Source organism: Mycobacterium sp. IDUB_17, from assembly GCF_055419465.1.
The window spans coordinates 457,475-539,500 of record NZ_JBVAXS010000005.1 but is presented as its reverse complement, the minus strand read 5'-3'; the positions used below and the strand labels follow the sequence as shown (position 1 = coordinate 539,500).

General features: G+C 67.5%; 71 protein-coding genes and 1 tRNA gene. 28 read left to right on the top strand and 44 right to left on the bottom strand.

Annotated features, from left to right (window positions below):
- Window positions 1–110: 110 nt before the first annotated feature.
- The 3 genes from ACZYZ7_RS23425 to ACZYZ7_RS23415 are packed head-to-tail and all read right to left on the bottom strand — an operon-like array spanning window position 111 to window position 2,422.
- Window positions 111–581 carry a hypothetical protein gene (locus tag ACZYZ7_RS23425; RefSeq protein ID WP_463741930.1) on the bottom strand — a complete coding sequence of 157 codons (471 nt, stop codon included), beginning with the start codon at window positions 579–581 and terminating at the stop codon, window positions 111–113.
- A 45-nt stretch (window positions 582–626) separates the two neighbouring features.
- On the bottom strand, window positions 627–1,688 hold the full coding sequence (locus ACZYZ7_RS23420; protein ID WP_463741929.1) for an esterase-like activity of phytase family protein: 1,062 nt from the start codon (window positions 1,686–1,688) through the stop codon (window positions 627–629).
- Entirely contained in the window at window positions 1,688–2,422 is a 735-nt protein-coding gene (locus ACZYZ7_RS23415) for a VIT1/CCC1 transporter family protein (RefSeq protein WP_463741928.1), read from the bottom strand. The genes ACZYZ7_RS23420 and ACZYZ7_RS23415 overlap by 1 nt, the downstream gene beginning before the upstream one ends.
- 108 nt (window positions 2,423–2,530) lie before the next feature.
- On the opposite strand from ACZYZ7_RS23415, the gene ACZYZ7_RS23410 reads away from it, so the two are divergent.
- Window positions 2,531–4,453, top strand: a complete 1,923-nt coding sequence (locus ACZYZ7_RS23410; RefSeq protein WP_463741927.1) for an acyl-CoA dehydrogenase family protein — start codon at window positions 2,531–2,533, stop codon at window positions 4,451–4,453.
- Window positions 4,454–4,459: 6 nt separating this feature from the next.
- On the opposite strand, the gene ACZYZ7_RS23405 is transcribed toward ACZYZ7_RS23410, so the two are convergent.
- Complete coding sequence (locus ACZYZ7_RS23405; protein ID WP_463741926.1) at window positions 4,460–4,951, bottom strand: LppP/LprE family lipoprotein; 492 nt, start codon at window positions 4,949–4,951, stop codon at window positions 4,460–4,462.
- A gap of 135 nt (window positions 4,952–5,086) precedes the next feature.
- Between ACZYZ7_RS23405 and ACZYZ7_RS23400 the strand changes: the two genes are divergently transcribed.
- Window positions 5,087–5,401: a hypothetical protein gene (locus ACZYZ7_RS23400; RefSeq protein WP_135456123.1), complete on the top strand. Its 315-nt coding sequence runs from the start codon at window positions 5,087–5,089 to the stop codon at window positions 5,399–5,401.
- 21 nt (window positions 5,402–5,422) lie between these two features.
- On the opposite strand, the gene ACZYZ7_RS23395 is transcribed toward ACZYZ7_RS23400, so the two are convergent.
- Window positions 5,423–5,495 (bottom strand) — tRNA-Asn (locus ACZYZ7_RS23395).
- 140 nt (window positions 5,496–5,635) lie between these two features.
- Here ACZYZ7_RS23395 and ACZYZ7_RS23390 point away from each other — a divergent pair.
- Entirely contained in the window at window positions 5,636–5,899 is a 264-nt protein-coding gene (locus ACZYZ7_RS23390; protein ID WP_135456124.1) for a hypothetical protein, read from the top strand.
- Window positions 5,900–5,901: 2 nt separating this feature from the next.
- On the opposite strand, the gene ACZYZ7_RS23385 is transcribed toward ACZYZ7_RS23390, so the two are convergent.
- Complete coding sequence (locus ACZYZ7_RS23385; protein WP_463741925.1) at window positions 5,902–6,195, bottom strand: DUF7155 family protein; 294 nt, start codon at window positions 6,193–6,195, stop codon at window positions 5,902–5,904.
- Window positions 6,196–6,256: 61 nt separating this feature from the next.
- On the bottom strand, window positions 6,257–8,167 hold the full coding sequence (gene dnaG / locus ACZYZ7_RS23380) for a DNA primase (RefSeq protein WP_450072184.1): 1,911 nt from the start codon (window positions 8,165–8,167) through the stop codon (window positions 6,257–6,259).
- Window positions 8,168–8,227: 60 nt separating this feature from the next.
- Here dnaG and ACZYZ7_RS23375 point away from each other — a divergent pair, with 60 nt between their 5' ends.
- Together ACZYZ7_RS23375 and ACZYZ7_RS23370 are read left to right on the top strand one after the other, a co-directional pair.
- Window positions 8,228–9,367: a sensor domain-containing protein gene (locus tag ACZYZ7_RS23375; protein WP_463741924.1), complete on the top strand. Its 1,140-nt coding sequence runs from the start codon at window positions 8,228–8,230 to the stop codon at window positions 9,365–9,367.
- 34 nt (window positions 9,368–9,401) lie between these two features.
- Window positions 9,402–10,370, top strand: a complete 969-nt coding sequence (locus ACZYZ7_RS23370) for a sensor domain-containing protein (protein ID WP_463741923.1) — start codon at window positions 9,402–9,404, stop codon at window positions 10,368–10,370.
- Window positions 10,371–10,383: 13 nt separating this feature from the next.
- Here the strand turns inward: ACZYZ7_RS23370 and ACZYZ7_RS23365 are convergent, their stop codons facing one another.
- Window positions 10,384–11,658, bottom strand: a complete 1,275-nt coding sequence (locus ACZYZ7_RS23365) for a deoxyguanosinetriphosphate triphosphohydrolase (RefSeq protein ID WP_135456133.1) — start codon at window positions 11,656–11,658, stop codon at window positions 10,384–10,386.
- 59 nt (window positions 11,659–11,717) lie between these two features.
- Here ACZYZ7_RS23365 and ACZYZ7_RS23360 point away from each other — a divergent pair, with 59 nt between their 5' ends.
- On the top strand, window positions 11,718–13,736 hold the full coding sequence (locus ACZYZ7_RS23360) for a TPM domain-containing protein (RefSeq protein ID WP_463741922.1): 2,019 nt from the start codon (window positions 11,718–11,720) through the stop codon (window positions 13,734–13,736).
- 41 nt (window positions 13,737–13,777) lie between these two features.
- Here ACZYZ7_RS23360 and ACZYZ7_RS23355 read toward each other — a convergent pair whose 3' ends face one another.
- Window positions 13,778–14,230, bottom strand: coding sequence for a winged helix-turn-helix transcriptional regulator (locus tag ACZYZ7_RS23355; protein WP_463741921.1), 453 nt, complete (start codon window positions 14,228–14,230; stop codon window positions 13,778–13,780).
- Window positions 14,231–14,345: 115 nt separating this feature from the next.
- Here ACZYZ7_RS23355 and ACZYZ7_RS23350 point away from each other — a divergent pair, with 115 nt between their 5' ends.
- Together ACZYZ7_RS23350 and ACZYZ7_RS23345 are read left to right on the top strand one after the other, a co-directional pair.
- The gene (locus ACZYZ7_RS23350; protein WP_450072180.1) at window positions 14,346–15,029 is read left to right on the top strand and encodes an SDR family oxidoreductase; all 684 of its coding nucleotides are present in this window, start codon (window positions 14,346–14,348) and stop codon (window positions 15,027–15,029) included.
- Window positions 15,030–15,036: 7 nt separating this feature from the next.
- Entirely contained in the window at window positions 15,037–15,558 is a 522-nt protein-coding gene (locus tag ACZYZ7_RS23345; RefSeq protein WP_463741920.1) for a DUF302 domain-containing protein, read from the top strand.
- Window positions 15,559–15,609: 51 nt separating this feature from the next.
- Here ACZYZ7_RS23345 and ACZYZ7_RS23340 read toward each other — a convergent pair whose 3' ends face one another.
- Entirely contained in the window at window positions 15,610–16,995 is a 1,386-nt protein-coding gene (locus ACZYZ7_RS23340) for a glycine--tRNA ligase (RefSeq protein ID WP_135456141.1), read from the bottom strand.
- A gap of 97 nt (window positions 16,996–17,092) precedes the next feature.
- Here ACZYZ7_RS23340 and ACZYZ7_RS23335 point away from each other — a divergent pair, with 97 nt between their 5' ends.
- Window positions 17,093–17,461, top strand: a complete 369-nt coding sequence (locus ACZYZ7_RS23335) for an ArsR/SmtB family transcription factor (protein WP_450072177.1) — start codon at window positions 17,093–17,095, stop codon at window positions 17,459–17,461.
- Entirely contained in the window at window positions 17,458–17,856 is a 399-nt protein-coding gene (locus ACZYZ7_RS23330; RefSeq protein WP_463741919.1) for a Fur family transcriptional regulator, read from the top strand. Before ACZYZ7_RS23335 ends, ACZYZ7_RS23330 begins: the two co-directional genes overlap by 4 nt.
- Before the next feature lie 75 nt (window positions 17,857–17,931).
- On the opposite strand, the gene ACZYZ7_RS23325 is transcribed toward ACZYZ7_RS23330, so the two are convergent.
- From ACZYZ7_RS23325 to recO, 4 genes are read right to left on the bottom strand one after another with little or no spacing between them, the layout of a single operon-like run.
- The gene (locus ACZYZ7_RS23325; RefSeq protein WP_463741918.1) at window positions 17,932–18,330 is read right to left on the bottom strand and encodes an NUDIX hydrolase; all 399 of its coding nucleotides are present in this window, start codon (window positions 18,328–18,330) and stop codon (window positions 17,932–17,934) included.
- Complete coding sequence (locus ACZYZ7_RS23320) at window positions 18,327–18,773, bottom strand: hypothetical protein (RefSeq protein WP_135456147.1); 447 nt, start codon at window positions 18,771–18,773, stop codon at window positions 18,327–18,329. The genes ACZYZ7_RS23325 and ACZYZ7_RS23320 overlap by 4 nt, the downstream gene beginning before the upstream one ends.
- 1 nt (window position 18,774) lies before the next feature.
- Entirely contained in the window at window positions 18,775–19,668 is an 894-nt protein-coding gene (locus ACZYZ7_RS23315; RefSeq protein WP_135456149.1) for a decaprenyl diphosphate synthase, read from the bottom strand.
- Window positions 19,604–20,458: a DNA repair protein RecO gene (recO, locus tag ACZYZ7_RS23310; protein WP_135456151.1), complete on the bottom strand. Its 855-nt coding sequence runs from the start codon at window positions 20,456–20,458 to the stop codon at window positions 19,604–19,606. Before recO ends, ACZYZ7_RS23315 begins: the two co-directional genes overlap by 65 nt.
- A 63-nt stretch (window positions 20,459–20,521) precedes the next feature.
- Between recO and ACZYZ7_RS23305 the strand changes: the two genes are divergently transcribed.
- The 5 genes from ACZYZ7_RS23305 (at window position 20,522) to ACZYZ7_RS23285 (ending at window position 24,910) form a co-directional block, all read left to right on the top strand.
- Window positions 20,522–22,009, top strand: a complete 1,488-nt coding sequence (locus tag ACZYZ7_RS23305) for an amidase (protein ID WP_463741917.1) — start codon at window positions 20,522–20,524, stop codon at window positions 22,007–22,009.
- A 296-nt stretch (window positions 22,010–22,305) separates the two neighbouring features.
- Window positions 22,306–23,469, top strand: a complete 1,164-nt coding sequence (locus tag ACZYZ7_RS23300) for an EspA/EspE family type VII secretion system effector (RefSeq protein WP_463741916.1) — start codon at window positions 22,306–22,308, stop codon at window positions 23,467–23,469.
- Between the two features lie 18 nt (window positions 23,470–23,487).
- Window positions 23,488–23,802 (top strand): ESX-1 secretion-associated protein, encoded by a 315-nt coding sequence (locus ACZYZ7_RS23295; RefSeq protein ID WP_463741915.1) that lies wholly within the window; start codon window positions 23,488–23,490, stop codon window positions 23,800–23,802.
- 4 nt (window positions 23,803–23,806) lie between these two features.
- On the top strand, window positions 23,807–24,466 hold the full coding sequence (locus ACZYZ7_RS23290) for a hypothetical protein (protein WP_450072171.1): 660 nt from the start codon (window positions 23,807–23,809) through the stop codon (window positions 24,464–24,466).
- 297 nt (window positions 24,467–24,763) lie between these two features.
- Entirely contained in the window at window positions 24,764–24,910 is a 147-nt protein-coding gene (locus tag ACZYZ7_RS23285) for a hypothetical protein (RefSeq protein WP_450072170.1), read from the top strand.
- Between the two features lie 61 nt (window positions 24,911–24,971).
- Here the strand turns inward: ACZYZ7_RS23285 and era are convergent, their stop codons facing one another.
- The 9 genes from era to hrcA all read right to left on the bottom strand — a co-directional run bounded on the left by era (window position 24,972) and on the right by hrcA (window position 33,118).
- Window positions 24,972–25,871 carry a GTPase Era gene (gene era / locus ACZYZ7_RS23280; protein ID WP_135456160.1) on the bottom strand — a complete coding sequence of 300 codons (900 nt, stop codon included), beginning with the start codon at window positions 25,869–25,871 and terminating at the stop codon, window positions 24,972–24,974.
- A 79-nt stretch (window positions 25,872–25,950) separates the two neighbouring features.
- A complete protein-coding gene (locus ACZYZ7_RS23275) occupies window positions 25,951–26,268 on the bottom strand; it encodes a cytidine deaminase (protein WP_135456162.1) in 318 nt (105 codons plus the stop codon).
- Complete coding sequence (locus ACZYZ7_RS23270; protein WP_135456164.1) at window positions 26,261–27,562, bottom strand: hemolysin family protein; 1,302 nt, start codon at window positions 27,560–27,562, stop codon at window positions 26,261–26,263. The genes ACZYZ7_RS23275 and ACZYZ7_RS23270 overlap by 8 nt, the downstream gene beginning before the upstream one ends.
- Window positions 27,559–28,095 (bottom strand): rRNA maturation RNase YbeY, encoded by a 537-nt coding sequence (gene ybeY / locus ACZYZ7_RS23265; protein WP_135456165.1) that lies wholly within the window; start codon window positions 28,093–28,095, stop codon window positions 27,559–27,561. The genes ACZYZ7_RS23270 and ybeY overlap by 4 nt, the downstream gene beginning before the upstream one ends.
- A gap of 61 nt (window positions 28,096–28,156) precedes the next feature.
- A complete protein-coding gene (locus tag ACZYZ7_RS23260) occupies window positions 28,157–29,203 on the bottom strand; it encodes a PhoH family protein (RefSeq protein ID WP_450072167.1) in 1,047 nt (348 codons plus the stop codon).
- Window positions 29,204–29,343: 140 nt separating this feature from the next.
- Window positions 29,344–29,898 (bottom strand): hypothetical protein, encoded by a 555-nt coding sequence (locus ACZYZ7_RS23255; protein WP_463741914.1) that lies wholly within the window; start codon window positions 29,896–29,898, stop codon window positions 29,344–29,346.
- Between the two features lie 245 nt (window positions 29,899–30,143).
- Window positions 30,144–30,893 carry a 16S rRNA (uracil(1498)-N(3))-methyltransferase gene (locus ACZYZ7_RS23250; protein WP_463741913.1) on the bottom strand — a complete coding sequence of 250 codons (750 nt, stop codon included), beginning with the start codon at window positions 30,891–30,893 and terminating at the stop codon, window positions 30,144–30,146.
- A gap of 5 nt (window positions 30,894–30,898) precedes the next feature.
- Window positions 30,899–32,041, bottom strand: coding sequence for a molecular chaperone DnaJ (gene dnaJ / locus ACZYZ7_RS23245; RefSeq protein ID WP_135456173.1), 1,143 nt, complete (start codon window positions 32,039–32,041; stop codon window positions 30,899–30,901).
- Window positions 32,042–32,086: 45 nt separating this feature from the next.
- Window positions 32,087–33,118, bottom strand: coding sequence for a heat-inducible transcriptional repressor HrcA (hrcA, locus tag ACZYZ7_RS23240; protein WP_135456175.1), 1,032 nt, complete (start codon window positions 33,116–33,118; stop codon window positions 32,087–32,089).
- Window positions 33,119–33,323: 205 nt separating this feature from the next.
- On the opposite strand from hrcA, the gene ACZYZ7_RS23235 reads away from it, so the two are divergent.
- The gene (locus ACZYZ7_RS23235) at window positions 33,324–33,638 is read left to right on the top strand and encodes a type II toxin-antitoxin system VapB family antitoxin (RefSeq protein WP_039322059.1); all 315 of its coding nucleotides are present in this window, start codon (window positions 33,324–33,326) and stop codon (window positions 33,636–33,638) included.
- Window positions 33,639–33,658: 20 nt separating this feature from the next.
- On the opposite strand, the gene ACZYZ7_RS23230 is transcribed toward ACZYZ7_RS23235, so the two are convergent.
- The 9 genes from ACZYZ7_RS23230 to ACZYZ7_RS23190 are packed head-to-tail and all read right to left on the bottom strand — an operon-like array spanning window position 33,659 to window position 54,424.
- A complete protein-coding gene (locus ACZYZ7_RS23230; protein WP_135456178.1) occupies window positions 33,659–33,871 on the bottom strand; it encodes an MbtH family protein in 213 nt (70 codons plus the stop codon).
- Window positions 33,849–35,150: an NADPH-dependent L-lysine N(6)-monooxygenase MbtG gene (gene mbtG / locus ACZYZ7_RS23225; RefSeq protein WP_450072164.1), complete on the bottom strand. Its 1,302-nt coding sequence runs from the start codon at window positions 35,148–35,150 to the stop codon at window positions 33,849–33,851. Before mbtG ends, ACZYZ7_RS23230 begins: the two co-directional genes overlap by 23 nt.
- Window positions 35,147–39,574 carry a non-ribosomal peptide synthetase gene (locus tag ACZYZ7_RS23220; RefSeq protein ID WP_463741912.1) on the bottom strand — a complete coding sequence of 1,476 codons (4,428 nt, stop codon included), beginning with the start codon at window positions 39,572–39,574 and terminating at the stop codon, window positions 35,147–35,149. Before ACZYZ7_RS23220 ends, mbtG begins: the two co-directional genes overlap by 4 nt.
- Window positions 39,571–45,027, bottom strand: a complete 5,457-nt coding sequence (locus ACZYZ7_RS23215; protein WP_463741948.1) for an amino acid adenylation domain-containing protein — start codon at window positions 45,025–45,027, stop codon at window positions 39,571–39,573. The genes ACZYZ7_RS23220 and ACZYZ7_RS23215 overlap by 4 nt, the downstream gene beginning before the upstream one ends.
- 1 nt (window position 45,028) lies before the next feature.
- Complete coding sequence (gene mbtD / locus ACZYZ7_RS23210) at window positions 45,029–48,025, bottom strand: mycobactin polyketide synthase MbtD (RefSeq protein WP_463741911.1); 2,997 nt, start codon at window positions 48,023–48,025, stop codon at window positions 45,029–45,031.
- Window positions 48,022–49,350 carry a beta-ketoacyl [acyl carrier protein] synthase domain-containing protein gene (locus ACZYZ7_RS23205; RefSeq protein ID WP_463741910.1) on the bottom strand — a complete coding sequence of 443 codons (1,329 nt, stop codon included), beginning with the start codon at window positions 49,348–49,350 and terminating at the stop codon, window positions 48,022–48,024. Before ACZYZ7_RS23205 ends, mbtD begins: the two co-directional genes overlap by 4 nt.
- Window positions 49,340–50,086 carry a thioesterase II family protein gene (locus tag ACZYZ7_RS23200; RefSeq protein WP_463741909.1) on the bottom strand — a complete coding sequence of 249 codons (747 nt, stop codon included), beginning with the start codon at window positions 50,084–50,086 and terminating at the stop codon, window positions 49,340–49,342. The genes ACZYZ7_RS23205 and ACZYZ7_RS23200 overlap by 11 nt, the downstream gene beginning before the upstream one ends.
- Window positions 50,083–50,850, bottom strand: a complete 768-nt coding sequence (locus tag ACZYZ7_RS23195; RefSeq protein WP_463741908.1) for an AMP-binding protein — start codon at window positions 50,848–50,850, stop codon at window positions 50,083–50,085. Before ACZYZ7_RS23195 ends, ACZYZ7_RS23200 begins: the two co-directional genes overlap by 4 nt.
- A gap of 52 nt (window positions 50,851–50,902) precedes the next feature.
- Window positions 50,903–54,424: a non-ribosomal peptide synthetase gene (locus ACZYZ7_RS23190; RefSeq protein WP_463741907.1), complete on the bottom strand. Its 3,522-nt coding sequence runs from the start codon at window positions 54,422–54,424 to the stop codon at window positions 50,903–50,905.
- A 94-nt stretch (window positions 54,425–54,518) separates the two neighbouring features.
- Here ACZYZ7_RS23190 and ACZYZ7_RS23185 point away from each other — a divergent pair, with 94 nt between their 5' ends.
- Both ACZYZ7_RS23185 and ACZYZ7_RS23180 read left to right on the top strand, forming a co-directional pair.
- On the top strand, window positions 54,519–56,171 hold the full coding sequence (locus ACZYZ7_RS23185; RefSeq protein ID WP_463741906.1) for a (2,3-dihydroxybenzoyl)adenylate synthase: 1,653 nt from the start codon (window positions 54,519–54,521) through the stop codon (window positions 56,169–56,171).
- 43 nt (window positions 56,172–56,214) lie between these two features.
- Window positions 56,215–56,745, top strand: coding sequence for a DEAD/DEAH box helicase family protein (locus ACZYZ7_RS23180; RefSeq protein WP_463741905.1), 531 nt, complete (start codon window positions 56,215–56,217; stop codon window positions 56,743–56,745).
- Here the strand turns inward: ACZYZ7_RS23180 and ACZYZ7_RS23175 are convergent.
- Together ACZYZ7_RS23175 and hemW are read right to left on the bottom strand one after the other, a co-directional pair.
- Window positions 56,735–61,945, bottom strand: a complete 5,211-nt coding sequence (locus ACZYZ7_RS23175) for a type I polyketide synthase (RefSeq protein WP_463741904.1) — start codon at window positions 61,943–61,945, stop codon at window positions 56,735–56,737. The genes ACZYZ7_RS23180 and ACZYZ7_RS23175 overlap by 11 nt on opposite strands.
- Window positions 61,946–62,114: 169 nt before the next feature.
- The gene (gene hemW, locus ACZYZ7_RS23170; protein ID WP_450072154.1) at window positions 62,115–63,314 is read right to left on the bottom strand and encodes a radical SAM family heme chaperone HemW; all 1,200 of its coding nucleotides are present in this window, start codon (window positions 63,312–63,314) and stop codon (window positions 62,115–62,117) included.
- Between the two features lie 68 nt (window positions 63,315–63,382).
- Here hemW and ACZYZ7_RS23165 point away from each other — a divergent pair, with 68 nt between their 5' ends.
- The 9 genes from ACZYZ7_RS23165 (at window position 63,383) to ACZYZ7_RS23125 (ending at window position 71,478) form a co-directional block, all read left to right on the top strand.
- Window positions 63,383–63,667 (top strand): Ms4527A family Cys-rich leader peptide, encoded by a 285-nt coding sequence (locus ACZYZ7_RS23165; protein WP_450072153.1) that lies wholly within the window; start codon window positions 63,383–63,385, stop codon window positions 63,665–63,667.
- Window positions 63,668–63,792: 125 nt separating this feature from the next.
- On the top strand, window positions 63,793–65,469 hold the full coding sequence (locus ACZYZ7_RS23160; protein ID WP_135456204.1) for a nitrite/sulfite reductase: 1,677 nt from the start codon (window positions 63,793–63,795) through the stop codon (window positions 65,467–65,469).
- Window positions 65,466–66,179: a phosphoadenylyl-sulfate reductase gene (locus ACZYZ7_RS23155; protein WP_135456206.1), complete on the top strand. Its 714-nt coding sequence runs from the start codon at window positions 65,466–65,468 to the stop codon at window positions 66,177–66,179. The genes ACZYZ7_RS23160 and ACZYZ7_RS23155 overlap by 4 nt, the downstream gene beginning before the upstream one ends.
- A gap of 7 nt (window positions 66,180–66,186) precedes the next feature.
- Window positions 66,187–66,900: a sirohydrochlorin chelatase gene (locus ACZYZ7_RS23150; RefSeq protein ID WP_450072151.1), complete on the top strand. Its 714-nt coding sequence runs from the start codon at window positions 66,187–66,189 to the stop codon at window positions 66,898–66,900.
- Window positions 66,901–67,044: 144 nt separating this feature from the next.
- Window positions 67,045–68,424 (top strand): MBL fold metallo-hydrolase, encoded by a 1,380-nt coding sequence (locus tag ACZYZ7_RS23145; protein ID WP_450072150.1) that lies wholly within the window; start codon window positions 67,045–67,047, stop codon window positions 68,422–68,424.
- A 64-nt stretch (window positions 68,425–68,488) separates the two neighbouring features.
- Window positions 68,489–69,700, top strand: coding sequence for an NAD(P)/FAD-dependent oxidoreductase (locus ACZYZ7_RS23140; protein ID WP_450072149.1), 1,212 nt, complete (start codon window positions 68,489–68,491; stop codon window positions 69,698–69,700).
- A complete protein-coding gene (locus ACZYZ7_RS23135; protein WP_450072148.1) occupies window positions 69,700–70,296 on the top strand; it encodes a rhodanese-like domain-containing protein in 597 nt (198 codons plus the stop codon). The genes ACZYZ7_RS23140 and ACZYZ7_RS23135 overlap by 1 nt, the downstream gene beginning before the upstream one ends.
- Window positions 70,293–71,153, top strand: coding sequence for a sulfite exporter TauE/SafE family protein (locus ACZYZ7_RS23130; protein WP_450072147.1), 861 nt, complete (start codon window positions 70,293–70,295; stop codon window positions 71,151–71,153). The genes ACZYZ7_RS23135 and ACZYZ7_RS23130 overlap by 4 nt, the downstream gene beginning before the upstream one ends.
- A 64-nt stretch (window positions 71,154–71,217) precedes the next feature.
- Window positions 71,218–71,478: a metal-sensitive transcriptional regulator gene (locus ACZYZ7_RS23125; RefSeq protein WP_135456218.1), complete on the top strand. Its 261-nt coding sequence runs from the start codon at window positions 71,218–71,220 to the stop codon at window positions 71,476–71,478.
- Window positions 71,479–71,497: 19 nt separating this feature from the next.
- Here ACZYZ7_RS23125 and ACZYZ7_RS23120 read toward each other — a convergent pair whose 3' ends face one another.
- From ACZYZ7_RS23120 to ACZYZ7_RS23095, 6 genes are all read right to left on the bottom strand, one after another.
- Window positions 71,498–72,583, bottom strand: coding sequence for a sulfate/molybdate ABC transporter ATP-binding protein (locus ACZYZ7_RS23120; protein WP_463741903.1), 1,086 nt, complete (start codon window positions 72,581–72,583; stop codon window positions 71,498–71,500).
- A gap of 22 nt (window positions 72,584–72,605) precedes the next feature.
- A complete protein-coding gene (gene cysW / locus ACZYZ7_RS23115) occupies window positions 72,606–73,427 on the bottom strand; it encodes a sulfate ABC transporter permease subunit CysW (protein ID WP_135456219.1) in 822 nt (273 codons plus the stop codon).
- On the bottom strand, window positions 73,424–74,287 hold the full coding sequence (cysT, locus tag ACZYZ7_RS23110) for a sulfate ABC transporter permease subunit CysT (protein ID WP_135456221.1): 864 nt from the start codon (window positions 74,285–74,287) through the stop codon (window positions 73,424–73,426). Before cysT ends, cysW begins: the two co-directional genes overlap by 4 nt.
- On the bottom strand, window positions 74,284–75,354 hold the full coding sequence (locus ACZYZ7_RS23105) for a sulfate ABC transporter substrate-binding protein (protein ID WP_463741902.1): 1,071 nt from the start codon (window positions 75,352–75,354) through the stop codon (window positions 74,284–74,286). Before ACZYZ7_RS23105 ends, cysT begins: the two co-directional genes overlap by 4 nt.
- A 131-nt stretch (window positions 75,355–75,485) precedes the next feature.
- Window positions 75,486–75,578, bottom strand: coding sequence for an Ms4533A family Cys-rich leader peptide (locus ACZYZ7_RS23100; RefSeq protein ID WP_353588723.1), 93 nt, complete (start codon window positions 75,576–75,578; stop codon window positions 75,486–75,488).
- Window positions 75,579–75,717: 139 nt separating this feature from the next.
- Complete coding sequence (locus ACZYZ7_RS23095) at window positions 75,718–75,921, bottom strand: hypothetical protein (protein WP_036449190.1); 204 nt, start codon at window positions 75,919–75,921, stop codon at window positions 75,718–75,720.
- 104 nt (window positions 75,922–76,025) lie between these two features.
- Here ACZYZ7_RS23095 and ACZYZ7_RS23090 point away from each other — a divergent pair, with 104 nt between their 5' ends.
- Window positions 76,026–78,056: a glycoside hydrolase family 15 protein gene (locus tag ACZYZ7_RS23090; RefSeq protein ID WP_135456227.1), complete on the top strand. Its 2,031-nt coding sequence runs from the start codon at window positions 76,026–76,028 to the stop codon at window positions 78,054–78,056.
- Window positions 78,057–78,231: 175 nt separating this feature from the next.
- Here the strand turns inward: ACZYZ7_RS23090 and ACZYZ7_RS23085 are convergent, their stop codons facing one another.
- The 4 genes from ACZYZ7_RS23085 to ACZYZ7_RS23070 all read right to left on the bottom strand — a co-directional run bounded on the left by ACZYZ7_RS23085 (window position 78,232) and on the right by ACZYZ7_RS23070 (window position 81,833).
- The gene (locus ACZYZ7_RS23085) at window positions 78,232–78,615 is read right to left on the bottom strand and encodes a hypothetical protein (RefSeq protein ID WP_463741901.1); all 384 of its coding nucleotides are present in this window, start codon (window positions 78,613–78,615) and stop codon (window positions 78,232–78,234) included.
- Window positions 78,612–79,673, bottom strand: coding sequence for a serine hydrolase domain-containing protein (locus tag ACZYZ7_RS23080; RefSeq protein WP_463741900.1), 1,062 nt, complete (start codon window positions 79,671–79,673; stop codon window positions 78,612–78,614). Before ACZYZ7_RS23080 ends, ACZYZ7_RS23085 begins: the two co-directional genes overlap by 4 nt.
- Window positions 79,670–80,194, bottom strand: a complete 525-nt coding sequence (locus ACZYZ7_RS23075; RefSeq protein ID WP_210115543.1) for an ArsR/SmtB family transcription factor — start codon at window positions 80,192–80,194, stop codon at window positions 79,670–79,672. The genes ACZYZ7_RS23080 and ACZYZ7_RS23075 overlap by 4 nt, the downstream gene beginning before the upstream one ends.
- A gap of 334 nt (window positions 80,195–80,528) precedes the next feature.
- Window positions 80,529–81,833 (bottom strand): thioester domain-containing protein, encoded by a 1,305-nt coding sequence (locus ACZYZ7_RS23070; protein ID WP_463741899.1) that lies wholly within the window; start codon window positions 81,831–81,833, stop codon window positions 80,529–80,531.
- Window positions 81,834–82,026: the final 193 nt, after the last annotated feature.

Here is an 82,026-nt window from a genome sequence, read left to right as displayed (position 1 = left end):
GACACCCCAGCCCAACGCCTCGCCACCCTCCTCAATCAAGCTGCGTAGCCACGTTGCACTAGCCACTTGACTTTGAGCGGCCCGAAACCGCCATGGCGCTACGCACGCGATCAGGTGTGCCGATGAGTCCAACGAACAGGGTGTCCGAGCGCCGCGCCGACCAGCGCCAGCTTGTCTTCGTCCATCGCGTACACCGGGTCTCGCGCCGCGACCGACCAGGACGCGAAGCCCTGGGGCGCGTCGTACACCAGATCGTTCAATGAAGTCCGAGTGCCACAACACGGCGTCGTCACATCCAGCGGCCAGAACCCCATGGCATCCGTCCACGCACGGTTCAACTGGGCAACCCACCACTCCATGTTCTTCGGGTTCTCGCCCACCAAAGTCCCGCATGCCGGGCAACCGATGGTTTCAAGGCACTCACCGGCGTCCTCCAACACCACCCGGCCGGGCCGGTTCACCTTGATCTCGATATCGCTTCCCATGAGCACCTCGAACACGGCACGCGCGGCGCCCTCGCGATCCAGGCTGGGAACCCATCGCGGATCGGTCGGAAACACGGCATACCATTCGACGCTCACGAAGCAATCTTCCCGCACACCCGAGGCGGGCCAGACCGCGAATTCTCACATCGCGAACAACAGGAACTGCGTCACCTGCGTGGGCGAGAAGTTGTCGTCGCTGACCGCGATCACCGATTGCCGACCGTCGGCAAGCTTGGGCCCCAACGTGATTCCCTCGATGTTGTCCAGCGGCGTCAGGCCTGGCGTGGTGGTCAGATCCGCCAGCAGCGTCTTGGTCATCTCGGTGGAGCCCTCGACGATGCCGGCCCGGTAGATCCGCACCGCCACGTGCGTCCCGAATCCACGCTCGATCACCAGAAAGCTGCTGTCGTCGAGCGCCACCAGATCCGACAATCCGTTGTCTCCGCCCGGCCCGGCGGTGACCGGGTCCAGCGGATAGGTGTACTGGCCGCTGACCGCCCCGGACTCCGCGTCGAAGCGGACGACCCGCGTCACCGCACCGTGCTGCTCATCCGGTGGCGGACCGTCGTCATAGCCGGGCCCCTCCATGGCCGCCCACAGATACCGTCCATCCGGTGTCAGGGTCAACCCTTCCAGCGTGCTGTTACGCCGCGGGCCGTGTTCGTCGGCCGACATCCGCAACCCGTCGGGCAACGCGAATTCGCCGAGAAAGCTACCGTCGAGGGCGGCGGTCCGCACCCACGGGTCCAGCAGGATCGGCGCACCCGGCCCCTCGACCCGCCGCTCCCCCTCGCTGGTCCAGTACAACCGTTGTCGGCGGGCATCGAAGGCGATGGCCTCGGGGTCGGGCGGCACCACGGGCGGCTGCACGTTGCTGTTCAACGGGCCGAACGGCTGTGCGTCGCGGTCCAGCCACGGATGGGTGGCGACGAACTCGACGTCACCGATACCGTTTTCCGACAACGTGATCCGCGCAGTGTAGAAGCGCGCCGGGCCCTTCGCGGAACGGTCGTCGCTGATGATGTAGTACAGGTCGTCGGCCGCGTCATAGCTGATCCCTGACAGTCCACCGATCACCGTGCCGTCCAGCACGGCGCCGGAAGCCACCTGACGCTGACCGAGGTAGTCGAGGCCGGGCGTGGCCTGGGCCGGCCCGCACGCCGACAACACCAGAGCGCCGGCCAGCAGGATTGGACGCAGCATCAGGTGATGACGGCACCGACCAGGATGCCGACGGCGTAGGTGGCCGCGATCGCAACCGCCCCGAACACCAATTGCCGCAGCCCCGCGATGGCCACCGGTTTACGGGTGAACCTCGCCGCCACGCCACCGGCGATCAACAGACCCACCCCACCGCAGGCCAGACCGGCCCACAACGATTCGAAGCCGAGCAGATACGGGATGAGCGGGACGATCGCACCGATCGCGAACAACACGAAGGACGAGCCGCCTGCCACCCACGGCGACGGCTTCTCCGTCGGGTGCACGCCCAATTCCTGCACGAGGTGAAAGTTCAAGGCCCGATTCTGGTCGCGATGGATTTCCTCACTGGCCTTCGTCGCCGTCTCGGCCGTCATCCCCATCTCCTGGAGCATGGCCACCAGTTCGGCCTGCTCTGCCTCGGGATTCTTGCGGAACGACCGCTGCTCAACCTTGACCTCGGAATCGACCTGCTCGTTGGACGTCGTCACCGAGGTGTATTCACCCAGTGCCATCGAGAAAGCACCCGCCAACAGCCCGGCTACACCGCTGAGCACCACAGTCTGAGCCGACGCGCTGGCCCCGACACCTGCGATCAACGCGGTATTGCTGACCAGACCGTCCATCGCGCCGAAGGTCGCCGCGCGCAGCCACCCACCGGTGACATCGGCATGCCGGTGATAGCTCACATGCGGCAACCCGGTGGGAGACAGTGACTTACCGACCGAATCCGGCATGGCGTCAGTCTTTCGCGCCGAGGTCGAGCTTGTCCAGGAAGGCTTGCCTTCCCAACAGATACCGGGTCAACCGTCCTATTACCGCCGCCGCACGCGTTACCGTCGGATATGACCTCCACTGCCGAGCATCTGCGAAACACGCTGGACGGCCGTTGGCGCGACGTCAAGAACGCCATGCGGACCACGTTGTCGGACGAGATCTTCCGGCCGCACTACACCCCCAACACTGCGATCGCCCGGGCCAAGGTGACCGAGCAGCTCAAGATCATGGCGGCGGCCGGCGCAGCCGAGGACGGCTTCCGTAAAGAACACGGCGGCAACGGCGACGTGGGCGCGGCCATCACGCGCATCGAGATGCTGGCCATGAGCGACCTGTCGCTCATGGTGAAGGCCGGGGTCCAATGGGGCCTGTTCGGCGGCGCCATCGAGAATCTGGGCACCGAGCGCCACCACAAGGCTTACGTGCGCCGGCTCATCGACCTGGACCTGCTGGGCTGTTTCGCGATGACCGAGACCGGTCACGGCAGCGATGTGCAGGCACTGGAGACCACCGCCACCTACGATCCGACGACCGAGGAATTCGTCATTCACTCCCCCACCCCCACCGCGCGCAAGGACTACATCGGCGGGGCCGCCGAAACCGCCCGGGTGTCAACTGTTTTCGCACAATTGATCACCCCGGACGGTGAAGGGCACGGCGTGCACTGCTTCGTGGTGCCCATCCGTGACGACGAGGGCAATGACCTGCCCGGTGTGACGACCTCGGACTGCCACTACAAGGGCGGCCTGCCCGGCGTCGACAACGGACGCATCGTGTTCGACCATGTGCGCGTCCCGCGGGAGAACCTGCTCAACCGCTATGCCGACGTCGCCCCCGACGGCACCTACAGCTCACCGATCGAGAACCCTGGCCGGCGGTTCTTCACCATGCTGGGCACCCTGATCCGGGGCCGGGTCACCGTCGCCGGCAGCGCCTCGGCCGCAGCTCGCGTGGCACTGGACATCGCCACCCGATATGCGTTGGAACGCAGGCAGTTCGAAGCCCCGAAGAGCAACCAGGAAGTCCTCATCATGGACTACCTGGTGCATCAGCGCCGGCTGCTTCCGTTGATCGCCAAGTCCTACGCGCTGCAGTTCGCCCAGAACGAACTGGTGGCCAAGTGCCATGAGTTGCAGACCTCCGACGATCCCGATGCCGAGGAGCAGCGCGAACTGGAGGCCCGCGCGGCCGGACTGAAAGCCGCCAACACCTGGCATGCCAGCCGCGCCATCCAGGAAGCGCGCGAAGCCTGCGGCGGCGCAGGCTATCTCGCGGAGAACCGGTTGATCGCCCTGCGCGCCGACACCGACGTGTTCACCACTTTCGAGGGCGACAACCACGTGCTCACCCAACTGGTGGCCAAAGAGCTGCTCACCGCCTACGCCGACGACATCAAAGGCATGAGCCCGGTCGAATGGGTCCGGTTCGCGGCCAACTACGCCGGTGAGCGGGTGCTGAAACGCACTGCCGCCGAGACCATCATCCAAACCGTCCTCGACACCCGCCAGGACAACGAGGAGGAGGGCAGCCTGTTCAACCGCGGTACCCAGGTCAAGATGTTCGAGGACCGCGAGGAATACATGCTGGCCTCGGTGGCCCGGCGACTGCAGGGCAAGGCCAAGGAGATATCGGCCTTCGACGCGTTCAACGCCGTCCAGGACCACGTGCTGCATGCCGCGCAGGCGCACATCGACCGCGTCATCCTGGAAGCGTTCGTCGCCGGCATCGACGCCTGCGAGGACGACACCGCACGCGAACTCCTCGACGATGTCTGCGATCTGTACGCGCTGTCGGCGATCGAGCAGGACAAGGCCTGGTTCATCGAGCACCGTTTCCTGTCCACCGAACGTGCCAAGGCCGTGACGCGCGGGATCAACGAACGGTGTCGCTCACTGCGCCCGCATGTCGAAACCCTCGTCGACGGGTTCGGCATCCCCGAGCAGTTGCGCTACGCGGCAATGCTCGACCCCGCCGAGCTGGTCAACGGCTGAGGCGTCTCAGGGCTTCGGAATCGGGTCGACGGCAACCAGTTTGCCGTCGTCCCCGATCCGGAACCGCACGGTGGCGATTCCGGTGGGCGAGGTGGGTGAGTCGTGGCCCTGCTGCCACTGGTAGTTCACCACCACGCTGTCGTCGGCGTTGGTGACCACGTTGATGTAGGGCCGCGGCTCCGGGGTGGCCGGGCCGATGGGCGTCTGCCGGTCGAAGAACAGCAGCTGCCCGGCGCTGTTGGGCTCGGGGTTGGTCTGGCCCACCTGGACCCAGTACAGCCGGCAATTGGTGGTGTGTCCGGAGCCGATCTGCGTCCACTGCCTGCCCGCTTCGGGAGCCGGCAGTTTCGCGATCTGGTCGGTGACCGTGTCGGCGCTGGGGCCGTCGGTCGGTGCGCAGGTATCGGGTTTCGGAGGCGGTGCGGATGACGGTTTCCAGCCGCAACCAACCGCGAGGAGACCGACGAAGGCGACGATGGCGATCAGCCGTGAGTGCACCCCCCAAGGGTAGCCAATCAGACCGGCTCAGCGAGTGGGCTGACGGCGGCGCGTCGATAGGCCACACTGTTTGCGATCTCACTCGTGATCGTCGAAGTACCACCGCTCACAACCACTGACCCCAAGGAGACACTGATGGCATGGTTCCTCGCCATGGAAGGCCCCGCCAACAAGGCCGTGCTGTACCAACTGCAGGAATCAGTCAACGTCCAACAGATAGCCGAGGAGATGTCCAGCGCCGCCACCCTCGATCGCGCGGTGCCCGTCCCTGCCGTGCTGGCGAACAACCGGCAACAGGTGACGGTGTACGTGCGGCCGGCGGCCTGGGGCGTGTGGACGTTCTATCAACTGTCCGAAGAGGAGCGGAAAGCTCTCGCGTCGGCGGCCAATCCACTTGTGGAGGCGCTTACCCAGGCGGCCCGTCAGGCTCAGACCCGGCCCCAGTCGTAAGGCTGGGGTTTGGAGAACTTGCTCCCCCGATTGGACTCGAACCAATAACCGCCCGATTAACAGTCGGGAGCTCTGCCAATTGAGCTACAGGGGACTACCTTCCGCGGAAGCCGCGGCCGAGCGTTGACTCTAGCGCATGGACCGCCGCCGCCGCCAATGCGCTCCCAGACGGGCGCGTCGGGGCGTCGGTGAGGCAGGATGGAGCACACAAAGTTGTCGTCTGGGAGGAACGCTGTGATCCGCTACGCCGCCGTTATCGCCGTCGGCTACGTGCTGGGCGCCAAGGCCGGGCGACGCCGCTATGAGCAGATCGCCAGTACCTATCGCGCGGTGACCGCCAATCCGGCCACCAAAGCGGTTCTGGACGCCGGCCGGCGCAAGGTCGCCAAACGGGTGTCGCCGGATCCGCAGTTCCTCACGCTGACCCCCATAGACGCAGAAACGTCGGTGTTCTCCACGAAGGAGAGCACCGACGGTTCAGCGAAATCTCGCTGGTAGAGCTAGCCGATCCCCTGGTTGATCGACGTGCCCGGCAGCAGCGGGCCGGTCACCACGCCGTTTTGCCCGACGCCGACCCACGGCGTGCCGATGTTGGCAGGCGTTCCGTTCGAGTAGGACAGGCACTTGCCGTCCTCCTTGTTCCCGAACCAGGCCAGGCAGGCCGGCTGGGCCGAGACCTCGGGGCCGGGAGTGGACGTTGCGAGGAACGCCGGGGTAGCCGCGGCCGCCCCTGCGACCAGCGCAAATGCGCCGACCGCGGCGTATCGCCGCGTCTTGGAGCTGAACAGTGTCACCGGGTTTGCCTCTTTCGCGTGTAGGGGCCCGACTGCCGTCACCCTATCGCGATGCGGGCAATCACGCAGTCAGGTCGTCGCCGCTGGCCTGTTCGAGCAGGCTGCGCCGGTAGGACTCCATGGCCACCAGGTCACCGAACAGGGCGTGATATTCGTCTCCCTGTTCCACCGGCGACATGCGTTGCAGCTTGGACTTCACCTCGGCGATCTGCCGGCCCACCCAGACTTCCTGGAGGCGGGCCAGCACGCTGCTGATGTATCGCGGCAGGTGCTCGTCGTCCTCGACGTTGATGGCCTCGACGCCCAGTTCGTTGACCAGGCTGGCCGCCGCCGGCGACGTGGTCTGCTCGCGGACGGCCTCGATCCACTGGGCCCCGGATTTGCCCGACGCCATGCCGCCGGCCGCCTCGATCGCCCCACGCACCGCGGCGTACGCGGGGTGGGTGAAGCTCTCGACGGTCAACGAATCGAACACCGGCCCGGCGATCGCCGGATACTGCAGCGCGGCTTTGAGCGCCTCGCGCTGCGGCCACAGTGTCGGATCGCTCGGGTCGGGGCGGCCGACGGGTGCCGGTACCGGGGTCTGCCCGGGTCTCGCCTGTTGCCGCGCGGGCTGACGCCGCGAATCCTTGCGGCCCCCGCTGGCTTCCTCCCGCACCCGGCCGATCACCTGGGCGACGTTGTCCCAGCCGACCCAGCCGGCCAGCTGACGGGCGTACTCGTCGCGCAGCGTCTGATCCTTGATCCGGGCCGCGATCGGCACGCAGCGCCGCAGCGCGGCCACCCGGCCCTCGGCACTGTCGAGGTCATGCTCGGTCAGTGCGCTGCGAATCACGAACTCGAACAACGGAGTTCGCCGCGCCACCAGATCGCGCACCGCGCCGTCGCCGGAGCGCAGCCGAAGATCGCACGGATCCATCCCGTCGGGAGCCACCGCCACGAACGACTGACCGGACAGGTTCTGCTCGCCCTCGAACGCTTTCACCGCGGCAGCCTGGCCGGCGGCGTCACCGTCGAACACGTAGATCAACTCGCCGCGGAAGAAGTTGTCGTCCATCATCAGCCGGCGCAGCATCGACAGGTGCTGCTCGCCGAACGCGGTGCCGCACGACGCCACCGCGGTCGTCACCCCGGCCATGTGCATGGCCATCACGTCGGTGTAGCCCTCGACCACGACGGCCTGATGCCCCTTGGCGATGTCGCGCTTGGCACGGTCAAGCCCGAACAACACCTGCGACTTCTTGTAGAGCACGGTCTCGGGGGTGTTGACGTACTTCGCCTGGTTCTGGTCGTCGTCGAACAACCGGCGCGCGCCGAAGCCGATGGTCTCGCCCGAGGACACGCGGATCGGCCACAGCAGACGACGATGGAACCGGTCCATCGGCCCGCGCTTGCCCTCCCGGCTCAGTCCGGCCGCCTCCAGCTCCTTGAACTCGAAACCCTTGCGTAGCAAGTGCTTTGTCAACGTGTCCCACCCCGACGGCGCGAACCCACACCCGAACTGGGCAGCCGCGGCGGCGTCGAAGTTGCGCTCGGTCAGGTACTTGCGCGCCTCGGCGGCTTCGTCTGAGGTCAGCGCCTCGGCATAGAACTCCTGGGCCGCGGCGTTGGCGGCCAGCAACCGGCTTCGGCTGCCCCGGTCGCGCTGGACATTGGTGGTCGACGAGCCGGTATAGGTGACGGTGTAGCCGACCCGGTCGGCCAGTAACTCGACCGCCTCGACGAAGCTCACGTGCTCGATCTTCTGGACGAAGGCGTACACGTCGCCGCCCTCGCCACAGCCGAAGCAGTGGAAGTGACCATGGTTCGGCCGCACGTGGAACGACGGAGACTTCTCGTCGTGGAACGGGCACAGGCCCTTCATCGAGTCGGCGCCGGCCCGCCTCAGCTGGACGTAGTCGCCGACGACATCTTCGATTCGGACTTTTTCACGGATGGCCGCGATATCGCGATCTGAAATCCGGCCGGCCACCGGCCTAGTCTATGCGTGCGTGAAAGTCGCGCTGCACAGGTTTGCCTGAGGGAGGCGTCGGTGAGCTTTGGGGGATATGGCGGACCGTCGTCGGATCCATTCGGCGGGCAGCCGTTCGGTGGACAGCCGTTCGGTGGGCAGCCGTCAGGTGGGCAGCCGTCAGGTGGGTGGGCGGGGCCCCAGTCGGGGCCACCTAACTATCAGGTTCCGCCGCCACCGTCGGAGGAGACCAACCCGCTGGCGACGCTGTCGATCGTCTTCGCGTTCGTCTTCGCTCCCGCCGGGGCCGTGCTCGGCCATATTGCGCTTTCACAGATCAAGCGTCTTCATCAGAAGGGCCGCGACCGCGCAATCATCGGGCTGGTCCTGTCGTACTTCATGATCCTGATGCTTGTGATCGGACTGGTGGTGTGGGCCGCGCTGCCCTCGGACACGCCGACGCCGGCCATCGCCAACCCGCCGACCACCTCATCGTCGAGCAGCTCTCCCACCACGGGAGCCACGACCACCACCACTTCGCCACCCACGACCGCGAAACCCAACGTCGTGGCGATGCCGATCACCGGCGCCAACTTCACCGACGTCCTGCTCAACGGCGGCGCCTTGACCACACTGCTCAATCAGAAGTTCGAGGCAGCCGCCAAGGATCGCCAGGTCGGATCGCTCGACACGATGCCCAATGGTTTGGCCAACGAATCCGCAGCCTCACCTCACGAATGCGTTGGTGCCACCAGGGTGGCCCAACGCAGCGTCTTCCAAGGCACCGGCGTCCAGCATTTTGCCTCGGAGAACTGGTGGACCGCCGCTTCCGGACCGGTGATGAAGGTGGAAGAAGCTGTCGTCGTGTACGCCTCCCCCGCCGAGGCGCAAGCAGCGTTCACCGCATTCACCAACCAGTGGCAAGCATGCGAGGGCCGCACCATGACGGTGCTGGCCGGTCAGGCCTCCGACGGCAGCAACTACATCACGACCGCCAACAACGTGCGGGTCACCGATTCGGTTCTCTCCGCCGCACTGGCGTCCGACCGCTCCAGCGGCGGATGGGCCCGTGCCAGCGCACACGCGCTCGGGGTCAAGGGAAACTGCCTCGTCGACGTCGAGGTGGGTTTCTACGGCGTCGCTCCGGGGCAGGACCCGGCGTCGGGTATGAACAACTCAGGAATCGACGTCGCCAAGGCCATGATGGCCCGCATCGCCTGACCGCCGGCCGCGGCTGCCCCAGTAGGATCACGCGATGAGTTACGGGGGATTCGGCGGTCCACACGATCCGTTCGGACAACAGCCAATGGCTGTGCCACCGGTCATTTCGGCGCCCACGCCACCTCCGCCGCAAGCCGAGACCAACACGCTCGCGACTCTGTCGATCGTGTTCGCCTTCATCTTTGCCCCGGCCGGTGCGGTGCTCGGTCATCTGGCGCTCTCCGAGATCAAGAAGCGTCCGCAGAATGGCCGGAGCCGGGCCATCGTCGGTCTCACGCTGTCGTACGTCATCATCCTCGTCGCCGTCGTGGCACTCGTCGTGTGGCTGACCGTTCCCTCGTCGGGCTCGCCGTCACGGGCCGCGCTGCCGGCCGGACCGACCGACCAGCAGTCCGTCCAGCAGTTCCTGCTGACCAAACCCGAGGTCGACCGGGCGATGCAATCGGACTATCAGCTGATGAGCGCCCTGACGGACAGCAATGGTGGTCTGCGCCGGGCCAACGTCACCTCGGACGCACCGGAGTGCGCCGGCGTGCCCTTTGCCGCACAAAAATCGAGCTACGAATCCGCACAGGAGAAGGCTTTCGCCGGCTCGGTGTGGCGGTGGGGACCCAAGATGGGCCCCGCGATGTTCGTGATTCAGAACGTCATCGCGTTGCCCGATGTCGCGTCGGCTCAAACGTTGTTCGATGAGTTCTCCGAAATCTGGAAGCGCTGCGAGGGCAAGACAGTGAACGAGTCGGTGTCCGACCCGAAGCTGAACTCGACCCGCACCATCAACGAGGTGCGGGCCACCCCGGAGACACTGGTGGCGTTCATCGACAACGAAAACAATCTCGATCACACGGTCGACAGCTACAAGCGCGTGACACGTGCGATCGGTCTGCACCGCAACTATCTCGTCGACCTCGAAATCCGCGGCTGGCGCGACAAGGAAACTGAACAGACGGTTGACGACCGCACGACGGCCGTGTTGGACGCGAGCATCGACAAGATCGGCTGATCCAGCCGTCCGCTCAGCCCAACGGCCGGGGCGAGCGCGCCTCGTGCACGCGTTCCAAGCGGCTCTCGGTGTAGGACGCAATCTGATCGACCACCACGCGCAGCCGGGCACCATCGTCGGCCGCGAGGTCGAACTCGGGAGCGAACTGCGGGTCGAGACTCCCCGGGGCCTGTGCCCACAGCGCCAGGGCGACTTCGTGGACGAGGGTGCGTTGATCGGCCTGGATCTGCAGATGCCGGTGATCGGACATGATGAACTGCAGCGCAAGCATCTTGAGCAGCACCACCTCGGCACGCACCAGCGGCGGCACCGAAAGCTCGGCGTCGAACCGCCGCAGCGGCCCGGCGCCGGCGACTGCCCGGGTCTGGCTGATCGCCGCGTTGGCAAAGCGCCCGACGAGTTCACTGGTCAGGGTCTTCAACGCGACCGAGGAAGCCAGGGTTCCGTCGTAGCGCCCTACCGCGGCCACCACCGGCACCTGCGACAACCGCTCGGCGGCGGCCAACAGATCATCGTGGGTGACGCTGGGAAAGGACCTGGCGCCCAGATCCGCCAGCGAGGCGGCAGCGTCGTGATCGCCGAGCACCCGCAGGTCGATGCGCCCGGAGATCACCCCGTCCTCGACGTCGTGCACCGAATAGGCGACGTCGTCGGCCCAGTCCATCACCTGGGCCTCCAGGCACGGCCGTTCGGCAGGCGCACCGGCTCGCACCCAGGCCGCAGCCTCGGCGTCGTCGTCGTAGAAGCCGTACTTCTTCCGCGTGCCGAAGCTGGGCCACGGATACTTGGCCACCGCGTCCAGCGCGGCCCTGGTCAGGTTGAGCCCAGCCGAACGCCCATCGGCATCAAGAACTTTGGGCTCCAGCCGGGTGAGGATCCGGAAGTTCTGGGCGTTGCCCTCGAACCCGCCGAACGGTTTGGCGATCTCGTCGAGGGCCCGCTCGCCGTTGTGCCCGTACGGCGGATGCCCGATGTCGTGGGCCAGCCCGGCCAGATCCACCAGGTCGGGATCGCAGCCGAGGCCGATCGCCATGCCGCGCCCGATCTGAGCCACCTCGAGTGAATGGGTGAGCCGAGTGCGTGGGGTGTCACCATGCCGCGGGCCGACCACCTGGGTCTTGTCGGCGAGCCGCCGCAGCGCGGCGCTGTGCAACACGCGAGCCCGATCGCGAGCGAAGTCGGTTCGATGCTCGGTGTCGGTTCCGGGCAGCACAGCACCCTTGGGCGCCTCGACCACCAGACGTTGCCGGTCGAAGTCGTCATACCAGGACTGCGTATCCGCGTTCACCGACGCACAGTCTGCCAGGAAGCAACGCGGCAACCCCGCAGCGCATTAGATTGACGGTCATGCGTATCGCCCGTCTGCTGTCCATGCTGCTCGCGATCCTGATGACCGGACTCCTGGTCGCCCCCGGCGCCGCCGCCGAGCCGCCTCTGCGGCTGGCAACCCAACTCACCGACAACGCCGGGGTGTTGTCGGCCGCCCAGCGCGGCAACGTGCAGCGCGCGATCGACCGGCTCTACGACGACCGCCACATCAAGCTATGGGTGGTCTTCGTCGACGATTTCGCCCGGCAGAACCCGGTCGGCTGGGCGCAGAACACCATGCAGCTGAGCGATTTCGGTGACGACGACGCGCTACTGGCGGTCGCCACGGTGGACCGGGCGTTCGCGTTCCAGGTGCCCGACACCATCACCACTTCGGCACGCGCCGACGACATCCGGCGTAACAGCGTCACCCCGGCCCTGCGCCGAGACGACTGGGCGGGGGCAGCGATCGCCGCGGCCAACGGGCTGAACTCCGAACCCGAATCCCCCGCCACACCCGGCGTGTCGTGGCCCGGCATGCTGATCGCCCTCGGCGTGGTGTTGGTGCTGGCCGGGTTGCTGTGGTGGTGGTCGCGCCGCCGCCGGGCCAAGCGACGCCACGCCGAGTTCGAGGCCGCCAAGCGGGTCGATCCGACCGACGCCAACGCGTTGACCGCGGTGCCGCTGGAGGCGCTCGACGAGCTGTCCCGCTCGATCGTGGTCGACGTCGACAACGCGGTCCGCACCAGTGAGGCCGAGCTCGAACTGGCCGTCGAGGAATTCGGCGCCAATCGAACCGAACCGTTCAGCGCGGCCCTGGAAAATGCGAAAAAGGCTCTGGCCCAAGCCTTCAACGTGCGGCAGACCCTCGACGACGATGCACCCGAGACACCCCTGCAACAGCGTCAGCTGTTGACGCAGGTGGTGGTGTCGGCAGCCAGGGCGGACCGCGAGCTGGACACCCAGAGCCAGGCCTTCGAGCAGCTGCGGGATCTGGTGATCAACGCCCCGGCCCGACTCGACACCATGACCCAGCAGATGGTCGATCTCACCGCCCGCATCGACCCGGCCCGCCAGACCTTGGACAACCTGCACACCCAGTTCGATGCGACCGCCCTGAGTTCGGTGGCGGCCAACGTGGACACTGCCAAGGAGCGACTGGCGTTCGCCGATCGCAGCATCACCACAGCCCGCAGCCTGGTGTCTCGGCCTGCCACCGATCAGACCGCACTGGTGGACGCGGTGCGGTCGGCCGAGTCCGCGCTCGATCAGACCCGCACCCTGCTCGACGCCGTGGACAGCGCGTCCTCCGACATCAACCGGGCCCTGGCCGGCCTGCCCGCGGCGATCGCCGACATCACCAATGGCATCAGTCAAGCCACCGCTCTGCTCAACGAAGCGTCGACGCCTCAACAGGACGCCCTCACCAAAGCCCGTGACGCCGCCGCCAAGGCGGCCGACGAAGCCCGCTCGGCGGGCGACGCCGATCCGCTGGGCACATTCACCCGGTTGACCAAGGCCGATGCCGACCTGGATCAGTTACTGGCCAGCGTGCATGCACAGCAGGAGGCCACCGAGCGGCTCGCCCGGGCTCTCGAGCAGGCGCTGTTCACCGCCCAGTCGCGGATCAAGGCGGTGTCGGACTTCATCGAGACCCGTCGCGGCAGTATCGGTCCGGAGGCCCGCACCCGACTGGCCGAGGCGCAGCGGCAGCTTGAGGCCGCCGAGGCCAAGCGGGCCGAGAATCCGAATGAGGCGGTGGCGCACGCGAATGGGGCGTCGACGCTGGCCGCGCAGGCACAGGGCCTCGCCAACGATGACGTCCGCGCCGCGCAGCGGTCCTACACCTCGCAGTACGGCGGAGGTGGCGGGTCCGATATGGGTGCAGTGCTCGGCGGCATCCTCATCGGCAATGTCCTGCGCGGCGGCGGTGGCGGTTTCGGCGGCGGCTTCGGTGGAGGTTACGGCGGGGGCCGCAGCATGGGCCGTCCGACGTCCTACGGCGGCTCGTCGCATTCGTCGGGCCGCAGCTACGGCGGCGGTGGCGGCCGCTTCTAGTTCGACCCTGCTCGGCAGGAAGGCTCAGGCGGTAGCGCTCGCTAATCGACTCGGGTCCCGGTGAGAGTGACCTGCCCGGCCGGCACCGCGGTGCCGTCAGCGCGGCGGAATCCGATCCGGGTGAGTTCCCCGGTGCCCGTTTCGACGAACCGGTAACCGCTGCTGTGCGGCCGGGCGAGATGTTCGTGACCCCACTGGCCCATGGCCGCCAGAACGGGTACCAGGTCGTGTCCGGCATCGGTGAGAACATAGCGGCTACGGGTGCGATCGCCCGGCTCCCGGTAGTCGACGACATCGAGGATGCCGGCTGCCACCAATTCGGACAGCCGCGTGCTGAGCACGTCGGAAGCCACACCCAGATGTTCGCGGAACTCGGAGAACCGGGACCGGCCCAACAGCGCCTCGCGAATGATCAGGATGGACCACCGCTGCCCCAGCACCGACATCGTGCGGGCGATCGGGCAGGCGGCGTCGGACCACGGTTCTGCGCGCATCCTCACATCATAGCTGGATTGGGAATTCAAACTCAGGCTGCTGCGTTGGCAGACGTGACACCCGGAAGGCCATCGGAGTCGGCCGAGGTCACCGCTCGAATCAAAGGAGTTCGACATGGCAGTAACGGGAACACCGGTCGCGGGTGCAACAGTCGTCGTGACCGGCGGCCAGCGGGGATTGGGCAAGTCGATCGTGGATGAACTTCTGGCGCGCGGGGCCGCCAAGGTGTACTCCACCAGCCGGCGTCCCGACACCGCAGCCGACCCTCGCGTGGTGGTCATTCAAGCCGACGTCACCAAACCCGACGAAGTCGCCCGACTGGCCGAGGTCGCCGCCGACGCCACCATCGTCGTCAACAACGCCGGCGTGCTCGGCGGCCGGTCATTGGCGGCCGACGACCTCGACGAAATTCGGTCAGTACTGGAGACCAACTTCTTCGGCGCGCTACGGGTGACCAGAGCCTTCGCGCCGCGCTTGGCCGGGCGCAACAGCGCGATCGTCAACATCGCATCGGTGCTGTCGTGGCTCCCCGGCTACGGTGCCTACGGCGTCTCAAAAGCAGCCCTGTGGTCGGCGAACAACTCTCTGCGACTGGAACTTCGAGAGCAGGGCACTGATGTGATCGGCGTATATCTCGGCTACACCGATACCTCGATGACCGCCGATCTCGATGTCCCCAAGAACGATCCAGCCGACGTCGCCCGCCAGATCGTCGACGGGATCGTCTCCGGCACACCGGAAGTACTCGCCGACGAACTGACCCGCCAGGTGCACGCGCCCCTGTTCCAGGCCTCGTGACGCCACGATGACGCGGCACAGCGGCACCGTCGACCACCCCAACCGCCGGCTGCTGGTGGCGCTACCCGACAGCTATGAGCAGGCCCGTGAGCGTTACGAAACCCTGGTGCCCGCCTACGATGGCGCAGCATTCGCGGCCGCTTCGAACTGGGACGAGGTACTCGCCATCGCCAAAGTCCAGGCCCCACATGGGTTTCTGCGCTATTTCGGCTTCGACATCGCCCCGAGCATGGCCGGGTCCGGATCCAACGGGCGGGCCACCCAGTATCTGATGGGCAATCACACGATCGCCGAACGCATGTTCCGCCACGATCCCGGCGTCATGTTGCACGCGCCGTTGCGCACGCTGCTCTACGCCAGCCCGGACGGCACCGTGCTCGCCGTCGACCAACCCAGCCTGCTGTTCACCAGCTACGGCAACCCGGCGATCACCGCGGTCGGCGCCGAACTCGATGCCCTACTGGCGACGCTGATCGGCCTGCTCGACGGTGATGTACCCGCACCACTGCTGGGAGAACCCCAACCGTGACGACCATCGCCGCCGCGGTCGACGTCCGCCCCTGAACGGCGCGCGGGAAAACTACGCGCCCTTGAGCCGCACGGCCAGGTAGTCCGACACCTTGTCCAGGGCGATGCGCTCCTGAGTCATGGCGTCGCGCTCGCGGATGGTGACCGCGTTGTCCTCCAGCGTGTCGAAATCGACTGTCACGCAATACGGCGTGCCGATCTCGTCCTGACGGCGGTAGCGCCGGCCGATGGCACCGGCGTCGTCGAACTCGACGTTCCAGTTCTTGCGCAGCTCGGCGGCCAGGTCGCGGGCCTTGGGTGACAGGTCGGCATTGCGCGACAGCGGCAACACCGCAGCCTTGACCGGGGCCAGGCGCGGGTCGAGCTTGAGCACGGTGCGCTTGTCCACACCGCCCTTGGCATTGGGCGCCTCGTCCTCAGTGTAGGAGTCGACCAGAAACGCCATGAGCGACCGGGTCAGGCCGGCTGCGGGCTCGATCACGTACGGCACGTAGCGGGTGTCGGCACCCTGATCGTAGAAGGACAGATCGACACCGGAATGCTCTGCGTGCGTGGACAAGTCGAAGTTGGTCCGGTTGGCGATGCCTTCCAGCTCACCCCACGGGTTGCCGGCGAAACCGAACTTGTACTCGATATCGACCGTGCCATCGGAGTAGTGCGACAGCTTCTCCTTGGGATGGTCGTACAGACGCAGGTTATCCCGGTTGATGCCGAGGTCGACGTACCACTGCAGCCGGGTCTCGATCCAGTACTTGTGCCACTCGCCCGCGGTGGAGGGCTCGACGAAGAACTCCATCTCCATCTGCTCGAACTCGCGGGTACGGAAGATGAAGTTGCCCGGCGTGATCTCGTTGCGGAAGCTCTTGCCGATCTGGCCGATGCCGAACGGCGGCTTCTTACGCGAAGTGGTCACCACGTTGGCGAAGTTGACGAAGATGCCCTGCGCGGTCTCCGGGCGCAGGTAGTGCATGCCTTCCTCCGACTCGATCGGGCCGAGGTAGGTCTTGAGCATCATGTTGAAATCACGCGGCTCGGTCCACTGACCCTTGGTGCCGCAGTCGGGGCAGACGATCTCGTCCATCGACACCGAATCCGGGTCATCCAGACCCTTCTTCAGGGCGTAAGCCTCCTGCATGTGGTCCTGTCGATGCCGCTTGTGGCAGTTCAGGCACTCCACCAGCGGATCATTGAAGACGTCGACGTGACCGGAGGCCACCCACACCTGGCGGGGCAGGATGATCGCACTGTCCAGGCCGACGACGTCGTCGCGGCCGGTGACCATGGACTTCCACCACTGCCGCTTGATGTTCTCCTTGAGCTCGACACCGAGCGGCCCGTAATCCCATGCGGACTTGGTGCCGCCGTAGATCTCACCGGACTGGTAGACCAGGCCACGGCGTTTCGCCAGGTTCGCAACGGTATCGATGATGGATGCCACGGTGCATCAGCGTAGCGACCAGCCCGCCGCCAGCGATAATCCGCCGTGGTCACCGGGCCGGTTGACATGCAATATCGCGCATGTATTGTGACCCGTAATGGAAACGATTTCCAATATCAATGCGAATCAACACGACGACGCGCACGAGCACAGCGCAACGCCGGCGTCGGAATTGCCGTCGCGGGAGGTCCTCGACACCGCAGGCGAACTGCTGCGGGCGCTCGCCGCCCCGCTGCGGATCGCCATCGTCCTGCAGCTGCAACAGTCCCAACGGTGCGTGCACGAACTGGTCGACGCACTCGCCGTGCCGCAACCGCTGGTGAGCCAGCACCTGCGGATACTCAAGCAGGCCGGGGTGGTGGCCAGCGAGCGCGCGGGGCGTGAGGTGCTCTACCACCTCGTCGACCATCATCTGGCCCACATCGTCGCCGATGCTGTCGCGCACGCCAGTGAGGAACCGCGGTGACGGGCGCAGTCCGGTCCACCCGGCAGCGTGCAGCGATCGCCGACCTGCTCAACGAGACCGAAGGGTTCCGCTCAGCGCAGGAGCTGCACGACGAGCTGCGCCGGCGAGGTCAGGGCATCGGGCTGACCACGGTGTACCGCACCCTGCAGGCCATGGCCGCCACCGGCAGCGTCGATACGTTGCGCACCGACACCGGTGAATCGGTCTACCGGCGCTGCTCGGAGGACCATCACCACCATCTGGTGTGCCGGGCCTGCGGCGCGACCGTCGAGATCTCGGGCGGCCACGTCGAGGCATGGGCCGCCGATGTGGCCCGCGAGCACGGTTTTTCCGACGTCAGCCACACGATCGAGATCTTCGGGATGTGTCGCGGCTGCGGCGACGGAGTCAGCTGACTTGATTTCCGCGTATGAAGCGTGGTGGCGGTCCCAGTGCCGATTTTCCGCCATAGCGCTTCACACGTGGGGACGCTAAGCCCGATCGCGTGCCAGGGTCAGCACGGGGTCGCGGGTCAACGGGGCAAGCTCGATGTCACCGGGCGTGCGCAGGTCGATCCACGTCATCTCGGCGATCTCGGCCTGCGGCCGCGGTTCACCGTCGAGGCTGATCAGGTAGAGCCACGCATCGACGGTGTAGCCGGGTTCATTGGCGGCGGGTGCGGTGAAGTGGCCGAGTTCTTCGGCCGCCGAAACATCAAAACCGACCCCGAGCTCCTCACGAACCTCCCGGGACAGCGCCTCGATCGGCTGCTCCCCCGGCTCGATCTTGCCGCCCGGCTGCATGAACGCCGTCGTGCCCCGCTTGCGGACCACGAGTAGCCGGTTGTCCTCACCGAGCACCACTGCCGCGACGATGCGAATGACCGTCACGACATCAGGTCCCGACGCACGTCGGCGCCGGTGGCCAGAACCATGAGGATCAGCGTGCGCAGCGCGTCGTCGGTGAGACCGGCCGCCGGGAAGTTGTAGCGCAGCATCACGTCGGCGACCTTCTTGGCCGGCCGCTTGCGCGTAGCGCCCTTGGGCGTCGCACCGTTGGTGGGCGTCTCGACCAATTTCTCCACCAACACCACCGTGCCCAGCATGGTCTTGCTGGCATGCTCGGACACCCGTTCGCGAATCTTGTTGTTCAGCGGGAGATCCCAGGCCAACGGCTGGGTCAGCGAGACCATCTCCAGGTCCTCGGCGATGGCCACCACCCGCACCGAGGCAACCGAACCGTCGACCGTCACGGTCAGCGCGTCGTCGTCTTCCTCGACGACGGTCATCACCTCGCCGAGTGCCGAGGACAACCGCTGCAGCAGGCTCGGCATGTCAGGCCCTACCGAATCGACGGTTACGGTTCACGTACTCCTCGCACGCCGCCCACAGGTCACGCCGGTCGTAGTCGGGCCACAGCTTGTCCTGGAACACGAACTCGGCATACGCCGACTGCCACAGCAGGAAGTTGCTGGCCCGCTGCTCCCCCGAGGTCCGGATGAACAGGTCCACGTCGGGGATGTCCGGGCGGTGCAGGTGTTTGGCGAAGGCAGCCTCACTGATCCGGCCCGGATTGATCTTGCCCTCGGCAGCTTCTTCGGCCAGTGCCTGCGCGGCCTCGACGATCTCGGTGCGCCCGCCGTAGTTGACGCAGTAGTTGACCGTGATGACGTCGTTGCCGACCGTCATCTGTTCGGCGATGTCGAACTCCTTGATGACGCTGCGCCACATCTTGGGCCGCGATCCGACCCAGCGCATGTTCACGCCCATGGCGTTCAGGTTCTCCCGGCGGCGGCGCACCACCTCCCGGTTGAAGCCCATCAGGAACCGGACCTCCTCGGCGCTGCGCTTCCAGTTCTCGGTGGAGAACGCGTAGACGCTCAAGTGCTTGATGCCCAGTTCGATGGCACCGCAGGTGATGTCGATCAGCACCGCCTCGCCCATCTTGTGGCCCTCGGTGCGGCCCAGGCCGCGCTGGGTGGCCCACCGGCCGTTGCCGTCCATCACCACGGCGACGTGGTTGGGTACCTGATCGGCCGGGATCCGGGGCGCGACCGCCTTCGACGTGTGTTGGGGCGGACGCGCAAAGCGGCCGTTGGTGCCGGCCGGGATCTCCGGGAAGACGACGGGCCAGGACGACGTGTCCGGGAAGACCGGATAGTCCTCAGGCGCCGGGGGCAGCTGTGGGTAGGTGGTCTTGCCCTGCTGCTTGTCCCGCTTCAAAACCATGGGTCATATCCTGCCTGACCAGCGTCGCGCGCTGTTCAGCGACTGTCCGATCGATCCGGTACACCCGCTCGACCAGAGGCAATGTCCGCAGCTGACGCTCGAGGTGCCATTGCAGATGCGCCGCGATCAATCCGCTGGCCTGACTGCGATGGCCCGATGAGGAGGCCTCGGCATACTCCCAGTCGCCCTCGTGCAGCGCCGACATCAGCTCCAGCACGGGCTGCGGCGGAGTGCTGGATCCACTGGGCCGGCAGTGCACGCACACGCTGCCGCCGGCCGCGACGTGAAATGCCCGGTGCGGGCCCGGCGCGGCGCAGCGGGCGCACTCGGTCAGCGCCGGCGCCCAGCCGGCGATCGTCATCGCCCGCAACAGATAGGAATCCAGCACCAGTTCGCGGGCCCGGCGACCGTCGGCGATGGCCCGCAGCGCAGCCACCGTGAGCCGGTGCAGGTCGGGCATCGGTGCCCGTTCCTCCCCGGCCAGCCGCTCGGCGGTCTCCAACATTGCGCACGCACTTGTGTAGCGGCCGTAGTCACTGACGATGTCGGCGGCGAACGCGTCGATGGCCTGAACCTGGGTGACGATGTCGAGGTTGCGTCCCGGATGCAGCTGCACGTCGATGTGGGCAAACGGTTCCAGCCGCGCGCCGAACTTGCTGCGGGTACGCCGAACCCCCTTGGCCACCGCGCGCACCAAACCATGGTCGCGGGTGAGCAGGGTGACAATCCGGTCGGCCTCGCCGAGCTTGTGCTGGCGCAGCACCACCGCCCGGTCCCGGTACAGCCGCATCGTGACAGTGTCGCACCATGGCCGGACAGGTTCCGTTACGCACCGCCGATATCCTCGAAAGTGATGGCCAAATCCGCGACTTCCGACTCGACATCGCCTCCGTTCCCCACCCTGACCAACCAGCTCTACCAACTCGCCAGCGGCGCAGTCACTTCTGACGACCTGGTACGTCAGTCTCTGCATGCCATCACCGCGAGCCAGTCCACTCTCAACGCCTTCCGCGTGGTGCTCACCGAGCAAGCACTGGCCGGCGCCGCGAAAGCCGACGCGGCTCGCGCAGCCGGCAAACTACTCCCACTCCTGGGAATCCCGATCGCGGTCAAGGATGACGTCGACATCGCCGGGGTGCCCACCCGGTTCGGAATCGACGGCGACGTTCGTGTCGCCCCAGCCGATGCCGAGGTGGTGCGCCGCCTGAAGGCGGCCGGCGCGGTGATCGTCGGGAAGACCAACAGCTGCGAGCTCGGGCAGTGGCCGTTCACCGGCGGTCCGGGCTTCGGGCACACCCGCAACCCGTGGTCACGCAAGCACAGCCCGGGCGGATCCTCGGGCGGCAGCGCCGCGGCCGTGGCTGCGGGCCTGGTGGCCGCGGCCATCGGATCCGACGGCGCGGGCAGCGTCCGCATTCCCGCGGCGTGGACACACCTGGTCGGCATCAAGCCGCAGCGTGGACGCATCTCCACCTGGCCGCTGCCCGAGGCGTTCAACGGCATCACCGTCAACGGGGTGCTGGCCCGCACCGTCACCGATGCGGCCCTCGTGCTCGACGCGGCATCCGGCAACGCCGAGGGCGATCTGCACAAGCCGGCGCCGATTCAGGCCGCCGAGCATGTCAGCCGCGCCCCCGGACCGTTGCGGGTGGCCATGTCGACCAAGTTCCCGTTCTCCGGTTTCCCGGCCACGCTGCACCCCGAGATCCGCGACGCGCTGCAGAACATCGCCGATCAACTCGGGCAGTTGGGCCACACCGTGGTCGCCAAAGACCCCAACTACAGCCTGCGGATGTCGTGGGACTTTCTGGCCCGCTCGACCGCGGGCCTACTGGACTGGGCCGACCGGCTGGGCGACGTGCCCTTCGACGAGCGCACGCTGACCAACATGCGAATCGGCAGGCTGTTGTCACAGCACGTGCTGCGCAAGGCCCGCGCACACGAGGCAGCAGCCCAGCGCCGCATGTCCTGGATTTTCAATCTCGTCGACGTCATCATCGCGCCGACGACGGCCCAACCGCCGCCGCTCACACACGAATTCGACCGCCGAGGGTGGTCTGCCACCGAACGCAGCTCGATCGCCGCCTGCCCGGTGACCTGGCCGTGGAACCTGCTGGGCTGGCCGTCGATCAACGTGCCCGCGGGCTTCACCTCCGACGGGCTGCCGATCGGCATTCAGCTGATGGGGCCGGCCGACAGTGAGCCGCTGCTGATCTCGCTGGCGGCCGAACTCGAGGCGATCACCGGCTGGGCCGCCAAGCAGCCCGAGGTCTGGTGGAATGCCCCGTCCCGGACGGACGCGTCCCAGGCCGCGGAGGCGATCAACGCGCTCGACGGGTAGGCCGAGAACCGGGGTTCGACCTGGCAAAAGGCTGTCGAATCACTGTGAAAATTGCCGCAATTGACGCCTCATGCTCGTTGTTAGGCTCAAATCCACGGCACGGGGGCCGCAACGAGATTGTTCAATCTGTCGGGAGGGTCAACAAGCGTGCGCACCGAAGAATCCATGAGCGATACGCGGGCGTCTGAATGACAGGGTCAGAGGGGGATGAGGGAAGCAGGGCGCCCAGCAAAGGCCCCAGCAAGTTCGGTATAGCATCTGCCGCCTGGAGCACCTACGGTGACCTCAAGAAGCTTATGGAAGGCGACCCGCAGGGCGCCGTCGGATTGATCGGCGACGCTGGCAAATGGGCGCAGGCACTCTCGCCCGCAGCGACCGCCACACCGGTGATCAAATGCGGCATGTACACCCTCACGCTAATCAGCCTCACTATGGGCGAGGGAAGCCCGGACGGTGGCGACGACTTCAGCGATGGCGCCAAGTTGTTCCAGACCCACGGAAAAAGCCTCGAAGGTGCCTACCCCACCGAGACATGGTCCGGTTCGGCTTCTGACGCCTATATGTCCCAGAATTCGCACCAGATCCAGCGTGCGACGACCATGCTGGGAGCCGACAACGACATCGTTCGGATCTTGTCTACCCAGGCACAACAGGTGGACCGTGCCCGCAGGGAAGTCGACTGGGCGTCAAAAGGTTTGGCCGCGATGATTCCAGTCGCGCTGGCGTTGGAAGCCTCCGTGTTAGGAGCTCCGGAGTCGATAGCACTCCAGGTCGCTGCGGTGGCTACAGCTCTCACAGCCGCGGGTCTCACCGCAAACAATCTGCGCAACTATGCCAGCGACAATGCCGCCCAAATACGGGAAGCCACAGCCAAGTACCGCGAAGCGGGCGCGGTGAGCACGTCCGGGGCGGGTTCCCCTGCCTCACCGTCCGGCTCCGGCGACCCTGCGGGACCCACAAATCCAGGAAATACGTCCGGACCAGGCAACGCTGGTGGCCAGAGCGAACCCACAAGCACTGGGAGCTCAGGTAACCCGTCCGGCGGCGGGTCGGGCGCCGGCAGCAGCGGCGGGTCCGGCGGCGGCGGATCATCGATGCCGCAGATGCCCAGCACCATTGGCACGCCCAGCGGTGCCACGAATGCCGCTAGCGCTGGCGGCGGAATGGGCAGCCTGCCGTCGCTTCCTCAAATGGGCGGCGGTTCCGGTGGTGGCGGCGGCGGGGGGCTCGACAGTCTCGTGGGCGCGGCCGGCCAAATCGTCGAGACCATGATGCAGGCAGTGGAACAGCCCGATCAGCAAGACCCGAGCGCGCAGAATGGCGAGGCAGGTGCCGCCTCTGAACAGTCAGGCGCGGCGGCGGGTGGCGAATCGCAGGCCGGTCGCGCGCCGATCAATGCTTCGTTCGGCGCCGGCACTGCGAATCAGACTGCACCGCAACGCCACACGACCGAAGTGTAACCACGAAAGGATCAATTCATGTCCGACGAATTGAACGTTCTCACTTCGGATCTCCGAGATATGTCGACCACACATGACGCGGCTGCAGCCGGATTTTCCTCGGCGGGCGATACTACGTCGTTTGTGGAATGGAAAGTGCTGGCAACGCACGGCCCAATCTGCTGGTCGTCGCAACAAGCACTGTGCGACGCGAACGAAGCCCGCAAATCCGCCTCCGAGGCGATGATGAAAAAGTCCAACGAACTGGCAGAAAACCTGACCACCGCGGCCTCGCAGTACGACCAGACCGACACGCAAGAATCCGGCAAACTCGGCCGGACGATGCACTGCTGATCACATGACCGACCACACCTGGGACGATCACGATCCCGAAGACGAACAGTTCCCGAGCGACCTGGATGCGCTGGGTTTCGACGACGACCAACAAAGCCATGACCACCACGAAGACGACTGGTCGGGGCCTGACGCATTCACCACCGCCGAACAGCGCCCGAGCGGCCTTGATGCACTGGATTTCGGCGACAACCGGCACCTTCACCAGGAGCACGGCGACGTATGGTCCGGGCCTGACGCGTTTCCCGGCGACGAAACTCTCAGCGCCCCAACGGCTGATGGCTCCGCTCCGACCCTGACCGATTACGACGACTCGGACGATGAGTCGTCGGGGCCCGTAACCTTCGGAGTGACCAACCCGGCTGGGACGATCACCGCGCAGGCCACGATCTCGGGCGCGATCAACCGGATCGAGCTGTCCCCGTCGATAACCTCGATGACCGAATCGGACCTCGCACACGACATCATGGCCACTGCCAGGCTGGCGAACTTACAGGGCCGAGCAATTCAGCGCGCGATGGTGCAGAGCCTGCTCATGCATCAGGGGATAGATCAGGACGTCGCAGCGCAGTACATCGACGACATCAGCGATCTGCCTACTCCGGCACAGGCCGAGGCCGCCCAAGTCGAGGCAATGGCGGAGTATCTGCGAGGCGAACGCTGACCGTCAGCAGTTCGTCGGCCAGGTAGGATTTTGCACGCTATCGAATAGGCAAGGGGATGCCGCATGAGCTATCCGGATCCGTACCACCCCCAGCAGCAACCTCCGCCAGGGTCCTACCCGCCAGCGCAGCCTGGACCGTATGGATACGGTTATCCGCCCAACGTCGCACCCAACGGCGGCTACCCGCCCGCTGCACCTTACGCCGCCCAGCCACAGCCCCCGTATAACCCGCCGCCGCCCGTCCCCCCGCAGCCAGAGGCCAAGCGGGACAACGGCAACTCGCGGGGTTGGCGGATAATGGACGCGCTGCTGATTCTCGCCAGCGGCTCCGGGGAGCGGGGCCGTACCGCACGCGACCGTGTCAAGACCCAGCTGATAATCTTCGGCCTCGCTCTTGTCGGGTTCGCGATTCTGATGCTGGTTCTGGTGTTGATCGGCAAATAGCGGGTCACGGCATCGCGCACGAGACCTCCCGATCTACCCAACCGCTGGACTGCTACTCGAGTTAGAACCCCAGCCGCCCCAGCTGCTTGGGATCACGCTGCCAGTTCTTGGCGATCTTGACCCGCAGGTCGAGATAAACCTTTGTGCCGAGCAGCTTTTCGATCTGCGTGCGGGCGGCCGTGCCGACCTCGCGCAGCCTCGCACCGCCTTTGCCGATCACGATGCCCTTCTGGCTGTCACGCTCGACGTAGAGGATCGCATGCACGTCGATGAGATCGTCACGACCCTCCCTTTCCTCGACCTCCTCGATGACAACAGCCAGCGAGTGCGGCAACTCGTCGCGCACGCCCTCGAGGGCGGCCTCGCGGATGAGCTCGGCCATCAGGACTTCTTCTGGCTCGTCCGTCAGCTCACCGTCGGGGTAATAGGCAGGCCCCTGCGGCAGTTTCGAGACCAGGACATCGGTGAGCACATCGAGTTGTTCGCCCGCGGTGGCCGAGACGGGCACGATGTCGGCGTCGGGCCCCAGGAGCTCACTGACGGCCATCAGCTGTTCCGCGACCCGATCCTTCGGCACCTTGTCGATCTTGGTGACGACGGCAATCAACGTGGTCCTGGGCGCCACCGCGCGGATCTGCTGATAGATCCAGCGGTCACCGGGGCCGATGCGCTCATCGGCGGGGATGCACAGACCGATCACGTCCACCTCGGAATAGGTGTCCTTGACCAGGTCATTGAGCCGCTGCCCGAGCAGGGTGCGCGGCCGGTGCAGCCCGGGGGTATCGACCAGGATGATCTGGAAGTCCTCACGGTGCACGATGCCGCGGATGGTGTGCCGGGTGGTCTGCGGCCGGTTCGAGGTGATGGCGACCTTCTGGCCCACCAGCGCATTGGTCAGCGTCGACTTGCCGGTATTGGGCCGGCCGACGAAACACACGAAGCCGGAACGGAATTCACTCATCGCACTCCCCTTGTCACCGACACTGCGGTGAGATCACGATCTGTACCGGAAACGCGATCTGTGCGCAGTCTCGGCGGTGTCATAGCGGTGTTCCGGCCCGGTCGGTGACGATCACCGTGGCGTCGGCGGACAGTTCCCGGACCGCGACGACGCCGGCGTCGTCAGCCGCGCCGCCGACCAACACCGCGGCCTCCAGCCCGGTGGCACCGCTGGACACCGCGGCGGCCACCGCCGCCTGCAGTGCGGTGAGCTGCAGCGCCGCCAGGGTCACCGGCGCTCCGGCATAGGTACGGCCGTCCTGATCGCGCACCGCCGCACCCGAGGACGCCTCGGCTCGGCCCATCGCGCCTCGCGCCAACACCACGAGCTTGTTGTCTTCTGCGTCGAGCTCAGTCATCGGTACCTCGGGTCTCCTGTTTCTCAGATTCGGCTGGGCTCACCAGAACTGTGCCGATCCGCACCCGCCCACGATGGTCGGAGCCGCCCTCGGCCTGCAACCTCAGGCCGTCCCATGTCACTTCGGCGCCGGGCAGAGGTACGCGGCCCAATTCGAATGCCACGAGACCACCGACGGTGTCCACGTCGAGATTTTCGTCCGCCTCCATCTCGTAGAGCTCGCAGAGGTCTTCGATCGGCAGCCGCGCCGACACCCGGTACCGGCGATCGCCGAGGTCTTCGACCGGAACCACCTCACCGGCGTCGTACTCGTCGACGATCTCACCGACGATTTCCTCCAGCACGTCCTCGATCGTGACCAGGCCGGCGATCGCGCCGTATTCATCGACGAGCAGCGCCATGTGGTTACGGTCGCGCTGCATCTCGTTGAGCAGTTCGTCGAGCGGCTTGGAGTCAGGCACGAACACCGCCGGACGCATCACCTGCGCCACGTTGGTGTCGCGGCCGCCGTTGGTCGAGTAATAGGTCTGCTGGACAAGATCTTTCAGGTAGACCACGCCGACGACGTCGTCGACGTTCTCGCCGATCACCGGGATGCGGGAGTGTCCGCTGCGCACTGCCAACGAGGTGGCTTGGCCGGCCGACTTGTCCGATTCGATCCACACCATCTCGGTGCGCGGCACCATGACCTCACGGGCCGGGGTGTCCCCGAGTTCGAACACCGACTGGATCATCCGGCGTTCCTCGTCAGCCACCACCCCCCGCTGCTGGGCCAGGTCGACGACCTCGCGCAATTCGATCTCGGAGGCGAACGGACCGTTACGGAAGCCACGGCCGGGGGTCAGTGCGTTACCCATCAGCACCAGCAGCCGGCTGATCGGGGTGAGCAATACCGAGATCGCCTGCAGCGGCAAGGCCGACATCAACGCGATGGAATAGGCGTTCTGCCTGCCGACCGTGCGCGGGCCGACACCGATGACCACGAAGCTCGTCACCACCATGATCGCGGCCGAGGCCACCAGTCCCCAGCCCACACCGAGCAGCCCGTCCAGGAAGGACACCAGCAGGACGGTGGCACTGATCTCGCAGGTGATCCGCAGCAGCACAACAAGGTTGATGTAGCGGGGCCGTTCGGCAACAACCCGGCTGAGCCGGGCGGCGCCGGGACGTTCGTCGCGGACCAATTCCTCGATCCGCGCTATCGAGACAGTGGACAGGGCCGCGTCGATGGCCGCGAACAAGCCACCGAACCCGACCAGCACCACGGCGCCGAGCAGCGGAAGTAATTCGGTCACGGTTCGTCGAAGTATCGGGACTTGTCCAGCAGGCGCTGATCTTTCTGGCTCTGCCGGTCGGCGTGGTACGCCTCGACCTGATCAGCCACCCATTCCTCGAGGAGCTGACGCTGCAGCGCGAACATCTCTTTTTCCTCGTCCGGTTCGGCGTGGTCGTAGCCGAGCAGATGCAGCACCCCGTGGACGGTCAGCAGGGCCAGCTCCTGACCGAGCGAGTGCCCGGCCTTGGTGGCTTGCTGTTCGGCGAATTCCGGGCACAACACGATGTCGCCGAGCATGGACGGACCCGGCTCGGGAGAATCCGGCCGTCCCCCGGGCTCCAGCTCGTCCATCGGGAAACTCATCACGTCGGTGGGTCCCGGCAGGTCCATCCACCGCATGTGCAGATCGGCCATGGCGGCGCTGTCCACCAGCACCATCGACAGCTCAGCCGCCGGGTTCACGTCCATCTTCGCGATGACGAACCGGGCGACGCTGATCAGTTCCTCTTCGGAGACATCGATCCCCGACTCGTTGGATACCTCGACGCTCATGCGGTTCCCTCGCAGGCTCGGGTCCCGCATGCCGTCTGTTGATTTGCTCCGCAAGGGTCGCTCATCGGCGGGGCCGCCCGTTCGACGAACGGCGTTGGGCACGGTTGAGCAATACCGGCTCCTCATGTCGGGCGTAGGCGTCGACGATCTCGGACACCAGCCGGTGCCGTACCACGTCGGCACTGGTGAGCTCGGCGAAGTGGATGTCCTCGATCCCGTCGAGGATGCTGATCGCAGCCCGTAGGCCCGACCGCGCCCCACCCGGCAGGTCCACCTGCGTGATATCGCCGGTGACAACGATTTTCGAACCGAATCCCAGTCGGGTCAGGAACATCTTCATCTGCTCGGCGGTGGTGTTCTGCGCCTCGTCGAGGATGATGAACGCATCATTGAGGCTTCTCCCGCGCATGAATGCCAGCGGTGCCACCTCGATCACCCCGGCGGCCAACAGGTTCGGGATAGCGGCCGGATCCATCATGTCGTGCAGCGCGTCATAGAGCGGCCGCAGATACGGGTCGATCTTCTCGGTCAATGTGCCGGGCAGAAAGCCGAGGCGTTCACCGGCTTCCACCGCGGGCCGGGTCAGGATGATCCGGTTGACCTGCTTGGACTGCAGCGCGCTCACCGCCTTGGCCATCGCCAGGTACGTCTTGCCGGTACCGGCCGGGCCGATGCCGAACACGATCGTGTGCGCATCGATGGCGTCGACGTAGCGCTTCTGGTTGAGCGTCTTGGGCCGGATGGTCTTGCCACGGCGGCTCAGGATGTCGAGCGTCAGCACCTCGGCCGGCGACGCGTCCTCGGTACCCGTGAGGATGGCGACGCTGTGGCGGACCGCCTCGGGTGTCACCGCCTGCCCGCTGGAGGCGACGGCGATGAGCTCGGCGACGACGCGTTCGGCCAGCGCAACGTCAGCGGGCTCGCCGGTGAAGGTGATCTCGTTGCCGCGGGCGTGAATGTCGGCGGTAAGGAGTCTTTCGAGGGCCCGCAGATTCTCGTCGGCGGAGCCGAGCAGGCCCACGATGATGTCGGGCGGAACAGTGATGCTGCTGCGGACCGAGTCCGGTGAGGTGGCCGACGAGTCAGCGGTCGTGTCGCGGGGCGTCACGTGGTGTTTGTGCCTGCTTTCCGTGTTTCCGAACGGCCGGCTGCCGTCGTACTGCTGCCAGTTTACCGCTGGTCAACGACACACCCCAATGGTTAAGCAGGATGGTGGCGCGCCGCAGGTGAGGTGGGTCGCGCCGCCGGTCAGCCGGTGAATCCCGCCAGTTTCGCCGCGACCGCCGCACCGTCCGGCTCGCCGTACAGTTTGTCGGGAACCCAGTCGAAGAACGCCACCGACGGACAATCGCCGGCGGGCCCGTTCACCGTGCCCACATTTCCGATGTACTTGCCCGTCTGGGCTTCGCGGAGCTCGATGTCGTATTCGACGGCGTAGTGATCGATGGTGACGGGCTTGTCCCACGCAGTGGATTCACATTGTCCTGACTTCACCTCAGTGCCGGACTTGCGGGTCAGGCAGGCAACGACGTTTGTTTCAGACACGGCTTCACTGCGCTGGTCGGCCACCTGATACCACGAGCCGTCCTTCATCCCTTGGAAGAAGGACGCGAACTTGTACGGCTTTGCATAGGCCCCGGCGTTGCTCACTGAGCCGTCCTTGCACACGACGTCAAATTCGGTCGACCATTCGGCCGTGATCGCGTTCGCCGCACGCTGTTCGTCACTCACCCCACGTCCTTCACCTCTGTCGACCGATTTTGCGACGACAGCCAGGGCGCCGAGAAGCGCGATGACTGCCACGACGACTCCCCCGATGATGAGCCCCGGTTTCTTCGACGGAGGCCGGGGCGGCTGGCCGTACGGCGACCACTGCGGCGGCTGACCGTACGGCGGCGGCGCGCCCGCCTGGCCCTGCCACGGCTGCCCCTGAGGCGGTGGCCAATGCGGGGGCTGCTGCCCGTATGGCGATTGTCCGTAGGGCGGCGGGCCTTGCGGCGGAAAACTCACGAATGGAGCGTAATGCCTGGCCAAGGCCGCCGGCGGCGCTAAATCTCCCAGCGCGCCGTCAGCGCACCGATCGCCCCCAACGCCACGGCGGCTGCGGTCGACGTACGCAGCACGGTCGGGCCCAGGCGGACCGCCTTCGCGCCGGCCCCGGTCAGCGCGACGATCTCCTCATCGGCGATGCCGCCTTCCGGACCGACGATGAGCATCAGCGAATCCGCTTGGGCCAGAGGCAGTTCCGTGAGCGGCTCGGTGGCCGACTCGTGCAATGCCAGCACCACCGCTCCGCCGGCGACGGCGTCGGCGACGCGCTGGGTCAGCGCAGACGTCGAGACCACACCGTCGATCACCGGGATGTAGGGGCGCCGTGACTGGCGCGCCGCCGAGCGGGCCACCGCCTCCCAACGCCTCAGGCCCTTGTCCACCTTCGGGCCTTCCCAGCGGGCCACGCACCGAGTCGCCTGCCAGGCAACAAAGCCATCGGCACCGGCCTCGGTCGCCAGCTCCACGGCCAGCTCTGAGCGGTCGGATTTGGGTAGCGCCTGCACCACGGTGACCGGCGGGCGCGGGCCGGCGATGGCGACCCGCTTGGTCACCCGCGCCGACAACCGGCCCTTGGCGGTCTCTTCGACGACACAGCGCGCCAGCGTCCCGGCGCCGTCGCTCAAGTCGATCTGTTCGCCGACGCGGATGCGACGCACGTTGGCCGCGTGGAAGCCCTCGTCGCCGTCGACGACGGCCAGTTCCCCCGCGCCCGGCAGCGCGTCGACGTAGAAAAGCGCTGCGCTCACGGGCGTCAGCGGCCGGAGAACGTCTCGCGCAGCCGGCTGAACAGACCGCCAGAACTCGCCGAGGCCTGCGTCGAGCGCACCTCCGCGGCGTCGCGGCTGCGGTTCTCCTTCAGCTTGCGCAGTAGGTCGGTATCGGTGCTGTCGAGCCGCGACGGCACCACCACGTCGATGTGCGCGTGCAGGTCACCACGCACCCCGGAGCGCAGATGTGGCATGCCGTGGCCGCGCAATGTGGTCACCGAACCGGGCTGGGTGCCCGCGGCGATCGTCAGTTCGGTGGGGCCGTCGAGGATCGCGTCGACGGTGACCGTGGTGCCCAGCGCAGCGTCGACCATCGGCACCGAAATGGTGCAGTGCAGGTCATCACCGTCACGGACGAAGATCTCGTGCTGCTTCTCGTGGACCTCGACGTAAAGGTCGCCGGCGGGACCGCCGCCCGGTCCGACCTCGCCCTGGGCGGCCAGCCGGACGCGCATCCCGTCGCCCACACCGGCCGGGATCTTGACACTGATCTCGCGGCGGGCGCGCACCCGGCCGTCACCGCCGCACCGGTTGCACGGATCCGGGATGACCTCACCGATTCCGCCGCAGACCGGGCACGGACGGGTGGTCATCACCTGGCCCAGCAGCGAGCGCTGCACGGTCTGGATCTCACCGCGGCCGTCACAGGTGTCGCAGGTGACCGGCGTGGAATTGCCGTTGGTGCCCTTGCCGTGGCACAGGTCGCACAGCACCGCGGTATCCACACTCACCTGCTTGGTCACGCCGGTCGCGCACTCAGCCAGGTCCAGCCGCATCCGCAGCAAGGAATCGGCGCCGGGTCGCACCCGGCCGACCGGCCCGCGCGATGCGGTGCCGCCGCCGAAGAAGGCCTCGAAGACATCGCCCAGACCGCCGAACCCACTGAACCCGCCGGGCGCACCGCCCACCGACTCCATCGGGTCGCCACCCATGTCCACGATGCGGCGCTTCTCCGGATCCGACAGCACCTCATAGGCGACCTGGATCTCGGTGAACCGGGCCTGCGCTTCCTCGTCGGGGTTGACGTCGGGATGCAGCTCACGTGCCAGCCGCCGATAGGCACGTTTGATCTCCGAATCGCTCGCGCCTTTGCTCACTCCGAGCGAGCCGTAATAATCGCGTGCCACGCTGACCTTGCCTGACCTTTCTGTGCCGGACGTATCCCGGCTGTATTACCGAGTACCTAAGACTTCGCCGATGTACAGAGCAACTGCCGCAACATTGGCGATGGTCCCCGGGTAGTCCATTCGGGTGGGACCGACCACACCCATTCCGCCGTACACCTTGCCCGAACTGCCGTACGTCGTGCTCACCACCGACGTACCCAACATCTGTTCGGCCTCGGTCTCGTGACCGATCCGCACGGTTACCTTGCCCGCTTCCTGCTGGGCTGCCAACAACCGCAGCACCACCACCTGCTCCTCCAGCGCCTCCAGCACCGACCGCAGCGATCCGCCGAAATCAGCGGTGTTCCGGGTCAGGTTGGCGGTGCCGCCGAGTAGCAGCCGTTCCTCAGTGTGCTCAACGAGTGTCTCGACCAGGACAGTCGCCGACCGCCCGACCGCATCGGCCAGCGCACCGTGGCCGTTGAGATGTGAGGCCAGATCACTCACCGCGATCGAGGCGGCGGTGATCGGCTTGCCTTCGAGCGCCTGCCCCAACGTCTCGCGCAACTTCGACAGCTCATGCTCGTCGATGGCATCGCCGAGCTCCACGATGCGCTGATCCACCCGGCCCGAATCGGTGATGACCACCAGCAGCAACCGCGCCGGGGTCAGCGCCACCACCTCAAGGTGGCGGACGGACGAGGTGGACAGCGTCGGGTACTGCACGATCGCGACCTGTCGGGTCAGCTGGGCGAGCAGCCGCACCGCGCGCCGCAGCACGTCGTCCAGGTCGACCCCGGACTCCAGGAAGGACAGGATCGCGCGGCGCTCCGACGAGGACAACGGCTTGACGTTGTCGATCCGGTCGACGAACTCGCGGTAGCCCTTCTCTGTGGGCACCCGGCCCGAGCTGGTGTGCGGCTGGGCGATGTAACCCTCGGCCTCCAGCACCGCCATGTCATTGCGGACAGTGGCGCTGGACACGCCCAGGTTGTGACGCTCGACGAGGGTCTTGGAGCCGATGGGCTCCTTGGTGGCCACGAAGTCGGCGACGATGGCGCGCAACACCTCGAAACGACGTTCGTCGGCGCTCCCCACCTGTTCACCTACCCTTCGCAGCAGCGATGCGTTTATATTGCTCGGTTCATTTTACTGATCAGCAGCGGGTTTACCGATTCGCGGCGAGCGCCGGGGATCATTGCGCCGAGCGATACCGGCGCAGGCAATAACCCGCGAACGTATTAGCCTGGGCAACTATGCCGATGGCAAGACCGCGGAACACTGCGACGGACGCGGGCCGGCGATGATCTTCAAAGGCGTCCAGGAGGGCAAACCCTACCCGGAGCACGGTCTGTCCTACCGGGACTGGTCCCGCATTCCGCCGCGCCAGCTGCGCCTCGACGAGCTGGTCACCACCACCACGGTGCTCGCCCTGGACCGGCTGTTGTCCGAGGACTCGACGTTCTACGGCGACCTGTTCCCGCACGCGGTGAAGTGGCGCGGCGACATCTACCTCGAAGACGGTCTGCACCGGGCCGTGCGCGCGGCGCTGCGGAACCGCACCATCCTGCATGCCCGGGTGTTCGACATGGACGCGCTCGCGCCCAGCCCGGCGTAACCGCCGTCGCTCAGCTGTCCCTAGTTCGCCATTGCCTCACGCAGGCTGTTGGGCCGCAGATCGGTCCAATTCGCCTCGACGTAGCTCAGGCACTCGGCGCGGCCGGCCTCACCGAAGGCCACCCGCCAGCCGGCCGGCACATCCGCGAACGCCGGCCACAGGCTGTGCTGGTCCTCGCCATTGACCAGTACGTAGAACGTGCCGTTCTCGTCATCGAACGGATTGGAACTCATCGAGTCTCCTCATCGAGGGGTGGGCCAGGTCTGCACCCAGCACCCGGTCGGACAACAGGCCAAGACAGCTCAGGTTCGGGAAGCCCGGGCCCTGGGTGAGCCCGGCCAGCCCCGGAAGGAACAACTTGGGGAAGACGTCGGTCAGCGCCAGGTCGTGGCCGATGTGCTCCTGTAGCGCGTCACCGGTCAGCGGGCCGCCCAGACCCAGCTCGAGCAGATCCAGGGCGTCCTGGCTGAACAACGGGGCGAACCACAACGCATCGGCGCCCGATCCGTCGATCACCAGATCGAAGCCGTGCACGGTCTCGACCGCTTCACCCCCGGTGTTGGTGGACAGCGTCAACCGGATCCGCTCGTCGCGGGCCACCGCGTGGGCGACCCGGCCGCGGAGATGGCGGATCCGGTCGTCGGCCAGCAGCGCATCCTGAACGCGCGCCGAGAACACGCCACGATCGGTGCGGGCCAACGCATCCCGGCGTTCGGCCAGGGTGAGCCCGGTCCATCCGGTCGGATCGGAGAACAGGGTGTTCTCGAAGAATCCCTCGCCTCGGGTGAACAGGGTGACTGTCGGCGAGATCACCGTGATGGTCGAAACCCGGTGGCGGAACAGCTCGTTGAGCATCGACGCGGCGGTCTCACCACCGCCGATCACCGCCACCCGCTCGGCGGTGATGAGCTCGTGCTTGCCGGCCTGATGCCAGAACTGCGCGATCGACATCACCCGGGGGTTGCCCGGCAGCACCGAGCGTTCGGCCTGACCGGGCCCGGTGACCATCAGACCGTCGGCGCTGACGGTGTCCTCGGCGGTGTGCAGAACCCACCGGCGCGCATCTGCGTCGATTGAGATCTTTTCCACCTCACCGGAAACCACGTTCATCCCGATGCCATCGGCCACCCAGCCCAGATACTGGCTCCAGCGTTTGTGGGTCGGCGCGGGCCTGCCGCGGTCCACCCACTCGGCGAATCCACCGGTGGCGATCAGGTAGGCCTGCCAACTGTGCCGGGTCATGCGCTCGTCGAGCTCGGCGTTGCGCCGCGACACGAGGGACGATCGGTAAGGGAAGCCGACGTCCTTCTCGGGCCCGGTGCCGAGACGATGATTGCCGTCGGTCCAGCCGCCGACGGCCTGCCAGTTGGCGGCCACCCCGGCACGCTCGACGACGACGACGTCGGGAGCCGGCACACCCATCGCCCGCAACTCGGCGGCCTTGGCGGCCACCGAGATGGCCTTGGGTCCGGCACCGATTACGGCCAGCGTGGGGGCCGATGGGGCACTCATTGGGTCACCTCTCGCAACACCTCTCGCAATGCGTCCTGCCACATCGCCTGCAGGGTGGCGATGTCCTCGGCGGACAGAATGTCGGGCAGGGTCCGCCACTGGGTGCCGAGCACGGCTTCCCCGTCGCGGTCGATCACCGCGGCCATGATCGTCAGTTCATGACGCACAGCGACATTCGGTTCTGGCACCGGAGTCACACCCGTCTGCAACGACCGGTCCTGCAGCAGGGCGTGATCAGATGCATCCAGCTCGATCCGACCCAGGTAGTTGAGCAGCACCTGCGGATCCCGATGCGTTCCCAGCCGTTCGGCGGTGTCCTCGCGCAGGTACCGCAGCAGCCCGTAGTCGATCGCGTCGCCCGGGATCGCGGCCACCTGCGCAGCCACCCCGTGGGCGTCATCGGCGGTGAGCCGCAACGGGTAGATCATGCTGAGCAGCCCGGCGGTGTCACCGGTATCGACCTCGTCATGATCTGACACCACCGCATCCGACCGGCCGTGGGTCTCCAGCGCCAGCAACGGCGCCGGGGTCGGCCGGCCTCGGTGACGACGCCAATCGGTCAGGGCGCGCGCCGTTGCCGCGGCCAGCACTTCGGTCACCGGGACCGGTCCGCTCAACAGCCGGGCTGTCACCTCGGGCTCGGCGAAGGCCATCACGATGGTCACGTCGGCCATCCGGTCGATGGTGGAATCGATCCGGCGGGCGCCGATGTCAGGATCGTCGCCCTCGAACTGCTGCTCCCAGAAACCGCACGTATCGAGTTCGGCCGCCCGATCGGTGAGTAGACGGGACCACTGCCGTAATGAGGTGTGTTCTCGCACCGGCATCGGATCACGCCCGGAAGCCAATGCGTGCCAAGCATTTTCGAGTTCACCCACCAGGATCCGCCACGATGCCGGGTCCAGCGCCAGCACGTGGGCGGTCAGGATCAGCAGACCGCCGTCAGTCTGTGGGTGATGCAACCAAACCGCGTCGAGCATCGATCCGTTCTCGGGATCCATACGCTGCACCGAGAGCTCGGCCTGCTCGGCCACCGCGGCGTTGAGATCACCGTCGGCCGTGGCTTCCGACAGCACCTCGCGCGGTGTGTGCGCGACCAAGGCCAGCGCCTCGCGGTCCAGCCGGGTGCGCAGCACCTCGTGCCCGTCGATCACATTGCGCAACAGCGCTTCCAGCTGCGCGCGGGTGACGCCCGCGGGCAGCCGGAACACCTCGGTCTGCGCGAGCCGGCGAGGATCGCCGTACTGGTAGAGCCACCGCCCGTTGGGCAGCAACGGGATCGGGCCCGCCCCTTCGTCGGCCGCATTGTCACCGCGCTCGACGGCGACCGCGTCGGAGTCGATCGCGGCCCCGAGTTCGCGAACGGTCGCGCAATCCAGCATCAACCGGGCCCGCAGCGCCACGCCGCGGCGCCGCACGGCCTGCACGACCGACAGGGCCACGATGCTGTCCAACCCGAGATCGAGAAAGTCGGCGGTGACGTCGATACCCGATCCCTCGGGAGTTCCCAGGACTTCGGCCAGCACCTCGGCGAGCACCCGCTCGGTCTCGGTGGCCGGATGCTCGGAGCCCTCAGCAGAGCCGCCGGTGCCGACCGAAGCCAGCGCGGCATCGTCGACCTTGCCGTTGATGGTCAGCGGGATCTCGTCGACGACGACGATGTGGTGTGGCACGAGATGTCTTGGCAGGGTGGCGGTCAGCATCCGGCGCAACTCGGCGACGTGGGTATCGGTGACCACGTACGCGACCAGTCGCGGCCCGCTGCGGTGCTGACGTACCGCCACGTGGGCATGCCGCACCCCGGGATGGGTGTGCAGTGTCGCGGCCACCTCTCCTGGCTCCACGCGGAATCCGCGGATCTTGACCTGGTCGTCGCTGCGACCGAGAAACTCGATGGCACGCGATTGGGGGTTGCGGCGCACCACGTCACCGGTGCGGTACATACGCGCACCCGGCGTGAATGGATCGGCGACGAACCGGCCTGCCGTCTCCCCCGCCCGGCCGAGGTAGCCGCGCGTCAATTGGCCACCGGCCAAATACAGTTCGCCGTACACGCCGTCGGGAACCGGCCGCAGCCAGCCGTCGAGCACATAGGCCGCGGTCGAATCCGTGGGACGACCGATGCACGGTTGCTCGTGGTCGGCGATCGCCGCGACGACGGCTTCCACCGTGGTCTCGGTGGGGCCGTAGCAGTTGTGCGCGGACATCCAGGTGCGCTCGCACTCGGCCTGGATCCCCTGCCAGGTGGCGTTGTCGATGGCCTCCCCGCCGAGCGCGAGCACTGCCAACGGCACCCGGCTGAGCAGCCCGGCCGCGCGCAACGAGGCGAACATCGACGGGGTGGTGTCGATCATGTCGATCGCGAAGCGCCCGATGGTGTCCACCAGCGCCTCGGCGTCGCGCTGCACCTCGTCGGAGACGATGTGCACGGTGTGCCCGTCGAGCAGCGCCGCCAACGGCTGCCAGGCGGCATCGAAGGTGAACGACCAGGCGTGCGCCACCCGCAACGGGCGGCCGAGGCGCTTGGCCGCGGGCTGCAGCACATGGTGGGCGTGATCCGCGGCATAGGCGCGCAGCGCCTGATGGGTTCCGATGACTCCCTTGGGCTTTCCGGTGGTCCCGGACGTGAACACGATGTAGGCGGCCTGGCCGGGCCGAACCCGCGCGGGCCGGTAGTCGGCGTCCGGCTCGGAACCGGCGGATGCCAGGAACGCGTCGTCGACGATGAGCTGTGCGGGCCGGGCTGCGCCGATCTGGCGCAGGATCTCGGCAACCCGTTCCTCGGGCATGGCCGGATCCAGCGGCACGATCATCGCGCCCGCCTTGAGCACTGCGAGCATCGCCACCACGTAGTCGGGCCCCCGGCGCAACCGGATGGGGACCGGAGTCTCCGCGCGCACACCACGGCGGATCAGCTCGGCGGCCAGGCGATCGGCGGCATCGTCAAGCTCGCGATAGCTGAGTTCTCCCCCGTCCCAACTCAATGCCACCGAACCGAGCCGCTCCTCGGCGGTCTCACTGAACGCGATGTGAAAGCCCGTCTGGAACCGGTCATCGCCGGCAACGGTTGGCGCCCCGGCCGGCCGCGGATCGTCGTCGAGTGTGACGGCCACCTCGCGCAGCGGACGCTCCCAGCCGTCCAACAGCCGTTGGACGACGGCCAGCACCCGCAGTCCCAGGGCACGCGGATCGAGCAGTCCCAGTGCCCCGTCGAGGGTTTCGACGAGCACCGTGAGCCGGCCGTGGGTCGGATGTGCGGCGATGGTGACCGGGAAGTGCGACAGGCTCTCCAGCGCCGACGGCCGCAGCACCGCCCCGCCGAGATCGAACTCGTCGCTGCCGACCAGCCCGCCGGGCGGGAAGTTCTCGTAGACCAGCAGGGTGTCGTACAGCTCGCCGATGCCGCCGAGCGAACGCAACTCGGTATGGCTGAGGTAGCTGTGCTCACGCAGTTCGGCGGCTTCGCGCTGCAGGGCAAGGCACTGGCTGCCGACCGGCAGGCTGGGGTCGACCCGGACCCGCAGCGGCACCGTGTTGATGAACAGGCCGACCATCGACTCGACGCCCGCCAGCTCGTCCGGACGCCCCGACACCGTGACGCCGTACACCACATCGGTGCGGTCGGTGAAGACTGAAAGGATTGTCGCCCAGGCCATCTGGAACAGGGTGTTGACGGTGACGCCCCGACGCCGGGCTGCCTCGAAGATCGCGGCGGACTGCTGTTCGTCGAGCTTCACCTCGGTGCGCGCGGGCAGGCCCGGCTGGGTTTCCCGCCCGGACAGCACCGGAGACAGCAGGGTGGGCGCATCCATGCCGTACAGATGGGCCTGCCACCGTGCCCGGCTGGCCTGCTGATCGCGCCCGGCCAGCCAGCCGATGTAATCGCGATACGGGCGCACCGTGGACGGCAACGCGGTGACGTCGCCCTTGGCCCCGTAGAGCGCCAGGAGTTCGCCGACGAAGACCGGAAGCGACCAGCCGTCGATCGCGATGTGATGGGCAACGATCACCAGACGCCAATGCAGGCCCGGCTTTTCGATGAGCAGGAAACGGATCAGCGGCCCGCGTCCGAGGTCGAACCGCCGGGCGCGCTCGTCGGCCTCCAGCGTGACCGCCTGTGCTTCATCGGTCTGCACATGCCGCCAGGGCAATTCGATCGCGGACGGGACCACCGCCACCGGGCGGCTCAGATTTCCCTGGAAGAAGCTGGCCCGCAGGTTCGGATGACGCACCAGCATCGCCTCGGCGCAGGTCCTCAGGAGCTCGACGTCCAGTGCCCCGTCGACGTCGGCGGCCATCGCGATGACGTACGGATCGGCGCCGTCGTCTCCCTCGGTCAGCCCGGCCAGGGAATACAGCCCCTGCTGCAGCGGGCTGAGCGCCAGGACATCCTCGACGCCGGGCGGCGTTCCGGTTGTCGTCATGTCGAGATCCCCTGGTCCTGGCCCCATCCCGCGGTCAGCGCGGCCAGTTCGTCGGGCGAAAGGCCCGATGCGGACATCGGCTCATGGCGCACGTCGGCCGCTGCAGCGCCGTCGCCCGCCGCGTCGATCGCGGCAGCCAGGTCGGCCAGCCCGGGATGTTCGAACACCATGCGTGCTGTCATCGCCATGCCGGCATCGCGCGCCCGCGCCGCGAGCTGCACGGCCAGGATGCTGTCGCCGCCGAGGGTGAAGAAGTCGTCATACCGCCCCACGTCGGTGGCACCGAGAAGGTCCACCAGCATCGCCGCCAGCGCGTGCTCGGTCGGGGTGGCCGGCGGCTCGGACGGTGCTGAGGCGGTGACTCGCGGACGGGTCAGAGTGGCGGGTTCGATGTCGTCGACCACGGTGAGCACGGCACCGGCGAACTCCTCGGGCAGCGCGGTCCGTGCGTTGTCCAGGAAGGTGTCGGTGTCAGTCACTCCCGGCTCGAGCACCACGTAGCCGGCCAACGTGATGGCGCCACGGCCGTCCCAATGCCGGGTCGCCGCGACCGCCACGCCGTCGAGCGCTTCCAGCGCGGCCTGCAGGCGGGGCTCACCGGTGATGATCGGCTCAAGCCGGCCGTCGGTGGTCCAGCGGCCCCGGTCCCCGGTGCGGTACAGCTGTCCCTCGCCAAAAGGGTTGGGCGCGAAGCGCTGTGCGGCAATCCCGGCGGCAGCCCGGGCGGCCTCGTCCACCGCGCCCCCGGCGTAGTAGACGTCCCCGGTGACACCGATGGCCGCCGGTTGACGCCACTCGTCGAGCAGGTAGACGCGGTCCGCGCCCTCGGTCTGCGGCAGCCCGGCCGGCGGTACCGCCTTGCGGCTCCAGTCATCGACCAGCTGGTCGCGTTCGGCCGCGTCGAGAACCGCAATGTCGCGCACCGTCTGGTCGGCGTCGCCGGCAAAAGCTTCGACGATGCGGTGCAGCCAGCCCACGAGACGCCGCGCGGTGGCCGCCTCGTAGAGCTCGGTGCGGTAGATGACGGTGGCCCGATACCCGGCGCCGGCTTCGGCGAAGAAGTTGAGCGACAGGTCGGCGTGGGCCACATCGAAGGTGGGTTCCAGTGCCGTGAAACGGGTTTCACCGTCAGCACCGGAGTCGATGACCTGTTCGGCCGGCAGGTCCTCACGTACGTGCACCACGACTCCGAACAGCGGGTTGCGCGCCAGCGAACGCACCGGGCTCACCGCGTCGACGACCCGGTCGAACGGCAGGTCCTGATGCTTGTAGGCGGCCAGCGCCATGTCACGAGAGCGGCGCAGCACCTCGCGCAGGGTCGGGTTGCCGGACAGGTCGTTGCGCAGCACCACGATGTTGATGAAGAACCCGATCAGCGCGTCGAGTTCGGGCGCGGTGCGCCCGGCGACCGGGGTGCCCAGCGCGATGTCGCTGCCCTGACCGGACTTGTGCAGGGCGATGGCGACGGCTGCCTGCAACACCATGAACTCGGTGACTTCGAGTTCACGGCTGAGCGCGACGAGCTTGCCCCGCAGTGCCGCGTCGATGGTGAAGTCGAGTGCCTTGCCCTCACCGGTCGGCACCGGCGGCCTCGGAAAGTCCGGCTGCAGGCCGTTCTCGACGTCCGGCTCCCCCGACAGCCCCGCCAATTGCTTTGTCCAGTAGGCGCGTTGTTCCTCGACACGCTCCTCTGCGCCCGAGAGCACCTCGGCCTGCCAGGCCGCGAAGTCGGCGTACTGCACGGGCAGCGCCGCCCATTCGGGCGCCTGTCCGGCCCGGCGGGCGTGGTAGGCGGTCAGCAGGTCGGTGAACAGCACTGTGCCCGACCAGTGGTCGGCGGCGATGTGGTGCACGATCAGCGAGAGGACATGCGAATCGGGCGTGGACAGCATCGCGGCCCGGACCGGCCACTCGTTCTCCAGGTCGAAACAGTACCGCCGTTCGGCATCGAGTTCGCCCTGCACCCAATCCTCGCCCGTCCCGTCGGCACGACGCACCACGACCGGAGCGGCGGGATGGACGACCTGGTAAGGCACACCGTCGATCTCGCGATAGGTGGTGCGCAGGATCTCGTGGCGGGCGACCACATCGCTTACCGCGGTCGCCAGTGCCTCGACATCGCAGGGTCCGGTCAGTCGTGCGGCGAAGGGCACGTTGTTGACCGGGTTGGGTCCGTCGATGCGGAACTGGAACCACTGCCGGTGCTGGGCCGCCGACATCTGTGCCGGGCCGTCATGGGTGGTGGCCACGATGGCAGGTAGGCCGGCACCGACGCCCGAGGCGCGCAGTTCGTCGACCTTGGCCGCCAGGCCCGCCACCGTGGCGTTCTCGAACACATCAGCCACGCCGAGTTCGACACCGCAGCGGGCTCGAACGGCGGCAACCAGTTTGGTGGCCAGCAGCGAGTGGCCGCCCAGATCGAAGAACGAGTCGTCCGCGCCGACGCCGTCCCGCTCGAGCAACTCGCCGAACAGTGCGACGATCTCGTGCTCGGTTTCGGTCTCCGGCGCGCGGAATTCGGTGGCCGAGCGGATCTCCGGCTCCGGCAGGGCCCGGCGATCGATCTTGCCGTGCGCGGTGATCGGGATCTCGGCCAGCTCGACGAACGCCGCCGGAATCATGTACTCGGGCAGCGCGGCGGTCACCCTGGCCCGGATGCGGTCGATCTCGACCTGTTCGGCGTCGGCGGCCGGCGTGATGTAGGCGACCAGGCTCTTGCCCAGCGACGGCAGGTCGCTGACCACCACCACGGCCTGCCCCACCGACGGGTCGACGGAGATGGCCGCGGAGACCTCGCCCAGTTCGATTCGGAAGCCACGGATCTTGACCTGCTCGTCGGCCCGGCCGACGAATTCGATGTCACCGTCGGCGTTGCGCCGGGCCAGGTCACCCGACCGGTACATCCGTCCGCCGGGATTGAACGGATCGGCGACGAACCGTTCCGCGGTCAGGCGTGGACGATCGTGATAGCCGTGTGCGACATGCGTTCCGCCGATGTAGATCTCACCGATCACCCCGACCGGAACCGGCTGCAGTGCATCGTCGAGCAGGTGGATCGTGGTGTTGATCTTCGGTGTGCCGATCGGCACGATCCGTGCGCCCTGCTTGCCCTGGACCTTGTAACGGGTGCAGTTGAGCACCGTTTCGGTGGGGCCGTAGAAGTTGTGCAGCAGGGAGTCGAATGTGGCGAGGAACTTGTCGGCGATCTCCCCGGGCAGCGCCTCGCCACCGATCGGGACGCGCTGCAGCGTGCGCCACTCGTTGACACCGGGCAGGGAAAGGAACAGCCCGAGCAGTGACGGGACGAAGTGCATCGAGGTGATGCCTTCGTCGCGCAGCAGATCGGTGAGGTATCCGATGTCGCCCAGCCCGCCCGGCTTCGGGATCACCAGGCGCGCACCGGCGGCGAGCATGCCGAAGATCTCGCCGATCGACACGTCGAAGCTCTGCGAGGCGACCTGCAGCAGGCGTTCGTCCTCGGTGACCTGGTAGTCGCCGCCGAACCAGACGAAGTACTCCGCGATCGGCCGGTGCGGCACCGGCACGCCCTTGGGCAGGCCGGTGGATCCCGACGTGTAGATCAGATACGCGGTGTTGTCCGGGCGCAGCGGCCGGACCCGCTCGGCGTCGGTCGGATCAGTGGCCGGATGGTACTCCAGGCCGTCGACCGGCTCGCGCAGAACGATTTTCGGATCGGAGTCCTCGAGAATGTAGGTGAGCCGGTCCTCGGGATAGGTCGGGTCGACCGGCAGGTACACCGCACCGGCCTTGACGATGCCCAGCGCCGTGATGACCAGTTCGGGCGACTTCTCCAGGAGCACCGCCACCCGGTCCTCGGTACCGATGCCCTGCCCGATCAGCCAGTGCGCCAACCGGTTCGCCGACTCGTTGATCTCGCGATAGGTGTAGTGGCGGCCCTCGTAGACCACCGCGACGGCGTCGGGGGTACGGGCGGCCTGCTCGGTGACCAGCGCCGTCAACGTGGTGGCCGGCGTCGCGAACTGGTCACCGGTGGACACCGCGCGCACCCATTCGGCGTCCTCGGGGGTGAACAGGTCCAGCCGCGACAGTGGCCGGTCGGGCTCGGCGAGCGCGCTGTCCAGCAGCACGACGAAGTGCCGCAGCATCTGTGCGGCCAGCTCGGCATCCATCACCTCGGTGAGATGCTCGGCCTCCACCACCGCACCGGCTGCGTCGAGTTCGACCATGAAACCCAGTGGCAGCTGGGTGTGTTGGCCGCGCAGGTCGGCACGCTCGCTCGTCACGCCCTGCGGGGCGAAACCGCCACCGTCGGGCTCGCGGAACCCGAAGCTCACCCGGGTCATCCGCTCGGCGCCGTGGCGTCGGTCCGGGTTGAGCTCGGCCACCACGCGGTCGAGGTTGACCCGTTGATGCGTGAAGGCACCGATGGCGGTGTCCCGGGTGGACGCGACGAGATCCCGGAACCCCGCCGAGCCCTGCGGTCGCAGCCGCATCGCCACGGTGTTGCCGTAATAGCCGATGGTTTCGTCGGTGTCGCGGTTGAGCACCGGGGTGGCGATCAGGAAATCGTCGGTATGGGTGTAGCGGTGGATGAGTGCGCCGAAGGCCGCCAGCAGGACCATGTACGGCGTGGCACCGGTTTCGCGGGCGAGCGCCGATACGCGGGCAACCGTCTCGGCGGACAACCGCACCGCGCTGCGCTGGGACCGAAAACCGTTGGGAACCACCGACCCCGACGGACCGGGCAACTCCAGCGGCTCCGGTGGGTTCGCCAGCACCTCCCGCCAGTACGCCAGGTCCTCGCCGCCGTCCCCGGCGGCGGCCACCGTCACCCGCGGCGTCTCGGCAAGCTGCGCCCCGGAATAAGCCCGGGTCAAGTCTGTGAAGAAGACCCGCCACGATCCGTCATCCCAGGCGATGTGGTGAGCGACGAGCAGCATCACGTGTTCAGCGGGCCCGGTCTTGATCAGCGAGATCCGTAGCGGGGAGTCGCTGCTCAGATCGAAGGCCGTGCCGAACTCGCGCTGCGCCAGCACCTCTAGCCGCAGCATGCGGGCCCGCTCGGATTTGTCGGACAGATCGTGGACCGCCCAGCCCGGGGTCAGGTCACCGTGGACCGTCGCGGTGGGCTCGCCGTTCTCGTCGGCCCGATACGTGGTGCGCAGGATCGGGTGCCGACGTGCCACCGCATTCAGGGCATCGTGCAGCCCCTCGGCGTCGATCACCCCACTGAGCCGGTAGGACAGGCAGATGTTGAGCAGTACCCCGCTCGGGTCGAATCCCTGCACGAACCACATCCGGCGCTGCCCGTCCGTGAGCACGGTCGGATCGACCGGTGCGCCTTCGGAGCCCGAGACCGCCTGCCCGGGTTCGGTACCCGACGCCGCCAGGCCTCGTTCGGCAAGCCTGCGCCGCATCAGCTCCAGACGCGCGTCGGAAGTGCGGGGGGCTGCCGAGTCGGCACTAACCATGTCAGTCACGCGAAAATGCTTCCTTTTCAGGTCTTTCCAAATGCCCGATCAATTCGGCAGCGGTGGCGCCACCGAGGATGGTGGCCAGCGGCACTGATCGTCCGGTGGCCTTCTTGAGCTTCTTGCGCAGGTCGATTGCCAACAGTGAATCGACACCGAGATCCAGCAACGACATGTCGAAATCCAGTGCGGTGGTGTCGGCGAGCTTCAACACGGACCCCAGTGCGAGCCGCATCGCGCCCGTGGCATCAGCCGCACCGCTGTCCGCCGTCTCGGGGGTGTCCCCGGCGGCCGCAACGGACCGTTCTTCGGTGTCGCCGAGGAACGTCCGCAGCCGGTTGGCGTCGGCGGTGAACACCAGCGGATCGGCCGGGTAGTCGCGCAGCCCGGCCTCGACCGCAAGGTCGGCCGGCATGGCTCGCAGCCCGGACCGTTCGACCTTACCGACCTCAGCCGCGTCGATGATGCCGTCGCCGGGCCACAGTCCCCACCGCACCGCGGTGCAGTGCCGGCCCTCGGCCCGCAGCTGCCCGCCGAGCGCGTCCAGCAGCCGGTTGGCGGCCGAGTAGGCGGCGTGGCCGTATCCGCCCCATAGGCCGGATACCGAAGAGCACAACACGATCCGAGCGTCCGGGCGCAGCGGCCAGGCGGCCGCCAGGTTGGCCAGCCCGCTCACCTTGGCCGCGAAGGTATCCCGCACCGTCGCGCCGGTCAGCTCGCCGCCGGGGGCGACGTTGGCGGATGCGGCCGCGTGAATCACCAGCGATGCCGGGCCGATCGCCAGCTCGGCGATGGTTGCGGCGATCTGTGCCGGGTCGGTGAGATCGCATCGGGGCGCGACGATCTCGGTCCTCCCGGCCGCCAGTGCGGCGACCTGCTGATCTTCCAGCCCGCTGCGGCTGAGCAACACGATGCGCCGCGCCCCCTGCTCGGCCAGGTGACGGGCATAGTGCAGGCCCACCGCACCGGCTCCGCCGGTGACGACTACCTCGTCGAAGATCCCGGACTCCGAGGTCCAGGACCGGACGTCCGAGGTGTCGTCGCGCATCCCCCGCTGCCAGAGGGTTGGCCCGGAACCGGTGTCCCGCAGTGCGATATCGCTCGCGGTGCTGAGCATGGCGGTGATGGCGGCGGCGGAGGCCGCGCCGAGGGTTGTGGGCGGCAGGTCCAGGTGCCGGAACGTCTGGTCCGGATGTTCGTAGCCCAGGCTGCGGTGCATCGCGGCCAGGGCGGCGGCCTCGGGCCGCGGCGAGTCCTCGTCGGAGACCTGCTCGCCACCGACGGTGACCAGCCACACGTCGCGGGTCTCGGCGGCGATCGCCTCGACATAGCCGAGCAGGCCGTCATCGATGCGGCGGCTCAAGGTTTCTGCCGCAGTCACGGTGTCGGCTTCGTCTGACACCGGCGCCACCACGACCAGCAGGTCGGCGTCGGCAGGGGCGGCAGCGGTGGTTTCGGTGATCTCCTCGATCGCCCGGTTCAGTGCGGCCGCCGGTCCCTGCCCGGCCGCCAGGTCCAGCACCGCGACGCGGCGCGGCCCGGCCGGTGCGTTGAGCGGGGACACCTTCTCCCAGTACTCCACACCCACCGTCACGCCGGCGACCGCAGGCAGCGGTTGCGGTGTCGCCCAGAGATGTTCGGCCCGCATCGGCGCGAACGGGAAATCGCGAAGCGATGTGGCGCCGTGGTTCGGGAGGTCGTCCCAGCGGTAGCCGGTGTCGGCCATGGTCACCGAGACGATGTTGGCACTGAGCCGCTCGGTGATCGGTTCGTCGCGCCGGCCCGACCCGACCATCACCACCGGAGGGCCGGTGAGTTCGGCCGCGTCGTCGAGCAGATCCCCCATGGCGAACAGCAGCGCCGGATGTGCGGAGAGTTCCACGAAGATCCGGGCCCCGCGCCGGGCTGCCGTCTCGATGGCCCGGTCGAAGCGCACGGTGCTGCGAAGATTCGTGTACCAGTAGTCGGCGAAACCGGTACCGGCCTCGACCACGTCAGCGGTGGCCGAGCCGATGAACTGCACCGGCGACTCACTGAATTGAGCTGCGGGAAGCATCGATTCGAGCTCGGCGCGGGCCGCGTCGAGCGCGGTGGTGTGCGCCGGGAACCACATCTCGATTTCCTTGGCGAACGATCCGCGGCCGGCGACAGCGGCCACGGCAGCCGCCACCGCATCGGTTTCCCCCGACACCGCGACCGATGACCGTGAGTTCACCACCGACAGTTCGAGCCAGCCCGGTGTCTCGGCCACCACTTTCGACGCTTCGTCGGGGGTGATCCCGAGCACCGCGACCCGGTAGGGACCCGTCAACCGGTCGAGCACGGTCGCGCGGGCGACCACCACGGCCACCGCCTCCGGCAGGCTGATGCTGCCGGCCACGTAGGCCGCCCCGATCTCACCCAGACTGTGGCCCACGGTGATATCGGGCAGCACACCGCAGGAACGCCAGACCGCCGCCAGCGCCACACCGTGGACGAACTGGGCGCCCTGAATCTGCACCTGGGAAAAATCGTTGGTGACCGCACCCGAATCCGGCTCGGCCAGTAGGTAATCCAGCGGGGAGGCCGCGCCGGCAGCGTTGAACTCGGCCGCACACTCGTCTACCTCGGCCCGGTAGACCGGAAGCCGGTCATAGGCCTGCACACCCATCGAGGGCCACTGGCTGCCCTGGCCCGGGAACACGAACGCGATGCGCGCACTCGAACCCGCTGCCGCAGACCCGCCCTGCGCCCGGGTGACCAGCGGATGATCGGCGTCCTCGGCCAGTGCACGCAGACCCGCCGCGAGTTCGTCACGGTCGGCCGCCCGCACGGCAGCGCGGTGACGACGCAGACGCCGCGTGGACGCCACGGTGGCGGCGACGTCGGCGGCGCTCACCCCGGGACGCGCATCCAGATAGCGCAGGATGGCGGCGGCATCGGTGCCGATCAGGTCCTCGGCGTGCGCGCTGAGCAGGACAGGTATGCGCCCGTCGGGCAGGGCGTCGACTTCGGTCATGCTGCGGCCTCGGGAACCGAGATGATCGCGTGGGCGTTGGTGCCGCTCATCCCGAAGGCCGAGACCGCACCGATGCGCTGCCCGTCGACAGCCGGCCAATGGGTCAGCTTGGTGGCCAACCGCAAACCCTGTTTGTCCCAGTCGATCTCCCGGCTGACCTCGTCGACGTGCAAGGTGGCGGGGATGGACGCATGCCCGGCGGCCAGGATGACCTTGGCCAGGCCAAGCCCGCCCGCGGCGGCCTGCGAGTGACCGACGTTCGATTTCACCGACCCCAGCATGGCGCCGCCACCCGGGGCAGTCGCCCCGTATGTCTGTGCCAGCGAACGTAATTCGGTGCGGTCGCCGAGGCGGGTGCCCGTGCCGTGGCCTTCGATCATGCCGACGTCCTCCGGTCGCACTCCGGCCTGCTCGATCGCCTTGGCGAACAACCGCTGCTGGGCGCCGCCGCTGGGCGCGGTCAGACCGGTGGTCTTGCCGTCCTGGTTCACCGCGGTGGCGCGCACCTCGGCCAGGATGCGCCGACCGTTCCGTAGGGCCGCGGATCGGCGTTGCAGGACGAACATCGCCGCCCCCTCGGCCCACACTGTCCCGCTCGCGTGTGCGCTGTAGGGCCGGCAGTGCCCGTCGTCGGACAACGCGTGCTGTTTGGAGAACTCGACGAAGTACCCGGGTGTGCCCATCACGCAGACACCTCCGGTCAGCGCCATGTCGCAATCCCCCGCCCATACCGCGGCCACGGCGGTGTGAAACGCGGTCAACGCCGACGAACACGAGGTGTCGATGGTCAGCGCCGGGCCGCACAGATCCAGCGTGTAGGCGATCCGGCCGGAAATGACGCCCAGCGAGGTACCGGTGATCAGATGACCGCTGTGGTGGGAGAACTGCGACAGTGCCGGCCCGTACTCCAGGCCCGACGCACCGACGTAGCAGCCCACATCGTGCCCGGCCAGGTCGTCGGGGTTGATGCCGCTATTCTCCAGTGCGCGCCATGCGATGCGCAGTCCGACGCGTTGCTGCGGATCCATCGCCACCGCCTCACGCGGTGAGATGCCGAAGAACGCGGGATCGAACACCGCTGCGCTGGAAAGGAACCCGCCGAGGTCGTGAATCCGCTTGAATCCGTCACGGCGGGAGCCGTCGAACAGCTCGCGCACCGACCAGCCCCGATCGGTGGGAAAGCCGCCGAGCGCTTCACGTTGCTCGGTCAGCAGAGACCAGTAGCCGTCGGCGGTGTCGATCCCGCCGGGAGCCTCCAGCGCCATCCCCACGATCACCACCGGATCGACGGCGTCCAGCCCGGGAAGCTGGTGGCTAGAGCTCATTGACCAGCTCCGCCACATCCTCGAGTTGGGTGTTGAGATAGAAATGTCCGCCGTCGAACGTCGAGCACGTGAAGGCCCCGCCGGTGTGAGATTCCCAGCGCCGCAACATGTCCTCGCTGATGCGGTGGTCGCGGTCGCCACCAAGGGCATAGATGTCGGAGGCGATCGTCACGTCGGCCTCACACGAGTACCGGTTGAACGCCGCGTAGTCGGCCCGCACCGCCATCAGCAGCAGTTCGACGAAATCCTCGTCGGCGAGCAGCGCCTCATCGGTGCCGCCGAGATCGACCATCTCGGCGAGGATCTCGGACTCGGCCATCGGCAGTGCGGGCGCGGCCGCCACGGCCGACGGCGCCTCGCTGGCCGACACCCAGAGGGCGTCGATCGCCACACCGTTGCGTTCTGCGATCCGCGCGAATTCGAAGGCAACCACGGCGCCCATGCAGTGCCCGAACAGCCGGATCGATCCGATGCCGGCCCAATCAGCCGCGTCGAACAGATCTTTGGCGAGATCGCCCACCGTAGGTGCGGCCGGATGCGACAGCCGGTCGCCGCGTTGCGGGTATTGCATGACGTAGGCGTCGGATCCGGCCGCGGCCAGCGCCATCCCGAATCCGCGGTAGGCCACTGCCGCTCCGCCGGCGTGCGGGAAAATCAGTGTGGCTGTTGAACTTTGAGACCCTGGATAGCGCTTGACCCAGGGTTTGACAGTGATCTGGGTATCCGGCGGCGTCACGACGGCACAGCGGTGTCGAGAGCGGCCACCGCATCCCGATGCCGCACGGCGAGGGCGAAGCCATTCATCCCCCGCTCGAGGTTGCGGCGCGGCGCATCGTCGGCGACGACGATGCCTGCGCCCGCGGTCAGTGCCACCAGCACCATCAGGATCGGAGCCGCAGCACCGGCAGCCGCGAACGCGCCGATACGGTCATCGCCGCTGACGCCGAGCCGGCCGATGAGTTCCACGACCGCGTCGCGAGCGGCAGCGTGCGTCACCACCGCGTACCCGCTGTCATCGACCGATCCCAGGAATGCGGGATCGGCCGGCCCGGAGTGCACCGGGCTGACGTCACATGCCCGGGCGCCGATCCGCAGCGCCTCGGAGACGGTGAGCGCGGGCAGCCAGTTGGGCGGTCCGTCTCCCGTGAACAACGCCATGCGTACGCCCGTGTGGTCGAGGACGGGCTCGGCCGGCTCGGCGGTGTCGATCAGGACACAGACGCCGCCTGCCGCCAGGATTCCCAGCGTGGCGATCACGGTGTCCAGCCCGGTGGGCCCCACAACGGCGACCCGGTCTCCGACGCGCACCCCGGCCACCGCGAGCGCGCCGGATACCGACAGCGCCTGCTCACGCAGTTGCCCGTAGGTCCAGCGGGTTGTCGGTCCGGTCACCGCGATGTCGTCGGGCGCGACCTGCGCGTGCGCGAAGAACCCCTGGTGCAGCGGTTCGGCCGCCACTGCGTGCATGGTCTGCGTAGTCGTGCGACTCACGGCGTCCACAACGACCTCCTGACGATAAGCAAAGCCTGCCCTAACTGAAGTAACTCTAACCTTAGTTGCCGAACGCGGGTTCTGGGGCCGTGCGTTCCAACTCGGACGCCACATCGGCGCTGTCCATGCCCGCGACCTCGAGATACAGCTCGGAAACCAACTGCAGACGGTCCGATCCCGCCTCCCGGCCGGCCAGCAGCGCGGCCATCTCGGCGACCGTTCGGGCCGCGAAGACATCTGCGACCATGACGGTCGAGGTGTCCAGCCAGTCCCTGATCCGCGCCACCAGCTGGGTGCCCAGCACCGAGTCCCCGCCGAGCGCGAAGAAATCGTCGTCGGCACCGACGCCGGACTGCTTGAGAACGTCGCCGACGATCGCGCACAGGGCCGTTTCCAGCGGGTCCGACGGCGCCCGGTACCCCCTGGCCTCGGGGGCGCCGACCGCCGAGAGCATCCGGACTGCCGCCGTGCGGTCCGTCTTGCCCCGGGCGTAGGGAATCTCGTCGGCGACCAGAAGCACCTGCGGAACCATGTGTGCGGGTACCAGCTCGGCCAGTGCCGTCCGGATGACCTGAGCGACCGTCTCCGCATCCCTGCCGGCCTCATCCGCCCGCACCACCGCGCCGAGCAGATCGTGGCCGCCCTCGACCGGCACCAGCACCACTACCGCCGCATCCACACCGGGAACCCGGCACAAGGCGCCCTCGACCTCACCCAGCTCGATACGGAAGCCGCTGACCTTGATCCGGTGATCGGCCCGGCCGACGAATTCCAGTGTGCCGTCGGGCCAGGACCGCACCAGGTCCCCGGTGCGGTACCAGCGGCGCCCGTCGTACTCGACGAACCGTTCAGCGGTCAGGTCAGGACGGCCGCGGTATCCGCGGGCGATGCCGCGACCGCCGACCCACAGCTCACCCGGAACCCAGTCGGGGCAGTCCTGGCCCCGAGCGTCGACCACCCGGCAGCAGTTGTTGGTCAGCGGGACGCCGAACGGCACCGAGGTCCAGTGCGAGGGCAGCGCGTCGTCACCGGATCCGACTTCGAAGATCGTGTTGTGCGTCGCGGTCTCGGTGGCTCCGCCCAGCCCGGCGAAGCGCACCCGCGGCGACGCGGCGCGCAGTGCACGCACCAGGTCCGGACGCACCCAGTCCCCGCCGGTCGGTACCACCCGCAGCGACGACAGGGATTCACGCGCTCCGCCGGCAGCCACGAGCATCTCCAGCCAACCGGTCAGGAAGTGCAGGACGCTGACCTGGTGCTCGTCGATCAGCTTGACCCAGACGTCCGGATCGCGGCGGTGCTCCTCGTCAACGACCACCATCGAGCCACCCGAGCGGAAAGTCCCGTAGACGTCGATCACCGACAGGTCGCACTCCAGGTGGGACAACGCCAGACAGCGATCGGCCGGCCCGATCTCGAAATGGTCGTTGATGAACTCGATGGTGTTCATCGCCGCGTCGTGGGTGATCTCGACGCCCTTGGGCTCGCCGGTGGAGCCCGACGTGAACAACACGTACGCCAGATCTTCCGGCTTGACCTCGATCGGCTCGAAATGTGCCGGATCGCCGATGATCTCGGCGTCGGCAACGGTCAGGTGCGGCAGGTGGGGATGTTCCGACCCCGAACCACAGATCAGCGCGAAGTCGACTCCCCCGGTGTGCAGGATGCGTGCCGCCCGGTCGGCCGGCTGATCCACCCCGACCGGCAGATACGCGGCTCCGACCATCGAGACGGCCAGCAACGCGATGACCTGCTCGACGCTCTTCGGGCCCAGCACCGCGACCACCTCGCCCCGGCACACGCCGCGGGACTGCAGGGCGGCCGCCACGGCCAGCACCTTGTCCTCCAGCTCGCCGTAAGTGAGATTCCCGGCGCTGCTGAACACCGCGGGCGCCTCCGGGGTGGCGACCGCGTTGGCCAGGAAACCGGTGTGCAGCACATCGCCGCTGGGCGCCGAGGCCGTCGCGTTCAGCTCGGCCCGCACCCGCCGCTGCTGCTCCGAGGCCGCGGGTGCATCAGGGGCATCCCAGGCCGCGTCGTCGGTGGCCAGGCGGCGCAGTTCGGCCAGGTGGTAAGCGAACATCGCCTCGGCCACGCCGGGTCGGAACGCCTCGACCCGGACGTCCCAGTTGATCATCAGGCCTTCGGCGATGGGGGTGGCCTGAGCGTCGATGAGCACCTGGGGTCCCTGCGAGATGGTCCAGACCGGCGCGCCGAAGTGGTCGGTGACGTCGCCGGCGAACAGATCGCCCAGCCCGAGCGCACTGGTGTAGACGATGGTGGCCAGCGTCTGGCTGCCACGGTGCCGGCTCACGTCGCGCAGCACATCGAGACCGGACACCGAGGAATGCGCAGCGGTGGCGTGCAGCGTCTCCTGCACCACCCGGGCCCGGGCCGCGGCGGTATCGGCTCCGGTCAGGTCGATGTCGAGCAACAGCGATGAGGTGAAGTCACCGACGAGCTTGTCCACATCGGGGTGATACGGCTCCCTGCCGAACATCGGCAGGTTGAGCAGGAACCTGGACTGGGTCGACCAGTGCGCCAGCGCATTGGCGTATGACGCCCCGACCGCCATGGCCGGGGTGATGCCACGCCGGTGGGCCGCCGCGAACAATGCGTCGCGGGTCGGCACGTCGAGCGTCTCCCACAGCCGGATGCTGCGGTGCGGGTTGCCCTGATCGGACAGCGGAACCAGTGGCAGCACAGGCGGATCCGGCAGATCGGGCACGCGTTCGGCCCACCACTGCAGATCTTGCTCCGACGGCGGCGGCACCGAAGCCGTCAGCTGGGCCCGGTATTCGCGGTAGGTGTAGTCGAGATCCGGCAGATCGACGCCGCGGTACAACGCGGCCAGATCCGCCATGAAGTTGCGGTAGCTCACCGCGTCCGCGCACTGCATGTCCATGTCGACATGGAGACGGCTACGTCCACCGGGCAGCAGAGACAGGCTCAGCTGCAGCACCTCCTCGTGCAGCATCTGATGGGACTTGGATTTCCTGGTCAGCTCCAACTGCGCTTGTGCCGCAGCCTCATCCAGGTCACGTAGGTCGTACACGGTGACGGGCAGCGGGCGGTCACCGATCCGCTGGGTGCCGTCGGGCAGGATCTCGACCCGCAGCATCGGGTGGCGCGCAGCAAGTTTCGCCGCCGCCGTCTGCAGTCGCTGCGGATCGACACCGGCACCGTCGAATTCGACGTACAGGTGGGCACCGACTCCGCCGAGCTGCTGATCCTGGTTGCGGCCTATCCAGAAGGCGTGCTGGATGGGCGCCAGCGGGAAGGGTTCGCCGTCATCACCGGCGGCCCCACCGATTTCGGGACCGGGGTCCTGGGTCGGGGCGTCCGGGGAATGCTCGGCGACCAGGCCGATCCAGGCGGCGACGGTGGGATTGGCCGCCAGGGCGGCGAATCCGACATTGATGCCCTGCTTACGCCAGCGGCCCGACAGCGACATCATCCGGATCGAGTCGAGCCCGGATGCGATCAGGTCGGCGTCGGGATCGACATCGTCAGGGCTGACCCCCAGGAGTTCGGCGACCTCGTCGCGGACCGTCCGGGAACTCGTCGCCACCACGCTCACCATCCTCCAAACAATTAGTAAAGGCTGCCCTAACTTAGTGGAGGTTACCCTATATTCGATCTGCCGACACACTTACCCAAGGGGAGTCAGAACACCGATGACCACCGGTTTTGACCACGAACAGGCCGAGCTGGCAAACGGATTCGCACCGTTCCCAGAGGACCGCGCCAAGGTGTACCGCCAGGCCGGGTACTGGCAGGGCAAAGCGCTCGACAGCATCCTGCGCGAGGCCGCGCAGCGTTGGCCGGACAAGCCGGCCGTCGTCGACGCCACCGGTGGCCACACCTTCGCCGAGTTGGACGCACTCGCCGATCGCATCGGCGCGGCACTCGCCGCCCGGGGCATCGCCCCCGGCGACCGCGTCCTGGTACAGCTGCCGAACACGCGCGAATTCGCGGTCGCCGCTTTCGGCTTGCTTCGCGCAGGGGCGGTCCCGGTGTTGTGCCTGCCCGGTCACCGGTCGGCCGAGTTGGGGCACTTCGCCGAGGTCAGCGGAGCCGTCGCACTGGTGATCCCCGACATCATCGCCGGATTCGACCACCGCGAGCTGGCGGCTCAGCTCGTCGCCGAACACCCGCGGTTGCGTCACGTCCTCGTCGACGGCGACCCCGGCAGCTTCCAATCCTGGTCGGCCCTCAAAGATTTCGATGACTCGGGACCGCCGAACGTCACCGTCGACACCAGCGGTCCGGCCGTACTCCTGGTGTCCGGCGGAACGACCGGGCTGCCCAAGCTCATCCCCCGCACCCACGACGACTACCTCTACAACGCCGCGGCGTGCGCACAAGCCTGCGAAATGGTGCACGACGACGTGTATCTGGCGGTACTGCCCGCCGGGCACAACTTTCCGTTCGCCTGCCCCGGCCTGCTCGGCTCCATGACCGTCGGGGCAACGACCGTCTACACCGATGACCCCAGCCCCGAATCCGCCTTCGCTCTGATCAACAGCCACGGCGTCACGGTGACCGGACTCGTCAACGCCCTGGCCAAGCTGTGGACCCAGGCCTGCGACTGGGAACCGATACTGCCGACGTCACTGCGCGTGGTCCAGGTGGGCGGATCACGGATGTCCCCGGAGGAGGCCCGCTTCATCCGTCAGGGGCTGAGCCCGGGACTGCAGCAGATCTTCGGAATGGCCGAGGGAATGCTGAATTTCACCCGGCCCGGCGACCCGGTGGACGTGGTGGAGAACACCCAGGGCCGGCCGATGTCACCGCACGACGAGATGCGGGTGGTCGACGAGGACGGCCACGAGGTTGCGCCCGGGCAGGAAGGGGAGCTGCTGGTGCGCGGCCCCTACACGCTCAACGGTTATTACCGCGCCGAGGAGGCCAATTCCCGGTCCTTCAGCCCCGACGGGTTCTACCGCACCGGGGACCGGGTCCGGATCTTCACCGACGGGCCGCGCGCGGGCTACGTCGAGGTGACCGGCCGGATCAAGGACGTCATCCACCGTGGCGGCGAGACGGTGTCGGCCACCGACCTCGAGGACCACCTGCTGACTCACCCGGCGGTGTACGCGGCTGCCGCCGTGGCGCTTCCCGACGACTACCTCGGCGAAAAGATCTGCGCTGCGGTGGTTTTCAAGGGCGCACCGATCACCCTGGTCCAGCTCAACGAGTTCCTGGACCAACGCGGGGCATCGGTTCACGCCCGGCCCGACGTGCTGGTCCCGATGTCGACGCTGCCCACCACGGCGGTGGGCAAGGTCGACAAGAAGAAGCTCGTGACGTCGCTGCCCCTCGGCTGAAAATGTCTCGCGCCTGGCGCCGCCATGGACGACACTGCCCGACATGACCAGCGAGGTGGTATTCATCGGCGGGCGATCCGGGACCGGCAAGACCAGCACCAGCTTTGAGATGCACGCCCGGTTGAGCGTCGCGGGCGTCTCTCACTGTCTGATCGACGGCGACTTCCTCGACATGGCTTACCCCGCCCCGTGGGAACACAAGCTCGCCGAACAAAACCTCGCAGCGATGTGGGCAAATTACCGCGCACTGGGCTATCGCCGGTTGATCTACACCAATACCGCCTGCGTGCTACCAGACGTCGTCGAACACCTCACCACCGCGATGGGCGACAAACCCACCGTCCTCACCATCCTGCTCACCTGCACCGATACCACAGTTCGAAAACGTCTCAGCCAGCGCGAAATCGGCTCGACACTCGATCAACACCTCGCGTCCAGTTCCCACATGGACGACCGCCTGCGGGCCGGCGCCGCGGCCACAACACACCAGATCCCCACGGACGGTCGCACCGTCTCCGATATCGCCGCGGAAATCATCAGCCTGACAGGCTGGGCGCCCACCGCTACGCCTTGACCTCACAGCCCATCCCAGCCTCCAGCAGCTCGATGATCCTGGCCGTCACGGCGGCTGCGGTGGGATGCTCCCACAACAGGGTCGGCGGCAGCGACAGCCCGGTCTGCTTCTCCAGCTGGCGGCGCAGCCGCACCGTCATGATCGAGTCGACGCCCAATTCCACCAGTGGCAGGTCGACGTTCACGTCGGACTCCGCGAGCCCCAATTGACTTGCCACCGCGGTCAACACATGGGCCGCCACCTGATCGGGATCGAACTCCCCCGTGCTCGACGAGGGCGGCTCCGATGCGTCGTCGGGTTCTTCCTCGGGTGCGACATCCGCAAGGATCGGCACCGCGGCGGCCGCGGGAAGGATTGGTAGCACCACGACGTTGGCCGCATCCTCACGCATCGCCAGGTCGAGCGCGCCCATCGCGTCGTCGGCGCCGACGGTGCCCATGCCGAGTGCATCGAGTTGAGCCGCCACGAACTCCGATGCCGAGCCCATCCCCAGCCCACGCCACGCCGTCCAGGCGACGGCGGTGGTCCGGTCGCCCAGACTGCGCCGGTGCCGGGCCATTCCGTCCAGGAACGAGTTGGCGCAGCCATAGGCGCCCTGCCCCGGGAACCCGGCCAGGTAGCCACATGACGAGAACAGCACCATCCAGTCGAGCTGCTCGGGCGGGAACACCTCGTGCAGCACGAGTGTCCCCTGCACCTTCGGATGCATGGCGGCGGCGAACTCGTCGGATGTCGTGTTCATCAGCAGCGCACCGGCTTCTACGCCGGCGGCGTGGATGACACCGCGCACCGGCGGCAGCGGGCGCAACACGTCCCGCAGGGCGTCGGCCGATCCGGGCGCACCGACGTCGACCGCGGCGACGGTGACCGACACCCCACGATCCTCGAGTGCGGTCACCGCACGCACCGCCGCCGACTGCTCGCCGGCCGCCCAGACCGAACGGTCACCCAGGCCCGAGCGGGACAGAAGCACGAGACGGCGGGCACCGAGATCGGCCAAACGCTGAGCCATCCGCAGACCGAGCACGCCGGTGCCGCCGGTGATCAGATAGGTGCCTCCCGGTGCGCACCGCATCGGGCTCGCCTGCACCGTCGCGGCCGAAACCGAACCCGAAGCGGAGAGGCGGGCGGCCAACGCCAACCCGTCGCGAACCACCAGCACACCATGTCCGGCCAGCGACCCCAGCGCGTCGAGTGGCAGGCGTCCGTCGGCCACGTCGACGACACCGCCCCACAACTGCGGGTGCTCGGCCGCGGCGACCCGGCCCAGACCCCACAACGGTGCGTGGGTCACGTTGGCGCCCTCATGGACGCCGACGGTGAGCGCCCACAGCCGCGCCGACAGACCCAGGCGCTGCTGCAGGGCCAGCGTCCCGGTCACCAGGTCGACGGCAGCCCCGGGTGAGTCATCATCGCGCGGCAACACCAGCACGACCGGGGCGTCGCCGAGTTCGCTTGGTAATGAGCCGAATTCGATGCTCGACTCCAGTTCGGCGGGGTCTTCCACCGCCAGGTAGGGCACGGCGGCCGCGGTCAGGTCGTTGACCGCGGTTTCCAGCCGGTCGACATCTCCGCCGACCAGCACCACGCCACTGGGCGACCGCCCGCCGCGAGCCGACACCGGATGCCACGACACCTGGTGCACGATCCGGCGGACGTCGGTCGCCGACGCAGCGCGCCCCGGATTCTCCAACTCCTCGAAGGCCATCCCACCGATCGACAACAGCACCGACCCGGACTCGTCGGTGATCGCCACGTCGGTGGTGGTGGTACCGGGCCTGCGCCGCACCGACAGCATCGCGGTCGCCGGCGGCGCGCCAAGTACGTGCACCCGTTCGATCCGGGCAGGCATCCGCAGCCGCGGCGGGCCGTCGAAGCTCGTCGAGGCGGCCGAGGTGGCCGCGTCCATCAGCGAGGCCCAGGTGCTGGGCTGCGCGCCGTCGGATCCGGAGCTCACCCGGGCCAGCAGTTCGCCTTCACCGCGGCGCAAATCCTTGATGTCCCAACCGAATCCCATGGCGGCAACCCCGAGTTCGGCCAGGGAGTCGATCACATGCCGCGCCGGCAGGGCCTCGGTGCAGCGCGCACGGGCCGCAGCCAGGTCGATGGCCGGTGCGCCACCGTCGTCCGCACCGTCATCGAGGGCGACCACCGCACTGCTGTGCGTCAGCCACCCGCCGCCCTGGTCCTCGGTGGCATCCGCCAACCGCGAGGCCAGGGTCAGCTCGCGGTCGGCCAGCACCACCTGAAGATCGCGGGCGCGGGCCGGGGCCACGGGCGTGCGCAGCCGGATGTCCGTCAGCCCGGCGCCACCACCGGCCGCCGCCAGGAAGGTATTCAGCAGTACTGCGGCAGGCACGATTTCGGTGCCCTGTACCGGGTGGTCGCCGGGGTAGGGCCGATTGTCGAAGTCCAGCCGGGTCTGCCACATCCGGGTGGCGACGGTTCCTGCCACGTCGGTGCGGCCACCCAGCAATGTGTGGCCGGTGGTGTCGTGCACCGCCCGCCCGCCGGGTGCGGCGGACGGCACCCGCCAGAAGTGCCGGTGTTGCCATTGGGTGACCGGGAGGTCGGCGGCCCACGGATCAGTCTCGGCGACACCATGTTCGACATCGGCGCCGTGGCAGTACAGCGAGGCGACCGCGGTCGTGACGGCCGTCGACTCGGGCGCGTCACGACGCAGCAGCGGGATGACGGCGTGGTCGTCGACGCCCAGGTGCAGCAGCGTCTCGACGATCGAGTGCGACACCACGGGATGGGCGGACACCTCAAGGAACAGCCGGTGTCCGTCCTCTGCCGCCGCCGTGACGGCCTCGGCGAACCGGACCTGCCCGCGCAGGTTGCGCACCCAGTAGTCGGCGTCCCTCGACGCAGTGGAGCGGGGATCGGGCAAAGCCGTGGTGTAGAGCGGGATCACCGCATCCCGGGCCGGATCGAGCCCGGCGACGTTCTCGGCCAGGGCGCCGGTCAGATCGTCCATCGCAGGACTGTGGAATGCCACGTCGGTATTCACCCGGCGCACCACGATGCCCTGCTCACCCCAGGACTGGCAGACCTCCTCGACGGCGTCGGTGAGACCCGAGATGACACAGGATTCCGCCGATGCGCTGATGGCCGCCACCACATCGGTGCGGCCGGTCAGCCGCTGCGCGGCCTCGGCGAACGGCAGACGCACCAAAGCCATGGCACCGCAACCCATCACGGATCGGAAGCCGCGGGCCCGGTAGCAGGCCACGGCGGCGCCCTGACGCAACTCGAACACCCCGGAGACCACGCAGGCCGCCACCTCGCCGACCGAGTGCCCGATCACCGCGGCCGGACGCACTCCCCGCTGCTCCAGTACCGCGGCCAGTCCGACCTGCATCGCGAAGGTGAGCGCCTGGATCCGGTCGGTGCCGCCGAGCTCTCCCGTGCTCAACGCCTCGCGCGCGGAGAACCCGAGCTCGCGCCCGAATACCTCGTCGACTTCGTCGATGACACGGGCGAAAGTTGGTTCGGCCGTGAGCAACTCACGGCCCATTCCGGCCCAGTGCGAACCGTGCCCGGAGAACACCCACACCGCGTCGGCGACCTGACCGCCCGGAAGTTCGCCGGTGACCACCCCGGCGCCGGAATCCCCGCGGGACAGTGCGTCGAGGCCGGCGATCAGTTCATGCCGATGTTCGGCGACGACCGCGGCCCGGACCGGTTCGTGCGTACGCCGGGTCCACAATGTGGCGGCCACCGGTGCCAGGTCCTGATGGCCTGCCCGCAGATGATCGGCCAGCGCTTCGGCCTGGCGCGCCAGCCGCTGCGGAGAGCGCGCCGAGATCGGGATGATCACCGGACCGGACGCGTGCCGCGTCATGTTCTGTTGTGCCGGAGCCTCTTCGAGCAGGACATGCGCAATGGTACCGCCGTAGCCGTAACTGCACACCGCGGCCCGGCGCGGGGTATCGGTGCGTGCCCAGGGTTCGACCTCGATGGGCACCCGAAGCCCGCTGTTGGCCCAGTCCACCGCGCCGGTGAGTTGCCGCAGCCCGGCGGTGGGCGGGATCGCCTCATGATGCAGGGCCAGGACCGTTTTGATCAGTCCCATCACGCCGGCGCCGCCCTCCAGGTGGCCGATGTTGGGTTTGACCGACCCGACGCGGCACCGGTCCGCCTCGACCCGCCCGACGCCGTACACCTCGGCAAGAGCCCCCACCTCGGTGGGATCGCCTGTGGGAGTGCCGGTTCCGTGTGCCTCGATATAGCCGACACCGGCCGGGTCGACGCCTGACATCGCGCAGGCGCGGCGGAACATGTCCGCCTGCGCGGCGCCGTTGGGCGACATGATGCCCACCGTGCGCCCGTCCTGAGCCGTGGCACCACCACGCACCACGGCCAGGATTCGGTCACCGTCGCGTTCGGCGTCCGCAAGTCGTTTGAGCACCACCACGCCGGCGCCCTCACCCCGCCCGTAACCGTCCGCGGCGGCATCGAAGGTCTTGCACCTGCCGTCGGGGGCCGTGGCCCCGGCCTCGTCGAGGACCCGGGTCAGGCCCGGGCCGATCAGCGCGCTGACCCCGCCGGCCAGGGCCAGCGACGTCTCGCCGGCACGCAGCATCTGGCAGGCCTGGTGCACCGCGACCAACGAGGCCGCGCATGCGGCGTCCAACGCCACGCTCGGACCACGGAGATCGAGCAGATGCGAGACCCGGTTGGCGATGCCGCACAGCGAGGTCCCGATGCCGGTCCACGCGTCGATCCCGGGCAGGTCTTCCATGATCAATTTGCCGTAGTCGTCGGAGTTGACGCCCATCAGCACCGCGGTGTCGCTGCCGGCCAGCGCCCTCGGCGACACCCCGGCGTGTTCGAGTGCCTCCCAGCTGACCTCGAGCGCCAGCCGCTGCTGGGGGTCCATCACCTCGGCCTCACGCGGTGATACTCCGAAGAACTCGGCGTCGAAGCCGGCCAGATCATCGAGGAAGGTGCCCAGTCGGGTGACCTCGCGCAGCACCGCGGCATTGCGCGGATCACGCCGCAGGTAAGGCTCCCAGCGTTCTTTGGGCACCTCGGTCACGTGGCTGCGCCCCTCGACCAGGAAGTTCCAGAACTCCGCCGGTGTCGCAACATTGCCCGCGACGCGGCAGCCGACGCCGATCACGGCGATCGGTTCCGGAGGCTTGCCGCCGGCGTAGCACCTGGGTGAATGCCGCCCGTCGTGTGTCACGCTCATCCTCAGCGAGCACCCCCGCGGGCAAACCAAGAGTGGCTAGCCTTGCCTAAGTTTTGGAGCGACATGCGCACCATGCTCGCATAACGATGCAAGGCATTGGGACGTCCGCGCGCCTCGCCGGTCCCGGGTGAGCAAGGTCACCCACGGTGCCGCCACACCCGCCCGATGGCTATCCGAGCAGAGTGCGCACCACTCCATCGGCGAGCAGCCTCCCGCGATCGGTGAGAATCAGCCGATCGCCGTGAACTGCCACCAACTCACCGGCGAGCACCTCGGGAACCCGGGAACGCTCATCCTCGGTGAGGTCGGCCAGTGCCAGGCCATGCCGCAACCTCAGCCGCAGCATCACGTCCTCCAGATGCCGGTCGGTCTCGTCGAGCTCCTCAGAATCGGCGATGGGCAATCGCTCATCGGTCAACGCTTGCGCATAAGCATTGGGATGCTTGACATTCCACCACCGGGTGGCACCCAGGAAGCCGTGCGCCCCCGGTCCGGCGCCCCACCACTCGCCACCGTCCCAATAGCCGAGGTTGTGCCGGCACTCCCCACCCTCGCGGCTCCAGTTGGACACCTCGTACCAGTGCAGACCGGCCGCCGCCAGCCGTGCGTCGAGCAGTTCATAGCGCTGCGCGAGCACGTCGTCGTCGGGGCGGGCGATCTCGCCCCGGCGCACCCGGCGGGCCAGCGCAGTGCCGTCCTCGACGATCAACGAGTACGCGGACACGTGGTCCACACCGGCACCCACCGCGACGTCGATCGACCGTCGCAGATCGTCGTCGGTCTCCCCCGGCGTGCCGTAGATCAGGTCGATGTTGACGTGCTCGAATCCCGCGGTCCTGGCCTCCAGCGCCGCCGCAGGCGCCCGGCCCGCGGAGTGCTTGCGGTCCAGCACCGCCAGTACTTGCGGCGCGGCCGACTGCATGCCCAGAGACACCCGGGTGAAGCCGGCCTCACGCAGCGTCGCGAACATTTCCGGGGATGTGGACTCCGGGTTGGCCTCGGTGGTCACCTCGGCGTCGACGGCCAGTTCGAAGTTGTCGCGGACCGCGCCCAGCACCGCGGCGAGGCCGGCACCACCGAGCAACGAGGGGGTGCCACCGCCCACGAACACCGTCTGCACCGGCACGGAACCGACCGTTGCTGCGGCCAACCGAAGCTCGACGCGCAACGCAGCCAGCCAGCCGGCCGGGGTTGCACCCCCGGGCGGGCCGGGCACGTCGGCAGAATCCAATTCGGCCGGCGTATAGGTGTTGAAGTCGCAGTATCCGCACCGAGTCGCGCAAAACGGCACGTGAATGTAGATGCCGAACGGCCGCTCCCGGTCCGACGAAGCCGGCGGTAGGTGGGCCGACTCGGCATGAACCGTCATCCCCCCAGTGTGACTCGGCGGCGGCGGACAGGACCACCCGGATTCCAGCTGGCGGGGTCGAGAAATGGATGACAGCACCAACGACACCGCCGGCGATCCGGGCCACCGTGGGTACCACGAAGTTCCATCGCCCACCCGAGGAGAGCCATGCACACCGGACAACGCCTGTGCCAGGAGCAGCGACGACTTTTGCTCACCCTGAGCGCAAATATGGCCCGGTTAGGGCAGGTGGCGACAATCGTGGCAGAATGTCGGGCGTGACTGCCGCCCACAACAGCTCCACCCGCATTGCGCTGGTGGCTCGTCGGCATGTCGATTTCAAGCGCGTATGTAGCTGTTGCTGTCTGCCTTGATCCCGCGTTGATTTCGGAACCCGCCCGCCCAAAACATTCAGCTGGCCGCCGGATCTGCGCCGCCGGACAGCCCACCCGGTGATCAGCGCATTCCAGCGGCCGGTTCCATAAGAGGAGCCAAAGCCATGACCGAGGTTCAAGCCACACCGCGCCCAGCGAAGACTCGTGATGAGGGCCAGTGGGCGCTGGGTAGCCGCGACCCACTGAACCCCAACGAGGTGTTCAAACAAGAGGACGACGCCCTCAACGTGCGGGCCCGCATCCTCGACGTCTACTCGAAGCAGGGCTTCGACAGCATCGACAAGACCGACCTGCGCGGCCGGATGCGCTGGATGGGCCTGTACACCCAGCGTGAGCAGGGCTACGACGGCACCTTCACCGGTGACGACAATGCCGACCTGCTGGAGGCTCCGTATTTCATGATGCGGGTGCGCTCCGACGGCGGCGCGCTGACAGCGAAATCGCTGCGCACCCTGGGCGAGATCTCGATCGAGTTCGCCCGCGACACCGCCGATATCACCGATCGGGAGAACATCCAGTACCACTGGATCCGCATCGAGGACGTTCCGGAGATCTGGCGCCGGCTGGAAGAGGTCGGACTGCAGACCACCGAGGCGTGCGGCGACTGCCCCCGCGTTGTCCTGGGTTCACCGCTGGCCGGTGAGTCCCTCGACGAGGTGCTCGACCCGTCTCCCGCGCTCGAGGAGATCGTCCGCCGCTACATCGGCAACCCGCTGCTGTCGAACCTGCCGCGCAAGTTCAAAACCGCGATCTCCGGCCTGCAGGATGTTGCGCACGAGATCAACGATGTGGCGTTCATCGGCGTCAACCACCCCGAGCACGGCCCCGGCCTGGATGTCTGGGTCGGCGGTGGCCTGTCGACCAACCCGATGCTGGCCCAGCGACTGGGCGTCTGGGTGCCGCTGGACGAGGTGCCCGACGTCTGGGAGGGCGTCACCTCGATCTTCCGTGACTACGGCTACCGCCGGCTGCGCAGCAAGGCCCGGCTGAAGTTCCTGGTCAAGGACTGGGGCGTAGAGAAGTTCAGGGAGGTTCTCGAGACCGAGTACCTCAAGCGCAAGCTGATCGATGGCCCTGCGCCCGAGCAGGTGCCCCACAACATCGACCACGTCGGCGTGCAGAAGCTCAAGAACGGCCTCAACGCCGTAGGTGTCGCACCGATCGCGGGCCGGGTGTCCGGCACCATCCTGACCAAGGTCGCCGATCTGGCCGAGGCCGCCGGCTCCGATCGGATCCGGTTGACCCCCTACCAGAAGCTGATCGTGCTCGACGTCCCCGACGACAAACTGGCCGAACTGCGCGCCGGCCTGGATGAGCTGGGGCTGTCCTCGACCCCGTCGCGCTGGCGGCAGAACGTGATGGCCTGCACCGGTATCGAGTACTGCAAGCTGTCCTTCGCCGAGACCCGGGTCCGGGCGCAGAGCCTGGTGCCCGATCTGGAGGAGCGCCTCGCCGACCTGAACTCGACGCTGGACGTGCCGGTGACCGTCAACCTCAACGGCTGCCCGAACTCGTGCGCCCGCATCCAGATCGCCGACATCGGCTTCAAGGGGCAGATGATCGACGACGGCAACGGACCCGAGGAAGGTTTCCAGGTGCATCTGGGCGGCAGCCTCGGCCTGGACAGCGGCTTCGGACGCAAGCTGCGCCAGCACAAGGTGTCGTCCAGCGAACTCGGCGACTACGTCGAGCGGCTCGTTCGCAACTTCGTGAAACAACGCGAGGACGGCGAGCGTTTCGCCCAGTGGGCCGTTCGTGCCGACGAGGCTGATTTGCGATGAGTGCAGAGGTGAGTGGGTTGACTGAGACCGAGCTGAAGGAACTGGCCGAGCAGGGCGCGGCCGAGCTGGCCGACGCCGGCGCCGAGGAGCTGTTGCGCTGGACCGACCAGCACTTCGGTGGCAACTACGTGGTGGCCTCGAACATGCAGGATGCGGTGCTGGTCGAGATGGCGGCCAAGGTGCGCCCGGGCGTCGACGTGCTGTTCCTGGACACCGGATACCACTTCGCCGAGACCATCGGCACGCGTGACGCCGTGGAGCAGGTGTACGGCGTGAACGTGGTCAACGTCCGCCCGGAGAACACGGTTGCCCAGCAGGATGACCTGCATGGCAAGGATCTGTTCGCCCGCGACGCCGCCTCGTGCTGCCGGATGCGCAAGGTCGAGCCGCTGGGCAAGGCACTGGCGGGCTACACCGCCTGGGTCACCGGTATCCGCCGCGTGGAGGCGCCGACCCGCGCCAACGCCCCGCTGATCAGCTGGGACAGTGCTTTCGGCCTGGTGAAGATCAACCCGATCGCGGCCTGGTCCGACGACGAGATGCAGGCCTACATCGAGGCCAACGACATCCTGGTCAATCCTCTGGTCCACGAGGGCTATCCGTCGATCGGATGCGCACCGTGCACGAGCAAGCCGGCGGAGGGCGCCGATCCGCGCAGCGGCCGGTGGGCCGGTCAGACCAAGACGGAGTGCGGGCTGCACGCCTCGTGAGGAAGCCGTGACACTCGTTCTCACCGCACACGGCAGCGCGGACCCGCGTTCGTCGGCGAACGCGCACGCCATCGGCGGACATCTGCGCCGCCTACTGCCGGACACCGAGGTACGGGTCGCGTTCTGCGAACAGAACGCGCCCAACCTCACCGAGGTGCTGCCCGATGTCGAACCGGGCGCCGTGGTGGTGCCACTGCTGCTGGGCAGCGCCTATCACGCCCGGGTCGACATTCCCGAGCTGATCGCCAACTCCGGCGCCGAGGTGACGCAGGCCGATGTGCTCGGCGACGACCCCCGGCTGCTGCAGGTGGTGCGGGAGCGGCTGACGTCGGTGGGTGTGTCCCGGTTCGACGCCGACCTCGGCGTGATCCTGGTCGGGGTGGGCTCGTCCCACCCGGCCGCCAATGCGCGTACCGCCGCCCTGGCCGGTGCGTTGGCCGAGGGCACCCGCTGGGCCGGTACCCAGGTGGCGTTCGCCACAGGGCAGACGCCGGCCCTGCCCGAGGCCGCCGATAGCTTGCGCCGACGCGGCGCCCGCCGCCTGGTGATCGCCCCCTGGTTCCTGGCGCACGGTCGCATCACGGACCGGGTTGCCGAATTCGCCTGCGCCGCAGGCATTCCGATGGCCGAACCACTCGGGCCGCACCGCTTGGTGGCGGCCACGGTGCTGGACCGTTACGAAGAGGCGCTGGCCGCACGCAGCACCGGCTTCGCCGCCTGACCCCGCCATTCTCAGCGCAGTCACGCCCCCGGACACCACCCCGGGGGCGTCTTTGTCGGCTTGACTCCTATACCCCAAGGGGTATATTCGAACTTGTTGGTATACCCCCCTAGGTATGCAGACCGCTCACCGAGGAGTCGAACAATGAAGTTCATCCAGTACTACCTGGACTGCCTGTCGCACGCGTCGTACCTGATCGGCGATGAGTCATCCGGGCGCGCCGTGGTCGTCGACCCGCAGCGCGACGTCTCTGAGTATGTCGCCGATGCCGAGAAGCTCGGCATGCAGATCACCCTCGTGATCGAGACCCACTTCCACGCCGACTTCCTGTCCGGCCACCTCGAGCTGGCCGAAGCCACCGGCGCCAAGATCGTGTACTCGTCAGTCGCCAAGCCGGAGTTCGATCACATGGGGGTCGAAGACGGCCAACGCATTTCACTGGGCGAGGTGGTCCTGGAATTCCGCCACACCCCGGGCCACACCCCCGAGTCGATGAGCATCGTGGTCTACGAGCACGCCGACGACGCAGTGCCCTACGGTGTCCTGACCGGCGACACCCTGTTCATCGGCGATGTCGGCCGGCCCGACCTGCTGGCCTCGATCGGATTCACCCGAGACGAGCTGGCAGACAAGCTCTACCACTCGTTGCACGAGAAGCTGTTGCCGCTGCCCGATGCCACCCGGGTCTTCCCGGCACACGGAGCGGGTTCGGCCTGTGGCAAGAACCTGTCCACCGAGCTGTCGTCCACCATGGGTGAGCAGAAGCAGACCAACTACGCGCTGCGCGCACCCGACAAGGAGTCCTTCGTCGAGTTGGTCACCGCCGGCCAGCCGCCCGCCCCGGGCTACTTCGTGTACGACGCGATCCTCAACCGCAAGGACCGCGCGCTGCTGGACGAGGAGGCCACGCCAGAGGCACTGGACTACGACCGGGCCACCGACGCCGTCGCAAACGGAGCCATGTTGATCGACGGCCGCAGCCCCGAGGACTTCGCGCTGGGCCATTTGCGCAACGCAATCAACATCGGACTCGCCGGGCGCTACGCCGAATTCGCCGGCTCGGTGGTCAAACCCGACGCCGACATCGTGCTGGTCACCGACCCGGGCGAAGAACGTGAAGGCAAAAACCGGCTGGCCCGCATCGGATTCGACCGTGTGCTGGGTTACATCGACAACCCGGAGCGGACGATGTTCGAGCACCAGGACGATGTGACGGTCGCCTCACGGTTGACCGCCACCGCCTTCGGCGAGCGCGCTGCCACGGTCGCGGATCTGCAGATCGTCGACGTGCGCAATCCCGGCGAGACCGAGGCGGGCATGATCCCGGGCGCGGTCAACATTCCGGTGGGCCAGCTGCCGGACCGGACCGGCGAATTGGATCCCGCCCGCCCGACCGTGGTCTACTGCGCCGGCGGCTACCGCTCATCGGTGGCGGCCAGCCTGCTGCGCCGGCGCGGTTTCGCCGATGTCAGCGACATCCTCGGTGGCTACGGCGCCTGGGCGGAAAGCACCCAAACCGCCTGAGCCAACATCCCGCCCAATCTGGATGCAGTACAACCCGTTTGAGAGATAGGAAGACAGAACAGGTATGTCCACCTCACGCAGGCATGAGGTCCTGATCGTCGGCGGCGGCACGGCCGGAATCACCGTGGCGGCCCGGTTGCTGCGCAAGCACTACACCGACGTGGCGATCATCGAGCCGTCCGACAAGCACTACTACCAGCCGTTGTGGACGCTGGTCGGCGGCGGCCAGGCCACGGCCGCCGAAACCGAGCGTGCCGAAGCCTCGGTCATGCCGCGGGGCGCCACCTGGATCAAGAGCGCGGTGACAGCCGTCGATCCGGACGCCAACACGGTCACGTGTACCGATGGTGCGACCTACTCCTACGACGTGCTGGTCGTATGCCCGGGCATCCAGCTCGACTGGGAGCGCACCGAGGGTCTGACCGACACGCTGGGCAAGGACGGTGTGTCGTCCAACTACCGCTTCGATCTCGCCCCGCGCACATGGGAATTCATCCGCAACACCCGGTCCGGCACCGCGGTGTTCACCATGCCGTCCGGGCCGATCAAGTGCGCCGGCGCACCTCAGAAGATCGCTTACCTGGCCTGCGACCACTGGCAGCGGCAGGGTGTGCTCGACAAGATCGACGTGCACCTGGTGGTCCCGACCCCGCGGATCTTCGGCATCCCCGCGATCGCCGACAACCTGGACAAGGTCATCGCCGACTACGGCATCACCCTGCACACCGGAAGCGAAGTGCGGTCCATCGATTCGGCGTCCCGCAAGGTCACGATGACCAGCGTGGCGGATGGCACGGACGCCGTCCTCCCCTACGACGTACTCCACGCGGTCCCGCATCAGTCGGCACCGGACTGGATCAAGACCAGCCCGCTGTCCACGAGCCATGTCGGCGGGGACGCCAACGGGTATGTCGACATCGACAAGCACACGATGCAGCACGTCCGCTACCCGAACGTGTTCGCACTCGGTGATGCGGGATCGTCGCCGAACTCGAAAACCGGTGCGGCCATTCGTAAGCAGGCGCCCGCTGTCGTGGAGAACATCGATGCGGTACTGCGCGGACGCCCGCTCACCGGGTCGTACGACGGCTACGCGTCCTGCCCGATCGTCACGTCCTCACGCGAGATGCTGCTCGCAGAGTTCGACTACGACTTCGCACTCAAACCCTCCTTCCCCCTACTCGATCCGGTCAAACCGCACCGGCCGTACTGGTTGCTGAAGAAGTACGGGCTGCCCGCCATGTACTGGAACCTGATGCTGAAAGGTCTTGCCTGATGTCCGCCTCGTCAATCCTCGATGCCGCCGAACTGAATGAACTCAGGCAGGCCGGTGCCGGCCCGCGGCTGATCGATGTCCGCACCCCCGGTGAGTTCGAAACCGCCCATATCCCGGGCGCCTACAACGTGCCGCTGGATCTGCTGCAGGAACACCGCGACGAGATCGCTCAGCATCTGGACGAGGACGTCGTGCTGATCTGTCGCTCGGGGCAGCGCGCGAGCACCGCCGGGCAGACCCTGCGGGACGCCGGCCTGCCGAATGTCTCGATCCTCGAGGGCGGCATGACCGCCTGGCAGGACAAGGGATTCGGGGTTCGCCGCGGCGCGCAGCGGTGGGATCTGGAACGTCAGGTCCGCCTGGTTGCGGGGTCGATCGTGCTCAGCAGCGTCCTGGGCAGCATTGCGGCACCCAAGCTGAAATGGGTCGCCGCTGCCATCGGGACCGGATTGACGACCGCGGCGCTGACGAACACCTGCGCGATGGGCATGATGCTGGCGAAGCTGCCGTACAACCGGGGTGTTTCCTGTGATGCCCAGAGCGTCGTGGAGCAGCTGATCGGTTCCAAACAAACACCTTCCGGCGCGTTGGCATGATCGCCGTCGCTGTCGCGCTGGCCGTCCTGGTCGGGGTGTCCCTCGGGCTCCTCGGCGGGGGCGGCTCGATCCTGACCGTTCCGCTGTTGGCATATGTGGCCGGCATGGAGGCCAAGCAGGCGATCGCCACCTCGCTGCTGGTCGTCGGGGTCACCAGCGCGGTCAGCACCCTGTCGCATGCGCGCGCCGGCCGCGTGCAGTGGCGTAGTGGCCTGATGTTCGGGGCGGCCGGCATGGTCGGCGCGTACCTGGGCGGGCTGCTGAGTTATGTCGTCGCCGGTTCGGTATTGCTGATCGCCTTCACGGTGGTCATGGCCGCCACCGGGATCGCAATGATCAAGGGCCGCAAGGCGTGCGCACCGACGACGCAGACGATGCCGGTCGCCAAGGTTCTGCTGATGGGGCTCGGGGTCGGGGTGGTGACCGGCGCCGTCGGGGCAGGCGGCGGATTCCTCGTGGTGCCCGCCCTTGCCCTGCTGGGCGGCCTGCCCATGCCCGTCGCGGTCGGAACCTCATTGCTGGTGATCACGATGAACTCGGCCGCAGGTCTGGCCGGACATCTGAGCACCGTGCCGATCGACTGGACGATCGCCGGCGCAATCACCGCCGCGGCGGTGCTGGGCAGCCTGCTGGGCACCCGCCTGACCACGCGCGTCGACCCCGACGCGGTACGCCGGGCCTTCGGCTGGTTCGTGTTGTTGATGGCGTCGCTGATCCTCGGCCAGGAAGTCCACCCCGTCGTCGGGCTCACCGCGGCCGGTCTGACCGTACTGGCCGGCCTCGGCAACCTGACCTGCGCCCGCCTCGGGTGGTGTCCGCTGCGATGGCTTTTCGGTCCACCCGCTACGACAACATGACCATACACACATACCCCCGTGGGTATGATGGTAGTCAACAAGCCCAACTTTGAAGGGGTACAACATGATCTGCGACGAGGAATCGATCTCCGCCATCCTCAACCGGCTGCGCCGTGCCCAGGGACAGCTCTCGGGCGTTATCGCGATGATCGAGCAGGGCCGCGACTGCAAGGACGTCGTCACCCAGCTCGCCGCGGTGTCCCGCGCATTGGACCGTGCCGGATTCAAGATCGTCGCAACCAGTCTGCGCGAATGCATCAACGGCAACAGCGACGAGACCATGGACGTCGCCGAGCTGGAGAAGTTGTTCCTGACCCTGGCCTGACCGGGTGGGCCTGACCGTCTCAGCTGACGGTCAGCGCCTCATCCTCGTCGTTGGCCTTCTCGGAGTCCGTCGATGGCTCTTCGCCACGCGCCGGAATCTGCACGCCCCCGGCGATCTGAGGAACGCGCGTCGCGCGCACATAGACCGTGTCGCCCTCCCGCAGCCCCAGCGCCTCGGCGTCACCGCGGGTGATCTGCGCGGTGAACGGGACATGGGTTGCGGCGCCGGTCAATTCGACCCGCACCTCGAATCCGAGCATCACGATCCGGTCGATGGTGGCCCGCAGCACCCCGGTGGCCTCGGCGGTGCCATCGCCTGCCGCGACGGCCAACTCCGGGTTACGGCCGACACGAATGTCGTGCGGACGCACCAGGATTCCGTTCAGCTCCGACACCGCACCCAGAAACGACATCACGAACGCGTTCGCGGGCTCGTCGTAGACCTCGGTCGGTGAGCCGACCTGCTCGATACGCCCTTTGTTGAGTACCGCGATCCGGTCCGCCACATCGAGCGCCTCGGCCTGGTCGTGGGTCACCAGCACCGTGGTGACGTGCACCTCGTCGTGCAGACGGCGCAGCCAGGTGCGCAGATCGTCACGAACCTTGGCGTCCAACGCCCCGAACGGCTCGTCGAGCAACAGCACCTGCGGATCCACTGCCAACGCCCGCGCGAGCGCCATGCGCTGACGCTGACCACCGGAGAGCTGGTTGGGGTAGCGGGTCTGGAAACCGGCCAGCCCCACCACTTCCAGGAGATTGTCGACCTTCTCCTTGACCTCAGCCTTGGGACGCTTCCGGATCTTGAGGCCGAATGCCACGTTGTCGCGGACGGTCAGATGTTTGAACGCCGCATAGTGCTGGAACACGAACCCGATCCCGCGGCGCTGCGGCGGCACCCCGGTGACGTCGTGCCCGTTGATGGTGATGGTGCCGCTGTCAGGCTGATCCAGGCCCGCGATGGCGCGCAGCAGCGTGGACTTGCCCGAACCACTCGGGCCCAGCAGCGCGGTCAACGAACCTGACGGCACTTCGAAGTCGATGTTGTCGAGCGCCGCAAATTCGCCGTAATGCTTGTTGGCGCCCCGAACCACGATCGCGTCGGTCATAGCTCTTGTCTCCTTCTCGGGCCTACTGCGCGGCCTTGGTTCGGCGTCGGTCGAGGATCACCTGGACAACCAGGACCACCACGGCAACCGCCATGAGCAAAGTCGAGATGGCGTACGCCCCGTACACCGATTCGGCGGTGCCGCGGTTGTAGCGGTCGGCCACCAGCAGGGTCAGCGTCTGGGAGGTGCCCGGCAAGTTCGAGGACACCATGATCACCGCACCGAACTCCCCCAGCGTGCGGGCGATGGTCAGCACGATCCCGTATGTCAGGCCCCACCGGATCGACGGCAGCGTGATCCGCCAGAACGTCTGCCACCAGGTCGACCCCAGCGTCGCGGCGGCTTCCTCCTGATCGGTGCCGATCTCGTGCAACACCGGTTCGACCTCACGGATCACGAACGGGACCGTGACGAAGATGCTGGCCAGCACGATGCCGGGGAAACCGAAGATGATCTTGAGCCCGAGGTTGTTCTCGACGAAGCCGAGCAGTCCCGCTGAACCCCACAGCAGGATCAGCGCGACACCCACGACCACCGGTGACACCGCGAACGGCAGGTCGATGACGGCCTGCAGGGCACTCTTGCCGCGAAACCGGTTGCGCGCCAACACCAGGGCCGTAGGAACGCCGAACAACACGTTCAGCGGCACCACGATTGCCACCACCAGTAGCGACAGTTGCAGCGCCGAGATGGCCGCGGGTGTGCCCACCGATGCGAAGAACGCTCCGACACCAGGGCTGAAGGTCCGCCACAGGATCAGCCCGACCGGGACCACCACCAGCACCGCCACATAAGCCAGGGCCAGAAAGCGCAGCAGGTAACGCACCGACGGTGAGAGCGTCATGCCGAAAGCTCCTGACGTTTGGCCGCACGCGAACCCACCGCGCGCAGCACGAACAGCACCACGAACGAGATCAGCAGCAGCACAATGGAGATCGCCGCGGCACCGGTGCGGTCGTCGTTTTCGATCAGGGTCCGGATCCACTGTGAGGACACCTCGGTCTCGCCCGGTACCGCACCACCGATCAGCACCACCGAGCCGAACTCGCCGATGGCCCGGGAGAACGCCAGGCCCGCACCCGACAGCAGAGACGGCAGCAATGCCGGCAGGATCACCTTCACGAAGATCACCCGGTTATTGGCGCCCAGCGAGGCGGCCGCCTCTTCGGTCTCCTGGTCGAGCTCGATCAGCACCGGCTGCACCGAGCGCACCACGAACGGCAACGTGACGAACAGCAACGCGACGCCCACACCCCATTTGGTGTGCTGCAGGTGCAGCCCGACCGGGCTGGCCGGGCCGTACAGCGCCAGCATCACCAGGCTCGCCACGATCGTCGGCAGGGCGAACGGCAGGTCGATCACCGAGTCGACCAACCGCTTACCGGGGAAGTCATCGCGAGTCAGCACCCAGGCCACCACCAGCCCGAAGAACAGGTTCACCACGGTGACGCCGGCCGAGATGGTCAGCGTCACCCGGAAAGATTCCATCGCCGCGTTGGACGTGACGGCCAGCCAGAAGGCGTTCCACCCGCCACCGGCCGCCTGCCACAGGATGGCCGCCAACGGCAGCAGCACGATGACGCTCAACCAGATCGAAGCTGCACCCACGCGCAGTGAGGTGCTGCCGTAGCGGCCGGGCCGCGCGCCGGGGGTGGAATCCCCCGGCGCGGGCACAGCCGAATCGGGCTGGGCTACAGAAGTCATCCAGTCGCCTGCTTGTAGATCTTGGTGATCGAGCCGTTTTCCTTGTCGAACAACGCCGGGTCGACCTCTTTCCATCCGCCGAGATCAGCGATGGTCCACAGCTTCTCCGGCGTCGGGAAGTCCTTGGCGAAGTCCGCCGCCACCGCGGGGTCGATCGGACGGAATCCGGCCTCGGCCCACAGCTTCTGCCCCTCGGGGGTGAGCAGGAAGTTCGCCAGCGCCTTGGCCTTGTCGGCGTGAGGACTGGTCTTGACGACGGCCACCGGGTTTTCGATCTTGAAGGTCTGAGGCGGATTGATGTGCTCCACATCCTTGCCCTGCCGCTCGACGTTGATCGCCTCGTTCTCGTAGCTGATCAGCACGTCGCCGGTGCCCTGCAGAAACACGTCGGTGGCCTCTCGGCCCGAACCCGGACGGGTCTTGACGTGCTCGGTCACCAGCTTGTTGACGAAGTCGAGACCGGCCGCGGAGTCCTTGCCTCCGTTGCTCTTTGCCGCGTACGGCGCCAGCAGGTTCCACTTGGCCGAACCCGAACTCAGCGGGCTCGGGGTGACCACCTCGAGCCCGGGCTGCAGCAGGTCATCCCAGTCCTTGATGCCCTTGGGGTTACCCTTGCGCACCACTAATGACACCACAGAACCGAACGGGACGCCCTTGGTGTTGCCTGCGCTCCAGTCGTCGGCCACCTTGTCGGCCTTGACCAACCGGGTGACGTCGGGCTCCACGGAGAAGTTGACGATGTCGGCCGGCTTGCCGTCGGCCACGGCCCGGGACTGGTCGCCCGAGGCGCCGTACGACGTCCGCACCGCGACGCCCTTGCCTTCTTCGGTGGCGGCGAATGCCGGGATGATCTTGCTCCAGCCCGGTTCGGGCACTGCGTAGGCGACGAGCGTCAGCGTGGTGTCGGCACCTGCGGCGCCCTGGTCACCGCCGGCGACATCGCTGGCACCGCCGCCGCAGCCGACGGCGAGCACGCCGGTGGTGGCGAGGACGGTGGCAGTTCGCCAGAGCCCCGCATGCGAGGAGGACCGTAGGAACCGGCTGAGGTTGGATCTGTAAACGGGCACTGATGACCTTTCTTGCGGACAGCGGACATTGCGAGGTCCGTCAGGCGGAAAGGCAATGGAGGCGAGGGAGGCAAGAGAGGAGCATCCGGGCACAGAGCCGCCACCGACACCAAACCGCGGACGGGTTGGAGTCAGCGACAACAGGCGACGTCAGCAACAGCGCGTGAACCCACGGCAATGAGAGCCAAGACATGGCTCTCAGTCTTGCCGGACGCTGAATGCATGGCGCGAAGAATAACAGAATTCCGGCGTCGCGCCCGTCGAGCGATGTGTCTCGCGGCTAGCGGGTCAGCAACCACATCACGATGACCAGGACGACCAGCAGAATCAAGATCAACGTGACACGTGAGCGCGGCATACCGTTCACTCGGACTCCACCTCGTCTGCCGGGGCGTGGCGCAGCCGGTGCAACCCCGTGATTCCCCAGCCCAGCGCGCCGTCGAGCACCACTGCGCTGCCATAAGCCAATGCCAACACCACCGGCATCACCACAGCGGTCTGTACGACGAACGGCAGCCCGGTCAGCCACAGTTCGACGCCGTCCCACCAGTTCAGGATTGCCGCCATGGGGCAAGCCTAGGCGATCACCTGATCGGCCCCGTCCCGCCCGTAACATTCGACACGCGTCGCTTGGGTAGACGACACCTGTATCCGCAGATGATGATGTTCGGATGGTCCTGCAACACACCGAGCCCACGGATGTCGTCGCGGCACTCGACAAGACATCTGACACTCCCAAGGCACCCGAGGCACCGCTGACGGTGACCGCCCCGGTGCCCTACACGTCGGCCGGGTCGCTGCGGAACCCGTTCCCGCCGATCGCCGACTACGGCTTCCTGTCCGACTGCGAGAACACCTGCCTGATCTCCTCGGCCGGCTCGGTGGAATGGCTGTGTGTCCCCCGGCCAGACTCCCCCAGCGTGTTCGGCGCCATCCTGGACCGCAGCGCGGGCCACTTCCGGCTCGGTCCCTACGGTGTGACCGTTCCCTCGGCGCGGCGCTACCTGCCGGGCAGCCTGATCCTGGAGACCACCTGGCAGACCCACACCGGCTGGCTGATCGTGCGCGACGCGCTGGTGATGGGCCCATGGCACGACATCGACTCCCGCTCACGCACGCATCGGCGCACCCCGATGGACTGGGACGCCGAGCACATCCTGCTGCGCACCGTGCGCTGTGTCAGCGGCACCGTCGAACTCGTGATGAATTGCGAACCCGCGTTCGACTACCACCGGGTCGGTGCGTCATGGGAGTACTCCGGCCCGGCCTACGGCGAAGCCATCGCGCGCGCCAGCCGCAACCCAGATTCACACCCCACGCTGCGGCTTACCTCCAATCTGCGGATCGGTATCGAGGGCCGTGAGGCCCGTGCCCGCACGCGGCTCACCGAGGGCGACAACGTGTTCGTCGCGCTGAGCTGGTCCAAGCACCCGGCCCCACAGACCTTCGACGAAGCCGCCGAGAAGATGTGGAAGACCAGTGAGTCGTGGCGGCAGTGGATCAACATCGGCGACTTCCCCGATCATCCGTGGCGGTCGTACCTGCAGCGCAGCGCGCTGACGCTCAAGGGCCTGACCTACTCGCCGACCGGAGCCCTGCTGGCCGCACCCACCACGTCACTGCCGGAAACCCCTCAGGGCGAACGTAACTGGGACTACCGCTACTCGTGGATTCGCGACTCCACATTCGCACTGTGGGGCCTGTACACGCTCGGACTGGACCGGGAAGCCGACGATTTCTTCTCGTTCATCGCCGATGTGTCCGGTGCCAACAACGGCGAACGCCACCCGCTGCAGGTGATGTACGGGGTCGGTGGCGAGCGCAGCCTCGTCGAAGAAGAACTGCACCACCTGTCGGGCTACGACAACGCCCGGCCGGTGCGGATCGGCAACGGTGCCTACAACCAGATGCAGCACGACATCTGGGGCACCATGCTCGATTCGGTGTACCTGCACGCCAAATCACGGGAGCAGATTCCCGAGGCGCTGTGGCCGGTGCTGAAGAACCAGGTCGAGGAAGCCATCAAGCACTGGAAGGAACCCGACCGCGGCATCTGGGAGGTGCGTGGCGAACCGCAGCACTTCACCTCCAGCAAGATCATGTGCTGGGTGGCGCTGGATCGCGGTTCGAAGCTGGCCGAGCTGCAGGGCGAGAAGAGCTACGCGCAGCAGTGGCGGGCGACCGCCGAGGAGATCAAGGCCGACATCCTGGCCCGCGGGGTGGATTCCCGCGGCGTGCTCACTCAGCGCTACGGCGATCCCGCGCTGGACGCGTCGCTGCTGCTGGCGGTGTTGACGCGGTTCCTGCCCTCGGACGACCCCCGGGTGCGGGCCACCGTGCTGGCGATCGCCGACGAGCTCACCGAGAACGGCCTGGTGCTGCGCTACCGGGTCGAGGAGACCGACGACGGCCTGTCCGGCGAAGAGGGCACCTTCACCATCTGTTCGTTCTGGCTGGTGTCCGCGCTGGTCGAGATCGGCGAGGTGAGCCGGGCCAAGCACCTGCTGGAGCGGTTGCTGTCGTTCGCCAGCCCGCTGCATCTGTACGCCGAGGAGATCGAGCCGCGCACCGGTCGCCACCTCGGCAACTTCCCGCAGGCGTTCACCCACCTGGCCCAGATCAACGCCGTGGTGCACGTCATCCGCGCCGAGGAGGAATCCGACAGTTCCGGGGTCTTCCAGCCCGCCAACGCGCCGATGTAGGCCGGAGGCCTACGTTCTACAGATGTGGGCGGCTAGCTGTCGTGACCTGACACGTTGTTGTCAGGCGCACGCATTCGCCATCCCGGCCCGGCATTCCGAATCCTGTTGGGCCACAGCTAGATGGGAGCCTGGCGGTGTAACCATCGTCGCTGCCCGCTAGTCACCAGGAGACGGCTCAGCTTACGGTCAGCGCGAGGAGTGCAATCGAAATCACAGCGGTTGTCGCAATTTTGGCAAGCCGCCAGCTGGAATGCCGTGCGACCCAGGGCAGATCCGGCAGGCGCCGAATCCTGCCGGCGGCCCCGAGCGCAAGGGTGGCCACGGCGCCGATCCAGATTGCTACGGGCAACTGACTCCAGTCGGCCTGGGCGCGCGCCAGCGCCAGGAGGGCGACGGCGGCGCTGCTCGTCGTAAGCACAGTCAACCGGTCATCGGTGCCGCGTCGGCTTCTCTGTTCGCGCGCGCGTTCGCGCCAGGCGGTGAGGGTGTATGCCGCGGGGATCGCCAGCAATGAGGCCGCTACGGCGAGGTTTACCACCACGGTGACGGTATCTGTCATGCCGCATCGACCAGGATGCGGATGGCGATCTCATCTACGCCGACGGCACTGTTCGCCAGGACGACCACCGCCGCGGCGTGCTCGCGGTCGAGGGCGAGCATGCTGGAGAACCCTGCTGTGCCGCCGTTGTGCCAAGTGAGGTCCACGTCGCCGACCCGGTGAGTGAACCATGCGCGGCCCACCCGGATGTCATGGCCCACCTCCCAGCGTGGGTCGAGCGCACTGAGGCCCGGTGCGCGGCGGTCGAGCAGGGCCTGTGCGTAACGCGCCATGTCCGCCGGTGTCGAGCGCACCCCGCCGGCGGGCGCGTACGCGTTCAGGGGCCACGCCTGCTCGGGTTGGCCTTTCGCGCTCCAACCGGTCGGCGCATCCGAGGACAACTCTGATGCGGAGAGTGGGGTGAAGGAGCGTGTCATCCCGAGCGGTTGGAACAGGTGGCGGTCGAGCATTGCCGGGTAGTTGGTCCCGGCGTGCTCGGCGAGCGCCTCGCCGAGCAGGGCTACGCCCAGGTTCGAATACGAAAAGGAGCCGCGCCCAGAGAGATTCGCTGAGCGCGCCTGGGTGAGCAGCGTCGCGGCGTCGGCTGTGTAGGGATTGCGGTGCCGCAGCACGGCAAGACTGGCGCCGGCCAGATCTCGCGGCCGGTTGGCGATCCGCGGCAGGCCCGACCGGTGGCTGGCAAGTTCCTCGAGCGTTACGTCGGCTACCGCACTGCCGCCCAGGTCGAGCAGGCTCCCCAGCGGGGTGTCGGGTGTCAGCTCACCCGCCTCCACGGCTTCTGCAAAGACCAGAGAGGTCATGGTCTTCGTGATCGATCCGATCTCGTAGACGGTGTTCGAATCGGCGCCGAAGTGTGCCTCTGTCAATGCACGGTCGCGGATGTACACGACGCTAACGCGGTCGCGCAGCCCGTGCAGGAGCGATGCAACCCGGGCGATGAGTTCGGGGTCGCCAGTGGCCGGACCGAGTGTGGGCGGGGTGGGACGGCTGACGATTCCCACCGCGAGGACGATCATCGCGCCGAGGGCGGCGGCACACGTGCGCGGCGGCAGTCTCATGCGATACCCCGCGCCGCGGAGAGGATCACGAGTAGCGGTACCACCCGATCTGCCGGCACCGTGTACCGACCTCGTGTGCTCTGGATCAGCCATCCAACGGCGACCAACGCGTTGAGGTGGTGGTAGACCTGTCCGGTCGTGCCGATCCCCTCCTGCCCGGTGAGATCGGCCACGGTCTCATGGCCTGCCCACACCAACTGGAGCAGCTTCAGTCGTACGGGGTTGCCTAGCGCATCGAACCGCTCTGCAAGAGACGTCCAGTCATTCTCCTCGAGGTCAGTGAGGGTGTGACCGAACTGCCACTGCAACGGCTGCCCGCCGCGTTCGATCCAGCCGGCATAGGTCACACCGCCGGGCGGGTCGAGTCGCGATTTGAGGTCCTCCAGCGCTGCGAGCGCACCCGGTCGGGTGCGCTCCTCCTCCCTGGCGGACCCGTCGGCGACGCGCTCCACAACGACGCGCTCCTCGATGACGGCGAGACGTTGCTCGATGCGTGCGAACCGTTCTTCGAAGCTCTCCACGCAAGTGACGGTAGTACATAATTACGTAATAGCGGATATCTGCTGGTAGGCGGCTCACCATGATGACGACGTGATCCGCTGCGCCGCGATGAGCGCACCGACTGGCCGGTGATGGGGTCGATCGCAGACAAATGCGGTACCTGGTGACGGGCCAGGATCCTGCCAACCGTTGAGGGATTGAGACCGAGTTCAGCGGCGAGCGAACAGATTGGTGCGCGCGTTAGCGTGAGACACGAGGACTTCCTACGGGTGAATGCCAGACACATCCACTCCGTCAGGAGGTCCTCCCACTTTCAAGCAGGCACGCCGTCAACAACCTCCCGGGTCACGACAGCTAGGCGCTACGGGTCAGCGGATCCGCCCAGGCGGCGTCGAACTGGACGTCGAACTCGACCTCCAGCTGGGCCGGGGTCACCAGGACCACCGGGGTGAGTCCGCTCGTACCGCCCTGGGCGACTCCGGTGATCACGCGGCCGCCGAAGCCGGCCGGGGTGGCCGGGACGCGCACGGTCACCGTGAGCTGACCGACGCCCGGGGGCACCCGCAGAAAGAACTCGTCACCGGGTTGCACCGCGCCGCTCAATTCCCGACCGGCGGGATCGACGACCGACCCGTGCGACACCGCGAGCGCCGCACTGTCGGTGGCCCGCAACCGGAACGGCCCGATCAGCCCGGCCTCGACCACCGCGTCGTCGGCCGACAATGCGGTAGGTGTCGTGGCGCGCCGGGCCGCCCGGGCCCCGGCAGTCAGGTAGTTGTACAGGTGCACGACGCGGTCGGAGTTGGCATACACGCCAGATCCGTTGAGCCAGAACCGAATATCGGTGAACCGAACCAGCGCGTCACGGTCAGCCAGGACGGCCAGCCGGTAGTACCGGTAGCCCTGGGGGCCACGGCCGGGCCGGGTCGAGGACACGGTGCTGCCGACCCCGAGGGTCCTGCGATGTGTGCCACGGCCCGCGGCGACATTGAGTCCCGAGGCCGCCACGTCCTCCCACCGCTCGCCGTCGTGCGACTTCTGCAGCACCAACGACACCGCGGCGGTCGATTCCAATTCGACCGTGTAGCCGCCCAACTGGGGGGCCCCGTCGAACTCGAACACGATGGCGTCGGCATCGGGGTAAGCCCTCGTCGGTTCGTTGCGCGGCCGGTTGTCCAGCGCCAGTCCGTTCGTGAACAACCAGATGGCCGCCTGAGTGGCCGCGATCGCCTCGTGTTCGGCCAGGTTGGCCGCTCCCAGCGGCACCCCGGCCGCCCGCACCCGGCGGCTCAGTTCAGCCGTGCCGAGGGTGGGAAACGAGTTGCGGACGATCCAGTCCACCTCGGCCTCATAGGACCGGGCGCGCAGGTTGGGCACAGCTGACCAGGTGGCGGCCTCATACCGCGACGGCCGGGTGGGCGCGATGCCGGCGAAGTCCAGCGAGTAGGCCTCGACATTTGGATTCAGCCTGATCAGGTCGGTGCGCGCCGAGGTTCCGTCGGTGAAAACCACGGTGTCCACGGTGTGCGAATAAGTGCCACCGCGGTAACGCGTCATCGGCGTCGGGTCGGTCCGGCGGGGACGGATCCGCGTGCGCACGGCGACGGGGCCGGACGCCGGGAGTTCGACTCGGGAATCAGCTACAGACAGGACAGACATGACGGGTTGACTTTCTTGAAGGCCGGATACGCGCACATCAACGCACCGCGAGAAAGCGGGCGGACGACGCAGAGGAGGGCGTCAGAAAATCAACAACAACAACGCACGTCGAGGCAGCGCACGATGGCGGCGCGCAGCGATTCGACCTGTTGCATGCGGCCCACCATACGGCAAGTGGGCAGCAATGCCCAGT

Excerpts from the sequence above, each read along its gene's own strand:
- ACZYZ7_RS23420 (WP_463741929.1), bottom strand. The coding sequence starts at position 1,688 with ATGCTGCGTCCAATCCTGCTGGCCGGCGCTCTGGTGTTGTCGGCGTGC.
- ACZYZ7_RS23415 (WP_463741928.1), bottom strand. The coding sequence starts at position 2,422 with ATGCCGGATTCGGTCGGTAAGTCACTGTCTCCCACCGGGTTGCCGCAT.
- ACZYZ7_RS23410 (WP_463741927.1), top strand. The coding sequence starts at position 2,531 with ATGACCTCCACTGCCGAGCATCTGCGAAACACGCTGGACGGCCGTTGG.
- ACZYZ7_RS23400 (WP_135456123.1), top strand. The coding sequence starts at position 5,087 with ATGGCATGGTTCCTCGCCATGGAAGGCCCCGCCAACAAGGCCGTGCTG.
- ACZYZ7_RS23370 (WP_463741923.1), top strand. The coding sequence starts at position 9,402 with ATGAGTTACGGGGGATTCGGCGGTCCACACGATCCGTTCGGACAACAG.
- ACZYZ7_RS23360 (WP_463741922.1), top strand. The coding sequence starts at position 11,718 with ATGCGTATCGCCCGTCTGCTGTCCATGCTGCTCGCGATCCTGATGACC.
- ACZYZ7_RS23355 (WP_463741921.1), bottom strand. The coding sequence starts at position 14,230 with ATGCGCGCAGAACCGTGGTCCGACGCCGCCTGCCCGATCGCCCGCACG.
- ACZYZ7_RS23350 (WP_450072180.1), top strand. The coding sequence starts at position 14,346 with ATGGCAGTAACGGGAACACCGGTCGCGGGTGCAACAGTCGTCGTGACC.
- ACZYZ7_RS23345 (WP_463741920.1), top strand. The coding sequence starts at position 15,037 with ATGACGCGGCACAGCGGCACCGTCGACCACCCCAACCGCCGGCTGCTG.
- ACZYZ7_RS23335 (WP_450072177.1), top strand. The coding sequence starts at position 17,093 with ATGGAAACGATTTCCAATATCAATGCGAATCAACACGACGACGCGCAC.
- ACZYZ7_RS23320 (WP_135456147.1), bottom strand. The coding sequence starts at position 18,773 with ATGCCGAGCCTGCTGCAGCGGTTGTCCTCGGCACTCGGCGAGGTGATG.
- ACZYZ7_RS23315 (WP_135456149.1), bottom strand. The coding sequence starts at position 19,668 with ATGGTTTTGAAGCGGGACAAGCAGCAGGGCAAGACCACCTACCCACAG.
- recO (WP_135456151.1), bottom strand. The coding sequence starts at position 20,458 with ATGCGGCTGTACCGGGACCGGGCGGTGGTGCTGCGCCAGCACAAGCTC.
- ACZYZ7_RS23305 (WP_463741917.1), top strand. The coding sequence starts at position 20,522 with ATGGCCAAATCCGCGACTTCCGACTCGACATCGCCTCCGTTCCCCACC.
- ACZYZ7_RS23300 (WP_463741916.1), top strand. The coding sequence starts at position 22,306 with ATGGAAGGCGACCCGCAGGGCGCCGTCGGATTGATCGGCGACGCTGGC.
- ACZYZ7_RS23295 (WP_463741915.1), top strand. The coding sequence starts at position 23,488 with ATGTCCGACGAATTGAACGTTCTCACTTCGGATCTCCGAGATATGTCG.
- ACZYZ7_RS23290 (WP_450072171.1), top strand. The coding sequence starts at position 23,807 with ATGACCGACCACACCTGGGACGATCACGATCCCGAAGACGAACAGTTC.
- ACZYZ7_RS23285 (WP_450072170.1), top strand. The coding sequence starts at position 24,764 with ATGGACGCGCTGCTGATTCTCGCCAGCGGCTCCGGGGAGCGGGGCCGT.
- era (WP_135456160.1), bottom strand. The coding sequence starts at position 25,871 with ATGAGTGAATTCCGTTCCGGCTTCGTGTGTTTCGTCGGCCGGCCCAAT.
- ACZYZ7_RS23275 (WP_135456162.1), bottom strand. The coding sequence starts at position 26,268 with ATGACTGAGCTCGACGCAGAAGACAACAAGCTCGTGGTGTTGGCGCGA.
- ybeY (WP_135456165.1), bottom strand. The coding sequence starts at position 28,095 with ATGAGCGTCGAGGTATCCAACGAGTCGGGGATCGATGTCTCCGAAGAG.
- ACZYZ7_RS23235 (WP_039322059.1), top strand. The coding sequence starts at position 33,324 with ATGATCTTCAAAGGCGTCCAGGAGGGCAAACCCTACCCGGAGCACGGT.
- ACZYZ7_RS23230 (WP_135456178.1), bottom strand. The coding sequence starts at position 33,871 with ATGAGTTCCAATCCGTTCGATGACGAGAACGGCACGTTCTACGTACTG.
- mbtG (WP_450072164.1), bottom strand. The coding sequence starts at position 35,150 with ATGAGTGCCCCATCGGCCCCCACGCTGGCCGTAATCGGTGCCGGACCC.
- ACZYZ7_RS23220 (WP_463741912.1), bottom strand. The coding sequence starts at position 39,574 with ATGACGACAACCGGAACGCCGCCCGGCGTCGAGGATGTCCTGGCGCTC.
- ACZYZ7_RS23215 (WP_463741948.1), bottom strand. The coding sequence starts at position 45,027 with ATGGTTAGTGCCGACTCGGCAGCCCCCCGCACTTCCGACGCGCGTCTG.
- mbtD (WP_463741911.1), bottom strand. The coding sequence starts at position 48,025 with ATGACCGAAGTCGACGCCCTGCCCGACGGGCGCATACCTGTCCTGCTC.
- ACZYZ7_RS23205 (WP_463741910.1), bottom strand. The coding sequence starts at position 49,350 with ATGAGCTCTAGCCACCAGCTTCCCGGGCTGGACGCCGTCGATCCGGTG.
- ACZYZ7_RS23190 (WP_463741907.1), bottom strand. The coding sequence starts at position 54,424 with ATGGTGAGCGTGGTGGCGACGAGTTCCCGGACGGTCCGCGACGAGGTC.
- ACZYZ7_RS23185 (WP_463741906.1), top strand. The coding sequence starts at position 54,519 with ATGACCACCGGTTTTGACCACGAACAGGCCGAGCTGGCAAACGGATTC.
- ACZYZ7_RS23180 (WP_463741905.1), top strand. The coding sequence starts at position 56,215 with ATGACCAGCGAGGTGGTATTCATCGGCGGGCGATCCGGGACCGGCAAG.
- ACZYZ7_RS23175 (WP_463741904.1), bottom strand. The coding sequence starts at position 61,945 with ATGAGCGTGACACACGACGGGCGGCATTCACCCAGGTGCTACGCCGGC.
- hemW (WP_450072154.1), bottom strand. The coding sequence starts at position 63,314 with ATGACGGTTCATGCCGAGTCGGCCCACCTACCGCCGGCTTCGTCGGAC.
- ACZYZ7_RS23165 (WP_450072153.1), top strand. The coding sequence starts at position 63,383 with ATGACAGCACCAACGACACCGCCGGCGATCCGGGCCACCGTGGGTACC.
- ACZYZ7_RS23160 (WP_135456204.1), top strand. The coding sequence starts at position 63,793 with ATGACCGAGGTTCAAGCCACACCGCGCCCAGCGAAGACTCGTGATGAG.
- ACZYZ7_RS23155 (WP_135456206.1), top strand. The coding sequence starts at position 65,466 with ATGAGTGCAGAGGTGAGTGGGTTGACTGAGACCGAGCTGAAGGAACTG.
- ACZYZ7_RS23145 (WP_450072150.1), top strand. The coding sequence starts at position 67,045 with ATGAAGTTCATCCAGTACTACCTGGACTGCCTGTCGCACGCGTCGTAC.
- ACZYZ7_RS23140 (WP_450072149.1), top strand. The coding sequence starts at position 68,489 with ATGTCCACCTCACGCAGGCATGAGGTCCTGATCGTCGGCGGCGGCACG.
- ACZYZ7_RS23135 (WP_450072148.1), top strand. The coding sequence starts at position 69,700 with ATGTCCGCCTCGTCAATCCTCGATGCCGCCGAACTGAATGAACTCAGG.
- ACZYZ7_RS23130 (WP_450072147.1), top strand. The coding sequence starts at position 70,293 with ATGATCGCCGTCGCTGTCGCGCTGGCCGTCCTGGTCGGGGTGTCCCTC.
- ACZYZ7_RS23125 (WP_135456218.1), top strand. The coding sequence starts at position 71,218 with ATGATCTGCGACGAGGAATCGATCTCCGCCATCCTCAACCGGCTGCGC.
- ACZYZ7_RS23120 (WP_463741903.1), bottom strand. The coding sequence starts at position 72,583 with ATGACCGACGCGATCGTGGTTCGGGGCGCCAACAAGCATTACGGCGAA.
- cysW (WP_135456219.1), bottom strand. The coding sequence starts at position 73,427 with ATGACGCTCTCACCGTCGGTGCGTTACCTGCTGCGCTTTCTGGCCCTG.
- cysT (WP_135456221.1), bottom strand. The coding sequence starts at position 74,287 with ATGACTTCTGTAGCCCAGCCCGATTCGGCTGTGCCCGCGCCGGGGGAT.
- ACZYZ7_RS23100 (WP_353588723.1), bottom strand. The coding sequence starts at position 75,578 with ATGCATTCAGCGTCCGGCAAGACTGAGAGCCATGTCTTGGCTCTCATT.
- ACZYZ7_RS23095 (WP_036449190.1), bottom strand. The coding sequence starts at position 75,921 with ATGGCGGCAATCCTGAACTGGTGGGACGGCGTCGAACTGTGGCTGACC.
- ACZYZ7_RS23090 (WP_135456227.1), top strand. The coding sequence starts at position 76,026 with ATGGTCCTGCAACACACCGAGCCCACGGATGTCGTCGCGGCACTCGAC.
- ACZYZ7_RS23085 (WP_463741901.1), bottom strand. The coding sequence starts at position 78,615 with ATGACAGATACCGTCACCGTGGTGGTAAACCTCGCCGTAGCGGCCTCA.
- ACZYZ7_RS23080 (WP_463741900.1), bottom strand. The coding sequence starts at position 79,673 with ATGAGACTGCCGCCGCGCACGTGTGCCGCCGCCCTCGGCGCGATGATC.
- ACZYZ7_RS23070 (WP_463741899.1), bottom strand. The coding sequence starts at position 81,833 with ATGTCTGTCCTGTCTGTAGCTGATTCCCGAGTCGAACTCCCGGCGTCC.